Source organism: Nocardia amamiensis (assembly GCF_015477605.1).
GTDB classification, from domain to species: Bacteria; Actinomycetota; Actinomycetes; order Mycobacteriales; family Mycobacteriaceae; genus Nocardia; species Nocardia amamiensis_A.
The window spans coordinates 1-115343 of sequence record NZ_JADLQX010000017.1 but is presented as its reverse complement, the minus strand read 5'-3'; the positions used below and the strand labels follow the sequence as shown (position 1 = coordinate 115343).

Genomic DNA, 115343 nt, shown 5'->3' with positions numbered 1-115343 from the left:
TCGCAAGATCGCGTACGGCCCGCTGCTCGACGTCTTCGTGCTGGACATGCGAACGAACAAGGACGCCAACGACGCCAACAACCGGCCCGACGGCCGCATTCTCGGCCCGGCACAGACAACCTGGCTGATCGACGGCCTGCGTGAGTCCAGGGCAACGTGGAAGATCATCGCCAATGACATGCCGCTGGGTGTGATCGTCCCGGACGGCGAGCAGAAGAACACCAGCGCCTACGAAGGCCCGGCCAACGCCGATCCCGGCGCGCCATCGGGCCGGGAAAGCGAGATCGCGCGGGTGCTGTCGTCCCTCAAGGCGAACAAGGTGACCAACGTCGTGTGGCTCACCGCCGACGTGCACTACACCGCGGCGCACCGCTACTCCCCCGAGCGCGCGGCCTTCACCGACTTCGACGAGTTCTGGGAGTTCGTCTCGGGTCCGCTCAACGCGGGCGCGTTCGGCCCGAACCAGCTGGATGGCACGTTCGGTCCGGAGGCGGTTTTCGTGCACGCACCGCCGGTGCAGAACAGTTCGCCACTGGACGCCTACCAGCACTTCGGCGAGGTCCGCATCGACGGGAAGTCAAGAGAACTGACCGTCGATCTGTGCGATGCGAGTGGATCCGTGCTGTTCAGCCAGCGCCTTTCACCCGCGTCCCGATAGCACCCGGCATCGGGCGAGCGTGACGGGCCGCGCTGTGGTTAGCTTTCGTGCCATGAGCACGCCGCACACTGTCTCCAACGCGGAAGAATTCCTCCCCCGCGATACCGCTGATGTCGTTCGCACGGTGCGGGATTCACGGGGGCGAACGCAACGGTTGATGGTGCGCGGCGGCGAGCTGCTCGATGAGGGGCTCACGCTGCCCGAGCAGCCGACCGTGGTGTCGTTGCGCCGGATGAACCAGGTGCTGGACATCAACCTGGGCAGGCGCACCGTCCGGGTACAGGCGGGCGCCAAGCTCTCCGACATCGACCGCAGGCTCGGCGCGCACGGGCTCGGTCTGCCCATCGTCGGCGACCACCGCGACATCACCGCGGGCGGCTTCGCCTCGGTCGGCGGCGTCAGCGCGGCTTCGCACAAGTACGGCCTGTTCATCGATCAGGTCGTCGATCTCGAGTACGTCGACATCGACGGGCGCATCGGCACGTGCGGGCGCACCCACCACACCGATCGGTTCCAGCGCATCCTGGGCGGCGGCGGGCGCGCGGGCATCATCACCGCGCTCACCCTGGACGCGATCGAGGTCGACAAGGACCACACCTGGCTGACCACCTCCGCCGACCGGTTCCTGGACTTCGAGTCGTTCGTCGAGCACGCGTACACCGAGATCGCCCGGCCGGGCAACGCCGAACTCCAGGTCGGCCGCTGGGTCGACACGGCGCCGTTGAAGGTGGCGCGTCCGGTCGGCACCGGCCACGTACAGCTGGGCACCGTCCGCTTCGGACAGTGGTCGAGCCTGTACCCCACCGCGCCCACCAGAGGACGGCGAGCCCGCCGCGAAGTCGGGTCCCGGGCGCGGAAATCGCTGGGCGCCATCGCCTCGGCCGCACCCGGCAAAGCGGGCATGCCGGTGCGCCACGCGGCCGCCGGCGCGGTGCTGTTCGCGCCGAAGGTGCAAACCCTGCGCGACGCCGAGTATCTGGCCGACACGGCCCTCAGCTCCTCCGAGCGCGGCCCGGCCTACCGGGTAGGAATTTTCGCGCCGCTGTCGAGTTACACGTCGGTGTTCTACCGCCTGCACGACCTGTTCTCCGGACACCGGGAACGCACCGGCTGCTTCACCGTCATCTCCGCGATGACCTACGGCGTGCGCTCCCGCAATCTGCGCGCCGAATCGGCCGCCCGCGGCCTCTCCCCCGAAGACCACGGCCTGATCACCTTCACCTGCCGCCTTCGCACAGCCGCACTGGCGTCGGAACTCCTGCGTGACATCATGTCCGGGATCGAGGAGGTCTGCCGCTCGGAGAACGCGCTGCGCTACGAGGCCGAATAGCGGAAGCCTCGCGCCGACCGGCACAGGGGGGACCCAGTCGGCATGCGGGGAGGTCCTTCGGCGTGGCCGCCCCAGCGAGCCCTCCGCCGGACGGCTTCGAAGTCGACTGCTGGTCCTTTAGGCGCAGAACGATCACCCTGACCGTGCGGGCGGGGGTTCGACGAGGGCGGGCGGCCACTCGTTGGGTTTGACGCTCGCCGGTTTGCCGCCGGGCTGTCCGTCCCAGTCGAACGTGACACCGACCCATGCCTTCGGGCGGTCGAACCGTACCTCCCTGGCCTCGAATCGAGTCCCGGCGAAGGTGATGGCGCCGAAGAAGTCGCCGCCCTGGAAGCTCACCTCGCGCCCGCCGAGCCGCGCGTGGGCGAACGAGACATCGCCGTGGAATTCGGCGCCGTCGAAGCGGACGCTGCGGGAAGCTCCGCCGAAACGACGCAACCGCCCACCCGGATGCCCGAAGGATGCCTGCGCGAAGGAGGTGGAAGCGGCATGGAACAGGGCCGCGCTGATATCGGTGTACGCTCCGCCGAATATCGCACTGTCGAAGACGACCTGCGCTCCCTCGAAGGTCGCTGCGCCGAACTCGACACGATCGGCGAAGAACCTGGCTTCGGCGAACGACGTGCGCGCACCGCGGAATGTCACGCCGCGAAACCGGACCGCCGAACCGTGGAATACCGATCGGTGAAACGAGACCGGCGAATCGAAGACCGCACCGGCGAATTGGACGCCGGCTCCGCGTAGCTCGGTACGTGCCGAGTCCCTGAGTGCGAATGTCACATCGTCGAACAGTGTGCGCACGCCGCGGAATACCGCATCGCGGAAGGAAACATATCGCCCGGTGAACTTGGCGTATTCGAATGTGGTGGCGCGGGACCCGGTGAACACCGCACGCGCGAAATACGTGCGTTCTCCGGAGAACACCGCATACCGGAAATCGGCATCCTCCAGGACGGCGTCGGCGAAGTCGAAATCACGGTCCGACCAGGATATTTCCGCAGATGGGCGAACGTGGGCGACGATCACGTCGACGATGGCGCGGCGCACCTCGCGATCGTTCTGCCGGAATTGGTAGCGCCGCTCCACCTCCACGCCGTTGTGCTCGGCGGTCTCGGAGCGGGCTACCAGGTGATTGGCCCCGGCGTCCGGTTCGTACGGCAGGCGCAGGTATCCGCACAGCACATCGATGCACTGCTGCCGCCTGCCGGGTGCACCGAATTCATCGGCGACACCGGCCATGGCGTACACCCCGGCGATGCGCACCGCCACATCGGGATCACCGAGCTGTTTCGCCGCCGCACCGAACAGCTCCGCGAAGCGTGCGCGCTCCTGATCGCGCTGCCTGCGATAAGAGACCACGAGCGCGACGGCACCACCGACACCCGCGGTCACCGTCAACGCGATCTTGGTGAGATCCACCTGATTCGGCGTCTCCGCCTTCGCCCCGAGGAACAACCACAGCAGCCACCAGGCGATCCCCGCGATCAGCAATCCACCGACTACCGCCAGCAGCACCGCCAGCAACAACGCCGAACGATGCGCCCTCCGGCTCACCCGCTCCCCGAACCTCCCCAACCGCCGCACAGCGGGATAGTAACGACCGACGTGCGACGAGTCGATTCGCCCAGCCTCCCATCATCTTCGGACAGCCGTCATTGCCGTCATGAACACCACTTGGACCCGCATCGGGTGTCACAGCGGACCTGCGCCGCCGGAGCGGAGAAGTAACCGCGGCGGGGGTCGAAGCTGGACCTGTTCAAGCGGGCCGGCCCTCACAACAGGTAGTCGCGCCAAAACGGCATGCTCACCCGCGATTTCCATTCTTCGGTGTGCCAGTCGTCATCGTCGACATCGGTGAATTCCAGACGGGTCCAGGTCTTCAGATCACCGCCGTAACAGATGATGTCACCCAGCTGCCACACCGACAGAACAGGATGACCAAAGCTTCCGCGTCCGGGCGGCAGAAACCGGTGTCCATATACCGGAACCAGCTTCGGAAGACCCTGCAGCCACGCCCGCGCCCGGGACACCGCATCGGCGGGGTCGGCCGGTCGCTCACCCCAGCACTGCAGCCAGAGCTTTTCCTGCTCGACGGGCCGGACAGCGTGATCGACCGGCCATTCGAGATGCCTCTGCAAGTCCTCATGGGCACCGTCACGCCAGTCCGGCCACGGCTTTTCCCATGCACTCCATTCCGCATCGACCTCATCGAGATCGCGCACCGGCAGCCCGGCCGCGAGAAACGCGCGATGATCATCAGCGAACTCGAACCCGTAACGCTTCTCGATCCGTTCGAACTCGGAGTCGGTCAAACCCGGCCTGATCTCACAGCACCCCAGCTCTGCCAACCGGGCTGCAGCTTCTCGTCCCAACCGGATACCACTGGCTTCGACCACAGCCCGACACTAACCCTGCCGACCGCCACTCTCATCCACGAGCCGTAAGTAGGCACAAGCCCGAATTGGCCGGGCCCGTGTCGTAGTACCGCTCGAGAGTGCGACCGGCAGCGTTTCTGCCCCGAGCAGCACACCGCGGCGCACACTCGCCTATCGGACAGAATGCGGCTGCGGTCGATCGACCGCGACGGCGTTGTACGGTGTGGTCGGCTCAGGCGGCGTGGTGAAGCGGGCGTTCGGCAGGTACAGCTGCTCTCCGAACGCCGCGACAGTCGTCGGTACGTCGAAACGCGGGTCGGTGACGCGCCGTTCGACCGTGCCCGTGGTGCCTGCGTGGTCGAGCGCAACCACGGCGATCGCGTTGAGCCGGTTCTGCACGACATACAGTGTGCTGCCGTGCAATAGCAGTCCGTCACCGCCCGGCACCGCTTCGGCGCCGAGATCGACTTGCCGTGTCGCGCCCGTCGCCGCGTCGACCCGCAAGAGCCTGCCGGTCACCGAATGGACGATGATCAGCCCCGTGCCGTCGGGGGTGCGTTCGATCCCGTTGGCGTTGATCGCTCCGGGCTGGTACACGATGTCACCGGTCAGCGGGCGTCGGACCACCGCGTCGGGCGGCGGCAACGCACCGTCGCTGCCGAGAGGCAGGTGGTACAGCACGGGCGTGCGGGAGTCGGTGAACCACGCGCCCGTGGGCGTGAGCACCACGTCGTTGACGAACGTCTCCGGCGGTGTCGCGAGCCGGTAGCTCGCCAGCACCGCTCCCGTAGCGGTGTCCACGACGCGGGCGTCACCACCGGTCCCTCCCGCGACGAACAGCCTGCCGCGATGGTCGACAGCGAGCCCGAGCGACGGCGTGCCCGGCCCGGGGCTCAGGATGGCACCCTGCCCGGTTACCAGACTGGCGCGATAGATGGAGCCGTCGGCCCGCGAGCCGAAGTAGGCCACTGGAAGCGACCCGATCGCAATACCTTCTGGCTGGAATCCGGATGGCAGGTCGATCGTAGCGGGGAATACCGGACGGCGCTCCACCGCCGGGTCCGCCGCTACCAGCACCATAACGCCGAGGCAGGCGAGCACGGCCGAGATACCGAGGACTCGGGTCATCTCCTCATTCCCTCCCTCGTTTGGGCCGCGTCTGATTTCGATTGCGACGACTGGCACATCGCTGAGGCAAAACGCGAGAAGGTCCCTCCATGGTGTGCCACTCGTCAGACGTCACGAGGTGGCGGGCGCGTTCAGAGATCGACATCGGGCCTAGTAACCGACGGTGAATTGTTTGCTTCCGCAGGGGTTCCCGAGCTCGTCGAGGACGGCCACGGCGAGGTCTTCGGCCGAGATCCGGGACGCGCCGTCGGCGTCGGTGATGAGTGTGGTTGTGCCGCGTCGGTATTCGCCGGTGCGGCGTCCGGGTTCGAGGAGGGCGGGCGGGCTGAGATAGACCCATTCGGCTGGGTGTGCTCGGCATGCCTCCAGTTGCGCGGCGCTGGCAGCGGCGATGGTCCGGATCGCCGGTGGCACGTACTCCGGGGTGTCGAGAACGAGCTGGCCGGGGCGTCCGGGGACTTGCAACGGGGCAGCGCCGCCGACTACGAGGATGCGCGTCCGGGTTGTTGTGGCCGCGTCCAGCAGGGACGTTGTGGTCGCGGTGACGGTGTGCTCCTGCCCGGGCGCGGGACGGGTCGCGGCCACGATCGCGTCGGCTTCGTCGAACAGCCTGCTCATGTGGTCGATGTCGTTCGCGTCGCCCTCGACCGCGAGCACACCGGAGGGCAGAGCGGTCGGCCGCTGTTTCCGGAATACCGCGATGAGGTCATGGCCCCGGCGTGCGGCTTCGTTGACGACGCGTGAGCCGACCATGCCATTGGCGCCGACGACGGCAATCTTCACTTGGGCGTCCCTTCAGATGTCGAAACAGAATCGGGTGAGCGAGTAGACGCGGGAAGCTGTCCCGCGACGATCGCGGCGAGCGCGAGCCCGAACCCCACCAGTTGGATCGGACCGAGCGTCTGTCCGAGCAACAGCGCGCCGAGGACGGCGGCGACCAGCGGCGAGAGCAAAACGAGAACCGCGACCGAGGTGACCGGCAAGGTGCCGATGCCGCGGAACCAGAGGACATAGGCGATCAGACCGCCGACCAAGCCCAACCAGAGGTAGCCGAGGGCGGCGGTCAGGTCGATCGCCGGAGGCGGCCCCTCCACGAGAAACATGACCGGCACCAGGAACAGACCTCCCGCGGCGAGCTGCCACCCGGCGAAAGCGGTAGGAGTGGCCCCGGCAGGACGACCCCAGCGCTTGGTGAGCGTCAACCCGAGCGCCATCGAGGCCGCGCTGGCCAGGCCCGCCACGATCCCGGTCGGGTCGAGCGCCGCGGTCGGACCGAGCACCACCAGACCCACACCGGCCACGCCGGTCACTCCCCAGGCGAGGCGCCAGGCGGAAGGTTGCTCGTGCAGGACGATCACCGCCAGCATGGCGACGATGAGCGGCTGGGCCGCGGCCAGAGTCGCGGCAACACCGCCCGGCAGGCGTTCGGCGGCGATGAACAGCAGCGCGTTGAGCAGGCCGATGTTCAGCACGCCGAGCACCGCGGCTTTCCACCACCATCCCCCGCGCGGCAGGATCCGGGTGATCGCCAGCGCGATCAGCCCGGCGGGCAACGCTCGCATGACCGCCGCGAACAGCGGATGTCCCGGCGGCAGAAGCTCGGTGACGACGACATAGGTCGTGCCCCACGACACGGGAGCGATCGCCGTCAGGACGACGCGCGACAGATTTCCGTAGGGAGCACCTCTGCTGAGCCCGTCGGAAACCCGCTGTGCTGCTGGACTATTCACACTCACAATCTCACCCGGCGGCGATCAATGAGTCCAACACATGTTTGTCACTTGATCAATCGTGATTCACGATTGATCTATGGAGCTTCAGCAGTTGCGCTACGTCGTCGCCGTCGCCGAGACGAACAGCTTCACCCGGGCGGCCGAACGATGCCTGGTGGTCCAGTCCGTCCTCAGTCACCAGATCGCGCGGCTGGAACGGGAACTGGGCGCGAAGCTGTTCGAGCGCACCAGCCGCCGGGTGCGGCTGACGCCGGCCGGTGCGGCGTTCCTCCCGGCCGCCCGCCAGTGCCTGGACGCCGCCGAGCGCGCGGCCGCCGAGGTCGCCGCGGCTGTCGGGGAAGTACGCGGACGGCTCGCCGTGGGCCTGATCCCTACCGTCGCCGCGGTCGACATCCCGGGCGCGCTGCGTGACTTCCGCCAGCGGTACCCGCACGTGCGCATCAGCTTGCGGGTGGGTGCGAGCGAAGACCTCACCGCGCAGGTCGAGCAGGGAGCCATCGACGTGGCCTTCCTCGGGCTGCCGACCACAGCGCGACCGCGCGGCGTCGCCGCCCACGAACTCGCCCGGGACCGACTCGTCGCCGTGGTCGCGCCGGATCATCAACTCGCCGACCGACCAACGGTCGACCTTCGCACGCTTTCTTCCGAGGTATTCGTGGACCTTCCGGCCGGGACAGCCGGACGTATCCAATCCGACCAAGCTTTCTCAGCCGCCGGTCTCGACCGTGACGTCGCCTTCGAAGTGACCACCGCGGACTACATCGCCCGACTCGTCCGTCCGGGCCTCGCCGTGGCCATGCTCCCCTCCGCCTACGCACCCCAGCTCGACGGCGTAGTCACCATCGAGGTCGCCGACGCCCCGGCCCGCGTCGAGTACGTCATCTGGAGCCGCGTCGGTCGCACGCCCGCGGCGACCGCCTTCCTCGCCGTTCTCGGCATCACGGCACCGGATCGACACGAGTCGTGAAGCAGGTGCGAAGTGGTCCCGGGGCCACTTCGCACTCACCTGGAGGCGAGGCTCGATCGCAGACCCCCACCGCGTCGGACCGCTTGTCCGCGTCGCGCGGCAAGGTGCCCCTTGCGTGTCGAGACCCGTGGATGGGGGTGTTTTGCCGTGGTCGTTAAGTGTCCAAATGGGGTTGCGGGGGTGACTTTGGTCTCTGCCGACGCCGTGCCATGCCTGGAACGCTGTCGGCATGAAGGGCGAATTCGTACTGGCGTCAGCCGCGACGGCCGGCGGGGCGGCACTCGTATACGCCCGGCTGGTGCGGCCCCGGCTCTGGCGTTGGGGCGCCAGCGACGAGGAAGTCGCCGGGCCGTTTCCCGGCGCGGAATGGGTTCCCGGCGGCGCACGCGGGGTGACGATGGCCGTCACGATAGGGGCGCCGCCAGATCGAGTCTGGCCCTGGCTAGTCCAGCTGGGCGGCGATCGCGCTGGCTGGTACTCATGGGATCACCTCGACAACGCCGGCGTGTCGAGTGCCCACGAGGTGCACCCTGAGTGGCAAGACCGCGCCGTCGGTGATCGCCTGAAGTTCCGAGCGCCGGGCATCGGGATCGTGGACTCCTACGAGATCGCGATCCTCGAACCGAATCGGTTTCTGGGACTGTACTGGTTGAGCGATCTTCAAGGCCACGTCCTGGACCCGAAACAACCCAGACCCGGGGCCTACATGGAAGGGCTGTGGTGCTTCCAGCTGAAAGAGCTCGAGGGCGGTAGAACGCGTCTGGTGATCGGCGGGTATCAGGCCACCCGACCCCGATGGTTGGAGCGGTTCTACAACTTCTGGGTCTACGTTCCGGTCGTCTGGATCATGCAGGCCCGCATGATGGCCGTGCTGAAGAGAAACGTCGAACGCGCGGCCCGGAATTCCTGTAGCCAGCGTTGACGCCGAATTGCGGTGACTGTCGTGAGAAATTGTCAAGGCCCGAACGGGTGCTTCAAGCGACCTCCGTTTCGGTTGATTGGCGCGGTTGCGCAGGCTTGACGTCGATGGGGCGTTCGATCGGCACATCGATCAGGCGTAGGGGTCGGTGATCTCCCTCAGCCGCGTCAGAGCCTCACGCAGATTCCGCATGCGTCGTGCACCGAGATGCGCGGCCCACTCGGCCTGGATGCCGTCGGCGATCTCGTTGGCGTAGTCGGCCATCCTGCGTCCCCGTTCCGACAGACGCACCAGACGGGCTCGACCGTCGCGCGGGTCCGGCATTCGTTCGACATAGCCCGCACGTTCGAGCTGATCGACCAGGAAACCGGCGGTCTGCTTGGTGACCTGCGCCTGCTCGGCCAACTCGGTGATCCGGCTACCCTCCGGCGCGATCCTGGCCGCCAAACGGCCTTGCGCCACACTGATATCGCCGTATCCCGCCTCGGCGAGCGCGGCGAAGATTCGCTCCTCCATGGATCGAAAGGCGATGAACATCAGCAGACCTGCGTTCATCTCGTCCTCGGACATCTCACCCCTTGACTTGGTAAGAGAAGCTGACCACACTAGTCAGTGTATCTTACTAAACTCAGATACGGTGGCCACCAGCCCGCGCTGGCACCGACATCGGCCGCCACTCCGATAGGGGTTGCCGTGGATCGCGAAACCTGTTGGCAGGTCATCGAGCAGCAGCGCCGTGCGATAGCCGATCTGCTCGCCGATCTGACACCACAGCAATGGGAGACGCCGTCGCTGTGCGCGGGCTGGCGCATCCGTGATGTGGCCGCCCATATCGCGATTACACCGGACCCGCCATCGCCGGCCGTGATGCTGGGTGCCGGACTGCGAGCCCGCGGCAACTACAACCGGTTCATCCACGATCTGACCATCCGGCACGCGAATCGCCCAGCGTCCGAGTTGGTTACGCAAATCCGCACGAACGCGGCCTCGCGGCGGTTACCGAAACTGACCAACTACCGCAACATCCTGTTCGACACCGTGGTCCACGGCCAGGACATCGCGATCCCGCTCGGCCGCAGCATCGCCGTCCCGCCCACCGCGGCCGCGGCGGCGGCCGACCGGGCCGTCCAGGTCGGGTGGCCAGTATGGGACCGTCACCGCCTGGACGGAATCCACCTGAGCGCAAACGACATCGACTGGGAATACGGAAACGGCAGCGAAATCCGCGGACCTATCACAGCCCTCCTGCTGCTGATCACCGGCCGCGCCGCCACGCTCGACCAGGTAACCGGAGACGGCATCGACAGGCTGATTCGCCAGTTGTCCCGATGACTGTCCGATCCCGATGCGGCCGCTGAAGCGAATCAGCAACTCCCGAGCGGATTTCCGGAATCACTACCAATGAGTAGCCACTCTGCGACATAGTGGTAGACGCTCGCGTACCCCACTCGAACGCGGGCGTACCTTACTCCATGTTCGTGAATTGGATCAGAGACTTCATGAGGACGAACTCATCTCACACGGCGGCCCGCGCCGTCGCCATCACAGCCTTGATCGTTGGGACCGCAGGCGGATTCCCCGCAGCGGCCTACGCCGACGCGCCCGGTTCTCCAACGGTGATCACCGTCAACACCACGGCAGACGGCGTCGCGGCCGATCCACAAAGCGGCCTGTGCCGTACGGCCGCCGGCACCTGCACACTGCGCGCCGCAGTTCAGACGGCCAATGCCCGGCCGGGCAGCACAGTCGTGGTGCCCGAGGGCCGCTACATCTTGACGATCCCTCCCGATCCACAGAAAGTGCAGGGCCGCAACCCGGATCCCACCACGGGAGACCTGAACCTCACCGCGCCGACAACGCTGCGTGGCGCGGGCCGCGACCAGACAGTGCTGGATGCCAATGGGATCGACCGGGTGCTCAGTATCTCCGTGCCCGTGACGTTGACCGGATTGACCGTGACGGGCGGAATCACCGCGCAACACGAGATCCCGTACTACGACACCGGCGGCGGCGGAATCTCCAATTCGTCGAACCTCGTACTCGAGGATGTCGTGGTCCGGGGCAACAGCGCCGGGTACGGCGGCGGGATCTTCAACGTGCCGGGGTCGGACCTGCGGACGAGAAACACGACCATCACCGGCAACACCTCCGGCGAGGCGGGCGGCGTGCGATGCGATAACACCTGCACCTTCACCGACTCCACGATCTCCGACAACCGCGTGGTCAATCCCGGAGTGTGGTACCGCCCAGGCGGATTCGCCGGACGCGGCGGCGGCGTGGACGTCCGTGGCCGGGGTGTGGTCACTTTCGATCGTGCGACCATCACCGGAAACAGTGCCTCGGACGCGGGCGGCGGCATCAACGTGGCGCCCGCCTACCTCGACACCCTCCCCCGCCAGGTGACCGACGTGGTCAATGTCCCGGTGGGCACCGTGGTATTGCGGAACTCCACCATCACAGGAAACACCTCCGGTAACGCTCGGGCCAACTGCGCGAAGGTGTTCGCGAGGATTGTCTCCGAAGGCGGCAACACCAGCGACGACGCTTCCTGCGACCTCACCGGGCCAGGCGACAAAGTCGTGCCCTAGTCGGCACGCGTTGCCAGCCCGAGCAGCGCGCGGTGGATGTACAGCACGGTGTCCTCGAGCCCGAGCAAGTCACCTCCGGCGCGCAGGGTTCGGCGGACGGCCCCGTTGGTCGCATCGGTCACCGCCACATACGCGTCATCCGGCACCGATGGATCGACGGGGCCTGCCGCTTCACGCCATGATCGAATGAATCCGGCAAACCAGCGTTGGCATCGCTCGAACGACTCGATCGCGCGCGCCCCGGCCACGGCCGTCTCCAGATAGAACGAGCGGGCGAACGACGGTTCGTCACGCAACAGGGTGAGATACTCGCGAATTCCGAGCCGCAAAGCCTCGAGCGGTTCCACCGGTTCGGCGAACACCTGCCTCATCACCTGCTCCAGATGCTCGATCATCAGATCCCGCCCCGTCTCGGCGGCGGCGAGGAAGCACGCTTCCTTATCCGCGAAGTGCTGGTAGAACGTCCGACGCGAAACCTTCGCCTCCGCAGCGATATCCGCAATCGTCACAGCGAGATAGCCGCGATCCGCGATGACAACCGTCACCCCATACAAAAGCCGCTGCCGCTGCGACCCGGTCACCAGCTCACGCGCAAGACCGTGCGGCCCGTGCGGCAACTCCGTCAGAGTCGGCTCCAGCAACTTCTTACGTCCCACTCGGACCTTCATATCAGGCGCGCCCCTGGCGGGATGAGCCGGTTTGATCGGGCAAACAGAATGAGACCCCGGCCCGCACGCACGGACCGGGGTTTCGATCGTCTCAGTGTTCCTGGTAGACGTCAGGCGGGATGGCAGAAACCGCCATCGATGACTCCCGCCGTGAACGCATCCCACTCGCCGGGCGTGAAGACCAGCGCTGGGCCCGCTGGGGTCTTCGAGTCACGAACGCCGACGCCACCCCCACCAAGCCACGCCACCTCGACGCAGTCGGTCTGGCCGCCGCTGTAGCTGCTCTTGCACCAAACAGCCTCGTACGCATCAACACTCATGCTCGCACCTGGGCCTTCAATCGGAGCGAGTTACGCGGTCAACCCACGCGGGGTCAGGGCCGCTTGAACTCGCCGTCGTTCATGCCTGCGGTGAAAGCGTCCCACTCCCCCGGGGTGAAGACCAGCGCGGGACCGGTCGGGTTCTTCGAGTCACGAATGCCGACTCCGCCGCCTGGCAGCCACGCAACCTCTACGCACTGCCCTCCTGACTCGCTGTAGCTGCTCTTGAACCACTCTGCCCCGGATAGGACAACGCTCACTGCTCATACTCCTTCGTCACCCGACGTATCAGTTCTCGGGTTCTCACTTCATCCAAGCAAGTACCGCGGATGTCTGAGGCAAGCCCACTGTAGAGCTGGACCTCCTCCGGCTTCTCAAGGTACACATCGGCAGATGGACCTCCTTCGAGATAAACGATCGGGGGCTCGACAGGCTTGCCTCTGGCGTTCGTGTCGAACTCCATGATGCTGAATGGGCCGTGCAGGATGCCCCAGGTCATTCCAGCTTCGTACGGCTGAATCCGCACCGTGACGTTGGGCAGCTTGCTGACCTCGGCCAAGTGTCGGAGCTGTGCGGACATTACCTTGGGGCCGCCTATGTTTCGGCGCAGCGCGGACTCGTGCAGCAGCAGCTCCAACCTCAGCGGGCTCCTATTGCGCGTGATTATGGCTTGCCTTTTCATACGCAATTCGACGCGCCGGTTGATCTCCTCCGGGTCGACACCTCGATAGAACGCCGAAATCAGCGCGCGCGCGTAGTCGGGCGTCTGAAGGAGACCCGGAACCTGTTCGTGATATTGCGTCAATCGCCGCGCCGACGGCTCCAATCCGAGATACATGTTGAACGCGGTGGAGAACAGGCCCCCGTAAGCGTGATACCAACTCTGTGTCTTGGCGAGATCCGCGAGGTCTATCGCGCGCTGAGTGTCTTCTGGACTGACGCCATAGAGCTCGCACAGAGCGCGCACGTCTTGCTTGCGGACCTTCTGAGTTTGGCCGGTCTCGATGCGCTGGAGGGCGGGTGGGGATAGGTCGACCAGCTTCGCCGCAGCGGCGAGGGTGAACCCGCTTGCCTCGCGGGACTCGCGCAGAAAACGCCCGAGTTGGCGCCTCGGCAATGTCGAGCTTGGTCCGGCGTCGATGGTGTCATCGTCAATACCGCTGGTCATGGCCTCCCCTTCATCGCGGAATCGGATCGGATCACACACGAAATCGGGTCAGTTCTACTGCACTGTCGGATGGCTACGTGCAGTTTCGGATGAATTGCTGTCGGACATCCGATTTCCCTGAATCCGATCGGTCACTGGTGGTGTGCTTGGTCATGGCGTTCGAGTGACACCGCAAGTTCGTAGCCGAACTCCAGGCTTGCGGGAGCCACAACAGCTGGAGCTATCCCCCAGGTTGGCTCCCATGGAACAAGACCAGCGGATGTAGCGAATTCATGCCGGTTGCCCGGGCGCCCAAGTATCAACCCACCGACCGAGTTCCGGGGGAACCATGACCTACACCCACATCATCAAACCACCGCCCACTGACAGCATCGCGCCCTCAACGACCCACCGACCGAAAGCCATTGGGTTCGTGCGCGGCGACGTATCCGGGTTGCACGCCCCGCACCATGCCAACGAGGTGCAGCGGCACGCCCGCACGTTGGGCTACCAGTACGTGTACACGGTCCGTCCACCAGCCGACGAGCGCGATCCGATCCGGTACGCGCTCGGCATGGCCGCTGGGCTCGGCGTCGAGATCATCGTCGTGTTCGACCTGGAGCACGTGAACAACCAGCCCGCGCTGATCTGCGACGAAGGCTATGACCTGGAAACCATTTGCCCGCATAGCACTTGGACGCGATCGGCTTCCGATGTCGAGGTCGGAGCCGCGTGATGAACGAAGTCACTCTCGTCACCCCGCCGAGCATCTGCGGCCTCGCCGACATCGAGTTGGCGCACCGGCAAATGCAGCGGCATCGCACTTGCCGGATTGATCGCTGCGCATGGAAGTGGATCGCGTACTGCACCCTCGTCCACTACGGCCGCGTCAAGCCACCGGAATTGAGCCCACGCGAACGGGCATACCTGCGCGGAATCGCTTTCCCCGCCGACAACGGCGACCACGGACCACGTCCGGACGGCATGCCGAAAGCCCGGACGTTTCAACAGGTCCTCGACGGGCTCAGCGCCCTGGCACGCGACATGCGCCACCCATCCGACGAAGGGAGCGATCGGTGAAGGAGACCAAACCACTCCTGCCTTCGAAAAACCTTGTGCTCGAGGCGTGCACAGGCAACATCCGGCACCCCAATCCAGTCCTCGAGACGGCGTATGAACTGGCCGCGCTACACGAAGCACGCTTGGACACCCCGTATCCGGCACGGCAGGAAATCGACTTCCATCGCACGAGGCTGACTCGATCCATAGACCGCTGGGTCGCGTCCGCGCTGCCGCAGGCATCGGGCGCGGCATACATGCACACCGAGACGGTCGGCGCGGTGGTCGACCGCCTCGCGAGGTACTCGGTACTTGCCCACACCGCGTTGAACCGCGACCCACAGCAGCCGCAAATCCACTACGTATGGCAGCAACTCGCCGAACTCGCACTCGGCTACGGCGATCTGTCCTTCGAACTGACCGCGGGCACCCGCCGCCTACCGAATCTCGTTGTACCGCAATCGGGTAACCGAGCATGACGCCTCGAGAGCGATCGGGACTTCGGCACTCCAGCGTCACCTGTCCGTCGGTGGTGGCTTTTCGGGGGCTCAGCGGGTCACAGGAGTCTCCCGCTGCATGTACGACAGCTTCTCGGGGTTGCGCACGGCGTAGAACCCGGTGATGAGGCCGGCGTCGACCCGTACCGCCACGACGGTGTCGATCTGCCCGTTGTACCGGACGATCAGCGCAGGGTAGCCGTTGACGTGCGCGGACTCGAGTGATGCTGCGGCGATCTTGCTCAGCACGCCGACCACGCGGTCGGCGCCCACGACCGGCGCCAAGGCGGCCTGCGCGAGCCCGCCACCGTCGGTGAGGAGAACGACGTCAGGTGCGAGCCTGTCGAGTAGTCCTTGCAGGTCACCGGTTTCGATCGCTCGTTGGAACGCGGCGAGCACGTCTCGGGACTCGGCGGGGGAGACGAGTGCGCGCGGTCGGCGCGCGGCGACGTGCGCGCGTGCCCGGTGGGCGATCTGGCGGACTGCGGCCGGGCTCTTGTCGACGGCTTGGGCGATCTCGTCGTAGGACAGGTCGAAGACGTCGCGGAGCACGAATACTGCCCGCGCGGTCGGTGCGAGCGTTTCCAGCACGAGCAGCATCGCCATGGACACGCTCTCGGCGAGCTCGACGTCGTCGGCGACGTCGGGCGCGGTGAGCAAGGGTTCGGGCAGCCAGGGGCCGATGTAGGACTCCTTGCGGCGGCCGCGGGTGCGCAGCTGCATCAGCGCTCGGCGGGTGACGATCCGGACCAGGTACGCGCGCTGGTCCTGCACGGTGTCGAGGTCGACGTCGGCCCAGCACAACCACGTCTCCTGCAGGGCGTCCTCGGCGTCGGCGGCCGAGCCGAGCAACTCGTAGGCGACGGTGAACAGCAGATTGCGGTGGGCGACGAACGCCTGCGTGGCGCGGTCCATGGGCTTGCTCATGAGCGGATCCTGTCTGTTCGTTCCACTTCGGCACATGCACTGGATGCCGGCTCGGCCCGTTCTGTGACAGCCACAGCCGATGGCGTACGTCACATCGTCGCTCTGTCACGCGAACGCGGTCATCGGCATCTGGTGTTCGTTCGAAACACACAGCTCCCACAAGTGAGGACGAAGCCATGACAACTGGCGAACAGCACACCTCGGACCGGAAGATCGCGCTGGTGACCGGGGCGAACAAGGGCATAGGGCGTGCGGCTGCCGAGCAACTGGCCGCGCTGGGCATGACTGTCCTGATCGGTGCCAGGGACCCGCGGCGAGGCGAGGAGGTTGCTGCGGCGCTACGCGGTGCGGGCAGCGACGCGCATGCGGTCACGCTGGACGTCACCGACCTGACCACCATCCAGCACGTCGCCGAGCAGATCGAGGACCGCTTCGGCCACCTCGACATCCTGATCAACAATGCCGGTATCACCGGCTCCGGGCAGGTCGATCCGCGGGAGGCCTACGATCAGGTCCCCAGCACCGTCGACCTGACCATGGTCCGCACGGTGTTCGAGACCAACGTTTTCGGGGTGATCGCGGTGACCAACGCCATGCTGCCGCTGCTGCGGCGGTCGCTGGCGCCGCGCATCGTCAACGTCAGCTCGCACGCCACGTCGCTGACCCTCGCCAGCGACCCGGACGGGCCCTTCGCCGCGCTCCTGCCGTCGGCCGCGTACAGCCCGTCCAAATCCGCGCTGACAGCGCTGACCGTGCAGTACGCCAACGAGCTGCGCAAGGACGGATTCCTCGTCAACGCCGCCTGCCCCGGCTACGTCGACACCGACAGCAACAACCACACCGGGTTCCTCACACCCGCGCAAGGCGCCGCCGTGTTGGTGCGCCTGGCCACACTCGGCCCGGACGGTCCGACCGCCGGACTCTTCGCCGAGGAGGGTCCGGTGCCGTGGTGATGGCCGTAGACAACTGAGCCGCCTGTTCACCCGCACACACGAAACGGCCCCACCAAGATTTCTGGTGGGGCCGTTCCAGTGGTACCGGGATCAGTGCTTCTCGGGCCCGAGGTAGTACTCGAACACCAGCCCGGCGGCGGCGGCCAGGACGCAGACCACGCCGATGCCGATCAGCCAGAACTGGAAGAACGCCAGGCCGATGGCGGTCACCGAACCGGCGGCGGCCAGGGTGATCGGCCAGAAGCTGCCGGGCGAGAAGAAGCCCAGGTCGCCGGCGCCGTCCACGATCTCGGCGTCCTCGTAGTCCTCCGGGCGCAGGTCCAGGCGGCGGGCGACGAACCGGAAGTAAGTGCCGATGATCAGTGAGAGGCCCGCGGTCAGCACCATGGCCGTGGTGCCCGCCCACTCGACGCCGCTGCGCGACTGGGAGGTGAAGAAGCCGTAGACCGCCGCCACGATGATGAAGAACACCGTGAGCAGTTCGAAAATCCGCGCTTCGATCTTCATGTCAGATCAATTCCTCACTTGCTCTCGGCCGGGGCCGCGCTCTTGACGTCACGCTTGGTGTTGAACGGCTCGGTGGAGGTGGCGACGGGGGACTCACCGATGGACTCGAGCGCCTCGGCATTCGTCTTGCCCGCCTGGCGCGCGTCCAGGTACTTGGTGAACTTCTCCGGCGACACCGCACGGACCTCGAAGTTCATCATCGAGTGGAAGGTGCCGCACATCTCGGCGCAGCGGCCGACGAACGCGCCTTCCTTCTCGATCTTGGTGATCTGGAAGACGTTGTCGGAGTTGTTCTCCTTCGGGTTCGGCATCACGTCGCGCTTGAACAGGAACTCCGGCACCCAGAAGGCGTGGATCACGTCCGCGGCGGCGAGCTGGAACTCGATGACCTTGCCGGTGGGCAGCACCAGGACCGGGATCTCGTTGCTGGAGCCGATCGTCTCGACCTTGTCGTAGTGCAGGTAGGACAGGATGTCGTTCTCCGGCTTGCCGTGCACCGGGCCCGGCCGCGGGTGACCGCCCTCGGTCCGCTCCTCGTACGCCTCGAGCTGCTCCTGGCTCAGCGCCTCACGCGTGGTGTCGATGCCGTTGTACTTGTAGCCGTCCTTGAAGTCGACGTTGCGGTAGCCGAACTTCCAGTTCCACTGGAAGGCGGTCACGTCGACCGTGACGTCGGGGTTGCTCACCTTCTCGTGCACGTAGTTCTGCACGACCACGGTGAAGTAGAACAGCACGGCGATGATGACGAACGGGATCGCCGTGTAGGTCAGCTCCAGCGGCACGTTGTAACCGGTCTGGCGCGGGAACTCCGGCGAGTCCGCCTTCTTGCGGTGGAAGGCGACGGTCCAGAAGGTCAGGCCCCAGACCAGCACACCCATCGCCAGCGCGGCGATGACCGACCAGGTCCACAGTTCCCGCATCCGGGTGGCCTGCGGCGTGACACCCGAGGGCCAGCCGAACCGCAGCCAAACATTGTCGATCGAGCAGCCCGAGACGAGCAGCGCGGTGATCCCCAAGGACACCGCCAGCCCGGCCCGCCGAAGGATGCGGCCCTGCCGACCCTTCACGGGTCGTGCCCCGATCTCTTCGCTCGCCTTGTGCGCCACGCTCACGCCTTCCTGGTCGCCACACATTCCGACAGTGCATCGCCGGGGCTGCGATCGGCCCCGACGATACGTCCTAAGCTCGTTCAGGACACCCTCCGGGCCTGCGCGTTCACACGCGGGTCGCCTGAGAGAGACCTGAGTACTACGCAGCGTAGACCAAACGGACGCCCCGTTTGTCGTCGGGTCGGCTTCGACACCTCCCCGCCCACGGCCGGATCACCTTTACCAGCGCTTCCGGCCGGGACGTGGTGCGCACGACGCGCGAAGGCGCCATCTGGGGCATACTCGGACACTGGATTTCGTCCCCTTGCGCTCCGTCCGGTGAGCGCGTATCCCGACTGCGAGAAACGAGGTTGCCGACGCCGTGTGTGGACTGCTCGGATTCCTGGCATCTGACGAGGCAGCACCTGGCACGGTGGAGCAGGTCTACGAAGCCTTGCACTGCGTGCGCCACCGCGGCCCGGATGAGCGCGGCACCTGGCACGACGAGCGCCTGATCTTCGGCTTCAACCGCCTGTCGATCATCGATATCGAGCACTCCCATCAGCCGCTGCGCTGGGGCCCGCCCGAGCAGCCCGAGCGCTACGCGCTCACCTTCAACGGCGAGATCTACAACTACCTGGAGCTGCGGGCGGAGATCGCCGAGGCGCACGCCGCCGAGTTCCCGGACGGCAAGATCTTCCGGACCGAGGGCGACAGCGAGGCGATCGTCGCGGCCTTCCACTACTGGGGACCGGAGGCGGTGCGGCGGCTGCGCGGCATGTTCGCCTTCGCGATCTGGGACACCGAGACCGAGGAGCTGTTCCTCGCCCGCGACCCGTTCGGCATCAAGCCGCTGTTCCTGGCCACCGGGCCGGGCGGAACGGCGTTCGGCAGCGAGAAGAAGAGCCTGCTGGAACTGCTGCCCGCGCTGGAGCTGAGCGACGCGCTGGACCCGCGGGCGCTGGAGCACTACACGGTGCTGCAGTACGTGCCGGAGCCGGAGACGCTGCACAAGGACGTGCGCAGGCTCGAATCGGGCAGCTACGCCACCGTTCGGCCGGGCGCGGCGCCGGCGATCACCCGGTACTTCACGCCGAAGTTCCCGGTGCGTCCGTTCGCCCCCGGTTCCGCCGCAGCGCGCTACCGGGAGATCGCCGAGGCGCTGGAGGACTCCGTCGCCAAGCACATGCGCGCCGATGTGACCGTCGGCTCGTTCCTGTCCGGCGGCATCGACTCCACGGCGGTGGCCGCGCTGGCCATGCGGCACAACCCGAAGCTGATCACCTTCACCACCGGGTTCGAACGCGAGGGCTACTCCGAGGTCGACGTGGCCGCCGAGAGCGCCGAGGCGATCGGCGCGCGGCACGTCGTCAAGGTGGTCTCCCCCGCCGAGTTCGCCCAGGCGATTCCCGAGATCGTCTGGTACCTGGACGACCCGGTCGCCGACCCGGCGCTGGTCCCGCTGTACTTCGTCGCCAAGGAGGCCCGCAAGCACGTCAAGGTGGTGCTCTCCGGCGAGGGCGCCGACGAGCTGTTCGGCGGCTACACCATCTACCGGGAACCATTGTCGCTGAAGCCCTTCGAGAGACTGCCCCGCGGGCTGCGCAGGCTGGCGGGCAAGCTCTCGGAACGGATCCCGGAAGGCACCAGGGGCAAGAGCCTACTGCACCGCGGCTCGCTTACCCTGGAGGAGCGCTACTACGGCAACGCCCGCAGCTTCAACGACGCCCAGCTGCGCGCCGTGCTGCGCGAGTTCCGGCCCGAATGGACCCACCAGGACGTCACCGCGCCGCTGTACGCGCAGTCGCGCGGCTGGGACCCGGTCGCCCGCATGCAGCACCTGGACCTGTTCACCTGGCTGCGCGGCGACATCCTGGTCAAGGCCGACAAGATGACCATGGCCAACTCGCTGGAGCTGCGCGTGCCGTTCCTGGACGCCGAGGTGCTGAAGGTGGCCGAGGGGCTGCCGTTCGACCAGAAGATCACCAAGGAGACCACCAAGTACGCGCTGCGCCAGGCGCTGGAGGGCATCGTCCCGCCGCACGTGCTGCACCGCGCCAAGCTGGGCTTCCCGGTTCCGCTGCGGCACTGGCTGCGCGGCACGGAACTCTACGACTGGGCTCAGCAGCAGATCGCCGAGTCGCAGACCGACCATCTGCTGAACAAGTCCGCGATCAGCGAGATGCTGGTCGCCCACCGCGCCGGCAACGCCGATCACAGCCGCAGGCTGTGGACCCTGCTGGTGTTCATGGTGTGGCACGGCATCTTCGTAGAAGAACGGATCAAGCCGGAGATCCAGGAGCCGGTGTACCCGGTCTCGCTGTAGTTGCCCGCCTTCCGGATCTGGGGGCCGTCCCAGTCGGACGGCCCTGCGCCGGGTATGCCGCCAAGCCCATAACGCAACAGCCACCCGGGGGACCCGCCGTCATCGACGGCGAGTCACCCGAGACTGGTACGGCCTGGACACCCGGAGCGGCGGAACAGCCTAGAGCAGGGGCTTGATCTCGGCCGCGGCCTCGACGCCGTACGCCTTGGTGAGGCGCTCCAGGGCGTCGTCCTTGTTCAGGGTCCACTCCTGGGTGCCCATGGTCTCCAGTACCAGCACGGCGATCAGCGAGCCGAGCTGCGCGGCGCGTTCCAGGCTGAGCCCGGCGGTGTGGCCGGTGAGGAAGCCCGCGCGGAAGGCATCGCCGACGCCGGTCGGCTCCACTTTCTCGAGCTCGGGCACCACGCCGACGGTCACCTCGGTGCCGTCGGCATCGATGATCCGCACCCCGTCCGGGCCCAGCGTGGTGACGCGGATACCGACCTTCTGCCCGACCTCTTCCTCGCTCAGGCCGGTCTTCTGCAGCAGCAGCGCCCACTCGTACTTATTGGTGAAAAGGTATGCGGCGCCGTCGATCAGCTGCACGGACTGGTCGCCGTCCAGCCGGGCCAGCTGCTGGGACGGATCGGCGGCGAACGGGATGCCGAGCTCCCTGCACTCCGCGGTGTGGCGCAGCATCGCCTCGGGGTCGTTCGCGCCGACCAGGACCAGGTCGAGTTCCCGCGTCTCGGCGAGCGCGGCGATGGAGATATCGCGGGCCTCGCTCATCGCGCCCGGGTAGAACGACGCGATCTGGGCCATGTCGTCGTCGGTGGTGCACACGAAGCGGGCGGTGTGCGCGCGATCGGAGATCAGCACGGCGGAGCAGTCCACCCCGCGCGATTCCAGCCACGCCCGGTACTCGGCGAAATCCGCGCCCACGGCGCCGACCAGCAGGGGTTCGCGGTTGAGCAGGCCCATGGCGTAGGCGATGTTGCCGCCCACACCGCCGCGACGGATCTGCAGATCGTCGACGAGGAAGCTCAGCGACACATGGTCGAGCTGATCGGCCAGCAGTACGTCGGCGAACCGTCCGGGAAAACGCATGAGGTGGTCGGTCGCAATGGACGCGGAAACGGCGATGGACACGTGGCTGAGCCCTTCAACGGTAGGCGGCAGGCGGTCAAGACCGGACGCGCGTCCCGTTTCAGGGACGCGAGCCCAGTTTTACCGTAGCTGATCTTCCCCGCCTCTCCGGGCACTCAGGCCGTACCAGTCGAGCGGCGTGGGTTTGCGTTCAGGTCCCGCCTTCGGTGCCGCCTCGGTTTCGGGCGTTCCCGGCGAGTTTGCCCCCGGCGCGCGGCCGCGCCGGGACTTCGCTCAGTTGAAGGAGTCGCCGCAGGCGCAGGAGCCGGTGGCGTTCGGGTTGTCGATGGTGAAGCCCTGCTTCTCGATGGTGTCGACGAAGTCGATCGAGGCGCCCTGCACGTACGGAGCGCTCATCCGGTCGACGGCCAACGTGACCCCACCGAAGTCGACGGTCAGGTCGCCGTCGAGCGAACGGTCGTCGAAGAACAGCTGGTAGCGCAGGCCGGCGCAACCACCCGGCTGCACCGCGATCCGCAGCGCCAGGTCGTCGCGACCCTCCTGGTCCAGCAGTGCCTTCGCCTTCGCCGCGGCGGCGTCGGTCAGAGTCACACCGTGGGTGGCGGTCTCGTTCTGCACAGTCATGAACTCTCCTCGAGGAACCTGTGGTCAACCCGTGAACAGCGCACGGGTCGTGTCGGGTCAACACCACTCGGCCGGCTGCTATTCCCCCATCTTGCCACCACCCGGCTCGACGCGGCACGCAACCTCCGTGACCCCGCACACTCCCGGCGAATCGGACCGCATTTCTCGCCGCGCAGCACATCGAATAGCCTGGTCGCTGTGAAATTGTTCCGTCGCGGCGAGTCCAGCACCACCGACGCGACCGCCGAATCGACGGTGGTCACGGACGGCGGCTCGGCCGCAGGTACCACCAGCAAGGCGCCGACGGCTACCGCCGGCAAAGGCCGTCCCACACCGAAACGCCGTGACGCGCAAGGCAAGCGCCGCGGCCCGGTGGCACCCGCTCCGCTTACCGCGAAGGAGGCCCGCGCCCGGCGCAAGGCCGTGCGTGGCAGCAAGGAAGAGCGCAAGGCCGCCGCTGCCGACCGGCGCGCCGCCGCCCAGGACCGGCGCGCCCGCATGCTCGCGGGCGAGGACAAGTATCTGTTGCCTCGCGACCAAGGGCCGGTACGGGCGTTCGTCCGCGACATCGTCGACGCCCGGCGCAACCTGGTCGGCTTGTTCATGCCGATGGCGCTGGTGCTGATCCTGTCGATGTTCGTCGCGCCCGCGCTGCAGACCATCGTCACGCTGGCCATGCTGGTGATGATGTTGTTCATGGCCATCGAGGGCGTTCTGCTCGGCCGGGTCGTGAACAACCGGGTCAAGGAGCGGTTCCCGGATGCCACCGACACCGGCTACCGGCTGGGCTGGTACGCCTTCGTGCGCGCTTCCCAGATCCGCAAGATGCGTGCGCCGAAGCCGCGGGTCGGCCCGGGCGACGCCGTGTGATTTTTGCAATGCTCGGCCTCGCTGCGCCCGGAAACGGCGATTGGGCCGAGTGGCCGCGCTGATGACCGTAGGACCGACGTGCCCACTGCCGTTCCCTGATCGGTCGCATCGGCGACGTGGTCTGGGTGTCGCTCACGGGAATCTTGCCGCAGGGGAAGATCGGCACGCCGCGCCATGCGGGCACCCGGTGCGCGTCGACCTCGCGATTGCCCGCGCGATGACTACCGCTGGCGACTTCGTGGATGCGCCGGATTCGGCCACTGCTGTATCGCGCGTAGCCCGAGAATACGAGCGCTTTACCGGGATCAGCGGTGGTGGGCGGTACGGCCCAGCATCGCCGCCAGTTCGGAATGGACCCGCTCGGCGTCGCGGTCGATGACATCGGAGGAGCCCGCGCGGCCCGTGCTGTGGGCGATCAGTGCGGCGACGGCCACGATGACCGCCAGGGAAACGAGGAAAGTAACCATGGCAGTAATTTTGCGGTCAGTGATTTACCGCCGAAAGTGGCCGTGCAGACAATGTTCGCAAAAATACGGCCAGTAGACTGACGGGCATGCTGTCGAAGGTCGCGGTGGTGCTGTCCGAGCGGATGGCCATGTTCGAATTCGGGGTCATCTGTGAGGTTTTCGGCCTCGACCGCACCGCGGACGGGCTGCCCGCCTTCGACTTCCGGGTGTGCGGCGCCGAGCCGGGAGTTCCGCTGACCTCCACCAGTCCGGGCATCTCGGTCACGCCGGAGTACGGGCTCGACGAGCTGGCCAAGGCCGATCTGGTCGCCATCTCCGCCGCCGCGGCCGACGGCGGATTCGACCCGCGCGTCGTCGCGGCCGTCCGAGACGCGGCGGCGTCCGGCGCCACCGTGCTCACTGTCTGCTCGGGAGCCTTCCTCGCCGGAGCCGCCGGGCTGCTCGACGGGCGCAAGTGCACCACGCACTGGCGTTACGTGGAGAAACTCGCCGCCGACTACCCCGAGGCCACCGTCGACCCGGACGTGCTGTTCGTCGACGAGGGCGATCTGATCACCAGCGCGGGCACCGCGGCGGGAATCGATGCCTGCCTGCACCTGGTGCGGCGCGAACTCGGCAGCGGCGTCGCCAACGCGATCGCGCGGCGCATGGTGGTGCCGCCGCAGCGCGACGGCGGGCAGCGTCAGTTCATCGAACGCCCGGTCGCCGCGTGCACCTCCGACAGCCTCATCCCGATCCTGGAGTGGATGAACGAACATCTCGACCTGCCGCACACTGTCGAGGAACTGGCTGCCCGCGCCAACATGTCCACCCGCACCTTCGCCCGCCGCTTCGCCGCCGAGACCGGAACCACCCCGGTGAAATGGCTCACCAACCAGCGCGTCCTGCTCGCCAAACAACTGCTGGAGGAAAGCGGCCTCGGCCTGGAACACATCGCCGCCCGCTCCGGCTTCGGCTCCGGCGCCCTCCTGCGCCACCACTTCCAACGCCTGGTCGGCATCGCCCCCACCGAGTACCGCCGCCGCTTCGGCAGGAGCACGGATGCCGAGACGGAGCCATCAGCCTGAGCTCCCGGAGAGCGAACCGACACCGGGCTCCCGCACCTCCGATAAATCGGCACCCCCGCTCCGTAGGATCGCGGCATGCGACTATCCACACGTAACCAACTGCATGGAACAGTCGTCTCGGTCACCCGCGGCGAGGCGATGGCCGTCGTGCGCGTCCGCCTGACCGGCGGTGATGAGATCACCTCGTCGATCACCCGCGACGCCGCCGACGACCTGCAACTCGCCGACGGTTCCCCGGTCACAGTCCTCATCAAATCCACCGAAGTCACCCTCGGGGTCGACTGAGACCTCACCTTGCCATCCGATTGATACGGTGCCAGCCGTGTCGCATAGTTTCTCGCCCGCCGCGGCGCGCCGCATCCTCGTCCTCGGCGGCGCGCGGTCCGGGAAGTCGGCATTCGCCGAGAAACTCGCGGGCGAGGGCGGCGAGACCGTGCGCTATCTCGCCACCGCGGTGCCCGACCCGGAAGACCACGATTTCGCCGACCGAATCGCCCAGCACCGCAGCCGACGGCCCGCGAGCTGGTCGACCGTCGAAAGTGCCGATCCGGCAACGGTTCTCGCCGAATCCACGGTGCCGTCGAACCCATCGTCCGTCACGCTCATCGACGACATCGGCACCTGGCTGACCGCCCGCATCGATGCGCGGGAGGCGTGGGAGGCGCCGCGCGGCACGATCTCCCCCGACACCGACGCCCTCGTCGCGGCGGTCGCCGCATACCAGGGCACGCTCGTGATCGTGACGCCAGAGGTCGGCATGGGCGTCATCCCCGCGACTCGCTCCGGCCGCCTGTTCCGCGACGAGATCGGCATTCTCAATCAACGCCTGGCCCAGGCCTGCGACGAAGCCTACTTCGTTGTCGCCGGTCTCCCGCTCCGCCTGAAATAGCCCATTTCGGCGCAGGCACGCCCTTCGCCGCCGTCGACAACCTGCTTCGCGGCGAGTACCTGACACAGTGTCGGCGGGAGTTGCAGGACGCCGCGTGTATCCCCGCGCTGATCCTTGCAAGGAAACTCGGCTGCTGCGTCCGGGAGATAGGACGGAGTCGGTTCGCCGTGCGCCGTCCGGCCCGGCGACGGGGATGGGCAATGGCAAGATTGGGCGGCGTAGTCGGCGGGAACCGCCATGACCGGAAAGGCTCGATAGTGACGCACGGATTCGGACCGGTAGCGCCTCCGGACGCACAGTTTCGTGCGGCTGCCGAGCAGCGGCAGGCGCAGCTGACCAAACCCGGTGGGGCGCTGGGCCGATTGGAGGAGCTCGGCAACTGGGTGGCGGCCTGCCAGGGCGTGTGTCCGCCGAAGCAGTTCGAGCGCGCCCGTGTCGTGGTGTTCGCCGGGGATCATGGCATCGCGCGGCACGGGGTGTCGGCGTATCCGAGCGAGGTCACCGCGCAGATGGTGGCGAACTTCCTGGGTGGCGGCGCCGCGGTGAACGCGCTCGCGGCGGTGGCGGGTGCGACCGTGCGTGTCGCGGACATCTCCGTCGACGCCGACACCGACCCGGAGGTGTCCAAGCACAAGGTGCGGCGCTCCAGCGGGGCGATCGATCGCGAGGACGCGCTCACCGACGCGGAAGTCCACTCGGCCATCGCCGCGGGCCGGGCCATCGCCGACGAGGAGATCGACGCGGGCGCCGACCTGCTGATCGCGGGCGACATGGGCATCGGCAACACCACCCCGGCCACCGTGCTCATCGCCGCCCTCACCAACACCGAACCGGTTGCCGCGGTAGGCCGCGGCACCGGAGTCGACGACGCGGGATGGATCCGCAAGGTCGCCGCCATTCGCGACGCGATGCGCCGCGCCCGCCCGGTGCTGAAAGACCCGGTCGAACTCCTCCGCGTCGCGGCGGGCGCCGACTTCGCGGCCATGGCCGCTTTCCTGGCTCAGGCAGCCACCCGGCGCACACCGGTCATTCTCGACGGCGTCGTCGTCACGGCAGCGGCCATGGTCGCCGAAGACCTCGCCGCGGGGGCCGGCGCTTGGTGGCTGGCGGGCCACCGCTCCACCGAACCGGCGCACGCCCTCGCGCTGCGCCACCTGCGCCTGGAACCCCTGATCGACCTGGGCATGCGCCTCGGCGAAGGCTCCGGCGCCCTCGCCGCCCTGCCCATCCTCCGCTCGGCCGTGGCGACTCTCGCCGACATGTCCACCTTCGCCGAAGCCGGTGTCAGCACCGCCGACCCCGAACCGGCCGGCCCTGCGCCGAATCTCCGCAAATGAAGCCTCCGCGCGCCATCGACGCCCACTCGTCGAAGCCGGGTGCGGCCTCCACCCGCCGACAGCGAGTACGAGACGACCGAAACTCCACGCGGGCTCGAGACCGCGCGGACGGGAAGGTCCGTGGTACTGCGAGTGGCACACCATGGAGGGGCCTACTCGCGTTTTGCCGCAGCCATGTGCCACTCGGCGGGCGGCAGCGGGGGCTCGAAGGGGGGTCGGCGTGAACGGGATGCGGCTTGCTGTTTCGTGGCTCACGGTACTGCCGGTGCGTGGGCCGGATGATGTCGATCGGGCGGCGGGGCGCGCGATTCTGTTGGCGCCGATGGTGGGTGCACTGCTCGGGGCTGGGGCAGCGGGGCTGCTCTGGGTGCTGACGTGGGCAGGTGCGAGCGCTTCGCTGGCCGGTTTGCTGGTAGTCGGTGCGCTGGCGTTGGTTACGAGGGGCATGCATCTCGACGGTCTCGGCGACACCATGGACGGGCTCGGCAGTTACGGTCCGCCCGAGCGGGCCAGGCAGATCATGAAGGGCGGCGGGGCCGGACCGTTCGGTGTCGCGGGAATTGTGTTCGCCATTGGGGTGCAAGCGTTTTCGTTCGCGGCATTGGCCGATGCGGGCCGCTGGTTCGCGGTGGCCATCGCCGTGGCGACCGGCCGCGTCGCCGTCGTACTCGCCTGCCGGGGTACCACGGCGGCTCCCGGCACCGCGTTCGGCATCTTGGTCGCGAATACCCAATCCGCACTCGCCTCGGCGGGCTGGTCGGTGGCCGCGGTCGCGTCGGCGGTCCTGGCTGTGCCGGACCGCCCGTGGCTCGGTCCCGTCGCCGTCGTCGTCGCGCTGACCGCCTCGGCCATCCTCGTCCGGCACTGTGCCCGGCGCTTCGGCGGCCTCTCCGGTGACGTCCTCGGCGCCGTCATCGAAACCACGGTGGCGATCACCGCGGCAGTGCTGTCCCTTGCCGGCTAAGCGTCTTCGAGAGCTTCGCCGATTTCCTGGGCGACGCGATTGTGCTCGTTCTCCACCAGCCAATGACCGGCCGCGAGGACCACCGCGACGGGCCATTCGATGATCTCCGCCGCGGCCAGCGCGCCGAGCGCACCGTAGTACGCCAAATGCTCGGGCCGAGGGATGCGCACCCGCCCGACCACCGGCAGGTCCACCGCGAAACCATGCGCGGCCACCACCCGATCGACGGCTTCTCGATGGCTGGTCTGCAATTTTTCGGCCATTTGTTGCCTCCCGGTCATGATGTATTCGAGAGTTCGACTCCTGACGTCCGCACCGTGTCTGTCGTGATGACAACTGGTGTAGGGGCCGACTCGGATGCGTTGACGGGCGCGCTGACGCAGGTGTTGACCGTGCCGTTGCGCGAGGTGTACGCGGTGCTGTGGCGCCTCGGCGTCATCGAGATCGTCGACTGATCATCCTGTTGCCGACCGCCCGCGGCGAACAGCCGCGGAGCGATGGCGGCGACGGCGGTCGCGACGGCGGCCGTCGACAACGCCTGACACCAGCCGACGGGACCCAGCGGCGTGCTGCCGAGCAGTTGGCTCACGCCCGGCGTGCTGATCAGCGCACCGAGCACCACCAGTGAACCGGCCGCGGTGCCGACCACCAGCGGGCTGTGCGAATCGATGAGCGTCTGCCCCAACTGCGTCGCGACCAGCGCCACCAGCGCCACCGTCGACGCGCGCCGCCGCCGGCCCGTCAGCCTACCCAACACCCACGCGACCATCGCGGCCGAGGCGGTCGTCGTACCGCGCACCGCTACCGTCCGCCACAACGCGGCCCGGTCGGGCCCCCGGCCGGTATAGCGCAGCCGGGCACTCGGCGGGCTGACCGCGAGGGCCGCAGCAGGCAGCGCATCAGTCAGAACGTTGACCAGCAGCAATTGGCGCGTGTTCAACGGCGCCCGGCCGGTGAGCACGGTGCCGGCGATCGCGAAAGCCACCTCACCCGCGTTGCCGCCGAGCAGCACGGCCACGGCCGCCTGCACCCGCCGCCACAGTTGCCTGCCTTCGTCGAGGGCGTCCAGCAGCGAACGGATCCGCCCGTCGAGCAGCATGACGTCCGCCGCGACGCGGGCCGGGTCGCTGCCGCGCGCGGCCACGCCGATGCCGACGGTCGCGGTGCGGATGGCCGCCGCGTCGTTGGATCCGTCGCCGACCATGGCGCACACGTGACCCAGCCGCTGGATCGTTTCCACGATCTGCACCTTGTGCTCCGGTGACATCCGGGCGAACACCGACCGGCTCTGCACCGCCTGCTCCTGTTCGCGCCGGGACAGCGCCTCCCATTCGGGCCCGCTGATCACCTGATCGTCGTCGACGGGCAGGCCCACCGCGGCGGCGATCGCGGTGGCGGTCACGGGGTGGTCGCCGGTGATCAGCCGCACCCCGATGCCACGGTCGGCCAGCTCGGCCAGCACCTCGGCCGCGGCCGCGCGCGGGGTGTCCGACAGGCCGAGCAATCCGGCGAACCGAAGTCCGTCGCCGCATGATTCGGCGAAGTCGTCAGCGTCGTCACGTACCGATTGCGCCTGCGACGGCGAAAGCTGCCGGGTGGCGACGGCGATCACCCGCAGCCCCTCGGCGGCCATCTTGCGCACCTGCCGCTGTACCTCCTCGTCGGCGTCCGCGCACGCGGCGAGCACCACCTCCGGCGCACCCTTGATGGACAATTGTTCGCCGCACACGGATGCCGAGAACGGGCGACCGGACCGGAACGGCAAATGGGCCGCCGACTCGCCGCGGTCCAGGTGTCGCCCGGCCTCCGCGACCGCGCGATCGGTTGCGTGTTCGTGCGACTCGCCGTTGGCGTGTGGTGTGGCCCGCACGGCGTGGACGAGCACATCGTCGTCGGACAACCCGGTCGCGGCGTGCACCCTGGTCACCCGCAGCCGGTTCTCGCTGAGCGTCCCGGTCTTGTCGAAGCACACCACGTCGACCCGGCCGAGCGCCTCGACCGATCGCGGAGTACGCACCAGCGCGCCCGCGCGGGTCAGCCGCCGCGCCGACGCCTGCTGAGCCAGCGTCGCGACCAACGGCAGCCCTTCCGGAACGGCGGCCACGCTGACGGCCACACCGCTGCTGACGGCCTGCCGCAGACCGGTGCGCCGCAGCAACCCGAGCGCGGTGACCAGTCCCCCGCCGACAAGGCTGAACGGCCACGACTTGTTCGTCAGATCTTTGAGCTGGGTCTGCAGACCGGCGGCCGAGCCGTCCGGATGCGTGGTCGCGGTGGCACGGTGCGCCTGCGTCTGCTCACCGACGCCGGTGACGATCGCGACGGCGGTGCCCGCGACCACTGTCGTGGTGGCGAAAAGCAGGCAAGCCCGCTCGGCGACGGGCGCGGCCGGCGTGGCGCCGACCTGCTTGGACACCGGCAGCGACTCACCCGTCAACGACGACTCGTCGACTTCCACGTCCAGCACGCGGATGAGCCGCGCGTCGGCGGGCACTACTTCACCGGGCCGCACCTCGATGACGTCACCGGGCCGCAAGTCGGCGGCGTGGACCATCGCGTAGCGATCGGCGCCGACCAGCTTGCGAGCCGGTGGGTCCTGCGCGGCCAGCAGCCGCCGCAGCAGCCGTTCGGACCGGATCCGCTGGGTCGCCGCCAGGGCCGCGTTCCCGGCGAGCACCGACCCGACCAGGATCGCGTCGACCGGCGAGCCAAGGACCGCGCTGGCCGCTGATCCCACCGCCAGCACCGGGATCAGCGGGTCGGACAGTTCGTCGCGCATCGCGCCGGCGAAATCCCACACCGCCCGCCGCACCGGATCGATCACCGAGTGCGCTGGGCGGGCGGCCGAAACCAGCCACGAGCGCTTGCAGGCTCGGGCGGGTTGCGGCGGCGGCAGCACATGACCCACCTGTTCGACGGACATGGCGTGCCACTCGTGCCCACTCGCGGCAGGCGGCGGTGACGCCCCCAGAGCTCCGCGCGCGAGCCGATATCCCGTCCATGCGCCCGCGGCGGCCCCTGCGGTGACCGGAGCCAAGCCGCGGTCGCGCACCCCGGGGATCATCAGCAGCGCACCCAAAAGGGAAGCCCCGGTGGCGATTTCGACACCGCGTTCACTGGCTCGCCGAGCCGCGGGCAGTGCGTGCACGATCCGCCACACGCTGTCCAGGTCGTCGACGAGCAGGTCGGCGTGCCACGGTGGCGGCCCGCCCGCGGCGATACCGATCGCGACGTCGGCGTCGGCGAGTGCCTGTGGCGCGGAACTGGACACCACCGCGACCGTACGGCCGTCCTGTTGCAACCGGTGCACCGTGCGGGCGAGCGCTTCGTCGAGGGACCCGCGCACCGGATCGAGGTCGTCGAAGGACGAGCGCAGGTCGTCCAGTGTGTCGACGTCGACCGACACCACCTGGGCACCGCTGCGGCGCACTTCGCCGAGCACCGCCGACGCCAGTGGATGATGCGCGTACCGCACCAGCACCGCGCTGCCGCTGCCATTGCCGGACACCAGCCGTGGCACCGGCTGCCACCCGGATTGCAGTACACCGCAGTCCATTTGGTCCTGCGCCCACTCCCATACCGCCGCACGCTCGCGCTCGGGCACGTCGCGGATGCGCGCGACTCGCAGTTCGTCGCAGCACAATGCCCGAGGGTCGACGACCACGGCGTCGACCCGGTCGAGGCGCCGGAACACCCGGGGCCGCACCGGCAGCACGCCGTGCCGGTCGGCCAACCCGCGGGCGAGTGTCGCGGCGAACGACTCCCGGCTGGTGCGTGCCGCTTTGGGCGCGGCGACCGTGACGGCGGTGGCGGCGGCGTCGAGGTCGCCGGTGAGAATGCCGATCGCCGGTGCGGCGGCCGCCTGCGCCAGTCCGCTGCGGTCCCCCTGGCGCTCGATCGGTCCCGCTGGCAGCGGCTTCGGTCGGTGCGCGGGCCGGACACGGTCGACACACCTCGCATGTGGCGCAAGCCCGGGCTCGCGGCGTTCCCAGATGGTGGCCGCGGCGCGGGTCTCGGCGGCCTTCGCGAGGTGGATGAACAAGTCGACGCCCAGTGCGGCCGGTAATTGGGTGACGGTGTACGCGGCGGCCGTGGCAAGCCCGATCGCGGTATCGGCGGCGCCTGCGCCCAGCCGCTGTTCGACGGCGCGACGCAGCCGCGGCTGGTAATCGACGAGCGCGACAACGGCATTGAGGCCCGCTGGCAGCCGCCGCAAACCGACCACGCGGCCGGCCAGCGCGACACCCAAGCCGACGGTGTTCATCGCCGCCAAGACCATGCTGCCGGCCAGCACGGTGCCGTCGGCAGGGAGATCCACCGGCGGGTGACCGGAATCGGGGTGCAGATTCTCGGCCGCGGTCACCACGTCGCACAGTTCGTCGACGGTCGTCGTTTCCTCCACCTCGACGATGACGCGCGAAAGCGGGTAGTTGAGGGCCGCCGAGATCACACCACGATGCGCGCGCAGGGCGGCGAGTACCGCGGAGCCCACATCGTCGTCCGGCTCCCGTTCGGCGAGGCCCCGCACTTCGATCCAGCAGCGGTTGCCGCCACGCCAACGGCGCCGGGCCGGCTTACCGCCGAGCACTTCCGACGCGGCCTCGGTGATCGCCTCGATCACGCGGGCGGCAGGCGTCGTGCGCACCGGCAAGGTCGCGAACTCCACGCCCGCGGCCGTGACGACGGCAGCGGACCGCACACCCGCGTCGAGGGCGCGCAAGGGCAGTGACACGGAGGTCCGTACCAGCCCGCTCAGGTTCACGTCGACGGCTGAAGCTTGCTCGGCGAGCGCCGCGACCCGGCCGCGCTCTTACCCGCGGGCGTCCGACCGCCTTCAGCGCCTCGGCCGGGAGTTCGCTCGCCTTCCGGACGCGGCTCGAGCTGTCCGGGACGACCGGCGTCGGGCGCCGCCTGGCTGCCCGACCGCTGACCGAGCTGCCGGATCACCAGTGCGGTGCCGCCGACGCCGAGCAGCACCGGCCAGTCCACCAAACCCGCGGCGCCGATCGCCGCCAATGTCAGCGCGGCCGCCGGTGTCGAATGGCTGCCTCTGCTCAGCCCGTTCTTCACACCGGCCGCGGCACCCTGCACGCCGCCGACCACACCGTTGACGGCGGCGCCGCCCACGGCCCCGGCCGCGGCCGTCGTAGCGTTGGCCGTCCAGCTGATCACGTTTACCGCGCCTTCGGAAATGTTCATCGCCACTCCGTCGCGTTCACCGTTCAGTCACTAACGAGCAAACCGAAGTTTACCCCCGAGACACCGTTATGGTGCGCAGAGCGCCGAAGAAGTGCCCTCGAGCTTGCCCACTTCCCGCTAAGCGTCCTACCTGCGCCGTCTCATCCAGAACGCAGATATGTCACTAGGCGGTAACCACTGCGAACCGCCGTTGGATGGAGTAGCTTTCGATCCACTATCCGACGATGTCGATCCGATTGGCCAATTCCCGGCAATCGTCCAGCACAAGCGCGGCCCGGTCGCGCGGACCTGGTCGACGGCGTCCTCGTCAGAGCACCTGAACATCGATCCAGTTCGGCCGGGCCGGTAGTCCGATGCACTGGAATTTTTCCGGCCGCGGCGCGCGAAGCGTCTGGGTCGGGCAATAAGGTGTGCTGTATGTCTTCTGAGCGCCTGTATTTTCGCCAGCTGTTGTCGGGACGCGACTACGCCGTGGGCGATCCGATCGCGACGCAGATGCGCAACTTCGCGTATCTGATCGGCGATCGGGAGACGGGCGAGTGCGTGGTGGTCGATCCCGCCTACGCCGCGGGCGACCTGGTGGACATCGCCGAAGGAGACGGACTACGGCTGAGCGGAGTGCTGGCCACCCATCACCACCCCGACCACGTGGGCGGCACGATGCTCGGCTTCACCCTGCGCGGCGTGCGGGAACTACTCGAAAAGACAAGCGTCCCAGTGCATGTCAACGCCAAGGAGCTGTCGTGGGTGGCCAACGTAACCGGGATAGCCGAGAGCGAGCTCACCGGTCACGAGCACGGCGACAAGGTCACCGTCGGCGCTTTCGACATCGAATTACTTCACACGCCCGGGCACACGCCGGGCAGCCAATGCTTTTTGTTCGACAACCGGCTGATCGCCGGCGACACCCTGTTCGTCGACGGCTGCGGCCGCACCGATTTTCCCGGCGGCGATTCGGACGAAATGTTCCGCAGCCTCCGCTACCTCGCCGGACTCGCAGGCGACCCGGTTGTCTACCCGGGCCACTGGTATTCGGAGGAACCCAACGCGGCGCTGTCCACTGTCCGGGACAAAAACTACGTCATGCGTCCGCAGACGCTGGAGCAGTGGCACATGCTCATGCCGGGCTGAGTCACATCCGGCGCATCCACCCGTGGATGTCGGCGAAGGTTCCGCGCTGGATGCCGGTGAGGGTGTCGCGCAGGGCCATGGTGACTTCGCCGGGCTCGCCACCGCCGATGGTGAACTCGCCGTCGCCGGAACGGACCCAGCCGACCGGGGTGATCACCGCGGCGGTGCCGCAGGCGAAAACCTCGGTGATCTCACCGGATTCGGCGCCCTTGCGCCACTCCTCCACGGAGATCTTGCGCTCCTCGACCGGGTAGCCGGAGTCGGCGGCCAGGGTCAGCAGCGAGTCGCGGGTGATGCCCGGCAGCAGCGAGCCGGACAGCTCCGGGGTGACCAAACGCGCCTCGGAGCCGGATCCGAAGACGAAGAACAGGTTGTTGGTGCCCATCTCCTCGACATAGCGGCGCTCGCACGCGTCCAGCCACACCACCTGATCGCATCCCTTGGCCGAGGCCTCGGCCTGGGCGAGCAGCGAGGCGGCGTAGTTGCCCGCGACCTTGGCCTCACCCGTGCCGCCCGGAGCGGCGCGCACGTATTCGGTGGACAGCCATACGCGCACCGGCTTGACGCCGCGCGGGAAGTACGCGCCCGCCGGGGAACCCAGCAGCAAGTACTTGTACGAGGCGGCGGGCTTCACACCCAGGCCCGCTTCGGTCGCGAACATGAACGGCCGCAGGTACAGCGATTCCTCGCCGCCCGCGGCGGGCACCCAGTCCCGGTCGACTTCGAGCAGTTGCCGCACCGACTCGATGAACAGCTCGTCGGGCAGCTCGGCCATCGCCATGCGACGAGCCGACCTGCGGAAACGCGCCGCGTTGGCGTCGATGCGGAAGCACGAGACGCTGCCGTCGCTCTGGCGGTAGGCCTTGAGTCCCTCGAAGATGGCCTGCCCGTAGTGGAACACCATCGTCGCCGGATCCAACGACAGCGGACCGTATGGCTCGACCCGCGCGTTCGTCCACGCGCCGTCGACGTAATCGATCGAGACCATGTGGTCGGTGAAGTACCGTCCGAACCCGGGCGCCGCCAGTACCTCTTGTCGCCGCTGCGCCGGAACGGGCGCGGGATGCGGAACACGGGTGAACTGTGCGGCAGCGGTCATGGCGACGATACTATCCGGACCGATCCGGCCATCTACTCACGGTCTACGCCCTACTTGCCAGGTAACTGCCCGGTCGCACGCCGCGCTCGATTACCCGGCCGCCGCCCGCCGGCCGGTTCCCAGCGTGGCAGGGTTCCGGCCGATTCCGCACACCTGTCGCGATTGCCAGCCGGCCCTGCCCTGGCGGCTCCAGCGCCGCAGGGTTCCAGCTGGTCCCTCTGACGATCCGCACGGCCCGCTGTCCGCGGGGCACGACCCTGCTGCGCGGACGCCGACTATTTGGTCTTGGTGTCCACAAAGGGAGGGTGGACCACTTCGCAGCGCAGGCGGCGGCCGCGGACCTCGACTTCGACCTCGGCGCCGGGCTCGATCGCCGCCGCGGTGTCCAGCAGGGCCAAGGCGATGCCTACTTTGAGGGTGGGCGAGAAGGTGCCGGAGGTGGTTTCACCGACCGGCTCGCCCTCGCGCAGCACCGTCTGCCCTTGCCGCAGTACGCCGCGGTCGAGTGCCTTCAGTCCCAGCAGGATTCGGCGCGGGCCGGCCGACTTCTCCTGCTCCAGCGCGGCTTTGCCCCAGAACTCCGGCTTCTTCCAGCCGACCGCCCAGCCGCAGCGCGCCTGCACCGGCGAGATCTCCAGGGAGAGTTCATGCCCGTGCAGCGGGTAGCCCATCTCGGTGCGCAGCGTGTCGCGCGCGCCGAGCCCGGCGACCTGCCCCTCGGCGGCGCGCACCTGGTCGACCAGGGCGCGGAACAACGGTTCGGCGTCGTCCCAGCGCGGCAGCAGCTCGTAGCCGTGTTCGCCGGTGTAGCCGGTGCGGCACACCCGGACGGGGCGGCCGTCCCATTCGGCGTCGGCGTAGGCCATGTACTCGAGGTCGGTAGGCAACCCGAGTTCCGTCAGCACCTCGGCGGAGCGCGGGCCCTGCACGGCGAACACGGCGTAGTCGCGGTGCTCGTCGGTCACGGTGATGCCTTCGGGCGCGGCCTTCCGCAGTTCCGCGACGACCGCCGCGGTGTTGGCCGCGTTGGGCACCAGGAAGATCTCGTCGGCGCTCACGTAGTAGGCGATCAGGTCATCGATAACTCCCCCGTCCGGCGCGCAGCAGAGCGTGTACTGCGCCTTGCCCGGACGGATCCGGCCGAGATCGTTGGTGAGAGCCGAGTTCACAAACGCCGCGGCGCCGGGCCCGCGCACGATCGCCTTGCCCAGATGGCTGACGTCGAACAGCCCGACCGTCGTGCGGACCGCCTGGTGCTCGGTCACCGTCCCCGCATAGGACACCGGCATCTCCCACCCGCCGAACGGCGCGAAGGTGGCATCCAATTCGACGTGCACGGTATGAATAGGTCCTTGCAGCAGGCTCGTCTCGTTCACCCGCCGAGCTTATCCGGGGCCGAGGCGTTGGCGTGGCGATGCTCGCCGGGCTCGTCCCCGCGATCGCCGATAAGCCGCACGCTCTCGGCGACGGGGGCCGATGACCACAGCCGGCACATTGGTGGCACCGCGCTAGGAGCGAAACCACATGGGGTGCGGGGCCGCCGTTCTCCGGGAGCGTGCGGGTTGCCCCACCTGACCCTTTGCCACGATGCCGCGCCAGCGCGTCCGGCACTGGGAGGCCCCGCCGCGATCTGCTTTTCCGCGACCAGGTGGTTCGAGTCGCGATCCCGCACGGGCGCGGCTGTCTCTAGGGGCGAAACCACATCGGGATGAGGGTCGGACCGTTCTCGGGGAGCGTGTGCGTCATTCCGGTGCGAGCGAATCCGGACCGGCTGTACAGGCGAGCGGATCGTTCCGTGCTGGCTTCCAGGAATGCCGGGACCGATGCTTCGGACGCCGCTTTCAACCGATCGGCGAGGATCGCCGCACCTGCCCCCTTCCCACGATGTTCCGGCATCGTGACGATAACTTGCAGGTACCGGTGCGGAAACTCGCGCGGATGTTCCCTCGCGAGCAGGTCGGTCAGGTACGCGACGCGCTCCAGCACCCGCATGCCCGGAGCCTGATCGGCGCTCGCCCGCATCTCGGCGGCCTCGTCGGCGAACCGCTGGACCGACGTGACGTGCTGCCAGATCGAGACCGACCAGATGTCTTCCCCTGCGCCCGCCACCCAGATTTCGTCCTCCCACAACGCGCGGTCGATCAACCCCGGCACGAAAGCGGTCCGGACGCTCGCGTCGGGTTCCCCTTCCAGCACCCAGGCCGTCACCACCTCGTCCGCGCTGGCCGCGCCGAACGCCTCGATGAGCGCGTCGCGGTCGGTGACGGTCGCCCGCCGAACGGTGATCTCCATTGCCGTCCCTTTCAATGTGAACATCGTGTTTGCTCGCAAATTTATGCAGGCCATAGGCAGCTTGCTAGTATTTCGTCACACCTGTTCGTGTGTCGAAATGGGAGCCGCCATGACGTGCGCCATCTGCCGCGACGAACTCGCCCAGCCCGCCCGCGGCCGTCGGCGCAGGTACTGCTCCCGTTCCTGCCAGGCCCGCGCCTACCGCGCCCGCCGCGCGTCCGTCCCCGTCCGCCGCGCGACCCGCCCCACCCGGCTCACCAAAGTCGGCATCACCCGCACCGCTGTCGAACTGGCCGACCGGGACGGCATCGATGGCCTCACCATGCGCCGTCTGGCCAGCGCGCTCGGTGTCGCGACCGCCAGCCTCTACCGTCATTTCCCCGACCGGGAAGCGCTGCTGGCGAGCATGGCCGAGTTGGCGCTGCACGAGATCCCGCCGCCGGGGCCGCACTGCCGTGGCTGGCGTCGCCGGCTGCGGCACGAAGCGCAGGAGGAATGGCGCCTCTACCGCGAGCACCCGTGGATGCTGCCGCTGCTGGCGCGCACTCGTCCGCCGGTGAGCCCCCCGATGCTGGACATCCTGGAACGAAGCTTCGCCGCACTCGACCGTGCCGACCTGGACCGGCAGACCGTCGTCGCGATCTATCTCGCGTTGTCGGGGGTGGTCCAGGGACTCGCGCTGCTGTGGAGTTCGGAGCGCGTCGACCGTCTCGGTGATCCGCGAGAAGCACCCGCGCTGCGCGACGACTGGGCCGAGCTGCTCGACCCCGCGGTGCGTCCGGTCCTGCACCGCTTCTTCGGCGACGAGAACTCCGGCTTCGCCATGGACTTCGACGACCTCCTCGCCGCGGCGGTGGAACTGCTCCTCGACGGCGTCGCGGTGCGCCATCCGGAACCGACCGAATAGCCTGTGCCAATGACCGCTGTTGCAGATCGCTCGCTCGGACCGGAACTGGCACGCACCGAGACCATCGGCGCGGACACCGATGTGCTCGTCATCGGGTTGACCTCCTCGGAGAACGGACCCAGCATCGTGCCCGAGGACCTGTTCGGCGACGTGCTCAACGCCGAGGTCCGCGCGGAACTGCTCGACCAGCTCGGCGCGGTCGGGGCGAAAGGCAAGGCCGAGGAGCTCACTCGCATTCCGGCCCCGGCCGGGTTGGACGGGGTGTCCAGCGTGCTCGCCGTCGGCCTCGGCGCCGCCGACAAACTCGACCCCGAGCAGATCCGCCGCTCGGCCGGCGTCGCGGCCCGTGCGCTGTCGGGCACCGAACTGGTCGTGACCACGCTCTCCGGCCTGGATCTCGCCGCCGCGGCGGAGGGCTTCTACCTGGGCGCCTACTCGTTCACGCCGTTCCGGTCGGACAAGTCCGCGCCCAAGCCGGACGAGCAGCCAGTGGCCCGCGTCGAACTGCTGGTGCCGGAGCCGGGATTCGGCGAGGAGACGCTGTTCCACGCACAGGTCACCGCCGAAGCGGTCGCCACCGCGCGGGATTTCGTGAACACCCCGCCCAGCCACCTGTTCCCCGCCGAGTTCGCCGCCCGCGCCCAGGAACTCGCCGAGGCCGCCGGACTCACCGTCGAGCTGCTCGATGAGAAAGCCCTGGAAGCAGGCGGTTACGGCGGCGTGCTCGGGGTCGGCAAGGGCTCTTCGCGCCCGCCGCGGCTGATCCGGATCACCTACGCGGGCGGGCCGAAGAAGGTCGCGCTGGTCGGCAAGGGCATCACCTTCGACACCGGCGGCATCTCCATCAAGCCCGCGCAGAACATGGAGAACATGACCTCCGACATGGCCGGCGCCGCGGCCGTGATCGCCACGACGCTGCTCGCCGCCCGGCTCAGCCTGCCGATCACCGTCACCGCCACGGTGCCGATGGCCGAGAACATGCCGTCGGCCACCGCGCAGCGCCCCGGCGACGTGCTCACCCAGTACGGCGGCACCACCGTCGAGGTGCTCAACACCGACGCCGAGGGCCGCCTGATCCTGGCCGACGCGATCGTGCGCGCGAGCGAGGACGAGCCCGAGTACCTGATCGACGTGGCCACGCTGACCGGCGCGCAGATGGTCGCGCTCGGCACCCGCACGCCCGGCGTGATGGGCACCGACGACTTCCGCGACCGGGTCGCCCGCATCTCCCGCGAGGTCGGCGAGAACGGTTGGGCCATGCCGCTTCCCAGCGAGCTGCGCGCGGATCTGAACTCCAAGATCGCCGACCTGGCCAATGTGGCGCCGCACCGGTGGGGCGGCATGCTCTCGGCCGCGCTGTTCCTGAAGGAGTTCGTCCCCGAGAACGTGCAGTGGGCCCATCTCGATGTCGCCGGTCCGGCCTACAACACCGGCGGCCCGTTCGGCTACATCGGCAAGGGCGGCACCGGTGTCCCGGTCCGCACGCTGATCGCGGTGCTCGAGTCCATCGCCGCGGAGTGACGTCGCGGTGCGTCGTCCGGGGGCGACTCCGGACGACGCACTCCGCCCCTCAGCGAGCTCTGCGTACGTGACTTCGGTCTAACCGGGCCCTCCCGTTCGTCTCCGGAACCCTCCGGCAGCGGGTTGTGGGAAACCGGGGCACAACGGACAACTCGACCGCTCAGTTGTCGTACAGATCCCGCTCCATCGCGCGCTTCCGCTCCACCCGCTTGCGGGCGTCGTAGTCGCGCATCCGCTGCGGATATCCGGTCTTGCGCACGTCGTAGACGGGGATGTGCAAATCCTTGGCAAGCCGTTGCGCCCCACGCTCGCCGACGATCCGGCGCGTCCATTCGCCATCAGCGGCAATAAGCACGACTGTGACATCGGTCACCGTGGTCTTCGGCTCGACGTAGCCCTCGACGCCCACGTGTGTGCGCACCCAGTCGGCCAGGTAACGGGCGTCCTCCCCGCGCACCGAACCCCCACGTAGACCGCCGCCACCCCGGGCCGCGCCGCTGCGGAAACGATCCAGCAAACTCAACGACGCCGACCTCCTTTCCTGCACCGGAGAATGTTCACCGCCGGTCTTCCCATACTGCCAGCTCCGCGCAGTTCGCCGCCCTGTGCTACATGGCTTGCGAGCGAGTGCAAGGATGGACCGCGGTACAAGAACCACACGGATCTCCGGTGCCACGCACAATGATCGGTGGCTTCCGGCCGCCCGGCGCGACCAGCACCGGGTGTCCGCAGCGAGATCAACTGTTGTAGAACCCGTCGAGCAGTCAGAGGAGTCAACGGACATGGCCTTCTCCGTCCAGATGCCCGCTCTTGGTGAGAGCGTCACCGAGGGAACGGTGACCAGGTGGCTGAAGCAGGAAGGAGACACGGTCGAGGTCGACGAGCCGCTGCTCGAGGTCTCCACCGACAAGGTCGACACCGAAATCCCGTCCCCCGCGGCGGGTGTGCTGTCCAAGATCGTCGCGCAGGAAGACGACGTGATCGAGGTCGGCGGCGAACTCGGTGTCATCAGCGAGCCCGGTGAGGCGGCGTCGGCCGCGCCCGCGCCCGCTCCGGAGGCCGCGGCTCCCGCTGCCCCGCAGGAGGCGCCCGCCCCCGCGCAGGAAGCGCCCGCGCCCGAACCTCAGGCTGCTCCCGCCCCCGCCCCCGCCGCCGCGGCCGCGCCCGCCGATGGCACTCCGGTGAAGATGCCCGAGCTGGGCGAATCGGTCACCGAGGGCACCGTCACCCGCTGGCTGAAGTCGGTCGGTGACGAGATCGCCGTCGACGAGCCGCTGCTCGAGGTCTCCACCGACAAGGTCGACACCGAGATCCCGTCGCCGGTCGCGGGCACCCTGCTGGAGATCACCGCGCAGGAAGACGACGTCGTGCCGGTCGGTGGACAGCTCGGCGTCATCGGCAGCGGCGCTCCGGCGGCTGCCGCCCCGGCTCCCGCGCCCGCCCCGGCACCGGCCCCGAAGCCCGAACCGGCACCGGCCCCGGCTGCTGCGGCGCCCGCTCCGGCTCCGGCTCCGGCTGCTGCGGCTCCCGCTCCGGCTCCGGCGCCCGCTCCCGCTCCGGCACCTGCTGCGGCCCCCGCGCCCGCTCCGGCACCTGCCGCAGCCGCCGCCGCTCCGGCCGCTGAATCCGCCAACGGCGCAACCCCTTACGTCACCCCCCTGGTCCGCAAGCTGGCCGAAGAGCACAAGGTCGATCTCGCGTCCATCACCGGTTCCGGTGTCGGCGGCCGCATTCGCAAGCAGGACGTGCTCGCCGCCGCCGAGGCGAAGAAGGCCCCGGCTACGGCTCCCGCACCGGCTACGGCTCCACCCGCCGCCGCGAAGGCGCCCTCCGCCCCCGCCGTGGCGCGCCCGCAGCTGGCCCACCTGCGCGGCACCGTGCAGAAGGCCAACCGCATCCGCCAGATCACCGCGACCAAGACCCGGGAGTCGCTGCAGACCACCGCGCAGCTGACCCAGGTGCACGAGGCCGACGTCACCAAGATCGCCGCGCTGCGCAAGCAGGCCAAGGCGACGTTCACCGAGCGCGAGGGCGTCAACCTGACGTTCCTGCCGTTCTTCGCGAAGGCGGTCGTCGAGGCGCTCGGCGTGCACCCGAACGTCAACGCCAGCTACGACGAGTCCACCAAAGAGATCACCTACCACGCGTCGGTGCATCTCGGCATCGCCGTCGACACCGACCAGGGCCTGCTGTCCCCGGTCATCCACAACGCCAGCGACCTGTCCCTGGCCGGTCTGGCGCGCGCCATCGCCGACATCGCCGATCGCGCCCGCAACGGCGGCCTCAAGCCCGACGAACTGGCCGGTGGCACCTTCACCATCACCAACATCGGCAGCCAGGGCGCGCTGTTCGACACCCCGATCCTGGTTCCGCCGCAGGCGGCGATGCTGGGCACGGGCGCGATCGTCAAGCGCCCGGTCGTGGTGACCGACGAGACCGGCAACGAGTCCATCGGCGTCCGCTCGATGTGCTACCTGCCGCTCACCTACGACCACCGCCTGATCGACGGCGCCGACGCTGGTCGCTTCCTGACCACGATCCGGCACCGGCTCGAAGAAGCGGCGTTCGAGGCCGATCTCGGCCTGTGAGGAAGGTCCCGCGGCACGTATGAAGGTGGTGATCGCCGGCTCGTCCGGGTTGATCGGGACGGCGCTCGTCGCGGCTCTGCGCCGCGACGGGCACGACGTCGCCCGGCTGGTGCGCAGAACGGCGGCGGGACCGGACGAATTCGCCTGGAACCCCACCCGCGCCGACCTGGACCAGCGCGCGCTTCGCGGCGCCGACGCCGTGGTCAACCTGTGCGGCGCGAGCGTCGGCAGACGCCGCTGGACCGGCAGCTTCAAACAGGAGTTGCGCGACAGCCGGATCACGCCCACCGACGTGCTCGCCGACGCGGTCGTCGCCGCGAACGTGCCGGTGCTGCTCAATGCCAGCGGCGTGCACTATTACGGCGGCGCCACCGGCGACCGGGTGGTCACCGAAACCTCCTCCCCCGGTTCCGGTTTCCTGGCCACCCTGTGCCGGGACTGGGAGAACGCGACCGCGCCGGCCGCCACGGCCGGTGTGCGCACGGTGCTGCTGCGCAGCGCGGTCGTCCTGTCCCGCGCCGGGGGCATGCTCGGCATGCTGCACCCGCTGTACTCGCTCGGGTTGGGCGGTCGGCTGGGCAACGGACGCCAGTACACGCCGTGGATTTCGATGGCCGACGAGATCGGCGCGATCCTGTTCGCACTTACACACGACGCGGTGTCGGGTCCGATCAACGTGGTCGGTCCGGCACCGGTCACCAACGCCGAGTTCAGCCGTGCGCTGGGGCGCGCGCTGCACCGGCCCACTCCACTGGTGGTTCCTTCGTTCGTGTTGCGCGCGCTGGTCGGTGAGCTGGCGCAAGAGGCGATCCTGCACGGCCCGAGGGCGATCCCCACCGCGCTCGAGGAGGCGGGCTACCAGTTCCAGCATCCCACCATCGGCGCGGCGCTGGCCGCCACGGTGGGACGATCCGGAGACGATCGATGACCGACCGACTCGACACCAGGCCCGTCACCGTCATCCGCGACGCGACCCTCGACGACCTGCCCGCGATTCTCACCATCCACAACGCGAACATCGCCACCTCCACCGCGATCTGGGACACCGAGCAGGTCGGCCTCGACAACCGCGTCACCTGGTACCGCGATCGCACCGGCGCCGGTCTGCCCGTCCTGGTCGCCGACATCGACGGCGAGGTGGCGGGGTATGCGAGCTACGGCCCGTGGCGCACCAAGTCGGGTTATCGCTTCACCGTGGAGAATTCGGTCTATGTCGACGAGCGCTTCCACCGCCGCGGCATCGCCAGCGGCCTGCTCACCGAACTCATCGAACGCGCGCGCCGCGCGGGCACGGTGCACGCCATGGTCGCGGCCATCGAATCCAGCAATACCGGGTCGATCCAGCTCCATGAGCGATTCGGGTTCCGCACGGTCGGCGTGTTACCCGAGGTCGGCCACAAGTTCGGGCGGTGGATGGATTTGACCCTGATGCAGCTGACGTTGCCTGTCACGGTCGACTGAGACAGCGGTCGGCACTGCCCGTACCTCGTTGGTTCCCACCAAGCGTCGGGCGCCGCGAGGAGCTACCTCAGGTGCGTTCTACCCCCACTTCCCGGGTACGCCGCCAGCACGCTGCATTGCGATACTCGCGGCGCGGCGCGCTGCCCATCCGCGGCGCTATTCGCACAGCATCCGGGTTCCCTGCCACAGGCACAAACTCCGACCGTCTCCGAGTCAGGACTGCCGTGCAGAGGGTCGGCTACGCGATCGCCGCTGTACCGCCCTCGTCGTATCCGCGCTGGCCCGCAGCCCCATTCGAAGACCGGGCCATTGCGCCGTGACCGTTCGCACGCTCAGCGCCGAGCATCCGTCCAGCTCCGCCTCGGCTAACCTGATCGACCTGTGGTGGTTCCCACAACCGGACAGTGGAATCGGACATCCCGGTGGGCGTACCGTCTTGGCTGTGAACCACACGCGCACGACCCTGTCCGCCCGATTCGATACGACCCCGATCGTGGTCGAGGATCTCGGACTCATCGACTACCACGCCGCCTGGGACCTGCAGCGCACCATCGCCGAGCAGCGCGCCGAGGGCAACGGGTCCGATCATCTGCTGCTGCTCGAGCACCCCTCGGTCTACACCGCGGGCCGCCGCACCGAGACCGAGGATCTGCCGATCGATGGCAGCCCGGTCGTCCAGGTTGACCGCGGCGGCAAGATCACCTGGCATGGTCCCGGTCAACTCGTCGGCTACCCGATCGTGCGCCTGGCCGAGCCGGTCGATGTCGTCAACTACGTGCGCCGTCTCGAGGAGGCGCTGATCAGCGTCTGCACCGGGCTCGGCCTCGTCTGCGGCCGGGTCGAGGGCCGCTCCGGGGTCTGGCTGGCCGCGACCGAGCTGTACGCCGAGCGCAAGATCGCCGCGATCGGCGTGCGCGTGCAGCGTGGCATCGCCCTGCACGGTTTCTCGTTCAACTGCAACTCCGCGATGGACGGGTTCCAGGCCATCGTCCCGTGCGGTATCCGCGACGCGGGGGTGACCACCCTGACCCGCGAACTCGGCCGCGAGGTGACCGTGGCCGAGATCAAGCCGCTGGTGACCGACGCCGTCATCCGCGCGCTCGACGGCGAACTGCCGGTCACGGAGCACATTGTCTCCCGTCCGACCCCGGCCGAGACCGCTCCGCAACCCCCGACCGCGACGGCGTAAGGTCGATCAAGTGACCTCAGTCGACACCCCGACACCACACGGCGCGGCCGCACCCAACGGCCGCAAGCTCCTGCGCATCGAAGCCCGCAACGCGGAAACCCCGATCGAGCGCAAACCCAAGTGGATCCGCACCCGCGCCACCATGGGCCCCGAGTACTCCGAACTCAAAGGCCTGGTGAAACGCGAGGGCCTGCACACCGTCTGCGAAGAAGCGGGCTGCCCGAACATCTTCGAGTGCTGGGAAGACCGCGAGGCCACCTTCCTCATCGGCGGCGAACAGTGCACCCGCCGCTGTGATTTCTGCCAGATCGACACCGGCAAACCCGCGGCTCTCGACCGCGACGAACCCCGCCGCGTCGCCGAGAGCGTCCAAGCCATGGGCCTGCGCTACTCCACCATCACCGGCGTCGCCCGCGACGATCTGGACGACGGCGGCGCCTGGCTCTACGCCGAAACCGTCCGCGCCATCAAGCGTTTGAACCCCCACACCGGCGTCGAACTGCTGATCCCCGACTTCAACGCCGACCCCGGCCAACTCGCCGAGGTCTTCTCCGCCCGCCCGGAAGTGCTGGCGCACAACCTGGAAACGGTCCCGCGCATCTTCAAGCGCATCCGCCCCGCCTTCCGCTACGAGCGCTCCCTCGCGGTGCTGACCGCCGCCCGCGAAGCCGGATTGGTCACCAAGTCCAACCTCATCCTCGGCATGGGCGAAACCCCCGAGGAAGTCACCCAGGCCATGCACGACCTCCACGAGGCGGGCTGCGACATCCTCACCATCACCCAATACCTGCGCCCGTCCCCCCGCCACCACCCCGTCGACCGCTGGGTGAAGCCGGAGGAGTTCGTCGAGCATTCCCGGGTGGCCGAGGAAATCGGCTTCGCAGGGGTGATGGCGGGGCCGCTGGTCCGCTCTTCTTACCGGGCAGGTCGCTTGTACGCCCAGGCGATGGCCCACCACGGCCGCGAAATCGCTCCGGAAATGGCTCACCTCGCCGAGGAAGGCACCGCCTCCCAGGAAGCCAGCTCTGTCCTGGCCCGCTTCGGCTCCTGACCACTTACCGCGCAGTTTCGGCCCTCGCGCGCTCTTCATGCGCGAGGGCCGACGCATGTCGAACCGGGCTGCACCGTTCGAATGCCACATTCCAGCACTCCGCCCACAGCGCCCGTGAGACCTCACACGAGCGTGAACGCCCGCTCATGCCGAGTTCAGTGTGTTGCCGCCAGAATTTCGCTATCCCTTCGGACGAGGCAGCGCGCTAGCAGAAGTCGAGCCACCACCAGCCGCCCGCCAGCTCCATCGTGGGGCAGATCGGTTCGCCGAACCCGTCGTACGGTCCAGGCTCGGGTGTTCCGACGAAATGCCCGTAGCCGAGAGCATCGTCGGGGATCCCGATGTAGTCGGGCACGAACCGCACCGGCTGTCCACCACTGGTGCCGATCACTGCCACTTTGCAGTTCGCCGAAACGAAACACAGGTGCCGAGGCAGCTCGACACCGTAGTAATCGACTTTGTGATGCTCCGGCAGCTTCATCGCCGCGACAGCGGCGAAGGCTGGTCGCTCGACCCAAAACCTGGTCCACGCAGCAGCTTTCGGGTTGAAAAAGAGAAGAACCGATCCGCCGACCCCGATCAGTGCGAGTACCGCGGTTGCCACCAGAGGCCACCGTCGCGTGTCACGGGCAGCCAGAAACAGTACCAGCACGAAGCAGGCCAAGACAGTCACGAACACTCCCAGCAGCAACGGCAGGGCGAAAATCCAGAACTCAGTGAATAGCCAACCGCTATGTAGCGTTACGCCGAGCGCAATCATGGCAATGACCAAGGCGCACAAGGGTGCAGCGGAGGATCGGAGAGCTTTGACGAACACGACAGCGACCTTATATCGGCGATGTGCACGGTTTGCGCCGGAATTGTGAGGATTATGTGAGCGACCGCGTTCGTTCCGTTCCGAACGTCCGCCAACCACGACCGGCCGACCTGTAATGCCGCATGCCGCGCAGACCGAACCGGCCAGCGCCGGGGATGACCGGTTCGGTCAGCGATCTTGAGACCCCGACGCCCTCGCTCCCGAGCATCGGGCCCGCCTCGACGCGATCCTGGCCGCCAGCCCGTAACTTGCCGCGTTGACCGGGCATGTCCGCGATTTCGCCGAGATCATCGCCCAGCGGCGCGGGCGAGATCTCGAACAGTGGATGACCGCCGTCGACAACGATGACCAGCCAGCCCTGCACTCGTTCGTCCGAGGCTTGCGCCGCAACCAGGACGCGGTCACCGCCGGGCTGACCATGTCCTGGAGCAGCGGAACAGTCGAAGGGCACGTCAACCGCATCAAGATGCTCAAACGGCAGATGTTCGGCCGCGCGAAAATCGACCTTCTCAGGAAACGAATTCTATTGAGCGACTGAATATCCCGGCATGCGACATCACCAAATTTGTGCCCGATCCAGCATTGGCGCGATGTTGACACCCCGTGCTACCGAGACGTTGGGAGGGGCTTTTGCCGACTATCCCTGGTTACGTCATGTGGTGGCATCCGAACGAGTGAGCGCGATGCAGCGGCTGTTGGTGGGACACGTCGGGTTGAAACACGGTCGGGTCTGGGTCGCCGACGATGGTCACGCGGTGGCGGTGTGGACGCATCCCGACACGGACGGGGCTGCGGCTATCGGCGCAAGGCAAGGGTTTTGGTAAAGCCATCGCATTGCCCGGCATGCAAGCCGCCGAGCAGGCCGGTGTCCCTGCGTTCCTGGAAACCTCGGATGAGCGCAACCTACGGTTCTACCGGCGGCTCGGCTTCGAAGTGACTGCCGAGGTGGCCGCGACGCACGGGCACCTGACCTTGCACCTGTGCGCGTCTGTGGTCATGAAGCCCCAACCTTCGGGAGGTAGCCGGGTTCAAGAATGAGTCGGCGGAATATGGAAGCGCTCGTGATTGTGGAAGCGGCCGTGGTCATGAATGCAACTGGGGTCACTGACGCGCAACCCGTCACGCACGCGCGTCTTCTCATCGATGCAAAAGCCGTCATCCCGAGTCGGCGGCGCCTCGGCAGTCGCCGTCACCGCGCTCGGCGCCCCGATCGCCGCGGCAATCAGCGCTACAACCAGGGTGCGGCGTACCGGCGCGGCAGTCGCGGGAATTGTTCGCCCCATTGGGTTCCTTCCGTTGCGGGATCTCACACCGTTCTATCAGCGCACGCAGCATGGCAACACCCGCCGATTCCAGGGGCGACTCGACGATCATCGACCGCGGCCCCTTCCCCATCGACCGGTCAGATCCCGGTCCAGTACGGCGAGTTGGGCTCGCACCTGTGCCTACAGCGACGAATCTCGTTCCAGCGAAGCTGGATAGGCCGCCCACGTCGCGGCCGTCTACTGCGGCTATCCACCAGCCGAGGATGGCCGGGTCTCGAGATTTGCGGACGGCGGCGCGCAAGCGAGCACGGAGGCATCCGCGGACTCAGACGACGTCGGGTGCGCGGGAGGTGGGCAGGAGGTGGTCTCGGTAGCGGCTGATGGCCGCGTCCTGCGCCGCGACTTCGACGCTGTCACTGCGGGTTTGACGCTGCCCTGGAGCAGCGGACCGGTCGAGGGACACGTCAACGGATCAAGATGATCAAACGCCAGATGTTCGGCCGAGCAAAGCCGAATCTACTCGCGGAAGCGAATCCTGTTGAGCGACTGAGCAAACCCGACCGCCAGTATCACCAAAATTGTGCCTGATCCCGAACCCTGACCCACCTAGTCCGGGTTAACCGTGACCCACCAGGGTCCCGAACGCACGAAAATGCCGAATTATGTGATGCTTCGTCTGTATCAGACGAAACGCTGGCGCGTGTGGGGCGACTCGGCAGCTACCGCGCGGCTGGGGGTAGGAGCCGGCCGCTGAGGACGGGATGGTTGTTGAGGTCATCCAGCGGCAGCCCGACGCCCAGGTTCTCTGCCAGCCTGTAGAACATTCCGAGGACCCCCAAGGGGCCGTCCCGCAAGGGGCCGTCCCCCAAGGGGTCGTATTCGTCTTCTTCGAGTCGGGCGCCGAGCGCCTGCATCTCGGTGTCGAAGTGGTGTGGGTCACTGCCGGTCCGGTCGGCTGAGGCGAGGCCGGTGGTGGTGTAGAGGCCGGTGATGAGGCGGCCGTCCTCGGCGTACCAGAACACCTCACCCGGTTTCTCGTTGGCGTGCAGCACCAATGCCGCGGTTCCGATCGAGGCGCGCAGCACCAGGCCGCGGTCTTCGACGCATTTCCAGCTACCGTGCTCCCACGCCCAGGCCCAGCTTCCGTAATGCCCTGCGCTGACCACATATCCGCCGTCTGCGCCGAGAAGGTCGCCCAGCTCGTAGCGGAAGTCATCCGGCCCGCGCACCGCCACCGTGTTCTGGTCGACACCCATCCGCTCCAATAGCTCCCGGGCGTTGATCTGACGCGCGAAGGTGAGGCAGAGCAGCGGCAGATCCCTGTCATACAACCACCCAAGGCCACCGGTCATGGTGTTCACGACGCCCCCGACTCGTTGATCGCGATCAAGGTCGGCAAACACAGTCCATGATCATGAAACCAGGCGTCGTCATCAGCTGAAGCAATCACAACGGCTGACACTGCCATGAGACACCGACACCCATGGCCGGGCGGACAAGCCGGTACCACGCACCGGGCTGTTGCGGGACTCGATGGAAGTCCAACGTCCGGATATGCCGCATTTCGCGCTGTCCGAACCGAACGACGCAGGTGTACTGGAAGATCGACGGGCGCAGATCATCTCGGCCCGGCCGAATGCACGAAAATGCCGACTGGATACCGCTCGTAGACGAGTCGGGTGAAACAGCCGTTATCAACGATGAGCTCAAAATCCTTGGGGGTGCTGGGAGAGCCAGCTTGTGTGCCGGTGCATGAGCGTGTCACGTTCGGCGCCACTGGGTAGCAAAACATCCGCGCCGCCGTCGTAGGGATGGTGAATCCGTTCCAAGGATAGGTCAGCGATCATGACCCCTGCGGTGACGTTATCGGCCACGGCGCAGAAGGTCATCGATAGCGCCGCGCTGCCAGGGGATTCGGCTGACGAATAGGTGGGTGTAGGAGATGAACTCGGCGTCGGTCTCGGTCGGATCAGTGCAGACCAGGTCCAGTAGCGTGCATCGAGATGCCACTGCGCGTGGTCATCGGGTCGCGCGGATGGCTCAGGATTGGAGGACCAGTCACAGGTGATGAGGTAGATCTCTTGCTCAGTGAACAACTCGTCCACGACCGTGTTGTACCGGTCGAGCACGATGCCGTACTCCTCAGCAGTTTCTGGGTAGCGCTTGGACATGGGAAGGCTGTCAAACCGTACCCATCGGTCCCGATACGCATGCTTGAGCTCATAAGCCAGCGGGCGACATCCCGGCCACCGTTGTTGCCAGAGCCCGGACAGATCATCGCTACGCATCCGATCACCGTATCCGCAGGGAGTGCGTTGACCACGAACTCTTGCTGGTCAGGAGTAGGTCGTGAGGGTTCGTGGCCGACTCGGTATCGGCGCGTCGCAGATGCCGCGCCTCAGACACACTGTAATCAGCGTAAGACCTTTTGTGTCAAGCGATTCGGCCGGTGCCCTGGGCTGTCGGCGCAGTGCCACTAAAAGAGGAAGATTCCGGCCCCGAAGAAGGTCACTCCTACGGGCAGGATGACCAGAAACAAGATACAGATGCTCACCGCGCAGCAGAAGAGCACCAGAACGGGCCGAGCCGCCTGGTGTACTAACGCGCGAACCCCATCCTTTTTCCCGGTGGCGACCCCCGCTGCGACGAAAACGGTCGGCATTGCGAGCAGCGCGACGACGATGACGATGATGGCTTCCAGAATGGTGTTCACAACCCTCGCGTATGGCGTGCGAGCTTCACGCATGCATGGAGTGCACTGTAATGCCGCGACCCGCACTCGTGCCGCGACCACCAGGCCAACCCGCTGACGATGAGCCGGGCCGAGATCGAACGCTATGTCGGCTGGATGCGCGAAGTGCGCCGGTTCAAACCCGCCACCGTCGCCCGTCGCATTGCGGTGGTGACCGGCTTCTACCGCACCTGCGTCATCGACGGCGTCCTGAAACATTCCCCGGCCGGCTGAATACGTGCGCCGCCCACGGGTCTCGAACGAGTCACCCACACTCGGTCTTTCGCATCTGCGGTTCGAAGCGTTGCTGTCCGCGGCCCGGGGCTCGGTCGGCGAGCCGCGTGGAAATGACGTCCTTCAGCTCGCCCATGGCTTTCGTGAAGGCTGCTTCGATGTCGACCTCGTATCGATGGCCGAGGATCAGGATCGACCAAAGGCAGTCGGCGAGTTCGTGTTCCAATGCTTCGCGCCCGCCGAGCTGGAGCGGGTGCCCTCTGCGGCCATCACCAGTTTCGCCAGGTCGCCGGCGTCGCCTACGAAGCCGAGCATGAATTCCTGCCGGGTCCATGTCCGTCCTCTTTCGGCGAGGTTCAGCTCGTCATACAGGTCGTGTACTTCGACGGCACGTGCTTGAAGGTTCTGGAGGTCCACGTGTCAATGCCTACCAGGAAACTCCGTGCGGCAGCGGATGCGCGCGCCTGGTCACCTACAGAGTTGATGGCCTCCAGCTCAGGCGGCCCGACACACTGACATGCCGATTGCCGTCTGTCGCCAGGGCCGCATCCGTCCGAAAATCGGTGCATGAGTGTCGAAGAATCGATCGGGTTGTGAACACCTCCCCAGGACGGCCGGAATCGCCCGACCAGTCCCGCCGGAGCGCTGTGACGGGCATCCCGCCCAACCGACGTCCGCATATGCCGCTGCGGGCGATCTGAGCAGTGGATACACTGCGGTGCAGAACGTCCGATGATGCCGCGGGACGCACGTACCCCTGGTGACAGACCCGACGTCATGTCGCATGGACGACATAATCGCCTCTCTGGATCGGGGCCGTTGCCGCGTCTTAAGTAGCCGATGACCGCGCACACAGAAGGGCCGCCATCTCGGGATCGGTGTACCGCGGCCTGGCGCCGTGACAGGGCGCGAAAACCACAGAGATCTCTCAACAAGTCATGGGAGCGTCGCCCGACCCGGACCAGTAGCGTCCAGGGCGAACGAAGGAGATCGAACATGATTGGTGGGCGCAACGGATACCTGCTGCTCGGTGGTGCGGCGTCGGTCGGGGCGGGTGCGTTGCACGTGTTTGCCGCGGGACTGCATACCGAGCACGCCACCCTCGCCCGGCTGATGGTCGTGCTCGCGGCAGCACAATGCGCGGCCGGGCTGCTGGCTTCGGTGAGCACGCGAAAGACCATGCCGGTCACGGTGATCGGGGTGAACCTCGTCGCGGTGGTGATCTGGGGGTACACCCGGTTCGCGGGGCTGCCGTGGCCCGACGGCCTCGACATGGCGGAGGCGCCGCAGTTCCTCGACAGCACGTGCGCGGCGCTGGGGCTGCTCGCGATCGCCGGTGCAACCGTCACCCTGGCGCGCCCCGAGACGACACTGCCCACGGCACCGACCGCGACCGCCGCCGGTCTAGCCGGCGCCCTCGCCGTCGCGGCGATGCTGGGCGGCGCCGGACACGTGCACAGCCATGGCGACGGCGGCCACACCCATGCCACCGGCGGCGGCCATACCGACCACGACCACGGGACCGGCACCGCGTGGCCGCGGCCGTGGGATCCGGCGACCCCGGTCGATGTGTCCGGCGTGCCGGGCGTGACCGCTGCGCAGGAGCAGCGCGCGACCGCTCTGATTCGCAGCACCCTCGACCAGCTGCCCGCGTTCGCCGACGTCGGTTCCATCGGCGCACTGGGCTTTCGCTCCATCGGCGACTCGGCCACCGGTTACGAGCACTACATCAACACCGGCTACATCCGCGACGACCGATTCCTCGACGCCACCCACCCGGAGTCCCTGGTTTACCGGGTCGACGGAGCCGATCGGACCCTGGTCTCGGCGATGTACATCGCCAAGGGCAAGAAGATCGACGACCGCGAGCTGGTGGACTACGGCGGGCCCCTGATGCAGTGGCATGTCCACGACAACCTCTGCTGGAAGACGGGCGCCGACGGTCCTCAGGTCGCCGGTGTCACCGACGCCCGGGGCAACTGCCCTCCCAACTCGATCAACCCCGGCGCGGGCAATCCGATGGTCCATGTCTGGATCACCGCCAACCAGTGCGGACCGTTCGCGGCCCTGGAAGGCCACGGCGCAGGGCAGGCGGCCCCCACCGTGGACGGCCGCCGCACCGATACCTGCTCCCACGATCACACCGGCGGACACCGCTGAGCGGCCCCGCGCCCTGGCGTGAACTCGTATGCAGCCCGTTTCTCCCGAAAAGGCCAGCGCTGCTGCGGAACTCACTAGGTCAACGCATGCCAAGTTGTCGGCGTCACCTGCAGCGGGAGCACCACAGAACTCGCCAGGGGTTGGACTGCGACGCAACACCAGGCACCGGCACTCCCCACGCCGACGCCGAACGCACCCTCATGCCGATTTCCATGCATCCAGCGGGATCGGTCTCGAGTGTGGATCTGTCGATCGGGGCAGCTCGTCGCGGATGGCTGGCATCGACCCAGCGGCCACGCACTTCTCGATGATCTCCCTACTCGGGGAAGGTCGGCTGGCCGACGCCGTCTCGCTCGGAGACGACGCCCCGTGTCGGCTCTTCGGGTAATGCCGGCTCGGAACGGTCGGCAATTGCGCGCGACGCCCACAGGTGTCGTGAGAGCTGGCCCGCCAGGCATGCACCGGCCGCGTTCAACAGCACGTCGTCGACGGATGAGTGACGGCCGATAGCGAGGGCGAACTGTGCAGTCTCCACCGCGATCGAAGCTGCTGCTCCCGCCAACAGGATGCGGTACGAACGGGCGAACCAGGGTCGGCGCACGGGCAACAGAAAGCCGAGTGCGGCGAAGACAAGCAGATTCCCGCCGAACTGCTCGATTACCCGGTCGTCGGCCAGTTGCTCGGCCAGATCACGCAGCGGCACGAGATTCAGCGAACGACCCGTTCCGGTCGGCGTGAGGATCATCCACAACCACGGCGCGGTACCCGTCACCATCCCGACATCGCACAGCGCCGCCCGCCACCCGCGCCGCCCAGCCAGCCACCAGGCCAGGAGACCGGCTACCGGTATCGCGGCGATCGCGGCCACCACGACCCCACCCCACGCCTCCCATGTCCCGTTCACACCGCCAGTATCACAACCACCAGCGCCACAGACCTGGCCGAAATCCCCACCCACACAGCCTGCACCCATCGCCGCCCACGCCCAGCGGAGGTCCCTGACGTCCAGTGAGCGCCAAAATGCCCTGTAATGCCGCATACCGGTCTCAGCTCGACACCAGCCCCTTCACCCTGAAACCCATATAGCCGATCGCCCCGCTCATCGCTGATCTCCTTGTCCGCTGCCGGATTCGGCGCTGTGAGGCCGACCACAGGGCGTCACATCACCGGGCACCAGCTCGTCCAGCAATCGAGACCAACTCAGCCAACCACGGAGTGCACCATGAGGATCAGTACCTGGGCCCGCCGGCTCGCTCTCGGACTCACCACCGTCGTCGCGACGCTGCTCGCGATCGCGCTGCCGGGGGCCTATGCCTGGAACCCGCCGGGCTCGCCCGACCGTCCGGCCTACCTCGACCGCATCGATTCCCGTTATGCCGACACCGACCTGGCCCGATTCCATTACACGGTGACCGGTCAGGGATCACCGGTCGTGCTCATCGCGGGTGGTGGGCTGTGGCAATACTCCTGGCGCGACGTGATTCCGGCGCTGGCGCGAAACCACACCGTCTATGCGGTCGACCTGCCCAGCCAGGGCTATACCGAACTGCGCCGCCCCGGCTTCGCGTTCGACCTGCCCGCCATGGCCGAGGCCATCGGCACCTTCTTCGACGCCGTCGGCCTGAATCACGCTGCGCTGGTGGGTCACTCGTGGGGCGGCGCGTGGAGCCTGTACTTCGCCGAGCAGCATCCCGAGCGAGTCGACCGGCTGGCCCTGCTCGATTCGCCGGGCCTCAACGCCGAAAAAGCACCGGTGACACCCCTGTTCCAGACACCGATACTCGGCGAGCTCGCCACAAAACTCACCACCCGCGACTTCTATGCCGACAGCATCCGCGGCACGTTCCACCACAAAGATCTGGTCACCGACGAGATGATCGACGAATTGTGGCCGCCGTTCTCGCGCCCCGACAACCGCGACGGCTTCCTCGCCCTCTGGCGCAACCTCGACTACCGCCTCACCGACGCCGACCTCGCCAAGGTGAGCGCACCGACCCTGGTCCTGTGGGGTGGCGCCGACGAATGGCTGCCCGCCACCCAGGCCGAACGCCTGGCCGCGCGAATCCCGAACGCCACCGCCACGGTACTGCCCGGTTGTGGTCACACAGTGCACGAGGACTGCCCCAGCGAGACCATTCCGCTGATCGAGAACTTCCTCAGCTGAATCGACACCAACGCATCCATCACCCATCGACACGGCAGCCCCGTAAACTAAGATTCAATCTTAGTAAGTATTCTTCTTAGTTCAGGAGGTTGGATGGAGTTCACAGGCAGATCCGCCGACCTCGACCTGCTCACTCGTCAGATGAACTCGGTGATCGACGGTACCGGCACCACCCGTGGCCGTGCGGTCATCGTCACCGGTCGCCGACGGGTCGGGAAATCACGACTCATCCAGGAATTCTGCGATCGGTTGAACCGCGCCTACCTGGTCTTCCAGGCAACGCGCGGCCGCAATCCAGTCGCCGAGCGGGAGGAATTCACCGCCACGGTCGCCCAGTCGGCGTTCGGGGGGGCAGAGCTGGTCAGCGGATTGCAGGCCGGCGACTGGAATCAAGCTCTCCGGTCCCTTGCGATCGCCTTGCCAGATGACGCGCCCTGTATCGCGGTCATCGATGAGGTGCCGTGGCTGGTCGAACAGGATCCGGAGTTCGAAGGCGCGTTGCAGACGGTGTGGGATCGCCACCTGTCGGCCAAGCCGGTCCTGCTCGTCCTGGTCGGCAGTGACATCTCGGTCATGGAGGCCCTCGGATCCCGCGACCGGCCGTTCTTCGGGCGCGCGACGAAAATGACCATCGAGCCACTGCACCTAGCCGATGTGCAGGCCATGACCGGCCTCAACGCCGCCGACAGCGTCGACGCGCTGTTGATCACCGGCGGGTTCCCCGAGATCGTCAGTTCGTGGCGACCAGGAATGAGCCGAGCCGACTTCCTGCGCGACGCGGCTACGAACCCGCTGGCTCCGCTGCTAGTGGCGGGCGAACTCTCGCTGCTCGGCGAGTTCCCGGAGGGAATGCGCTCGCGCGCAGTCCTCGAAGCCATCGGCAGCGGAGAACGGACCTTCAGCACCATCGCCGCGCAAGCCGGTGGAGCGAACGCACTGCCAGCAGGCTCCCTCAATCCGCTACTGAACATGTTGCAGGCCAAGCGAATCGTCGCAAGCGAACTCCCGCTGTCCACGAAATCGGACACCAAGAACAAACGCTACCGAATCGCCGACTCCTATCTCCGGTTCTGGCTGGCCTTCCTGCAACGCGGCATTCCGCTTATCGAACGAGGCCGTGGCGATCTCGCGTTGACCCGCATCGAACGCTCCTGGACGACATGGCGTGGACGCGCTATCGAACCGTTGGTCCGCGAATCCCTCATGCGTCTCCTGCCCGACGAGCAATGGCCCGACACCGAGGCGGTCGGCGGCTGGTGGAACCGGCAGAACAATCCCGAAATCGACCTGATCGGCGCCGACCGCGCACCAGTCGCCAGAGCAGTACATTTCGTCGGCTCCGTCAAGTGGCTCGAAGACCGGCCCTTCGACCGCCATGACTACGACAGCCTTGCCCGCTCGCTGCTCGCAGTGCCTGGAACCGATCACGACACCCGACTCGTAGCTGTGTCCCGATCCGGTATCGCAGAGAATTTGCCGCTGGCAATACATTGGGGGCCGGAAGAACTCGTCCGGGCATGGCAATGACCAGCGACACTCATCTGCCATCCAGCCGGAACAGTTCACGGTCTCCCGGAGCGTCAGGATCAGCCGTCACACTGCTTGATTTCGCAGGTCTGGAATTGGGTAACCGTGGCGCGCACCGCGTCGTCGAGTAAGCATGAGGCGACCTGCCGCGAGGCGTTACGTTTGACAAGCGACTTGTCCACACAAACGGCGCCGCCACCTGACCGTATCGCCAACACCGACGAATCCCGCGACCACCCGACCTCCCGGACGAGAACCCGCAATTGGCGGAGCAGCGAAGGTGTTCGATCCATCAGTGGGCGGGCATTCGGAGGACTTGACCGCTCAGTTCGGTGATCGAATCGAGACAAAGCGTGCCTCGTTACACGAAATTCTGCATTGTGATGCAAATCACGTTTGACCGTAAAGCACCTGGGAGATCAGCATATCCACGAGTCCAGCCAGATGCTCCAAGATCGGCAATATCATTCATTAACTACTTGTTTGCCGTATGTTCATCTACCGTGACCAAGCTGAGATCAGGTCCGGAAGAGACCTGAGAAACCAGCTCCACAGCCCAACGGCTTGTTTCTCTTCGGGTACGGCAGCGGCACCCACGGGAACCATCCCGAGTCGTTCACCGCGTCGCGCCGCCAGGAATTCGAAACCTGGCTTCACAACGAAATCCGAAAACCGCACACGAGCCGAGACGGCGAACTCCACAACCGGTGCCCGCCGTAGATCCGCGCTGTTTATCCGGGCGGATCGCCGCACGATCAAGGAACTGATTTCTCGATGCCTGACGCACGCGTTTCTCCCTTCCGCCGGCTGTCACTTCGCAACGGTGCCGTCCTCGCGGCCGCCATCGGCATGGTCGCCCTCGGTGCCTCCGCCGGGGTGGCGGTGGCCGATGACGCCACTCCGGCGCCCGTCACAGCGGCCGCCGATGCCACGCCGATCGATGGCAAGGCCTTTGCGCTGCCGGTGCTGCCTCCGCTGCCCGCACTTCCTCCTCTGGGCGTCCTACCCCCGCCCGCGCCCCCGGTCTACGAGAACAACCTCGACGGCTGGATTCGCCAATCCCTCGACGTCATGCGCGTCCACAACATTCCGGGTAGCTACGACAGCATCCACCGCAACATCATGCGCGAATCCGGCGGCAATCCCCGGGCCATCAACAATTGGGACTCCAACGCCGCCAAAGGAACCCCTTCCAAGGGCCTGCTCCAGGTGATCGACCCGACGTTCAACGCGTATCACGTCGACGGCACCCCCTTCGACATCTGGGACCCGGTCGCCAACATCACCGCCGCCTGCAACTATGCGGCTCACCGCTACGGTTCGATCGATAACGTCAACGGGCCCTACTGAGCTCGGCCACACGTACGGCAGCGCCTCCTCGTCTCACCGACGGGGAGGCGCTGTCGCTTATGGCGACTGGTCGATGAGGTCGGGTGGCACGAGGTTTTAGACCCGCGCTGCACGCCGGGCCAAGAACTCCCGCACCTCGGGAACGCCAGTGTGGGTACGAACACTGATCGCGATGGCGTCGATTCGCTGGTGCAGGCGCGTGGAGGCGAGACCTGCGATGGTGTCGTAGTTGTCGGCGAGCAGAGCGCATGCTCGGGCGACGTCACCGGCCGTTGCGAAGTTCTCCGCGAGATGGACTTGCCATGCGGCGCGCTCCCTGGGCCAGGCCGACGACTTCTCAATCGCGGCGAGCAGATTTGAGGTTGCCGCAGGGTGCTCACCGAGCCGCATCTGCGCCCAGCCGATACCACCAACGAATTCAGCCTCGGGCAGGTAAACCCAATCCGGGTCGTGCCCACGGGTTGATTCGTATGCGCGGTGCGCCCGGCTGATCGCCGCCGCCATTGCGGACTTGTCACCGCGAACCCCATGAGCTTCGGCTTCCCTGACAGCCATCAACGCCCGCAATTTCGGGCCACCGTCGCGGAGCGAGGCCCGTGCTGCTGCTTGCGCGTATTGCACGGCCAGAGGGTTCCCTGCTGCGTCCTCTCCAGGGCGGCTCGCCATGAGGCAGCTGGCATTCCCGAACGCATGGGCCGCCGCAATCCCGTCACCAGCCGCATTCGCGGCGTTCGCCGCATCCGCGTAGTACCGCCGCGCATCATCGAGACGGCCCGCGTCGTAATGCACCCATCCAGCGGCAGTCATCATCTCAGCAGCGGCACTGGTGAGCGCCCGCCCGACCGCCTCGGTGTAGCTGCCGTGGTCGAGAAGCTGCTCCACGTAACGGACTTGATTCGCTGCCACTCTGCACAGCCGATCGCCACCGACCACCAAATCCAGTTCGTGGATTTGGTTCACGCTCTCAGTGATGGCATCGACATCACTCACACCGACTTTCACGCTGGATGCCGATGCGGCTTTCGACGGAGCGGTTGCCGACATCATGGCGGCCCCCGCACTCCCTAGTACCCCTGCTCTGAAGAAGTTGCGACGGTCCACATCTGCCTCCTGGTCCGACTCCACTACCAGTATGGCAAGCGGAACCTGAAGCGCACGGGCCACAAGCCGCAGAACACGAACATCATGCGAAGCAGGTCCGCCGCGCTCCAACCCCGAAACAGCGGGCTGGGAGAAGTTGATCAGTGCACCCAACTCGGCCTGCGTCATGCCGAGGGACTTCCTGATCCGCCGGATGACTTCGCCGGTCGTCATATGCATAGCCAGCCTCCCCCGATTCATGGTTGATTTCCCCTCAGCATCCACCTCGACAGCGGCGGCATCCGCAGGATATACGCCTCATCCGATAGCCGGAACTGAAACCGGAATCCGCACTCCCACCTGGCTTTTCATGAGGCATACCTTGGCCGCGGCACCCGATGCCGGGCCGACGCCGCACTCGCAGCGGCGCATCAGCCCGACAGAGTGGCGGGCCGGTGGCGAGAGCCCCCGGCATCGGGCGCCGCCTACAACTGGTGCTCGACACAGAGAGGTGTCACGTGTCCGCGAACTCCCTCGCCATCTATCAGCTCATCGCCTTGTGCGACGCAGGCGCGCATCAGGCGCCGGTCCTGCCGCTCACCATCGGTCAAGCCCACGAGGTGATGCAGATTCACGTGTCCTGCCGCGCGAAACGCTGCGCCCGCAAAGCCGCGGCGCGGCAGGTGCTGATCGACGCCGGGAGGATGGTGCCGGACACCGGCAAGCCCCAGTGAAGCCGCATACCCCCGCCGATCCGCCGGACCCGCACCGAACGCGCCACCTGCGCATCGAATTCGGCGCACTGCACGTCGACTACCGAGCCGATGCCGAACAGGCCCGAGAGGTGGCACAGCGACTGGCCCAACACTTTCCGGAGCTGACCGTGACCGTCGACGACGAACTCCGCGACGACTACCCACGATCTGCCGATTCTCGCGCAGGCCGCTATCGCGCATGCCCAGTTCGAGTCGATTCACCCGTTCACCGACGGCAACGGCCGGATCGGCCGCGCTCATCAGCGCGATCCTGCGGCGACGCGGACTCACCCAGCGAGTCACGGTTCCATTGGCATCAGCGATGCTCGCCGACACCGGCCGCTACTTCAGCCAGCTGAACAGATACCGCGATGGACGTGTCGACGAATTCGTCGAGTACGTCGCTGTCGCAACCATCCACTCCTGCGAGGCCGCACAGGAGTCCGCCCGTGCCCTCGCCGACCTCCCCGAACAGTGGCGTGCTCGCGCCAAGCCGCGGGCGAATTCCGCAGACGAGTCGGTACTCGCCGCACTGCTCGACACACCGATCTTCAACGCGGACACGGCGCAGAAGATCACCGGCACCACCGAGGGCAGTGTGTACCGCGCCCTCGGCAGGTTGACCGAAGTCGGCATCCTCGAGGTGCTCTCGGAGAACAAACGCAATCGGATCTGGGCGGCAACCGACGTTCTTGCCGAACTCGACGCTCTCAGCGCCGCCATCGGCAAGCGGACCACCCACAACAGGTAGTTGGCATGCGATCCATCGTGCGCGGGTCTGGCGACAGAGCCGACGAGCGCCCGTCAGGGCTGGTCACATCGATACTCCCGCCAGTGACAACAAGTGTGTGCGCGGGAGCACATACGCTTGCGGCATGTCCCGCTGGAGCACACACGGCAGAAAGAGTGGCTCCACCGGATCAGCTCACAGCGAGAACGAAAGACTCGCGGCGACAACACTTTCCATGGGACACGCGCAGCTGGACATCACCAGCGCGCACAGTCACGGTTCGCTCTCGGATGCCCACGAAGCACCAGGATCAGCCTCGTCGGTTGAACACCATGCCGACGTAGACGCCGAATTTCCCTGCGACGCACCAGAAGACCTGCCATATGCAACGAAATCTCCTGGGCTAGAAGGGGACAACGCGCAGCGTTCGGGCACGGCTGCGCTGATCGGGCTCTGCATCGGCGTGGTGCTTTTGGTGGTCTCCGGTTGCCTGTTCGTCGACCGTTCCACCGAGCAGGCGGCGCCGACCACTTCGCTTCGGACCAGCGCGCCACCGAGCACCACGGCGCCACCCGCCACCACCGCACCCGCACCCGCACCCGCACCCGCACCCGCACCTACACGGGTCCCACCTGCCGCGAGGCTGGGCATCGGCGTGGCCGTCGGAAAGGTCACCGCCAACGACGGTACGACACTCGTTGTCAAGAATCTGACCGGCAGCAGCGTCAAGGTCCGAAGCAACGCGGCCACCAAAATGTACGTCCTGGCTGCCACGCGGGCGGCCGACATACGCGTCGGCACCGTCATCGCCGTCTACGGGCAGAGTCAATCCGATCGGTCGATCCTCGCCAATGTCATCGCGGGCGTCTGGGTCAACGCCTCCCCCAAATGATGTCGCTCAGGCCGCGAGACCGGAGCGACCGCAGACAACTGTCGACACTTGCACATCGCATTTTTAGGTCGGTCGACCTATATTGAGATTGTGAACGACGATCTCCAGTTCGATGCGCAAGGCCCGGTTCTTCTGGTCGGCGGGTACGGGACGGTTGGCGCTGAGGTGGCGCGGATAGCGGCTGCCTCGCTGCCGCTGCTGCTCACCGGCCGGTCCGTGGAGCGGGGCCGGGATCTGGCGGCGGAGACCGGTGCGGCGCTGCGGGCGTGGGATCTCGCGGATCCGGCTCCCTTTCGAGCGGGTGTGCGAGCGGTGGCCGGGCTGGTCAATGATCCCGATGACCGGGTTCTGCGGGCGGCGATCGCGGGCGGGGTGCCGTTCGTGGACATCACGCGCTGGACCAGCCGGTTGCAACGCGCTGCGACTGTTGCCTCCATGCTCGGTCCGACCGCGCCGGTGCTGCTGTCGTCGGCGTGGATGGGTGGTGTCACCAGCCTCGTCGCCGCCCATCTCGCCGACCAGGTTCGCGGGGCGGACACCGTCGAGGTGGCGATCCGCTGGGACCTGCGAGACCGGGCCGGGGCCGACTCGGTGGAGTTCATGGACCGGCTCGGGCTGGATTACGAGGTGGTCGAGGGCGGGCAGCGGCGTACTGTGATGCCGCTCAGTGATGTTCGTCGAACCCGCATCGGGGACCGCGTCACGCGGGTCGCGCGCATCGACACGCCGGAGCAGTTCACACTGCCGCTGACGGTCGGCGCCACCACCGCGGTGACCCGTATCGGATTCAGTTCTGCCGCATCCACTTCCGCGTTGCTTGCGGTCAAGCGAATCGGGTTCTTCCGGTGGGGGCGCGGCGACTGCTTCGCCGCTACGCGGCGGACACTGCTGTATGCGCCGGGTGACGGCGGCATCGCCAAGCTGCGTGTCGATGTCACCCACGGCGGACTCACCCGTACCGCTGTCGTCACCGACCCGGCCGGACAAGCCCACCTCACAGCGGTCGGCGCACTGCTCGGCATTCGCCGAGTTCTGGCGCTGGACGGAGCACCCGCCTCTCCCGGCGTGAGCTTCCCTGAGCAGACACCCGCGCCCTCCGAGGTTCCGGCCATGCTGGCGAACCACGGTGTGCTGATCGACACCGTTGCCGACACCGGCAGGGCCGCATGACCCAGTCGCCTCGCGCCGTCCGGACCACCAAGGGAACCCAACGCCGAAGCGACCTGCTCGACACAGCGGAACGGATCCTCATCGAATCCGGGCACGGCGAACTGACCATGCGCGCCGTCGCATCCGCCGCCGAGATACGGCTGGGCCATTTGCAGTACTACTTTCCGAACCGCGGCGATTTGGTCACCGCTGTACTGAACCGCGCCCTCGAACAGTCCTTGCAACGCCTGACCCCGCTGCTGACAGCCGGCCACCCCGTCGTCGATTTGATCCGAATGCTCCTCGCCGAGCAGGACGACCCACGACTCATGCGCATCTACACCGAAGTATGGGCGCTCGCCGCCCGCGACGAATCGATAGCCGAAGCGGTGCGCGGTTTCTACCAGACCTACCAAACACAAGTCACGCAGGTCATCCGGACACGGAATCCCACGGTTCCCGACGATATCTGCCGCACGCACGCACGCCTCTTCACGATGCTCATCGAAGGCGCGGCACTATTCCGCTCCGGTATCGCCGACCATGCCGACCCCGCAACGGACAGCGCGCTGATCGCAACGGCCGCGGCCATGCTGGCACCACAGAACGCCACAGCGCAGAGCCACTGATACAAGCCGACTCCGACCAATGTGACACAACCGCATCCCGCGCCTCGATGCGGTGCTCGCCGCGCGTGCCGATGTCCGGTCCCCTTGGCCACCGCCATAAAGTTTCGATCGCGGGTATTGCCGAGCGGCAGCACCAGCAGGTGCCAGGATGCCGATCAGGGCGGAGACGAACCCGAATCAGGCGCTGGATCACGGTGAAGAGATGAGGAGGCCACCAATCGAGACATCACACGAGCACGGTGTACCGGCCGAGCGCGGGCAGCACGCCGCTACCGCGCCCGGTTTCGCGGTCTTGATGAGCTCCGTCCTCGGTGTCGCGGCTATGTTGTGCGTCCACTTCGACCGCGCTCCGCTCATCGGAAGCTTGACCTCTGCGGATCAGCTCATTTGGCTGGTGATCGGTGGGATTGTGCTGAGTGTTTCCCTGCTGGTCTGGGCGATCAAGACGCTGTACCTGGTCGGTAGGGAGCACCGGTGGTCGTGGAAGGTCATCGCGGTGCCGACGGTTGTCCTCGCCGGGTTGGTAGCCGGATTGGTATTTCGGCCGGCGGGCTTCGACTCCGAACGCCAGGGAATGGAACAGGTCGCGGTCGAGACGCTGCGCGCGGATGGGCCGAATACCCGCCGAGACCTGAACGTCAGCGGGCTCGACGCAGCCACCGTCCGCGGTGCCGAGGGCTGACCGGCCCCTGCGCCGCAGCCGAATCCCCGGCTCACCACACCCCGCACAGCCAGTCGAGCACCACCGCGGCGGTCCACGACTGGTTCGTGCTGCCCAGCGGCTTGCCGGTGAACGGCTCGTAGTATTCGCCGAACGAGCCGTCCGACACCAAATGCACGCCCTGGGCGCGGAATTCGCTGGCGTGCCGCGGCCAGTCGCGCTGCTCGAACGCCCAGCCGAACAGCCAGGTGAGCACCGGCCACTGCGGACCACGCCAATAACAGCGCGCATCGAACTCCGGAGATGAGGGTGACACCGAGGGCGGCACCGCGGCGAGCAGGTGTGGATTGCCCGACCAGTCCGGACCGTCCAAGGTGGACATGAGCCGCTTCTCGACGTCGGCGGGCAGGCCTCCGCACAGCAGCGGCGCGAACCCGGCGACGGACTCGGTGCCGAGCCACCGGTCGTGCCGGATATCGCGGTCGCGGGCCATGCCGGTCTCGGGATGCACACTGCCTGCGACCGCTTCCCGCGCACGCGCCGCCCAGGCACGCAGTTCGCCGATGTGGCCGGAATCGGCGCCGAGGTCCTCGCCGAGCCCGGCGAGAGTATCGCCGGCCACGGCGAACACCGCGGTGGTGAAGACGTCGCCCACCAGGAAGCTCGACCTGCGCACGACCTCGTCGGGGTGGTAGTTCACCCGCTTCATCTGCTCGATGAGCCACAGGTACCGGTCGTACTCTTCCGCGCTCGGCCGCTCGCTCGCGTCGTTGACCTGCAAAAGGTCGAGCCGCGTGTACGGCGGAAGGTCCGGGCCGGGCACGACGGCCGCGTAGGGCTCGTCCCAGCGGGGAGAGTTGTCCATGCCGGACTCCCACCCGTGCACGATCGATACCAGACCGCTCGCGTCGGGCATACGGTGTCGCACGATCCAGCGATGCCAGCGATACAGCGCGGGCCAGGCGTGCCGCGCGAACCGCTCGGCCAGCTCCGCGTCGGCTTGCGAAGTCTTGCGTGCGATCTCCACGATGCGGCGCAGGGCGATCGCGTGCACCGGCGGCTGGCAGATGCCGGACGTGCGAACGCCGGACGGCACCTGGGGCGCGGAGCCGGTGCCCCAGCGATCCGGGCCCGGAAAGTAGTCGCTGTCGTCGGTGAACACGATGTGCGGGATCATCCCGTCGGCCCATTGGGCGGCCAGCAGCGTATTCAGCTCCGTGACAGCACGGTTCACGTCCAAATAGGCCAGTCCGATCGAGATGAACGCCGCGTCCCAGCTCCACATGTGCGGATAGAGCTTGGGCGCCGCGGTGACCAGGCTGCCGGTGTCGTTGTCCCGCAGGACCAGCGTGGCGCGGGCGACCAGCCGGGCGGGCTCGAAATGGATATCGCGGTCGCCCGCGGCGGTGATCACTCGACCTCCAGCAGCAATCCGGTCTCCGGGTCGTACCAGCGGCAGGCCTCCGGCGGCACGCGCAAGCTCAACGTGCCGCCCTGGTCGGCCCGGAAGCCGGGCGGCGCTTGAACTTTCACTGTCTGCCCGCTGATGTCGGTGGTCAGCAGAGTCGACGAGCCGAGCGGTTCGAGCACCTGGAGCTCGCCGCGCACCGTCACGTCCGCAGGGCCGTTGTCCACCACGATGGCCTCGGGGCGGATACCGAGCCGGAGCGTCCCGCCTTCGAACGACGACAGCGCGTCGGGCACGGCGAGGGACTGCCCACCCAGATCGATGCGCGGCCCGTCGTCGCCCGCCGCGACCGCGCCGGTGAGGAAGTTCATCGGGGGGCTGCCTAGGAAGCCGCCGACGAATTCCGTCGCGGGGTCGTCGTAGACCTCGGTGGGCGGGCCGCACTGGACGATCGCCCCGTCGCGCATCACGGCGACGCGGTTGCCCAGCGACAGCGCCTCGATCTGGTCATGGGTGACGTAGATCGTGGTGGTGCCCAGTTCCGCGACGAGCTTCTTCAGCTCCGCACGGAACGAAAGCCGCAGCAGCGCATCGAGATTGGACAGCGGCTCGTCCATGAGCAGCACGTCGGCGTCCATCACGATCGCCCGCGCCACCGCGACGCGCTGACGCTGCCCGCCGGACAACCGCGCCGGGTACCGGTCCAGGTACGGCGTGAGCTGCAACAGCTCGGCGGCCCAGGCGACCTTGCGGCGGACCTCGTCGGCGGCCACGCCGTGCACCCGCAGCCCGAAGCCGATATTGTCGGCGACCTTCTTGTTCGGGAACACGGCGTAGGACTGGAACACCATCGACAGGTTGCGCCGCCGCGGCTCGAGATAGGTGACGTCCTTGCCGCCGATCACGATCTGCCCCGAGTCGGGCAGCTCCAATCCGGCGATCATGCGCAGCAAGGTGGTCTTGCCGCAGCCGGACGGCCCGAGCAGCACCATGAACTCGCCGTCGGAGATCTCCAGCGAGACCTCGTCGGTGGCGCGCGCCGTGCCGCCGGGATAGGTCTTCACCAGATCCCGGACCACCACTTCAGCCATCAGCGAACCCCTGTCATCTGAGCGTCGTCCCCCACATGTTCACCAGGTAGCGCCGCATCACGAAGATGAACAGCAGCGCCGGGATGATCAACGCGAAACCGCCCGCGAAGCGGTACGCGGTCGACGCCTCGTCCAGCGCCGTGAGCACCTGCGCGGGCAGCGTGCGGTGCCCGAGTGTCACGATCGTCGCGCCGAGGATCTCGTTCCACGACAAGACGAATGTGAAGATCGACGACGCGGCCAGGCCCGGCAGCGCTAGCGGCACCACGATCTTGCGCGCGGCCTGCCAGCGGGTGCAGCCGAAAACCCGCGCGGCCTCCTCCAGATCGGGCGGCACCGCGACGAAGATGCTCGCCGTGATGAGCACGGTGGTCGGCAGCGCTAGCGTGGTGTGCACCAGCGTCACGGCGAACACCGTGTCGTAGACGTCGATCCGCAGGAACATCGTGGCGAGCGGCACCGAGAGCACCACGATCGGCAACGCCCGCACGAAGAGGATGAAGACCTGGTAGGTGTCTTTGCCCCGAAAGGCATGACGCGCCAGCGCATATCCCGCCGGTGCGCCGACCACGAGCGACCAGAACACCGTGTAGAGGCCGACGAGCACAGAGTTGCCCAGCGCCGGAATGGTTCCGGTGGCCCGGAAGAACGCGGTCAGTGTCTCGATGGAGAAGTCCGTGGGGATCAAGGGTTTCGGAAACTCGTTGAGCGCCTCACGTGAGGACACCGCAGAAAGTCCGATAAGGACGATCGGCAACGCCATGAACAGGGTCACGGCGAGGCAGGCCACCTGCACCCACACTCTGCGCCAGCGGCGTCTGCGCAGCGGCGCACGGTCGATAGGGGGCAACACGCGCCGTGCCTCGGTCTGGGTCATCGCGATTCCTGTGTTCTGCCGGAGTGCCCCCACTCCGCCGCCGCGATGAGCGCTGCGCGGTCGTGTCTCATCGCGCCTCCTGTCCTGCGGGGGTCCCCGCACGCCGTCGACCCGGTGAGCGCTGGGCGGTTGTGCCTCATCTCCCCTCCTGTCCTGCGCGAGTTCCCACACCCCGTCGGCTCGGTGAGCGCTGCGCGAGCGTGTCTCATCGCGCCTCCTCCGGCTGCCGGACCGTCCGCAGGTAGAACACCGCGGTGGCGAGCGAGATCGCCAGGACGATAAGCGACACGGCGCTGGCGACCGCGGGGTTCTGCAAGTTCGCGTACCACTCGTAGGTCTCACCGACGAGCAGCGGGAAGTCACGGCCGGTCAATGCCTGCGCGACTGCGAACGCCTGCAGCGCGAGGATCGTCCGCAGGATCAGCGCGACCTGGAGACTCGGTCCGAGCAGCGGCAGCGTCACGTGCCGCAGCCGCTGCCAGAACGTCGCGCCGAACACCTGCGCGGCCTCGTCATAGTCGCGGGGAATCATCTGCACGCCCGCCACCACGATCACGAACACCAGCGACGTCGCGCGCCAGATCTCGGCGATCACCACCGCGAGCAGCATCGTGCCGGTGTTCTGGTAGCTGAGCCATTGCACACCGTCGTCCGAAAGACCGAGCCCGACAAGCAGTGAGTTCAGATAGCCGCGGTTGTCGAAAATAGACAGCCACACCAGGCCCGCGGCCAGTTCGGAGATCGCGAGCGGCAGGCACCACAGATAGAAGTGGCCGCCCGCGAACCGCGGCCGTGCCTGCATGAGCAATGCCATGCCGACGGCGAGCACGAGCTGGATCGGCACGACGATCACGATCAGCAGGAGCGTGTTGCGGAGGGCGCTGAAGATATAGGGGTCGTCGAACAATCGCTCCCAGTTGGCGAGCGTGAAGCCGTCGTCACCGCGAAAGGCCTCCAGCACGCCCTGCGCGAGCGGCCAGCCGAACAGCGCGAGCATGAGCACGATCGAGGGCAACAGCAGGATCCACGGAGAGCGCAGTCGCGACATCATGGCTAGCCCACCCGGCAGAGGTCGGCGGCCGGGTCGGGGGCCCAGCACGGCACTTTCAGGTCGTCGAGGATGCCTTGCAGCACCCGCGCCTGCTGATCCAGGGTGGCTCGAATATCGGCTCGGTCGAGCACGATCGAGCGGAAGCTGTCTTTGAACACCTTGCTCACCTCACCTTCGCGCTGGCCGAGACCCACCGGTGGCAGCGAGAGAATGGCGCCGGGCGCTTCCTGCTGGCGGCGCACCGCGTCGGCCTCGAGTTGGACGGCCGGTGGCAGGTCGTCCGGGGTCGCCGTGTCGACCGAGGGAAAGAAGCCGTTGGAACGCAGCAGCCGGAGTTGGGTTTCCGGGCGGGTGAGCGCACTGATCGTCCGCTGGGCGAGTTCGGGATCCGAACTGCCCTTGGGAACCGCGAGTCCGGCGATCACCGCCATGTAGCCGAGGCCGTGCGCGCCGCGCGGGGCGGGCAGCATCCGCCAGTTCCGGGGGTCGCGCTCCGGCGCGTCGACAAGGCGGACGACGTGATCCCACGCCACGCGCACCTCGCCGCTGTCGAGCGGCTCCTGCATGAAGTCGTAGTTCGTGCTCGACGGTGCGCAATTGGCCCACAGGTCACGGAAGTACTGCCACGCCGTTACGGCCTCGTTCGAGCGAAAGGTGGTGATCTGTCCGCCGGTGAAGGAGGGCAGCAGGAAGCCTTGTGTGAACCGGTGCAGCAGACCCTTCGGGCCAGCGGGCAGTCCGAGCATGGGACGGTTGCCGTTCGCGCGGCGCGCGGCAATGGCCCAGTCGAGGAACTGGTCATAGGTCAGCGATGTGGCGTCGACACCGGACGGCAGGTGCTCGAGCGCATCAGCGTGCGCGGCAAGGACGTAGCTCGCTGTGGCCCAAGGGATGTACCACGTGCGATCGGTGCCCACCTTGGCGAGTTGCAGGTAGTCGGCGGACCAGCCGCGATCGCCGAGGTCGGCGAGCAGGCCGGTGAGGTCTTGCAGATAGCCGTCGGCGAGCGGCGCGATGTCGCCGTGCAGCCCGCCGAGCAGGCCGATCTGCGTCGAGCCCGCGTCGACCTGGCTGCGCACCTGGCTGGAGAACGGGCTCTCCTCGATGGTCACGTAACCCACGCCTGGTGCGGTATCGGCGAGCAGGCCGCGGAACCGCTCGGCCTCGTCGGCGGGACGGAACTGGGTGGACAGGAAGATCATGCCGCCGTTGCCGCTGGTCGGGAAGCCGGTGCAGGCCGCGGCGGACAGGGCCGCCGCGCCGGCGCTCGCCGCGCGCAAGAAGGATCTACGCGTAACACCGGATACCGACATGCATGGCTCCTGTTCGGGCACACCGGGTTTCGAACTTTTGTCAGTTTGGTTAACGTAAGTCCGGTGGGGGATATTGTCAATATGCCCGCGACAATCTCCACGCCGTCGAGCCCCACCTCACCGGGACATGTGCTCGCCCTGCTGCGCGCCGCCGGCCCGCTGACGCGGCTGGAACTGCAGGAACGTGCGGGACTGTCGCGAGTGACGCTGGTCGAGCGGCTGGATGTGCTACGCGCCCTCGGCCTGGTTCGCCAAGCGGGCCACCGGGAATCCAGCGGCGGACGGCGTGCCGAAGTGCTCGCGGTCGACGACACCGGCCGCACCGCGCTGGTCGCCGACCTCGGACAGAGCCACGCGACGCTGGCGGTGGTCGACCTGCGCGGAACGGTGTTCGCGCGCGAGGACCATCGGCTGGCGCTGCGTCACAGCCCACGGGAGATCGTGCCGATGCTGCTCGACGCGGGGCGGAAACTCTTGCGACAGACCGGGCGAGCGGACACTCTCTGCGCGATGGCGCTGTCGGTGCCCGGGCAGATCGATCATGAACGCGGCGTGACCGTCGCGCCGCCGACCATGCCGGACTGGAACGGCGCGCCGCTGCGCGAGCCGTTCGCCGACGCGCTCGGTGTCCCCGTTCTGCTGGAGAACGACGCGAACGCGTTGGCGTTCGGTGACTTCTGTGCGCTGGGCCGTCCAGCTGCGACACTCGTCGGAGTCAAAGTCGGCACCGGAATCGGTGCGGGCGTGGTGATCTCCGGACGAGTCCACCGGGGCGAGAGCGGCTCCGCCGGCGAAATCGGGCACATGCGGATCGAGGGCAGCCAGCAGCGTTGCAGCTGCGGCCGCCGCGGGTGCGTCGCGGCCGGCGCCAGCGGTCAGGCGCTGGCCCGCGAACTGCGACCGCTCGGCGTGCGCACGGTGGACGATGTCGTCCGGCTCGTCGGCGACGGCAGACCGGACGCGATCCGGTCGGCCGAGAAAGCCGGACGACTCGTCGGGACCGTGGTCGCGACAATGGTGTCGATCGTGAACCCGACCTACGTCCGCGTCGGCGGCGCGATCGGCGTCCTCCCACCGTTTCTCGAGGGTTTACGACGCACCGTCGAGTCGAACGCGCACTCCAGCGCACTGCGCAACCTCGACATCGGCCCGTCGCAGCTGGGCGAGAACGGCGCGTTCGTCGGGCTGGCCGGACTGGTCGCGGACGAGATGCTGTCACCGGAAACGGTGGACGCGATGGTCGCCGCGCGATAGGGAAGCCGGTTCTAGTGGGATGCATCCGAGTAGCCCACGCGCTGCAATCCTCGTGGCTGCGGGCGAAACGCGAGTAGCCCTCTACATGCTGTGCCACTCGACCGACACGAATGGTAGTCAACCAGGCACCCGTTTCGAACGCGCTTGCCGTGTAATTGATGTCAAGGTTCATTCCGCGTGTCCTCAGCCTTGGCCTTCCTGCCGATCCGCGCCAAGATGTTGACAACCGAGGGTCGCTTAGGTGACAATTTTTGGAGCGTCATAGCTGCGCCTTCTTCCCGACATCGCGGGAAACTTTCTCTCAACCAAGACCTTCGGCTAGATCCGATCGAAGCCCCGAACCTGCCGGTTCGGGGCTTTCGCGTTCCGGACTACTTGGTACCACAGTCCCGCACAAAACGTTTCACGCCAGCACAAACAAACGGTGGGCTACCACCGATCCGGACACTGCGTGCGCGCTCCGCCCAGGCCTGTACTGCGCTAGCCGACGGGTTTCCACCGCACTCAGTTATGTGAGGTATCAAAATGATCATTCCCGGCCCGACCCCGGCTCGGCTGGCATGCTCCGGTATCCGGCTACACAGACAATCGGTCGCTCCACGCCTTACACCAGGCGCGGGTAGCCCTCTGCCGCAGCATGACGCGACTGCACGACAGGCGGCGTGACGGTGGGCGATTTGTGGTGGGTCGGTAACAACCGCGCATGGCTGGATTCACTGGTCCCCGCGTTCGTCGGCGACCCCGACGCTGATGCTGGGCAGGCCGACCGTGGTGGGCGGGTGCATAACTTCCATGGGATGACCCCGGCATCCGCTGCCCGGATGCTCGAGCGCATCGATGCGCGCCGGGCCGTGACCGCCGAATTTCAGGCAGCCAGAGCAACGAACTCCGCTGTGGCCCAGACGATTCCCGAACCCGTAGCGCCACCCTCCGCGGTACCAGCCGCGCCGGTTGTCCCGCCGGTGGTCAAGCCCGTCCGCTACGACACGGGACTGACCGCACCGGGACCGACGAACAACCAACCCTCCCCGCAGAAACCATCGACCTCCGCACAAGAACCGAAAGACCCCACAACCACCGGAGCCAAAGGCCTGGACAGCACCGATCCCCTGACAAGGCAACTCCTCGGCCTCGCCGAACCTGTCGAGCAGAAACCAGCCGCAGAAGGATCACTGCCGCACCTGCTGTCCATCATCGAGGAGAACCAACCCCAACCAGCTCCTCCCGCCACCTCGCTCGAACCGTACAACCCTAAAACCCCGGGCATCGTCACCTCCGGCGCGCCCGAACGGACACTCACGGGCTACAACCCCTCCGAAGACACCTACGAGCAGATCACGATCCCCGCTCAACCGGACAACCTCAGCCAGGCCAGCAGCCCCTATCCGGCATCCAAGACACGAGTCGACCTCGGCAACGGCACAACCGGTTACGCGGTCCTGAACTCCGCAGGCGAGCTGCTCTACCTCGCCGACGCCAACGGCACCCCCCTCCCGGATCAGTCCAACGCCGGGCAAGCCTTCCTGGAGAAGGACCCGCTGGAGAACACCGCTTCCTTCGGTGCAGGGGTGGGCCGCAGCGTCATCGACGCCGTCGACGGCGCCGCAGCGATGGTCAATATCGGCAGCGACGAATTCGACGAAGCATGGTCCGGCGTCGGCTCCCTGTTCGGCATCGGCCCCGATGACGGCCCCGGCGTCGCCGACTCCTGGAAAGAGCTCGGAAAAGGATTCCTCGCCTGGGACGACTGGGCAAGCGGCGACTGGGCCTACGCACTGGGCAAATCCGGCACCAACGCCCTCACCCTCGGCCTCGGCGGCTCCGGCGTCGGTAAGCTCGGCCGACGAGCAGGCGAAAAAGCGGGCAAAGGTGCCCGCACCGAATTCGGCATCGACTTCAACGACCTCCCCGAATCATCGCCGAACAAGACCCCGACCAAAGAAACTCCCGCCGACAAGTCAGATACACCCGACGGTAGGACACCCGAACCCCGAAGCCCCCACACGAACCCCACCGACATCCAGCAACCCCCACCGGGCACCACCCACAACCCACCCGACGAATTCGCAGCCCCAACGCAGGACGCGCCCGCCGTCGGACCAGGTCCTGTTCTGTCGATACCGCAGCGGCTCGAGATCCTATACAACCGACTAGGTGAACTCCCCGAGCCGTCGAGCGCTGATGAAGCACTCAGCCAACTCAACTCGACTCTCGTACATATCGAGGATGAGTTCAGTGGGGTGCCAGCGAACCCGAATCCTGGATTGAAGCCCGACGGACGCATGTATCCGCCGCGGGAGGACTTCCTCGAACGGAACCCTGATGGTGGGATCATTGCGACAACTAGGGGAAACATCATCGAAATCGACCCAGATGGATCGATGCGGATCTTGAATCGAAAGACCGGCGACGTAGTATACAGCCGAAAAGGACGTGAACGTTGAACATGCGTGAGCAGGACTTGGACTCTCTGATCCGATCCGCGGTCGATGCCGCTATATCGATCGACACCAGACATTTTTCATCCGGCGCGATCGACGTGGACTTGCGGTGGGAAGGCCACCATGCCGTGATCCAAGGTGTCCGTAATGAATGGGGTGTCTCCGTGGATGTACCCGACGACGAGGGCTTCCGCGGTCCCGACCATGTCTTTTCATCACTGGAAGAGGCACTTTCAGCCGCACAGGAACTCCTGCGATCCGCAGATAAGACCGCGGACTGACTGGCGGCAACCCCCAGCTATACCAGAAGATGCAGCCACCCAGACGGCGAGAACGGTGATGCGTACCTGCGTGCCTCATGCGAAGGTCGGCGACGAAGCCGGCGATGCGCCGCGGGTCAGGTCGACCAAGGCCGCCAGGTCTGGGCTCCGGATTCTTCTCATCGACCCGCGCACGCAGCCGGGTGACCAGTCGTGACTTGATGTGTTCCCCCCTCGTGGCGAGCACGCGACGACGAGCGTGAACAAAGCGCAGTGGCACGATGTTTCGCAAGGCCGCGCCCGTCCCGGCACACCGCAACTGCCTCGAACCCAGACCCAGCCAACGGCTGGCACCCCCGAACGTGCGGATGCTCCTTACAGTTGCGGCCTCCGTATGGCCGGTGATGGAATCTGACATTCGATGGAACCGATCGTCGGTCCGCTGCGTCAAATGCAGCAACGGGCCGGATTCTCGAAAGTGGGGGTTTGCAGGTGCAGGACAGTGGGCGTGACGCGACGCAGCCATCCACCGATGCGCTGCGTGATCAGGTCGATTCGCTGCGGGAGGTCTTCGAGCAACAGCGCAGGGACCTTGCCGAGGCTCAGTCCACGCTCGCGAGCACCACGGTCACAGCGTGGTCGTCGAACAACCTGATCCGCGTGGTCAGCAACGCTGCCGGTGTTCCGGTGGAAGTCCACGTCGATCCGGAGGCGTTCAAGCGTTCCACCCCGGAAAAGCTCGGGCAGTCCATCACCGAGGCTGTCCAGGCCGCCGCCCGGCTGGCGGTGGAAGCGACCCAACAGGCCGTCGCACCTCTCGAAGCGTCAGCAGGGGAAATTCCCGATCTCTCGGATCTGGTGCCCGGCGCCCCCAGCATCCGCGATCTGGTCCGCACGATGTTCCCGGAACCTTCCGCCGCACAGGACGAAACCGCACCGCTGGATGAGGAATCCGAGGACGAGTACTACCGCAACCGCTCCTACCTGCGAGACCGCCCGTGACCAACTTCCGTGTCGACCCGGAAGCGCTGCGCGCCACCCGACCAGGCTTCGTCGACGTCGCCGACAAAATCGCCGCCGCGGCGGCCAACCTGCGGCGGGTCATCGAGACCGAGGGCGAGTGCTGGGGTTCGGACAAGATAGGCCAGAATTTCGCCAAGGACTACACCCCTGATGTCCCCAAAGCGTTGAGCAGCGTCGAAAACCTCGGCAAGACGCTGAACAACCTGGGCGAGAGCATGGTCGCCATCGCGAACGCGCTGCAAAACCGTGACCAGGCCAACGCTTCTCAAATCGACCAGATCCCTACCTGATGGGCATCGAAATCCCCGGGTGGCTGCAATGGGCCGCCCAATGGCTTGTCGGTGCGGGTGATTGGCCCGAGGGCGACGAGACCGCGATGCGGCGGGTGGCCGACGCCTGGTCGGGGATGTCGGCTGCGCTGAACGAGCTCGATGACGACGCCGCGCACACGATGCAGCTAGCACTGGCGGCGATCGACGGAAAAACCCACGACGCGATGGCCGCCCACTGGGACAAACTGGCAGGTAAAGAAGGCGCCTGGCAGGCACTGGTCAAATACATCGACAAATTGGCCGACCAAATCGGCGACGGCGCAGCCGATATCGAGCACACCAAACTGGTCATCATCGGCGCGATGGTCATTTTCGCGATCGAGGTGGCGCCGCTGCTGGCGACCGCCTGGACCGGGTTCGGCTCGGCAGGCGTGGTCGTTCTGCGGGTGGCCACCCAGGTCACCATCCGCATGGCGATCAAACAACTAATCGCCCGCATGCTCACCCGCGCCGCAGCCAAAGCCGCCGCCCGCGTGGCCCTGCTCGGCGCCATCAACGAGGCACTGGAGGAAGGCGGCCTGGAAATCGGCGCCAAAATCTTCCAGCTCGCCGACGAGCGCCGCGACGAAGTCTCACTTCGAGACTGGAAAGACGCCGGAATCGCCGCCCTCGCAGGCGCGGCCGGTGGCGCGGTCGGTGGTGGACTCGGGCGCAGCGGCCTGCTGTCTGGGGTCGATGACGTTGCCACCAGCCGCCTAGGCCGAGCGGGCATCGCCGCCACCACCGAAACAGCAACTGGCATCGCGGGGGAAACCGCCGCGGCGGCAACAGTCGCCGCCCTCACCGACCAACCCTTCCAACTCACCCTCGAAAGCATCACATCCTCCGCCGCACAAGGCGTCCCACACGGACTCCATTCCGCCGCCGGAACTCGCCCCACCGACACCGATCCCGAAACAACACCACCCGACATAGACGACCCCGGCCCGACCCCACCCGTTCCCAGCGACAGCCAGCCCGAACGCACCCAACCCACACAAAGCGACACTGACGAACAAACCCAGCCGAGCAGCACCCAGCCGGAACCCGAAGCAATCCAACCCGCGAGCGCGCACGCCGACGGGACCGAGAGCGACTCCCCCACGTCGAATCCCGTCGAGAACACCACGCCTGCCCCGACAGACTCGGCACAGGCCCAAAACACGACGGCTCACACGAGCGAGGTCGGCACCGAGAACTCCAGTCTCACCCTGCCCTCGCCCGACAGCGCCGATCCGGTCTCGGGTAACCCGCAAACGCAGACTCAGGCCGCTACCCCCGTCAGCGCCGAGGCAACCCCGACTCCGTCACATGCCGACAGCCCGTCCGATAGCACCAGCAGCCTCGCAAGTTCGGATCCGGGCCCGCCCACGCTCAGCAGCAACCAGGCGACGTCACTCAACGACACGGCACCCACCGTCTCCGCGGAACAAGACCCGACCGGAACCGCGACGACTTCGCCCACTCCTACGGCTCCATCGCACATTCCGAGCGAAATAGGCGAACAACCCACCGACCCATCGAATCCTGCGCCCGCTGCCTACGATTCCGTCGCAGACCGATCCGGCTCGCAGCCCAGCAACCAGAACCAGCCGAGCGTCGGCAATCCGCCGCCCATCGTCGACCAGGCCGCCCCGGCGCCGGGCCAGCGCGTAGCGGCGGCGACCGCACCGGACACCGCAACACCGAGCACGACCAGCCCCCTTGCCGCAGCACCGCCTTCGACGCATACGCCCCGACCGGATGCGCAGGCGAATTCGCCAACGGACACTGTCACCTCGAGCGCTGTGACAACGGCATCTCCAGCGGCCGTGCCACCCAGCACACTCGCCGGAACTTTCGCACATACCACCGACGCGAGCCAGCGCCCGAGCCTCCCCACTCCCGACCCCGCAACAGCAGTCGGTCCATCGCAGTCCGCACCCGTCGCCACACCTCGGTCCGACCAGACCACGCGCCCGACAGTTCCGCCACAATCGGTCTCCCCGGTCGTCTCGCCGCCGACCGCGACCAGCGGGCCCAGCAGCACTAGCGCCCCACCAGCAGGCCTCGTCCACCGCGCGAGTCCACCCGATCGTGCATCATCGGTCGGCACCGCGTCTCCGGCACCTATCTCCGATCCTGTCGCGACCACCAGACCTTCTCGACGGGAGGAGACGCCGGACACGGCACAGCCGAGTCGACCCATCGACCCGACTACTCGCCGACAATCGGACACGGACCATCCGGGCCCCCCGAGTCCCGAGTCGATGTCGCATTCTGGCGGCGCCGTGCGTCCACGCGACGACTTCGCAGCGTTCGACTGGGCGGAAGACGCGTACGACCATTTCCGCCGCGACGATCGTGACATCGACCATATCGCACGCACACTCGAGGAACATCCACGCGCCGACGGCTCGCATTTCACCCGCGACGACGTGGAACAGATCAAGAACCACCTGTTCCGCGAAGAACAACCCATCATCGACTACGACGGCAACCTGATTCACCGCAGGTTCGACGCCGATCCGGACATCGCCGAGGCATGGATCCGGCTGCGCGCCGGACATCCGCTGCGCGCCGATATCGTTTTGCTCGAACATGAGCTGGCCGAGTCCGACTACTTGCGTGCTCATCCGGAATCGACGTATCAGGACGCACACGCACACGCGAATCTCGACCACCACTGGTCCAAAGACACACCGCCACGAACCGGCGAACGCTACGACACACTGTGGGGACGACACGATGGCACTGCTGATCTACTACAACCAGACCAGGGACAACCCGAGCGAAGTGGAGTACCAGTTCGGGGAGACGAGGGACAACCTCGACCGCACACTGATCATCGACAAGACGAGCAACACCGTCCGCACGGACCAACCGGAGGACGGGATCTTCCGAGCGACCGCAGGACAGATCATGGTCCGGGCCAGACGCGAGAAGCAGTGGCCCCAGAACGGCGTGATCGCCTCGTAACCGACCACAGCGATCCGCGCGAAACACACACGCATCCGGACACTTCCCGTCCGCGGGAGTCCGACCGTGGTCCGGCTCCACATGCTGAGCAACGAACCGAAAACCCGTCCACCACAGCCACACCGCCGCACGTGGGCGACCGGAATCAGCCGACGCGGCACCCGGCACCTGACCGCGCAGTCGGCGAGACCGCCGCTGACAATCGGCCGCAAAGTCCGTCACGGCCGCCAGACCCCGGCGCCTTCTTCCGTCGACGTCGCCGCAGCGGTGCGGACACGCCACGGCGCGGCGACTCGTGGGATCAGGCGATGCGCGAGCTCGCCGCGTCCAGTGCACCACAACCGGAGTCTGCGGCGCGCCGGGGAACGCTTCCGGTTCAGGACCGGCCCTACTACGCCAACCCGGACTTCCGCGACCGTGACGCGGCAGACGAGTACGCACGCAATCATCCGAACTACTTGCACGAGGTCGCGGGAATACGCGCGAGGGCGGTCCACGCCCATCCCGAAGTCGCTCGGTTGACGGACGCAGAGATCGCGGCCATCCGGCACAATCAGTTCCTGTCGTTGAACGAGCACGTCAACCGAGCCACTCGGGACGGCGATACCAGAGCCCTCGAGGAATACGATGCGGCAGTCCGTGCTCTGGTCGGCGCATACAACGCGCTGCCCGACCACCACGGCGTGGTCTATCGCTCGCTGTATATCGCCGATCCCGTTCTGCTGCAGAGGTTTCTCGACGAGTACCAGGTAGGGAACACACCGGCGGACCGAGGCTTCGCCTCCTCGGACAAAGAGTCGTCCATGCCGGGCGGGAATATCGAACTCATCATCGAATCCCGGCACGGTAAGGACATCTCGTGGGCCAGCGGCCAGCAGGACGAAGTCGTCTTCCCACCCGGCCACCGCTTCCGCGTCGACAACCGTACATTCGAAAATGGCAAGCACATCATCTATCTCACCGATCTCGGAAGGAATCCTGATGGCCATCAGTCCAGAGGAAATGGAACGGATAGCACGAGAAGCCCTCGGTCCTACGCTGAAGCAGGAGAGCTCGGATCCCGAGATTCGGGAACGGGTGGCACGCAACATGGCCGCCTGGCGAGAGAAGGAAGCGAAGGGCCGACGCCCAGCCACCGAGGAGCAGATCAAGATCTGGCAAGCCTGGGGCGAATCGGAACTGAGGCGGATCGATCGGGAACGAGGCGAGACGACGGAGTAAGCCGGCAAGCAGAGCAGACCCGGCCTGATACCAGCGCTGAGCACCGAAGCCAGCATCCGACGAACAGGTCCGCTGACCCACGGTTGCCGTCGACGCCACCACATGCGGAGTCGGCTCCGCCGATGTGGGCTCACCAGGATCCCAACTACATCGCCAATTCCCATCGTCTGCCCGATTGGTGGCCGCGCGCTGAGCATTCGGGGCGGCCGCATGCACCGGAAACACGCGCACCGGTGGCCGATCTGTCATCGATGCGTGCCCCTGAATCACTCCCGCCGCCTCCACATCTCGCGCCCCCACCAACGCACGGAGCGGAACCACGCCCGCTCACCGCGCCACCGCAACCGCGTCCCACCCACATCACGCCCGCGCCGCACGACCAGGGACGCCCCGGGCCTCACCAGCGCCAAGAGCCGGAGCACACCACCGGTAACCGCGAGCCGAGACGACGCCCCGACCCGCGCTTCGAACCGAATACGGGTTCGGAACCCCGGCGTCAAAACCCACATAATCCTGCGCCACCGCATGATCCGCACAGCTCAGCACGCCAGACCGAGCTACCCGATCAGCGCCGTCCGGTAGACCCGGAAACACAGCGGGCACTCGAGACACGCAACGCACGGGAGAACTACCGACGCCGAGCACCCGAAGACAATCGAGTCATCGCGGTGCGTCCGGACCGGACAACCGGCATCCCCGCCTACGAGGTGCGCCGGTATGCCGAAGGTCCCGAGCATGTCGCCGTAGTCAGCGTGCGGGTCCACCTCGAAGCCGGCGCGCACATCTCCCCGCAGGAGATGCGGAATCTGATCGAAAATGCCCACCTGGCAACAGACCGCGCCTTCAACTACGGCCGCCGACTGCTCAACCGTGACTGGCTGATGGTCGACGTCGTCTTCACCAACGACCCGTCCACCGCACACCTGTCGGTCAACGTCGACCACGGAACGGGCGGCCCGAGAACTTGGCATCCACACGACACCCCCGATGTGCTCGCCAACCACCTGCGCGAGCATCTGGGCCTACCTGTCGATAGTCAGAATCAGCCGACCGTACGTCCTGAAGACATACGGCAGATCAGCAACGACATCGCTGCGGCAAATACGCCCACCAGGTTTACCCGTCTGCCCGAAACTCGGGTCATCGGCCACAACCGGCTCGACGCCTTGGAGGATCAGGCCTACCAGGCGATGGTCGAGGACTCGCTCCGCGACGGCGATCGCTTCACACGAGGCGCAGACCCACGCACCCACCCTTATGGCCGGCTCGTCAACGACGGTGGTCCCCGCGTTCAGGGCCGCCGCAACAACTGTCTCGACTGCGCGTTGTCGGCCCTGGCCTCGTTCTTCGGTTCTCCTCAGGTATCGCTACCGAGATGGCGCGACCTACTGTCCGATGGGACAGTCGACGAGCGTACCGGTGAACAGCACGGGCTGGAACGGGCCGCTCGATGGCTCGGCAACGATCTGTCGAGCTATGCAGGCCATGGCTTGTCCCTACCCGATCAATTCGCCGCAGTCCACGACTGGATAGCCCATCTCGGCCCTGGCTCGGCAGCACTGATCGTCAACGAATGGCACGCGCGCGACAGTAACGGCAACCTCCTATACGACTCGAACGGAGACCCGATCACAGACGGCACCCACGCCACTGTGGTCGTCTACCCTCCAGGCGCCAGTGGCCCGGTGTGGTGGGATCCGCAGTCCGGCGAGACCTCGGACGGCCCACCGACACGGATGGTCAACGACTCGACGCAGCTATGGTTCACACCCATTCCACCTGACCAAGGAGTCAACAATGCCGGAGTTTCAAACCGAGGACCAAGTGGTTCGGTACCTGGCCGAGATATTCAATTCCGCACGGGAATTCCGGATTCATCCGTTCGAGAGCGGGTGGGTCTGCGTCCCGATCCTGACACCGGAGGAAATCGCCGCGGGACAGGGCCTCGGCTTGACGAAATTGGTGATCGATTCCGAGACAGGGGTGGTGATCGAGTACCCGAGTTGGTCGGTACCGATGGTGATGGACGACTATATGGCGGCGAAGCGGACCGGACGGCCGCCGATGGGCGGCCAGGTGTACCCGCCACAGTGGACGGTGAATATCGAACGGATACAGGAAGACCCGACCGAAGTGGAGTACTTGATACAAGCGTCGTCGACGACGGAGGAACCCAGCATCGAACGCCATCTGATCATCGACAAGCAGACCCTGCGCTCCCGGACGAACACGTCCGCGATCCATCCCACGTGCGCACGAGCGAAAGCGTGGGCATACGCGAACAGGAACCCGGACGGGACTTGGCCGCAACACGGGACGTTCGAGTTCTAGGCCCGCTCAATACCACACCTCATGACGTCCTGGCACCTTTGCCAGCGCAAGCGGCCGACATCGTGCCGTCAGGCCGTGACAATTCCGGCGATCCTGACAGAACAGGCGGCGACGATCGCGGCCGTTCCAACGAGCCGGACCACAGGTGGCAACCGGATGCGCACTCTCCTTCAGAAGCACCGACTTCGCGTAACAACGAGCCGACCCCACCAGGGATGTATCGCGGCGAAGACGGACTGCTGCACAAGCCAGGTGATCGAGCTGACTCCTACCGAGACCCCGACGGTAAGTGGCATCGCATCGGCGATCGTGAAGGCACGTACCGCGACAAGAACTTCCAGCTGAGGGAGGGCAAAAGCTGGGTTACCGATCCTGCCGTCAGGGAAGATATAGCCTTCCTGGCGGATAAGGGTCCCGCCGAACGGTACGAGGTTGTCGATCCCGACATAAGAGCCAAACTCGCCGACTTGGCGGCCGAAGCGAACCGGCAGGACAGCGAGCGCGCCGCCGCCAGTGCGGCCGTAAAAGCACACATGCGGGAGTTCGGGGTCAACAAGATCGATGAGTTGAGCGAGAAAAAACTTCCCGCGCTTATCGACCAACAGGAAAACCGCATCGCCAACGATCCGTCACTCAGCGACCAAGACAAGCTTGCGAAACTCGAACGCCTCTACGAGATGGCGGACAGCGCAAGCAACTACAACCGCCTTGGTACCGAGATGGTCTCCACCACCAAGGAAATGGGAGAGCTCGGTGGGATCGCGCACGCCACCGACCGGCCGGACACAGTGCTGCTGACCCCTTTCGAAGGTGCCATAGACGGACGCGACACCTTTGACGTCATCGCGTTCGCCGACCGACCGCATCCAACCCTCATACTCGAAGAGTGCAAGGGCGGGTCTTCCACACTGGGGGCCGCCGATACCGAGAAGGGCAGAGCTGAGCAGGGCTCGCGCGAGTACGGCGAGCGCACCGCAGCTATCGAAAAGAACCTCGAACGGCTGCTGGTGGAGACACCCGAGCAGATGCGAGCTCGCGGCGTGGATCCGGACAGTCATAAAGGGCAGCAGCTGTTGAAGGCCCGCGATGAACTCTTACGCGCTCACGCTGATGGCACGCTCCGGGTCGAGTACAACTTGGTCCACGTATCGCGCGACGGTGTGGTCACCGTATCCCAGTTCAACCTCGAACGTGACGGACAGTCGTTCTCACTCGAAATCATCGGTGGCATCGACAGAGCTCGTGCTCATGAACTCGTTCGGGCGGTGGAGGCGCGAGAGCTGGAACAAGTCATGGCCAGAGCAATGGAGGAGCATCGGGCCAGGCTACTGCAGTCATTGGACCCGCGTGAACGTGAACTCGTGTTGGAAGCCGTCCAATTCTCCAGAGAAATGGTCGTATCAGAGAGAACGCCGGACGAGTTGCGGGCAAAGGTGCTCGAATATGTCGAAAAGTTCAGGGAAAAGCTCGAGCGGGATGCCGGCCGGGCAAGCATGGAACTCGCCGAAGCGAAACAGCTTCTGGACAGGTTGCAGAGCTTAGAGTTGGATCGCAGTCTCGACATCCTGGAAAATATCAGCATGGATCCGGAGTTGAAGGAAGTTGCCAAAGATCTATTGACAGCCAACGTGGTCGATCGCGATCGAGCAATTGTAGCGGAACTAGAAATTGCAACCCGGGAATTGGTCGCCTCGGTCACAGAGCAGGTGCTGCAGACCAGAGATCCGCAACTGCAGGATCGCGGACGGAGCCTGGACCAGGCACTCGACAAGGTCAGGCAGCTGGAGGTGGGCCGGGAGCAGGGGCTCGGCCCCGATCTGGCGAACCTACTCGAAGCGCATAATTCGATCGAGCACGTCCAGCGGATAGAGCGTGAAAACGATGCCCGCACTGTCCAGGCGATAGGGTTGAGCCCAGAACACGAACAAGAAGTCTTCCGAGCGCTGGAGGTAGAGCGTGAGCAGGCTGTAGCGCATGTCAGGGACGCTGTTGCCCGCGAGGTTGTACAACAGCACAACCTCATCGTAGAGCAGAATCCGGCGTTGAGGATCCCCGAGAGTCGCGGGGCATCATTCGATGCCCGGGCGTATCTTCTACGCCTGGAACACGAGCCGAGTAGTTTCAACCGGGAGAAAATGGCATTCGTATACGAGCTACCCGGACGAGAACCTGTACTGGTGCCGTATGACTCACAGGCCGCTCGCTTGGCCGCCACAGCAAGAGCCATTCAACGTGGACTGTCGATCGAACACGCTGCGGTAGTTCATTTAGCTCGAGAAGGCCAGGCCATCCCTGCACAGGAAGTCGTTCGGACGCCGCCTACGGCTGAGGAGTTGAGAATGCGTGGCCGTAGCGCGGCCCTTGCTCGTGAACGCGAACGAGAACGAGAGCGAGAACGTTGAACGACGCCGTGCAGCTACAATCGATGCCGCAATTCGACACGTTATTATTCGACCTGAGTGGAACGTAGGGTGATGTCATGACCGAATGGCAAGCACTTGGTGATGCCGAGATCGTCGAGTTGGCCAACCAGCTTGTGTCGTTGGATTGGTCATGGCAGATGGGGGATGTACCCCGACTCGCCGACGAGTTCGGCTGGCGTATACAGCGCGCCAATCCGGAGTCGGCGATCCTCGACGTCGGGTTCGGGATTGCCAGTGGCCGAGTCCACGGTCGCGACGGTCGCGCCGAGGTCATCGAACTGGCGGTGACCGCCAGAGCGACCGAAGACGCCGCCGGGCGAGCGTTCGTACTCGACACGTTTGCCCGGCTGGCTTCGACACTTACCGACGCGCTGGGTCAACCCTCCAGTCGGATTCCGGGCGACCTTCCCGAGATTCGTTGGGCTGGTGAGGAAACAACGCTGCGGATGATCTGCCTGTCGGTGACGGTACGACTATTCCTGGTGACCAACGCGTGGCTCGCTGTACACGACAAGACGGTAGAGCTACAGGAACAGGGTCTGATATGACCAGTTGGTCGGAGTTCGCCGACGGACTGGCCGAGCATTTGGCCACATTGCCTGCCGGAGTCGTCGTAACCATCGGTGAAGTCGAGCAACGGGCGGAGCGGCGCCGGATTGCCCAGTTCAGGCAGCTCGACGACATGATTTGGGCTGAGCTGGCAGGCGACTACTGGCTGGATCCGGACGTACAGGCCGGAGAGATCGGAGCACGGCTGATCACCGAAGCCGGCTGGCAGCAACCCGACGCCGATCACTGTAACAACTGGTGGTACGAGCTACTTTGGCCTGCGAACTCCAATGGTTATCGGCGTTTGGCGTCGATGATCGTGACCGGACTGCGGGACGCGTTCCGGATAGCGGACCCGGCAAGTTTGGAATATGACGCATGGAACGAGCGTGCTGACAATCGCAAGATCGAACTGCCGCGCACCGGCTTGATCAGGAGAGCAGACCAATGACGGGTACCGGTCCGAGCAGTCCTGGTCGGGTGGATGGTTGGCGTGCATTGAGCGACGGGAAGATCATTGATCTGGCCATCGAGCTGCGATCACTGGTCTGGTCCTGGCGGATGGACGATCTGATGAGTCTCTTGGTGGTATTCCCCTGGCGGGACCCGATCATCGAGTCGCCCGACTGGGCTCGGTTCGATGCCGGGCTCGGAGCAGGCACCTGCGACGTGATAGGGCGCGAAGGTGACGCGGAACGCATCGAGGTCGCGGTCACGAACCTCGCGCCCGACGACGCCACCGGCCGGGCCGCGGTGCGTGATGCGTTCAACCGCGCGACTGCCGCACTGACCGGCGCACTCGGCGCGCCGACCGTGCAGATCGTGGGCACGGTTCCCGAGATCCGATGGGACGGAGGGGAAACGACTCTGCTGCTCACCGATCTGTCGCTGATGGTCCGGTTGTGCTTGGTGACCAACACGTGGCTCGCCTCCTACGACGAAACGAACGCCACCGCGCTCCAACCCTGAGATAGCGAGCTGTCAGAAATTGATGACAACCGCACCCAACTCGGTCTGAGTCATTCCGAGGGGCTTCCCCCTCGATCCGGGTCATCGTGAGACTGGCCCCTGGAATCACCACTATTCATGCCGAAAACACCCGCAACGAACTCGCGTGCCGTCGGACTCGAGCGAAATTCGAGGAACTCGTCAGGGGGCGTTAATCAGCATCCAGCGACTTGGGTTCAGAGTCATAGGGACGACCGTTGGCGCATGCTGCGCCACACCACCGCACGAAAAACACCAGTCACCTAGCCTCGGCCAATCACGTCTGGTCAGCTGGTTGTGGCCGAGAAATGGCGAAGGGGTGCTCTGAACTGCGATCGTTCGATTTGCTGAAGATTGATATACGCAGTGTGAGGAGCGCACCCTTCTGGTGCGGGAGTCTACGTGGTGGTACCCGTCGCTGAAAATTGACGGGGACGGGTCGGGAGTGGTGTCCCAAGCCGGTGCCGAGCCTGAAGCGCCGGACATTCCGGTATGCGATGCGCGAATCCTCGACGGGACCGAGGCCGCCGGATTCTCGTAATGGGGAGGTCAGGGATTACCCCGAGAACGGCGTGCATCCGTGAGATATACGCCTTGTCCGATAACCGGACGCCGCTACCTCGTCAGCAGCGGGGCAACCATCAAAGCCGTCCCCGCCGACAGCACCGGCATACGGTCCCAACTCGAGCGGGTCGTTCAGGTCACGATCGAGGGGTTTCGCGAGGAGAACGATCCGAGTTACACCTGAACCATGGTCGCTCCGCAGCTGCCGATCGGGCGGCTATGAGCGGACGCCGCGATGCGAGCGGGTGATGCTTCGCCGACGGAGGCGAGCCTGTCGACGTCGCTTCGATTCAGTGGATTGAACCCAGCGTGACCTCATGCGACGACTGCTCCCGCAACACTCGATCCAGGAGCGGGACCGCTGATGCCACGCAAACCGGCAGTTTCTCAGGGTCTTTCACGATCGCATCGACCGGGGAGGCCAACATTCCCCACGGCGGAATCTCGTTCGCTAGATAGCCTTCGATGCGCAGCTGGGAATAGCCTGGGCCCCACCAGGCTTCGCATATCAACTGAAATTCGGCGGGATCGACCAGCAGCCAGACCCCAAAGGTAATGCGGTAACCGCCAGTCAAATCGACCGGAAGCGTCGCGCGTACAAACGTTCCGATCCGCTGCACCTGAAGCAACTCGGAATCGCGTACATCCGAACCGCTCATCCACACATCCTCTGCGGGCACCGGCTGGTGCACGTGCAACATCGGTTCCGGCAGCGTGAACCTTTGGTCCCGGTCGTGTTCGTCGAGCACGTGTCCGCAGTCGGGGCAGTTGTCAGTAGCCACGTCATCAGTATCAGCGATTCGGACCAGTTCTCGGGCAGGCTGGTGGTCGGTCGGTCGGTCGAAGATGGCCAACGCGGGGCGATCGACGGCCACGACTGGCAGCGCACCGACCTCCAGGCCAAGTACCTACTTCTCCCACTACCTCGCCCGCCGCATCATCTTCGCATGCGCAACAGCGCGAACCTGTCGAACCGGGTAGGCATCTATCGCGAACGCGCCGAATGTCGGTCCCCCTTGCTAACTTCCGTTCCGTTCTGATCTGACGAAGAGGCGAGGCGCACATGGCAATCGGGGGTACCACCTATCTCGAACTGTCCGAGGACAGCGGGTCCGCGCACAAGTTCTATGAGGTTGTCGTCGCGGGCACGCAGGTGAGTGTCCGTTTCGGCCGTATCGGGGAGCAGGGGCAGACGAAGGTCAGTTCGTTCGCTACTGAGGAGAAGGCGCAGGCGGCTGCGGCGAAGAAGGTCGGCGAGAAGGTTCGCAAGGGGTATGCGCCCGCGGTGATGGGTGCGCGGGCCAGGCGGCCGGTGACCAGGCGGGCGATCAGCAGCCAGCGTTCGACCGCGAAGTCCGCGCCGGTGCTGTGGAGCTTCGACTCCGGCGCCGCCGCCTTCGGCATCTTCGTCGACGAGCGCCGCTGCTGGGTGGGCAACGAGAACGGTGACGTGTACACCCTGACCCCGGAGGGCGTGGTCACCGGCCGCTATCGCCTGCCCGACTCGGTGAAATGCATTGTGGCCGACGACTTCTGGATCTACGCCGGGTGCGACGACGGCCGCGTCTACGACTTGTCGGGCAAGGTGCCGAGGGCCGCCTACGACATCGCGGCCGACGTCGACATCTACTGGCTGGATATTCACGACGGCATCCTCGGTGTCTCCGACCGCCAGGGCGGCATCACGGTGATCGACTACGAAGAGGAGTCGCTGTGGAGCCGGCGCAGCACCGGCGACTCGGGGTGGATGGTGCGCATCGACCCGAACGGCGTCTATCACGGGCATTCCGCCGGTGTCACCAAATACGACCTGGACAGCGGAAATACCCTGTGGCAGGTCGGCACCGGCGGCGAGGTGCTGTTCGGCTGGCAGGAATCCGACGCCGTCTATGCCGGTACGGACCGTCGTCAGGTCCGCATGGTGGCCAAGAGCGGCCGCGCCGAGCAGACCTACCAGTGCGATGCCGCGGTCTTCTCCTGCGCCACCTCACCCGACGGGCGCTACGTCTTCGCCGGTGACAACTACTCCTCGGTGTACTGCTTCGACGCTGCCGGGAACCGGCTGTGGAAATTGGCCACCGGCTGCGGTTCGGCCTATTCCATGCAGTACCACGACGACAAGCTGTATCTGGTGACCACTACCGGGACGCTGGCCTGTCTCGATGTCAGCGAAGCCGCCATCCGCGACGCCGAGCAGGGTGTGCTGCCCGAAACGGTGTCGGTGAAGGCTCCGGAGATCTCCGCCGTGGTGCCGAGCACCACCGTTGAGGTGACGTCCGACGCCGGAACCGGCGTCATTGTGGAATGCGTCGACCAGGGCGGTGCCCTGCGCGTCCGCGTCGTCTCCCCGGGATACCAACAGGGATGGAATGTCCAGTTCCCCAAAGATATTCGCCGTGCCGGCGCTCGATACGTGGTCGACGGCGTGGCCGAGTCCGCGCGCGGCGGCTTCTATCGGGTACGCGGAGATATCCGGCAACTGGGCTGACCGCCTCAGGTTCGATCGTCAGGCAGCTCGGACACCGACGTCTCGGCAACTGCTGGCATGAGGCATCATGCGCAGAGTTGCCGAGATTGCGGCGGCCTTCAGGGCGTAGCAGGTCAGCCCTGATTGCTCACCTCGACGACAATCGAGACGGTGATGCCGTCGTCGGACGGTCACGGATGGGCGGACGGAACGTGTCGCGGCCGACGGCAGATGGGAGGCAACCGGTCGAATCCGCCGTTATCGACCCCGAGGCGTGCGGCGGTAGGCGTTCGTGGGATCTGTAGCGACGAACTGTGCCCAGGTCTGCCCGTCATGGGCGTGAGTGGGGCACGTGTTCTCCCCAGCCCGAAACGCGCGGCCGACCCTTCCGGGCACCGGGATGCGGACAATCCGTCGCGGACCCTGTCGCGCGTCCCGCCACACCTGCGCCAACTGCGCCAAGGTCAGTACTTCCGGACCGCCGAAGTCAGGAGCACGCCCCACCGGTCCGCCCTTGACCAACTCGGCGACCCGCCGCGCTACGTCGGCGGCAGCGACCGGCTGGAACCGGAAGTCCAAGGGCAGCGGCGCAACCGGCCACCCCTCGACGGTCTGCAACCCGGAAGCGATCAACTCGTGGAACTGCGTCGCCCGCAGAATCGTATGTGGCACGCCGCTGTCGATGATCTTCTGCTCGCAGGCCAGCTTGTTGCGGTAGTACCTGAACGGGATGCGATCGATCCCCACGATAGACACGTAGAGCAATTGCTCGACACCCTGCGCGGCGCGAAGCAGATTCTCGGTTTGTGCGATGTCGGGTTTACCCCACCGACGGAAGTCCGAGGCGGCATGCACGATCACGTCGGTGCCCGCGACAGCCTCGGATACGCCCGCACCCGTTTGCAGGTCGCCGACGTGCGTGCCGGCCCCGGCGCGCCGGGAGAGGACCCGGACGTCGTGGCCCTGTTCGCTCACCCGAGCGACCACCAGCCTGCCCAATGCCCCGGTGCCGCCCGTGACGAGAATGCGACTGCCCATCTATTGCTCCTTCCACATCGTCAACCCTCTTTCTCGGACCGATCGCGCAGATTGCTCGACAACTAGACAGCGCCAGGGCTACACCACCAAGATCCTGGGGAACCATCCGACAAGGACGTCTGCGTGGCCGCCGCGGCCGACCAGTTCACCAGACCCCGCTGTTCGGTCGGCCGCCACCATGAGCCGGCTCGGCGCGGTCCCGCAGATGTGCCAGGACAACGCCCGGACGGGTGCACGAGCGACCAGCCCCAAACCCATCGAACCCCGCGGTCGCCGATCTCTACAGCCGACTCCGGCCGCGCTCGAGCGGCCGTAGCCGTGGAATACGTGTCGCTACGGTTGTCGACGACAGAGAACCCGAAGTCGACGATTCGGATCAGGTGCCCGCTCACCCGGATCACATACCCGCTCACCGTGCGAATCACCAAGCATTCGATTCGGCCCAGCTGGCCCGGGCATGACGTTCACCAGCCCGTAGGAGGCCGCGTGTCGTCCGGACGGTTCTCGGCGCAGCGGAACGCGGAGTGCACCGGCACGCGAGGAGACCTCGTCCGCGCGCGATCGGCGCTCCGCACAGCCCGATCGCCCGATTCGTGGACGGGAGGTGACGCCCGGTGGGAAGGTTGATGTACCGCAGGTGTCGGCAAAGGAGCGAGACGCATGGTGGACAAGACCAACGGAGCGCCCGCAGGCAACGGCGTGGTGACGGCGGAGGGCCCCGAGCAGATCCGCAATGTGGTCCTGGTCGGGCCCAGCGGATCGGGAAAGACCACGCTGGTGGAGGCCATGGCACTCACCGCGCGGGCGGTGAATCGCGCCGGACGGGTCGAGGACGGCACGTCGCTGTCGGACTACGACGAGATCGAGCATCGCCAGCACCGCTCGGTGCAGCTGTCCGTGGTGCCGGTGACGTGGGGCGGAGTGAAGATCAACCTGCTGGACACGCCGGGGTACGCGGACTTCGTCGGCGAGCTGCGGGCGGGACTGCGCGCGGCCGACGCGGCGCTGTTCGTCATCTCCGCGGCCGAGGGGGCGGAAGGACTCGCGGGGACGACCAGGGCGCTGTGGGAGGAGTGCGCCGCGGTCGGGATGCCGCGCGCGATCGTGATCACGCACCTGGATACGGCGCGCGACGAGTACGACGTGATGGCCGACGCATGCCAAATGGCGCTCGGCGGCGGATCGACGGAAAGCATTCTGCCGCTTCACCTTCCGGTGTACGGCCCGAAGAACCCGGACGGTCACCGGCCGGTCACCGGCATGGTGGAGCTGCTACCACACTGCATAGGTGACTATTCCTCCGGAACGGAGATCCAGGGCGACCCCTCCCCCGAGCAGGTACCCGAGCTGGAGGAGGCGCGCAACCGCCTCATCGAGGGCATCATCGCCGAGAGCGAAGACGAAAGCCTGATGGACCGCTACCTGGAGGGCGAGGAGATCAGCCTGGCGACGCTGGTCGCCGATTTGGAGCGGGCGGTCGCGCGCGGAAGCTTCCATCCAGTGCTCTTCGCGGCGCCCGCGCCCGAAGGCGCCAAGCAGGGCCTGGGCACCGTCGAGCTCCTCGAGCTGGTCACCGGCGGGTTTCCGACGCCGGTCGAGCACGCCATCACCGCCAGCAACGGCGCGGGACCGCATCCGCTCCGATGCGACCCGGACGGCGAGCTGGCCGCCGAGGTCATCCGCACCGCGTCCGACCCGTACGTCGGACGGGTCTCCTTGGTCCGCGTCTTCTCCGGCACCTTGCACCCCGACGACACGGTGCACGTCAGCGGCCATGGTCTCGAGGACCGCGGTCACGAGAGTCACGAGGTGGACGAGCGCGTCGGCGCGATCTCCGCTCCCTTCGGCAAGCAGCAGCGCCCGCTCGGGCAGGCGATCGCGGGCGACATCGCCTACGTCACCAAACTCGGCCGCGCCGAGACCGGCGACACCTTGTCGTCCACCGACAACCCGCTGCGGATCGAGCCGTGGCCGATGCCCGACCCTTTGCTACCGATCGCGATCCGCGCGCACAGCAAGGCCGACGAGGACAAACTCTCCCAGAGCCTCGCTCGCTTGGCCGCCGAGGATCCGGCCTTGCGGCTCGAGCACAACGGGCAGACGCATCAGCTGGTGCTGTGGTGTCTCGGCGAAGCGCATCGCGACGTCGCCCTGGAGCGGTTGCGGACCCGGTTCGGGGTGCAGGTCGACGTGATCGACCACGTGGTGGCGTTGCGCGAGACGTTCGCGGGCAAGGCGACCGGGCGCGGCAGGCATGTGAAACAGTCCGGCGGGCACGGGCAATACGCCGTGTGCGAGATCGAGGTCGAACCGCTGCCCGAAGGCGCGGGGATCGAGTTCGTGGACCGAGTTGTCGGCGGAGTTGTTCCGCGCCAGTTCATTCCGTCGGTGGAGAAGGGCGTGCGCGCGCAAGCGTCGCGTGGGCTCACCGCCGGATATCCGCTCGTGGATGTGCGGGTCACCCTGTTCGACGGCAAAGCCCACTCGGTCGACTCGTCCGACGCCGCGTTCCAGACCGCGGGCGCGCTCGCCCTCCGTGAGGCAGCCGCGACCGCCGGAATCCGAGTGCTGGAGCCGCTCGCCGAAGTCTGGGTGCTGGTCTCCGACGAGTACGTCGGACCGGTGCTGAGCGACCTGTCCAGTAGGCGCGGACGTGTGCTCGGCACCGAACCGCACGGCTCCGGAAGAACCAGGATTCATGCCGAAGTGCCGGAGCTCGAGCTCAGCCGCTACGCCATCGACTTGCGGTCGATCTCGCATGGCACCGGCGATTTCACGCGCAGTTACGCGCGCCACGAACCGATGCCGAACCAGCTGGCGGCCGCAATGCGCGGGGAGAAGGCTCGCGCTTAGCGGACGTCCTTGTGGAACCAGATCGATGCTTCGCGGGCAATCGACAGCACACAGTCCAGCCGAATTGCCGCCAGACCAAGCGAATTCGGCGTATGGGATCTACCCGCACCGGCGCTGACGCGGATTCACCATGAGGGCTCGCCTCCTCGCCATTCGATATCTTGCCGATCGGCGAACCGCCCGCCAAAGGCCGTTGTACGCGTCGCCCGCACCACCTCTGCCGCGGTCGCCCACCGTGCGGGACTCACGTTCACGTGCAGCGCTGTCCAGGACGAAGACCCTGTCGACTGGTATTTGCGCAGCCTCTGGAACGGCTCGCAGCACCTCCGAACAGGACCTTCGTTTCCGGCGGTCAGATCTGCGGTGGCGAAACAGGTGGCGGACCTCCAGGCTGCTGCGGTGCGGCCACGGTCGGCGGAGGTGCCGCCGCTAGTGTGGGGTCACCACCGGCGGCGCCATTCAGGCCGGTCGGGTGGATATAGCCCGTGAAAAGCCCGTACTTTTCTTCCAGCGGGGGTTTATGGAAATCGAAGGGAATGAGACGGCCATTGTCCAGGACAAACAGTTGGTCGTTTTCCCGGACGATGAGCGCGCTGTGTCTCTCCCATTGCAGAACATCGCCCGTCTTCAGCGCGTCACGACTGGTGATCACCTCGGGCGGATGCTCCGCCGACAACTCACCCGCAGTCCCCCGATACGCGGATATCGCATCGAGGGCGACGTTCTGCGTCTGCTTCTGCAGAGCCTCCGCCACCGGCTGCGGTGCCTTCACGGTCGTATCCCCGATTTTGACATCCACCATCGAGCCCGGGGTCGTTACCGTCGGCGGAGTGCCCGCATAGGCCGGCGCCGCGACGGTGGGAGGTTGCGCCTGAACACCAGGGTTGGCGTTCGCGGGCGCCTGGCGGTTGCGCTCGCGTTCCTCGCGCTTCTCCCGCTCTCGCTCCGCGTAGGCTCGCTCGAGTCGGTCGTCCTCGGGCTGGCGCCCTTGGTTCATCATTCCGCTGATGGCGCTCATCATCGCCATTTGCTGCATCGCATTTGCCATGCCGTTGTCGCCGCTGTTGGCGGCGGGCGCGACAGTTCCGGTATTCGTACCGGCTCCCGTCCCGGTTCCGGTTTCGCCCTGCAGCGCCGAACGAATGGCAGCCAGCGGATCCGAACTCGACGACGTATCACCGGTCACGGTGTCCGAAATGGGCTGGGTACCGGTCAGAGGATCCGTGGTGTCCGTGGACCCGAGGTCCAGATCATCGAACGTGGAGCTCGCGTCTCCATTCGGGAAAATGCCATTCTGGGCGGAAGTATCCTGAGCAGGAGGAAGGTAGCTGGTGTTTACGGGCGGGTAGGTGTTGTTGTTGCCGTTATTACCGTTGTTGCCGTTATTACCGTTGTTGCCGCCTTCACCATCGATATCCTCGGCCTTTTTCTGGAATTCCTTGGTTGCTTCCGCGTACGTGGCATCCCACTCTTCGGCAGCCAGGTCGATGGACCTGACATAGTATCTCTGTTCCGCTTCCGGAGTCAGATAGAATTTTCCGTAACCCTCGCTGTTCTTTTCCGTGTTCTTCTCGTAGACAGCGACCTGCATCTCGGAAGTGGGCGGGCCACCCGAGCTTTCGGTGATCGTGTTGCCGGTACGTGTGGTGTTCGTAGGCTCGTACTTGAGGTCCTCTGCGAGCTCTTCCTTGATCCTGACGAGAGCCTGGAAGGTGTCGTCTTTGATGACTTTGGTGTCGAAGGTGTCGAATTTGACGTCTTTGTGCGAGTCCTTGTGCTCGTCCTTCCGAGTTTCCATCCGGCCGTTCAGATCCCAATGTTCTTCCCTGACCTTCGACCAGCCTTCCGCGCTCATGACACGGTCGTCGTCGAGCACGTTCGTGAAGTCCGGCGCGGCCTTGGGATTACGAATTCCCAGAGTGTCGAAACCCCACTGCATCGTGAACTCGGTATCCGTGATGAGCGCTATCAGCTGCGCACTGGCACCCTTCGGAATCGGCAGCTTGACCGGCTCCGCATGCTCGCCCTCGTCCTCATCGGGCAGATCGCCCAAGTCCCAATCGTTGCCGAACACCACCTCCTCGTCGGCTGCCGCCTGATCATTCTTGGCCTTGACGACATCTTTTGTATCACCGGTGGCAAGCGCGTTTACGATCAGCCTGTAATTCTCATTATCGTCGTCTAAGCCCTGGTGGCGGCTCGCGGCGACGAGCATCTGTTTGACGCCGGGGTCGAGTTGCTCCACGGCCTTCTCGAAATCGGCGCCATTCAATTCGACCAGAGTATCCAACGAGTTCTTGGCGTCGTTGTCGTCGGCCATACCGGAGTCGCCCCAAGAGCCGTCGTAACCTTCGATCTCTGCGACAGCGTCCTCTGCTTTTCCCATCAGGCTCTCCTCTGCTCACCGGAGCCCTTGGACCCCGCCGGAACTGTCCGGAATTCGGCGATGGACGGTGAAGCCCCGCCTGATCCGATGGAACTGACGCTGATGGAACTGACACCGGGTGCACCGAGTCCGACGCCGCGGCCGACCTGGACACCGGGGACTGCTGAACCTGTACCGGTCGTCTTCGGCATCTGCGCCCCCGCCACAGACGCTGTTGCCGCGACCAGCGGATGCTCGATGATCTGGCCATACGCGTAGAGCGCATCGCGCAGAGTCTGCCGGTCGGGTTCGCCTGCGGCCAGCAACAGCAGCAGTTCGTCGGCACGGCGCTCGAAGACCATGCCGCGCAAGACTTCCATTGCCGAAACATCCAGGCGAACACCGACCGGCACGTGGGACACATCCACCCGCCGTGACCGTAGTGTCGCCGCTGACATGTCATCGGCGGCGCGTATCTCGTCCCACCAGCTCGCCGGGACGGGCCGACCGGCCTGCATCGCATCGAGGATCCGTTGTCGCCGTGCCCGGTGTGCGTCGACGTCGGCGTCGATGCCCGTGACGGCGGTGCGGACTCGCGCATCCGCCGCCTGCGCCAGCTCGAGGCACGTCTCCCGAATCTCCAGTTCGGGCACCGTCGCCGCCTGTCGAAGCAACTCCCCCGAACCGGCGAGCGCGAGCCGGTCGACCAGTCCGACACCGGGCGAGGTGAGGTCGACGGCGGATTCCGAGGCGGACACCAGACCCTCGATGGCGACATCGTCCCCAAGGGCCGCATGCACGTCGTCGAGGATCGCCGCAGACGATGCCAGGGCGCTGAGCCGGACACCCTTGCGGCGGCGCACCATCAAACCGAACTCCGCAAGTACCCGGGCGGGGTCGGCGGTGCCTTCCAGTGCCGCGATCGCCTTCCGAGCCTCGGCTCCCAGGACAGAGTCCCACCTCCACGGCAGGGCGACCTCCGACGGCAAGAACAGTCCGGGAGGCAGCCAGCCACGGCCCTCACTGGAGGTCAGCATGACGACAGGCCCGATGCGGGTCCGCCCGACCGCCACTGCCCACTCCGGGCCGAGCGCCGAATCACCCACGGCGGCAAGGGTTGCCGCGAGCAGGGTACGAGCGAGCACCAAGTCATCGTGAACCTGCTCACCTACCACGAATGACGGCAGTGCCCGCCGGTCCTTGGCAGCGTGCGCCACTGCCGCGAACGGACCTGACGCCAGTGATGAGGGCATCCTGGGGGCCACGGGTGCGCCACTGGCGGCGCCCGCTGCCGGGAACGGGCCTGCCGCCAATGGCGTAGCCATCCCGCCGGTCATCCCCGCGGCACTGTTCCCATCGACGGCCACGCCTGCGGCACTGTTCGCGTCGACGGCCGGAGTGCCGAGTAGGTCGGCGGTTCCGCGCTCCGGCAGGCCGACCGAAAACGGCGTCGTCGGGGTCGGCACGGTGGGTCCGACGGACGCGGTGTCGTAGGTCTGTGGTGCCGACGCGGCGGGTGACAGCGGTACCTGGTCGGAGCGGCCGGTCTCGTGAACCATACCCGGGGTCTCGGGGGTGTTGAGGGAAGGCTGCTCCGGCAGGGCGTCGTTCATCATCGGTGTGTCCGGGCCGGCGTCCACCTTTCGGACGGGATCCGTTGGCGCGTCCGGCCCGTCCGGAGGGGCTTTGTGGTCGAAGCCACCCGCCTGGCCGATCTGCTGTTTGCCGGCCTGATCGCCGTCTTCGAGCGCTCGCGCCGCAGCGAGCAATTCGTCTCGCGTCCGCTCGTGGTTAGCGGCGAGGCGTTCGGCATTGTCGTGGCGCCTCTGGTAGTAGTCCTCCAGAGCACCCCGCACCGGGTCGGCAATGGTGCCATATTTGGATGGGAAGTCGGCGAGCCAGTCATGGGGGATTTCACCGAACTTCCGGATGTTTGCGGCGACCAGACCGTGCTGCTCGGCCATTCTGCGCAGCTGATCCGGCTTAACATCCAGGTAATCAGGCATGCTCGGCTTATTCCTCCCACCGTCTATCTCAGCTTGATTGTTCCGCCTTCCCAAAGTTGGGGACCTGCTTATCCGACCCGCTCCCGGCCCGCCACTCGCGCATGACCGCCGCGAGCGGGCGCGGCAGATCGCCGGGGTCATTCATGGCGATGGCATACTGTCGCCGGGCGTCCGCGGTGCTCTCAGTGATGGCGGTCATGATTTCGGCGGCCAGTTCGTGATTGCCGAACCGGGCGCAGGTTCCCAGGGCGAGATACAGGTCCCGCAGCCGCCCCATCGCGTCGACCTCGGGAATAACCAATCCGCTTGGGGACGGGCGACGCGCAACGATCTCGTCGGCCCGTTCGCGCACCTCGGCGACACGGTGCCGCAACTCCCGCGCCATCGCTAGTGCGGCACGTACATCAGGGTGGATGTCTCGCATGGTTCCTCTCATCCGCTGGCGAACGCCCGCCTGTGCGACAGCTGAGCAATGAGCCATCCTCGTTCACTGCGACGCAACGCCGTTGACGAGGGTCCGGTCCTTCAAGTGCCGTACACCACAGGATGCGGCATTCTCACTTGCGACCACTCGCTTCTCGACCTTACTTGGGCGCGCGCCAGGGACAGTGAACTGTTCCCCCCAGTGGGGAGGGACCATACTTCGGGTACTAGTCGGTTTCCCACAGGTGAGGCCATGAGTTCCCGCGAAGTCCCCCTCGACGAGTTCGCCACGGACTTCGGCGGTCTACGGCGCGCCGTCCCAAAAGTCGTGCACCGGATGCCGTCCGCGTTTCCCTCGGTATTGCTCAGCTCCGGTCGACAGTTGACGCTGCGCGGTGCGGGCCACTCCTGTGACGGCCAGACCGTCACCGACGGCGAACTGCTCGTCACCTACGCACCGAAAACCGCGGCTGCGCAAGTGCGGGATCTCGGCGAGGGCCTGATCGAGGTGCCCGCTGGGATGAGCTGGCACGGTCTGGAGCGATATCTGAACCGCCGCAGCAGGGCCGTGCCCGTGTTACCCAATTACCTGCACATGTCGGTGGGCGGCACCCTGTCGGTCGGCGGGGCCGGGATCGACTCGGTGCGGTACGGCATGCAGGTAGACCATGTGGAACGGATCCAGCTGATCGACGGAACGGGAGCCAGTCGCTGGTGCTCGCGCACCGACCATCCGGAGCTGTTCCGGTTCGCACTCGGCGGCCTCGGCACGGCGGGGCTGATCGAACGTGCGGTGCTGCGCACCGTGCCGTACCACCGCTACACCCACGTGCATCGCGCACACCATGCCACATTAACCGAGCTTGCCGGACACACCGAACGAATCGCACAGCGCGACGATGTCGACATCTACTGGGCACTCCTGCGCCGCGGCAGGCTCGTCTCCACCACCGGCTGGCGCGGTAGCGATGTGGGCCGATGCGACGACGAGAACTGCGCGATTGTGCCCAATCTGCCGTCCGTGGAACACGATGACATCACAGAGACGGCGTTCGCGGTTGGTGACCGGGTGCGCATGTGGACCGATTACGTCGTGCCTGCCGGGCAGCTCGCACCCATGCTCGCGACCGTCGAGGCACTCCTCAGCCGATATCCGTTGAACCGTGTTCTCATGATGTTGTACATCCTGATCGTGCGCCGCCCTCCCGATGCAACTTCGTTCGCCTTCACCCCGGTTCGCACTGACCCTGTTTCGATCGGACTCGGCGTGTACACCACGGTCGACCATGATCCGGCAGCCACCGCCGCTACCCGCGACGTGTTCCATGAACTTCTGGAACGCTGTTGCGAGCTGGGCGGGCGTCCTTATCTTTACGGTGCAAACGATCTCGATGACGCGATGACCGAGCGGCTGTATGGAGCCGATCTGGATCACCTTGCGCAACTGCGCTCTTCGCACCGATTGGAACACGTCAACGCCCACCTCCCGCTCGTGAGTGCTACCCGGCGTACTCCCTCCCACAACGGTCGCTGGTAAACGTTGCGGTGGCGCAAGTCCGTCCCAAGCGCGCTGTCCCCAGGTATGGGGATGCGGAAAGAATCGGGTTCGGTCGGAATGAGAAAGTTTGTCGATATGGGTAGGAATGTCCGAGGGTTTCTGCTTTCGAACGGGTACAGCCATGCTGGCTCGCTCACCCCAAACGACCAGGGAGCGCCGTCCACTGCAGCTGCCACTGTCGATACGCCCGCTACCCCGGGCATGCCGCGCCCAGCCCCCGTTTCCACCGGAAAATCCTAACGATGGTGACGGTCGAAGCTGCTGGAGAATTCCTCGTCGACTTGGCCCAGCGGTTGATGGCGCGTTCTGACCCAGCGTGTATCCGGGCCATGATGGAACGCGCCTGCGGCGGGCAGCTGGATGCGCAAGCGCCGGATGGGCGCCGGGCCAGCACGCTGACGTCCTCCGGTATTCCGTTCGAAGCCAGTGTGTCCGGTGGCCGAGGAAAGTTCACGCCTGCCGTTCGGTATGTCACCGAGACCGCCACCCAGGAGATCGGGTTCGGCTCACGCGTCGCCGCTCACCTCGCTGCGATCCGGGATCTCGTCGCATGGTTGCCGAACGGAGATGAGACGGTCGCCGACATGCTGCAGTCCTTCGTCGCGACGCTGTATCCAGATCCCGCCGAAGTCCCGGCGCGGTATCGCTCCGCCAGCTGGATAGGGGTTGTCCATCATGCCGCCGCGCCCCATCATGCAGCCCGTCTCAAGGTATACGGCGGTCCGGCGATCGTGCCAGGGGCGATGAACCGGTTGTGCAGTGTGTGGCCCGCGTTCGCCGAACTGACGTCCGTACCGGACCATGAGAAGCTCATCAAGCCTGTCGGTGCCGCGATCGAGGTGGACGCGTACGGCAAGGTCAACCACAAGGTGTACTTGAGGGCCCGGTACAACGACGTCGCCGTGCCGATGAAACTGGTCCGCTACTTCGGCGATCCGGCCTGGGAAGCGCTGTCCGAGCTCGTTCGGTGTGGCGTCGACGCCGCCGCGCTCCACAAACACGATTTCTTCGTCTGCTGTTCACGCGGTACCGGCGTCCCTGTCTTCGGCCTCACGCTGGTCGCAAGAAAAGGCAACGACCTGACCGCCCTCGTACGCGAACTCGCGTCTCGTCACCACGGCACCACCCATGCCGTAGACGCACTCGCCCTGGCAGCGGAATCGTGCGGGGCGACGTGGCATTACTCGGGAATCGGACTGGGCTTCTCCCCCGATCACGGCGTCGACAAACTGAACGTCTACGGAACACCCACATGGAGTACCACGTAGTACGTGACCGGCGCGCCGCCTTCAGCTGGCATTCAGGTTGCCTGTGCCAGACTCCGCCGATGCGAACCGAATCAGTGGACGTGACCGAGGTCCAAGTGGGAGACGTCATCCGAGATCCGTTCGACGCGGACAACTGGAGGAGGGTGCGGGAGCTCGGCTACGACCTGCTGCCGAAAAACGACGGCTCGGGTGAATATTGGGAGCTGTTCGCCTTTATCGGTCCACTCGTCGACCCACCCGCCGACGTTGTCGAATCGGGCGATCAGCCGGGGTTCGATCGTTTCATCTTCCGCGAGGACGAACGCGTCATACGAAGAGTCGGATCCCGAATACCCCGTGGTCTGCCCTGCTGAGTGGTGGGATTCTCTCGCGAATGTGAAGACCCACCCGAACGCAGACGAGTCCACCCGCTTCGCGGCCAGATGCACTGATCGCGGAACGGATGGACTCGCCGACTACTGCGGACGAGCTGCGGACGGAATACCTGAGTAGCCACTCCGTCGCAGATCGGAGCCGATTGACGACTTACACGTCGAAGTACAGCTCGAACTCGTACGGGTGCGGGCGCAGGTTCACCGGCGCGATCTCGCTCTCGCGCTTGATGCTGATCCAGGTCTCGATCAGGTCCTCGGTGAAGACGTTGCCCTCGGTGAGGTAGTCGTGGTCCTGCTCGAGGCGGTCGATGACCGAGGCCAGGCTGGTGGGGGCCTGCGGGATGTTCTTGGCCTCCTCCGGCGGGAGCTCGTAGAGGTCCTTGTCGACCGGGGCCAGCGGCTCGATCTTCTTCTTGATGCCGTCCAGGCCGGCCATCATCATGGCGGCGAAGGCCAGGTACGGGTTGCCCGAGGAGTCCGGCGCGCGGAACTCGAGGCGCTTGGCCTTCGGGTTGTTGCCGGTGACCGGGATACGGACCGCGGCGGAGCGGTTGCGCTGCGAGTACACCAGGTTGATCGGCGCCTCGAAGCCGGGGACCAGGCGGTGGTAGGAGTTGACCGTCGGGTTGGTGAAGGCCAGCAGCGACGGCGCGTGGTGCAGGATGCCGCCGATGTAGTGGCGCGCCAGGTCCGACAGGCCGCCGTAGCCGGCCTCGTCGTGGAACAGCGGCTTGCCGTCCTTCCACAGCGACTGGTGCACGTGCATGCCGGAGCCGTTGTCACCGAAGAGGGGCTTCGGCATGAAGGTGACGGTCTTGCCTTCCTGCCACGCGGTGTTCTTGACGATGTACTTGAACAGCTGCAGATCGTCGGCCGCGTGCAGCAGCGTGTTGAACCGGTAGTTGATCTCGGCCTGACCGGCGGTGCCGACCTCGTGGTGGCCGCGCTCCAGCTCGAAGCCCGCGTTCTGCAGGTTGGTGGAGATCTTGTCGCGCAGGTCGACGTAGTGGTCGTACGGCGCGACCGGGAAGTAGCCGCCCTTGTTGCGAACCTTGTAGCCGCGGTTGCGGGTGCCGTCCGGGTTGAACTCCTTGCCGGTGTTCCAGGAACCCGAGACCGACTCGATCTCGTAGAAGGCGCCGTTCATGGCCGAGTCGTAGCGGATCGAGTCGAAGATGTAGAACTCCGCCTCGGGACCGAAGTACGCGGTGTCGGCGATGCCGGTCGAGCGCAGGTACTCCTCCGCCTTGCGCGCGATGTTACGCGGGTCGCGGCTGTAGGCCTCCCGGGTGAACGGGTCGTGCACGAAGAAGTTCATGTTCAGCGTCTTCGCGGCGCGGAACGGGTCGATGCGCGCGGTGCTGTAGTCGGGCAGCAGCAGCATGTCCGACTCGTCGATCGACTGGAAACCACGGACGGAAGAGCCGTCGAACGCTAGCCCTTCCTCGGCGAGGTCGGTGGTGAAGGCCTTCGCCGGGATCGAGAAGTGCTGCTGCACACCGGGAAGATCGCTGAAGCGGATGTCGACGTACTCGATGTCCTCGTCAGCGATGTACTTGATGACCTCGTCGGCCGTGCTGAACGTCACTTGTTCTCCTTACGGATCGGTTCCCAGCCAGTGTCGATTGCATGGGTTCGTCGCGACCAGACGCTATGGATGCCGTGTTTCCCTGTAGTCAAGCCCGTGTTTCGCCAGTGTTACACGTGCGTCTGGGCGGGTGGCGCCTACCACCCGGGCTCGAACAGCATGGTAGTCCTGCTGCCGCGGGCCGCGCGCGCCGACCTGAACTCCGCTTATGCGGAACCGGGCGGCCGATCGGGCGCGCCTATCCTGGGTTCCATGGCACGCATCACCGGCTCCTGGCTCTCCGGACCTCCGGCCGACCCCGGCGATCCGGCAACCCGCGAGTTCCCCGGTGAACACCTCGGCCTCCCGAAGACGGGAGCAGGTTCGCTGGCGGGAATGGGCCGCCGGATCGCCGCCCTCTTCGTGGACTGGATGATCGCGCTCGGCATCGCGGCGCTCATCGCGCGCAGCACGTCGGCGTCGAGCCTGACGCTGCTGATCTGGTTCGTCATCGGGGTCGGCGCGGTGACCCTGTTCGGCTTCACGCCGGGGCAGTACTTCCTGCGGCTGCGGACGGTCCGTATCGACGCGCCGGCGCCGGTCGGGTTCGTCCGGGCGCTGGCGAGGCAGGTGCTGCTGCTGTTCGTGGTGCCGGCGCTGTTCACCGACGCCGACGGCCGCGGGATGCACGACCGGGCAACCGGCACGGCGCTGGTGCATTCACGCTGAGCCGCCCGGCATCGGGAACACCCGCCGCCGGGTCACGCCGATAGGCTGCGCCGGTGTCGTTGAATCCGGTGATGCTCGTGGTCCGTTTCCTGCTCGAGCTCGTCGCCCTGGCGTCCTTCGGCGTCTTCGGCTGGCGCGCGTTCGAAGGGCCGTGGAATTTTCTGCTGGTTGTGGCGCTGCCGCTGGTTGCGGCAGCCCTGTGGGCGGTCTTCTCGGTACCCGGCGACCCGAGCCGGGACGGGCAGCCGAAGGTCGCCGTGTCCGGCACGACGCGCCTGGTGATCGAGCTCTCGGTGCTCGGCGGCGGGGCGCTCGCGCTGCAGTCGGCCGGTCTGCCCGGATGGGGTCTGGCGCTCGCGGTGCTGGTGATCGTCTATCACGTGCTCGCCTACGATCGGGTGGTCTGGCTGCTCACCCGCGATCGAGGCGGCAACCGGACACGCACGCCGTCGACCCGTAGTCCCGGGCGTCGACCATAGTCCCGGGATATAGCGCACGTCAGAAAGCCGGTGAACCGCTCAGCGGCGGCGGATCGTCCGCTGCACGCCGCGCATCTTGGCGCCGCTCGGCATCGGGCCCTTCGGCAGCGCGGGCCCGCTGCGTGCGCTGAGCGCGGCCAGGCGGCCTTCGATGAGCTCCATGCGCTTGGTGTCGATGTTGCGGGGCAGCTTGGTCAGGTAGCGCTGCAGGTCCTTGATCGGAACCTGGCCCTCGTCGTTGCCGATGACGACGTCGTAGATCGGGGTGTCGCCGATCAGCCGGGCGGTGCGCTTCTTCTCCTGGGCCAGCAGCGATTTCACCCGCTGCGGCGCGCCCTCGGCGACCAGCACGACGCCCGGCAGGCCGATCACGCGGTGCACCGCGTCCAGCTGCGTGGTGGCGGCGACGCCGTTGCTCACCCGCCACTTGCCCTGCAAGTTGTCCAGTACCCAGGCCGCGGCGCCCGCTTGGCCCTCGGCCTTGCGGTAGACGCTGCGCTGCACCCGGCGGCCGAAGATGATGAACGCGACCAGCGCGCCCAGCACCACGCCGAGCGGCACGAGGAACCAGGTCAGCCCGAAGATCAGGCCGATCACGACCGCGATGGCGGTGCTGCCGACCAAGGCGCCGATCATCAGCGGCAGCAGCAGCTTGTCTTCCTTGCGCTGCATCTGGAACGCCTGCCACAGTTGCCTGCGGCGTTCGCGCGACTGCTGCTTGCGGGCCGCTTTCGCCGCGGCCTTCGCTTCCTTGGTGGGCTTGCCTGCTGCCATGTCTCTCAGAATAGTGCCCAGGTAGTCGTGGCTTTGCCGTGGGAGCGCGGCCGGATCAATTCCAGCCGCGGCGCGCGATCGACCCGAGCACGGTGAGATCCAGATCACCGGAGGCCTCGGTCCAGCCCATCGCGCGCAGTTCCGCAGGATCGGCCACGCCGAGCGCGTCACGCAGGCCGACCGCGACCGAGCGGGCGAACTCGATCAGGCTGTCCGGCGCGATCGGCCAGAACAGGGTTCTGGTCCAGTTGCCCGCGTCGCGCCGCGGCGGCGGCTCATGCCAGCCGAGCGCCCGCAACTCCTGCGCGGCGGCGTCCGGTATCGGTTGGCTCAGGTAGTGGTCGCCCGCCAGCTCAGCGGACAGTTTGATGTCGTACTGAACGAATTGGACAAAGCGATTGCCGGGTGCGGCGATGATCAGCGTCGCACGCGAGGGCAGCTCCGACAGACACAGCGCCAGCGCTCGCACGAACCCGTCCCAGTCCGCGGTCACCGCCTCGCTCATTCTTCCCCCGGGCTTCAGCATTGGCCTGATCATACGCCGACCGGCTTGCGACAACAGGCTGATCACCTTGCGCCCCTGGCTACTTCACGTATGCCATAGCCAGATGAAATAGCTCGGCGCGCGTCGTCACTCCACGGCCGGGAGCTGCGATGTCCCGTCGATCACCTCTCGGAACGCCAGGCACCGAGCGTTCGGCAACGCCAGTCGTCTCGCGGCGAACTGCGGGCGATACGGTCAGGGTATGTCCGTGCGGAGCATCAGCGGTTCGTTCGGGGACTATTCCCTCGAACGGCTGCTGGGTCGTGGCGGTATGGGTGAGGTGTGGTTGGCGCGCGACCGTACCGGCAGCCCAGTCGCACTAAAGGTGTTGTCTGCGGCGTACTCCGCTGCCCCGGGCTATCGGCGGCGCTTCGAGCGGGAAGCGCGGTTGGGAGCCCAGGTGCGCAACTCGCACATCGTGCCGATCCGTGCTTTCGGCGAGGTCGACGGGCATCTGTTCTTGGAGATGGCATACATCGAGGGCGTCGACCTGGCCACGCGGCTGCAGTCGGGTGCTCTGGCGCCGGGCGAGGCCGTCGAGGTCATCTCCCAGGCGGCCGAGGCGCTGGATGCCGCCCATGCCGAAGGGCTTGTGCACCGGGATGTGAAGCCGGGCAATATCCTCCAGCACACCAGCGGTTTCGTGTACCTGATCGATTTCGGTATCGCCCGGGCCGCCGACGGCACCGCGCTCACGGCCACCGGTCTGGTGGTGGGCACCCTGGGGTACATGGCGCCGGAGCGCTTCACCGGCACCGTCGACGCCCGATCCGACGTCTATTCACTTGCCTGCGTGCTCTACGAGGCTCTCACCGGACATCCGCCCTACGGCAACGGTGACCCGGCACAGCAGATGCGCGCACACCTGATGTCCGCACCCCCGCGCGCCTCCGAGGCTGCCCGCGATGTCCCGCCCGCACTCGACGCCGTCATCGCCCGCGGCATGGCCAAGGAACCGGACGGACGCTACGCCAGCGCGGGAGAATTCGCCGCGGCGGCGCGCGGAGCCTTGGGGCTGCCCACATCGGCGCAACCGGCCCCGCCGGTCCTGGACGCCGCGGCATCGCACCCGCCGACCCGCGTCATGACCATCGCTGACTCGCCGCCGACCTCGGCGCACCGGCCGGCGTCGCGGACACCCGGCCCTCGGGGATTCTCACCTACCTCGATCGCGCATGCCGATTCCCGGCGAAAGGCCGTGCTCCGCCGGTGGGTACCGGTCGCCGCCGGGGCAGCACTCGTAGCCGCGGCAGCACTGTGGCTGCTGGGCGGCATCGGGTCCGACCCCGCTCCGAGCACGACCACACCCGAGGCGTCCGCCACGGCCTGGGCCGGTCCCCCGCTGCCCTCGGGTGACGCGCAGCCCGCAGAGGTTGGCGGTGCGCACGACGGAAACTTCGCTTTCACCGTGACCGATGTGGTTTCCAACGCCCACACCACTGGTTCCGCGGCCACAGGCGGTACCTTCACCATCGTGACGCTGACGGTCACCAACGTGTCCGACGGCAAGCAGGCTTTCACCATCGCCGATCAACGCCTGGTCACCACCGACGGCCGCTCCGTCGCCCCCGACGCGGCGGCCACCGCCGGACTCAACCCGTCCTCCGACGACTTCGACCAGATCGATCCCGGCGGCACCAGCACCATCCGGCTGGCCTTCGACCTCTCCGGCAAAGACGAGAAGAAGGACGACAAGAAGAAGAACGAGAAGAAGAGCGACCGAGCAGACGCCGTCCCGAGCCACCTGGTCCTCCACGGCAGCCCGTCGTCACCCGGCGTGACACTGCCGATCCGCTAGCCGCCGCTCCTGGCGACGGCACCGCCGGCGAGCCTCTCGGCGCCATCCGCGACGACGGTGTTTCGTCGGCCGACGGGCTGCCGTCGCCTCCGGCGGCCGCGAGTCGCTCGACCCGCTGCAGGCCGGCCGGGTAGCCGCCGATGTCCCCGGAGCCTGCAGCCGATCCCCTCCGACCGCACGGGCCACGTGCGGTTACCCGACCGGACCGGCGCATCGGCCCGTGCGCGTGCGAAGCCGATCGACCTCGGCCTCGGGCACATCTGCGGGCGCGAGCAAGGGGACTATCGGATCCTTCAGACGACCGCACCGCGCTGTTCAGCTCGCGGCTACCGGGCGGTGTTACCTTCCGGAACGTGTGTGCGCGGTTGGTGGTGAGCGTCCATGACGTCGCACCGGCGAGTGCGGCGGAGACGACGCGCTGGTGCGCCGACGCCGATCGGTTCGGAATTCCCGTCTCGCTTTTGGTGATTCCCGGTCCGTGGCGGGGCATGCGGCTGTCCGGCGATCCGGACTACGCGGCATTCCTGCGCGAGCGTCGTCAGGGTGGCGACGACATCCTGGTGCACGGGTGGTCGCACCGGGCCGGGCCGGAGGGCGGATGGCCGCGCAGGGCCGTCGGGTACGCGGTAGCGCGCGGCGCGGCCGAATTCGCCGCGCTGAACGTCGCGGAGGCCACGGCCAAGCTGCGCGCCGCCACCGCGGTGATGACCGAATCGGGGCTGCACACGACGGGTTTCACACCGCCGGGGTGGCTGGCCTCGCCCGGCGCGGAGCAGGCGCTGCGCGCGGCGGGCTTCACCTACACCACCTCGCATTTCGGGGCGAAGCAGTTGTGCACCGGGCGCCGGTACCGCGGGTTCGCGCTCTCCCACCGGCCGGGTGGAGGCTGGTCGGAGCGGTTCGGCGCGGCGATGGTGGAATCCGTGGCGCTCCGGACCGCCGAACGCGGCGGGCTGGTACGACTGGCACTGCACCCCGACGACCTGCACCGGCCCGGCCTGCGGGAGACCACGCTGCGGGCCATCGACGCGGTGCTGGGGACCGGCGCACAGGCGACCACCTACGCCGAACTGGTCGGATCGGCGGTCGGCTAGTGCGGATCGTGCAGATCGCCAACTTCTACACACCCGCCTCCGGTGGTCTGCGCACCTGTATCGACGAGATCGGGCGCGGCTATTCGGAAGCGGGACACGACCGTGTGCTCGTCGTGCCCGGCCCGCGCGACGATGACGAGCACACCCCGTCCGGACACCGGATCACGGTACGCAGCCCGAAGTTCGGCGACGCGGGCTATCACGTGCTCACCGCCCGCCGCACCCGCGCGGTGCTCGATCGGCTCACCCCGGACGTGCTCGAATGCAGCGACAAACTCAGCGTCCGCTGGCTCGCACCGTGGGCGCGCGCCGCGGGTGTCCCGCTGGTGTTGTTCTCGCACGAACGCATCGACGCCATCCTGCGCTCCCGCGTTCCGCGCGGGTTCCCGCTCACCGCCGCGGCCGATCTGGCCAACCGCCGCCTCTGGGTGCGTGCCGAGAAAGTCGTGGTCACCTCGAGTTTCGCCACCGCCGAGTTCGATCGTGTCGGCGCGCGCAATGTGCGCCGGGTTCCGCTCGGCGTCGACCTGGAGACCTTTCACCCCCGAAGGCGCCACGTCGCCGCGCACCCGGATGATCCGGTCCGGCTCGTGCTGGTGAGCAGGCTGTCGCGCGAGAAACGCGCCGAACGCGCGATCCAGGCGGTGCGCGTCCTGGTCGACTCCGGTCTGCGGTGTGCGTTGTCCGTCATCGGCGACGGACCGCTGCGTTCCCGCCTGGAGCACCTGGCGGCCGGTCTGCCTGTCGTCTTCCACGGTCATCTCACGGACCGATCCGCCATGGCCGCTCTGATCGCCGACGCCGACGTCGCGGTCTTCCCCTCCCCTGCCGAGACTTTCGGCCTCGCCGTCCTGGAAGCGCTGGCCTGCGGCACACCTGTGGTCGTGCCCGCCGCGGGCGCCGCGCGCGAGCTCGTCGGCGATCCCGGTTCCGGCGTTGTCTGCGACGGCTCCCCGCACGGGCTCGCCGAGGGAGTCCGCGAACTGCTCGCGCTGCCCCCGGCCCAGCGCCGCCGCGCGGCTCGTGCGGCCGCGGAACGCTTTCCCTGGTCAGCGACGGTCGACGGCATGCTCGCGCTCTACGCCGACTACGAGACCCCGGCCCGCTCAGCCTGACGGCCCTCTTCGCGCCGGTTCGCCTGCTGATACCCGAACCGACCGGGTGACGGACTGGCTATCGGCTGTCCGGACCGGTCGGCCGGTCGATCGAGGACACCATCGCCGTCTTCGATGAACCGCTCGACGCTGCCCAACGGCTGGATCGACCACGACCGGACCGCATGCTTTTCGATGCCGCATCCGCGCACCGGTCCCGTTCGTCGTGCAGCGTCGGGGAGTTCGCCAGTAACGCGACACCGGCGATGACCAGGGTGGCCGCGCAAACCAGGAGCGCCGGACGTGGTTGCACCGTCGCCGTGAAGAGGATCGACCCGGCCAGGTAGCTGACCACCGGGTCGGTGATCGTCATCGCCGTCAACGCCGTGGGCAGCGAGCCGCGGGCGTACGCCTCCTGGGTCAGCACACCGCCCAGGAACGCCGACACCGGGATGCCCAGCAATGCCCAGCTCGGGTCGGGCAGCCTGCTCGTCGCCAGCACGACCAGCACCGCCGTCGTGGCGAAACAGCAGCCGGCGGCGACCGCCACCAGCGCGGAGCGCAGCTGCGTGGAGCGGACCACTCGGGACGCGCCGAACAGCAGGACGATCGCTATGATCACACCGCCGCCCGCCTCCGGCAGATGCCCGGTTTTCACCGCGAAGTGCGCCGAAACGCCCTGTGCTACCAGCAGAATCAGCCCCGCGCACACTGCCGTCGTCCCGGCCCAGTCCCGCGCGAGCAACGTGCGGCCACGCCGCAAGGCCGCCAGTGGCAAGGCGAACAGCAGTTGCACGACCAGCAACGCCTGCACCACCGCGATGCCGCCGAAACGCAGCGCGACCGCGTGTACGGCGAACCCCGCCACGTTCGCGCCCTGACCGGCCAGCCAGCGGGGATCGGTGAGCACCCGGCGGGCGATCGCGGCGATCAGCAGGAACCGCCCCTGCCCGGAGTCGGTGGCCGCCTGCCGCGCCGCGCCCTGTTGCAGCGCCGCCGACACCGCGAACAGTAACGCGGCCAGCAATGCCAGGGTGACCGTCGCGACAGCGTCGATCGACCCGGCACCGAGTTCACCCTTTGCTGGCACCGTGCCGATGCTGGTCCACCTCGATGAACACAGGATGGCGTCCGCTCGGCGCGGGGACGACGGCTCGGCCGACCACCCCGGTTCCGGGGGCTGGACGACGCTGCGGGCAAACTCGATAGTCCAATGGTGACCGAACGACCCGTCCTGCTGCGCGCCCTGTGCGGGCTGCTGCTCCTGCTCGGAGCCATCACCCCGGTTACGGCGAACGCCGAGCCGCTCCGGGCGCCCTTCCAGTGGAAGCAGGCGTTCATCGACAGCGAGGACGGCACCCGGCTGCACGCCGACATCCTGCGCCCGGCGGGTGTGTCCGAGGACACCCGCACTCCCGTCATCCTCACCGTCAGCCCGTACCGCGCGCATCTGGCGTACCTGAGCGAGCCGCGCGTGACCGGTGGCCCGTCCACCGACAACCTCAGCGCCGACCTGTTCCTGGCGGCGGGCTACACCTACGTCATCGTGGACCTGCGCGGGTTCGGCGGCTCGGGCGGCTGCCCGGATTTCGGCGGCCCTGGCGAGCGCGCGGATGTCGCGGCGGCGGTGGAGTGGGCGGCCGAGCAGCCGTGGTCGACCGGGAAAGTGGGCATGTTCGGCGTCTCCTACGAGGGGTGGACCGGGCTGATGGGGCTGGCCACCAAGCCGGAGGGCCTCGCGGCGGTCGCTTCGTTCGAGCCGGTCGTCGACCCGTACTCCTACCTGTACATGCAGGGCGTCTCATGGAAGTTCTCCGGGAAGCCGATCACCGAAAAAGGCGTGCGCCCAGCTGATTTCGCCGGCTTGGAGCATCTGCTCATCGCGTCCACTCCGCCGCGACCGGAGGACGGCGGCGAATACCGGTCCAACGCGACGCAATTGCCGTGGCAGTGTTATCAGAACTATTTGACAGAGATCGGCGATCACGCCCCCGACACACCCTTCTGGCGCGAGCGTGATCTCGTCGCGCCTCTGCGCGGCAGCACCATTCCGCTGTTTCTCGGTCAGGGCTTCGTCGACTACAACACCCGCGCCTACCGGGTGTTCGACCTGTGGAACGGCCTCGGCCCCGGTGCGCACCGGGCTTGGTTCGGTCAGTGGGGCCACCGCACCTGCAACGACAAATGCGGCACACCGCATTTCGACACCGAACTGCTCGCCTTCTTCGACAAGCACGTGGCGGGCCGCGACGTCGAGATTCCCGGACCGCGGATCACCGTCGGCCAGTTCGACGGCCGCTGGCGTGCGGAGACCGCGTGGCCGCCCGCCGACGCGCAGCGAGTCTCGGTCGAGCTGCGGCCCGGCCGCTACACCGACCGCGGCCTGGTTCCCGGACCCGACCGCGAGTTCTGGTCGGTGTCCGCGCCACTGGCCCAGGAGCAGCACCTGTCCGGCATCCCGACCGCGACGCTGCGCCTGAGCGGCCCGGCCACCGCGACCGTCGCCGTCGAGCTCTACGACATCGCGCCCGACCTGCACGCCACCGTCATCACCCGCGGCATCGCCCCCGTCGCCGACACCGCCGAAATCCGGTTGCTCGCCCAGGATTGGCCGATTCCGGCCGGACACCGGATCGGCGTGCGCGTCACCGACGTGGTCGACGACGTGTGGTCGCATTCCCCCGCCTTCGCCCCGGTCACGGTCGCGGCGGCGAGTGTGGAACTGCCGCTGCTGACCGGCACGCGGCAGCCCGACCTGCCCGGCGGACTCACCGAGGGCATCGTGAAGTGGCGAAACGAGAAGACCATCGCCGTCGAACCCGACATGTTGAACAATGCAACGGTGTCCCTGAATTTGCCGAACCGCACCAGTACCCCATGACCGAACCTGTCGACGATCCGACCGCCGAACGCTTCGCCGCCGCGCTGCGGTGCGCGACCGTGTCCACCGACGACCCGCGCGACGCCGACGACGCCGCGTTCGAGCGCCTCGACGCCCACCTCCAGCAGTCCTTTCCGCGGGTGCACGCCGAACTCGAACTCCAACGGTTCGGCCACAGCAGGCTGTACCGGTGGCCGGGCAGCGAACCCGGCCGGGTCGCCGCGATCCTGCTCGCGCACCAGGACGTGGTGCCGGCCGACAATCCACAGCGCTGGACCCATCCGCCGTTCGCGGGCGTGGTCGACGACGAATACATCTGGGGCCGCGGCGCGATCGATGACAAGAGCCGCGTCCTGGCCATTCTGGAGGCGGTCGAGTCGGCCCTCGCGGCGGGCGTACGGCCCCGGCACACGGTGTATCTGGCGTTCGGACACGACGAGGAGGTCTTCGGCGGAGACGGTGCCGAGCGGATGGCCGAACATCTGCGGCAGGCGGGCGTGCACGCGGACCTGCTGCTCGACGAGGGCGGCGTGATCACCGCCGGCGTCGTCGACGGCGTTCGGCAGCCGGTGGCCACGATCATGCTGGGCGAGAAGGGCTACGCCACCGTCCGGCTGTCGGTCACCGAGGTCGGCGGGCATTCCTCCATGCCGGGCAAGCAGACCGCGGTCGGCCGGATGGCGCGCGCGGTGGGCCGGATCCAAGACCACCCGATGCCGCTGCGCCTGACGCCGGTGATCGCGGACATGCTGGCCAGGTTGCGGGAGGTCCTGCCGGAGCCGCGCCGGCGCCTGCTCGGTCTGGCCGGCGTCGCGGCGCCGGTGATCACCCGGGTGATGGCGGCCCGGCCGCAGACCGAGGCGCTGGTGCGCACCACCGCAGCGCCCACGGTGATCCGCGGCGGGGTGCGGGCCAACGTGCTGCCGCAGCACGCCGAGGCGTTGGTGAACTTCCGCATCCTGCCGGGCGACTCGGTGGCTTCGGTGCTGGCGCACTGCCGGAAAGTGGTGCGCGACAAGAGTATTCGGTTCGAATTGGTGGGGATGTCGGCGGAGCCGTCGCGCATCACCGGCCCTGGTCCGGCATTCGACGTGATCGCGGGACTCGCCCGCGCCGTCGTTCCAGGGATCGCGGTGACCACCGGCATCGTTCCGGGTGCGACCGACTCCAGGCACTACGACGATCTGGCGGCCACCCGGTGCAACTTCGCCCCGATCGTGCTGGACGAGCGCGACCTGGCCTCGATTCATGGAACCGACGAGCGTCTTTCCCGGGTCAACTACGCTCGACTCATCGAGTTCAACCGGCGGCTGATCGAGCACTTCGCGGCGACCAGCGCGCCATCGACGTCAGGAGCCGACGCATGACGACCGAGCCGACGGCGCGCGACGCCACGCCGACCGAGCCGCCCGCCGCACCCGCGGTCCGCACCGACTCGGGCCAGTTCGACGGCATCGGCAGCGGGGTCGCCTGGCGGGCATGGCTGCCCGAGGGCCCGGCGCGCGGCGTGATCGTCCTGGTGCACGGCGTGGCCGAGCACTCCGGGCGCTACGCTCACGTCGGTCAGCGCCTGGTCGGCGCGGGTTTCGCGGTCTACGCGCTGGACCACATCGGCCACGGCAAGTCGGCCGGCGGCAAGGCCAATATCGGCTCGATGGAGGGCGCCGCCGACAACGTCGCCGCCATGCTGTCCATCGCGAGCCGGGAGCAGCCCGGCGTGCCGCGCTTCCTGGTCGCCCACTCGATGGGCAGCCTGATCGTGCTGTACCTGGCCACCAGGGCTCCGATCGACGTGGCGGGCATCGTGCTGTCCGCGCCGCCGCTGGACATTCCGGTGGGTAACCCGCTGCAGCGCATGCTCGCGCCGGTGCTGAGCAGGTTCACCCCGAATCTCGGTGTGCTGAAACTGGATTCCTCGCAGATCAGCCGTGATCCGGCGGTGGTCGCGGCCTACGACAACGATCCGCTGGTCTACCGGGGGATGCTGCCCGCCCGCACCGGCGCCGAGATGCTGAACGCGACCCATGCGGTCAAGGCGCGGCTGGCGAAGCTCGACGTGCCGCTGCTGGTGCTGCACGGCACCGCCGACGCGATCGCCGCGCCGTCCAGTTCGGATCTCATCGAACGGGGCGCGGGCTCGAAGGACCTCACGGTGATCCGCTACGAAGGGCTCTACCACGAGGTGTTCAACGAGCCCGAGCAGGACAAGGTGCTCGACGACGTGGTCGGCTGGCTGGAAGCGCACGTTACCGGCCCGTAGTATCCCGGCATGGGAACTACCGGATCCGTCGCGTTCATCCGCGCCAGCTGGCACAGCTCGATCGTCGGCAAGGCGTACGAGGGCTTCGTCGCCGAATACACCGACCTCGGCTTCGACCCCGCCACCGTGGACGTGTACGAGGTGCCGGGCGCCTTCGAGATCCCGCTGCACGCCAAGCGCCTCGCACTCTCCGGCCGGTACGCGGCGATCGTGGCGTCCGCGCTGGTCGTGGACGGCGGGATCTACCGGCACGATTTCGTCGCCTCGGCGGTGATCGACGGGCTGATGCGGGTTCAGCTGGACACCGACGTGCCGGTGTTCTCGGTGGTGCTCACGCCGCACCACTTCCACGAGCACAGCGAACACGTCACGTACTTCACCGAGCACTTCGTCACCAAGGGCGCCGAAGCGGCTCGCGCCTTGGCGAGCACGCTCAGCTCGCTGCGGTCCCTTCCGGTGTAAGCGACTAGGCCCTGTGTCGAAGTGATGAGGGCGGGCCTGGTGGCCTGCCTTCACTCGTTTCGGAGCCATTGGTTGATCACGGCGATGTGGATGGTGGCCAGGTAGCGGACGGCGAGCTTGTCGTACCTGGTGGCGACGGCGCGGTGTTGTTTGAGCTGGTTGATTCCCCGT

At 66.9% G+C, this 115343-nt stretch carries 104 protein-coding genes and 5 pseudogenes (1 of these 109 running past the window's edge); 62 read left to right on the top strand and 47 right to left on the bottom strand.

All coding sequences use genetic code 11. The features are described 5' to 3' along the window. Both IU459_RS22700 and IU459_RS22695 read left to right on the top strand, forming a co-directional pair. Positions 1 to 658: the end of an alkaline phosphatase D family protein gene (locus IU459_RS22700; protein ID WP_195131572.1), read on the top strand. The gene continues 905 nt to the left of window position 1, outside the view; the window shows 658 of its 1563 coding nt (coding positions 906-1563); the start codon falls outside the window, past its left edge; the stop codon is at positions 656 to 658. 52 nt (positions 659 to 710) lie between these two features. Then, positions 711 to 1988: an FAD-binding oxidoreductase gene (locus IU459_RS22695; RefSeq protein WP_195131571.1), complete on the top strand. Its 1278-nt coding sequence runs from the start codon at positions 711 to 713 to the stop codon at positions 1986 to 1988. Between the two features lie 132 nt (positions 1989 to 2120). Here the strand turns inward: IU459_RS22695 and IU459_RS22690 are convergent, their stop codons facing one another. The 5 genes from IU459_RS22690 to IU459_RS22670 all read right to left on the bottom strand — a co-directional run bounded on the left by IU459_RS22690 (position 2121) and on the right by IU459_RS22670 (position 7221). Beyond that, positions 2121 to 3572, bottom strand: a complete 1452-nt coding sequence (locus IU459_RS22690; protein WP_324198989.1) for a pentapeptide repeat-containing protein — start codon at positions 3570 to 3572, stop codon at positions 2121 to 2123. Between the two features lie 188 nt (positions 3573 to 3760). After that, the gene (locus IU459_RS22685) at positions 3761 to 4300 is read right to left on the bottom strand and encodes a hypothetical protein (RefSeq protein ID WP_228838335.1); all 540 of its coding nucleotides are present in this window, start codon (positions 4298 to 4300) and stop codon (positions 3761 to 3763) included. A gap of 234 nt (positions 4301 to 4534) precedes the next feature. After that, on the bottom strand, positions 4535 to 5491 hold the full coding sequence (locus tag IU459_RS22680; protein ID WP_195131569.1) for an SMP-30/gluconolactonase/LRE family protein: 957 nt from the start codon (positions 5489 to 5491) through the stop codon (positions 4535 to 4537). A 150-nt stretch (positions 5492 to 5641) separates the two neighbouring features. Continuing rightward, the gene (locus IU459_RS22675) at positions 5642 to 6274 is read right to left on the bottom strand and encodes an NAD(P)-dependent oxidoreductase (protein WP_195131568.1); all 633 of its coding nucleotides are present in this window, start codon (positions 6272 to 6274) and stop codon (positions 5642 to 5644) included. Next, positions 6271 to 7221: an EamA family transporter gene (locus IU459_RS22670; protein WP_195131567.1), complete on the bottom strand. Its 951-nt coding sequence runs from the start codon at positions 7219 to 7221 to the stop codon at positions 6271 to 6273. The genes IU459_RS22675 and IU459_RS22670 overlap by 4 nt, the downstream gene beginning before the upstream one ends. Before the next feature lie 79 nt (positions 7222 to 7300). Here IU459_RS22670 and IU459_RS22665 point away from each other — a divergent pair, with 79 nt between their 5' ends. Both IU459_RS22665 and IU459_RS22660 read left to right on the top strand, forming a co-directional pair. Beyond that, complete coding sequence (locus tag IU459_RS22665) at positions 7301 to 8191, top strand: LysR family transcriptional regulator (RefSeq protein ID WP_195131566.1); 891 nt, start codon at positions 7301 to 7303, stop codon at positions 8189 to 8191. Positions 8192 to 8420: 229 nt separating this feature from the next. Then, positions 8421 to 9113 carry a hypothetical protein gene (locus tag IU459_RS22660; protein ID WP_195131565.1) on the top strand — a complete coding sequence of 231 codons (693 nt, stop codon included), beginning with the start codon at positions 8421 to 8423 and terminating at the stop codon, positions 9111 to 9113. A 129-nt stretch (positions 9114 to 9242) separates the two neighbouring features. Here IU459_RS22660 and IU459_RS22655 read toward each other — a convergent pair whose 3' ends face one another. Beyond that, entirely contained in the window at positions 9243 to 9680 is a 438-nt protein-coding gene (locus IU459_RS22655) for a MarR family winged helix-turn-helix transcriptional regulator (protein ID WP_195131564.1), read from the bottom strand. A gap of 123 nt (positions 9681 to 9803) precedes the next feature. On the opposite strand from IU459_RS22655, the gene IU459_RS22650 reads away from it, so the two are divergent. Then, on the top strand, positions 9804 to 10442 hold the full coding sequence (locus tag IU459_RS22650) for a maleylpyruvate isomerase family mycothiol-dependent enzyme (RefSeq protein WP_195131563.1): 639 nt from the start codon (positions 9804 to 9806) through the stop codon (positions 10440 to 10442). Between the two features lie 167 nt (positions 10443 to 10609). Beyond that, positions 10610 to 11698, top strand: a complete 1089-nt coding sequence (locus IU459_RS22645; protein WP_195131562.1) for a CSLREA domain-containing protein — start codon at positions 10610 to 10612, stop codon at positions 11696 to 11698. Here the strand turns inward: IU459_RS22645 and IU459_RS22640 are convergent. The 4 genes from IU459_RS22640 to IU459_RS22625 form a co-directional block, all read right to left on the bottom strand. Beyond that, complete coding sequence (locus IU459_RS22640; RefSeq protein WP_195131561.1) at positions 11695 to 12354, bottom strand: TetR/AcrR family transcriptional regulator; 660 nt, start codon at positions 12352 to 12354, stop codon at positions 11695 to 11697. The genes IU459_RS22645 and IU459_RS22640 overlap by 4 nt on opposite strands. Before the next feature lie 122 nt (positions 12355 to 12476). Then, positions 12477 to 12686: a DUF397 domain-containing protein gene (locus IU459_RS22635; protein ID WP_195131560.1), complete on the bottom strand. Its 210-nt coding sequence runs from the start codon at positions 12684 to 12686 to the stop codon at positions 12477 to 12479. A 53-nt stretch (positions 12687 to 12739) separates the two neighbouring features. Beyond that, positions 12740 to 12946 (bottom strand): DUF397 domain-containing protein, encoded by a 207-nt coding sequence (locus IU459_RS22630; protein ID WP_195131559.1) that lies wholly within the window; start codon positions 12944 to 12946, stop codon positions 12740 to 12742. Continuing rightward, positions 12943 to 13854 carry a helix-turn-helix domain-containing protein gene (locus tag IU459_RS22625; RefSeq protein ID WP_195131558.1) on the bottom strand — a complete coding sequence of 304 codons (912 nt, stop codon included), beginning with the start codon at positions 13852 to 13854 and terminating at the stop codon, positions 12943 to 12945. Before IU459_RS22625 ends, IU459_RS22630 begins: the two co-directional genes overlap by 4 nt. A 328-nt stretch (positions 13855 to 14182) precedes the next feature. On the opposite strand from IU459_RS22625, the gene IU459_RS22620 reads away from it, so the two are divergent. Genes IU459_RS22620 through IU459_RS38645 form a run of 3 tightly spaced genes read left to right on the top strand, consistent with a single transcriptional unit; the run spans position 14183 to position 15371 of the window. Further along, positions 14183 to 14569, top strand: a complete 387-nt coding sequence (locus IU459_RS22620) for a hypothetical protein (RefSeq protein ID WP_195131557.1) — start codon at positions 14183 to 14185, stop codon at positions 14567 to 14569. Next, complete coding sequence (locus tag IU459_RS38650) at positions 14569 to 14913, top strand: hypothetical protein (protein WP_228838333.1); 345 nt, start codon at positions 14569 to 14571, stop codon at positions 14911 to 14913. The genes IU459_RS22620 and IU459_RS38650 overlap by 1 nt, the downstream gene beginning before the upstream one ends. Then, a complete protein-coding gene (locus tag IU459_RS38645; protein WP_324198988.1) occupies positions 14910 to 15371 on the top strand; it encodes a DUF4254 domain-containing protein in 462 nt (153 codons plus the stop codon). Before IU459_RS38650 ends, IU459_RS38645 begins: the two co-directional genes overlap by 4 nt. Positions 15372 to 15440: 69 nt before the next feature. Here IU459_RS38645 and IU459_RS22610 read toward each other — a convergent pair whose 3' ends face one another. Continuing rightward, positions 15441 to 16316, bottom strand: coding sequence for an RNA polymerase sigma-70 factor (locus IU459_RS22610; protein WP_228838332.1), 876 nt, complete (start codon positions 16314 to 16316; stop codon positions 15441 to 15443). Positions 16317 to 16492: 176 nt separating this feature from the next. Between IU459_RS22610 and IU459_RS22605 the strand changes: the two genes are divergently transcribed. After that, on the top strand, positions 16493 to 17269 hold the full coding sequence (locus IU459_RS22605; RefSeq protein ID WP_195131555.1) for an SDR family oxidoreductase: 777 nt from the start codon (positions 16493 to 16495) through the stop codon (positions 17267 to 17269). Positions 17270 to 17359: 90 nt separating this feature from the next. Here IU459_RS22605 and IU459_RS22600 read toward each other — a convergent pair whose 3' ends face one another. Both IU459_RS22600 and ctaC read right to left on the bottom strand, forming a co-directional pair. Next, positions 17360 to 17776, bottom strand: coding sequence for a cytochrome c oxidase subunit 4 (locus IU459_RS22600; protein ID WP_195131554.1), 417 nt, complete (start codon positions 17774 to 17776; stop codon positions 17360 to 17362). Positions 17777 to 17790: 14 nt separating this feature from the next. Then, positions 17791 to 18843, bottom strand: coding sequence for an aa3-type cytochrome oxidase subunit II (gene ctaC, locus IU459_RS22595; protein ID WP_195131638.1), 1053 nt, complete (start codon positions 18841 to 18843; stop codon positions 17791 to 17793). 403 nt (positions 18844 to 19246) lie between these two features. Here ctaC and asnB point away from each other — a divergent pair, with 403 nt between their 5' ends. Further along, positions 19247 to 21190: an asparagine synthase (glutamine-hydrolyzing) gene (gene asnB / locus IU459_RS22590; protein ID WP_195131553.1), complete on the top strand. Its 1944-nt coding sequence runs from the start codon at positions 19247 to 19249 to the stop codon at positions 21188 to 21190. 159 nt (positions 21191 to 21349) lie between these two features. Here asnB and IU459_RS22585 read toward each other — a convergent pair whose 3' ends face one another. Both IU459_RS22585 and IU459_RS22580 read right to left on the bottom strand, forming a co-directional pair. Continuing rightward, entirely contained in the window at positions 21350 to 22318 is a 969-nt protein-coding gene (locus IU459_RS22585) for a carbohydrate kinase family protein (RefSeq protein WP_195131552.1), read from the bottom strand. A 231-nt stretch (positions 22319 to 22549) separates the two neighbouring features. Beyond that, complete coding sequence (locus IU459_RS22580; protein ID WP_039797033.1) at positions 22550 to 22900, bottom strand: HesB/IscA family protein; 351 nt, start codon at positions 22898 to 22900, stop codon at positions 22550 to 22552. 198 nt (positions 22901 to 23098) lie between these two features. On the opposite strand from IU459_RS22580, the gene IU459_RS22575 reads away from it, so the two are divergent. Then, on the top strand, positions 23099 to 23770 hold the full coding sequence (locus IU459_RS22575) for a DUF3043 domain-containing protein (RefSeq protein WP_195131551.1): 672 nt from the start codon (positions 23099 to 23101) through the stop codon (positions 23768 to 23770). Between the two features lie 121 nt (positions 23771 to 23891). Here IU459_RS22575 and IU459_RS38640 read toward each other — a convergent pair. Continuing rightward, positions 23892 to 24152: pseudogene (locus IU459_RS38640) on the bottom strand (hypothetical protein); the annotation flags it as partial. Next, positions 24076 to 24237 carry a hypothetical protein gene (locus IU459_RS22570; RefSeq protein WP_195131550.1) on the bottom strand — a complete coding sequence of 54 codons (162 nt, stop codon included), beginning with the start codon at positions 24235 to 24237 and terminating at the stop codon, positions 24076 to 24078. The pseudogene IU459_RS38640 and the gene IU459_RS22570, both read right to left, overlap by 77 nt. 86 nt (positions 24238 to 24323) lie before the next feature. Between IU459_RS22570 and IU459_RS22565 the strand changes: the two genes are divergently transcribed. From IU459_RS22565 to IU459_RS22545, 5 genes are all read left to right on the top strand, one after another. Continuing rightward, positions 24324 to 25304, top strand: coding sequence for a helix-turn-helix domain-containing protein (locus IU459_RS22565; RefSeq protein WP_195131549.1), 981 nt, complete (start codon positions 24324 to 24326; stop codon positions 25302 to 25304). A 75-nt stretch (positions 25305 to 25379) separates the two neighbouring features. Further along, positions 25380 to 25589, top strand: a complete 210-nt coding sequence (locus tag IU459_RS22560; protein ID WP_195131548.1) for a TOBE domain-containing protein — start codon at positions 25380 to 25382, stop codon at positions 25587 to 25589. Positions 25590 to 25626: 37 nt separating this feature from the next. Then, complete coding sequence (gene cobU / locus IU459_RS22555) at positions 25627 to 26193, top strand: bifunctional adenosylcobinamide kinase/adenosylcobinamide-phosphate guanylyltransferase (protein WP_195131656.1); 567 nt, start codon at positions 25627 to 25629, stop codon at positions 26191 to 26193. A 257-nt stretch (positions 26194 to 26450) separates the two neighbouring features. Continuing rightward, positions 26451 to 27530 (top strand): nicotinate-nucleotide--dimethylbenzimidazole phosphoribosyltransferase, encoded by a 1080-nt coding sequence (gene cobT, locus IU459_RS22550; protein ID WP_324198987.1) that lies wholly within the window; start codon positions 26451 to 26453, stop codon positions 27528 to 27530. A gap of 220 nt (positions 27531 to 27750) precedes the next feature. Then, positions 27751 to 28494 carry an adenosylcobinamide-GDP ribazoletransferase gene (locus IU459_RS22545; RefSeq protein WP_195131546.1) on the top strand — a complete coding sequence of 248 codons (744 nt, stop codon included), beginning with the start codon at positions 27751 to 27753 and terminating at the stop codon, positions 28492 to 28494. Here IU459_RS22545 and IU459_RS22540 read toward each other — a convergent pair. Beyond that, complete coding sequence (locus IU459_RS22540) at positions 28491 to 28757, bottom strand: hypothetical protein (RefSeq protein WP_195131545.1); 267 nt, start codon at positions 28755 to 28757, stop codon at positions 28491 to 28493. The two genes, IU459_RS22545 and IU459_RS22540, sit on opposite strands and share 4 nt — an antisense overlap. Here IU459_RS22540 and IU459_RS40140 point away from each other — a divergent pair. Further along, a complete protein-coding gene (locus tag IU459_RS40140; protein WP_369123099.1) occupies positions 28641 to 28949 on the top strand; it encodes an Rv1535 domain-containing protein in 309 nt (102 codons plus the stop codon). The genes IU459_RS22540 and IU459_RS40140 overlap by 117 nt on opposite strands. Before the next feature lie 29 nt (positions 28950 to 28978). On the opposite strand, the pseudogene IU459_RS22535 reads toward IU459_RS40140, so the two are convergent. Further along, a pseudogene (locus IU459_RS22535) lies at positions 28979 to 33226 on the bottom strand (HAD-IC family P-type ATPase); the annotation flags it as partial. A gap of 26 nt (positions 33227 to 33252) precedes the next feature. Continuing rightward, positions 33253 to 33693, bottom strand: coding sequence for a hypothetical protein (locus IU459_RS22530; RefSeq protein ID WP_195131544.1), 441 nt, complete (start codon positions 33691 to 33693; stop codon positions 33253 to 33255). Positions 33694 to 34110: 417 nt separating this feature from the next. Here IU459_RS22530 and IU459_RS22525 point away from each other — a divergent pair, with 417 nt between their 5' ends. After that, the gene (locus tag IU459_RS22525; protein WP_195131543.1) at positions 34111 to 34824 is read left to right on the top strand and encodes an MBL fold metallo-hydrolase; all 714 of its coding nucleotides are present in this window, start codon (positions 34111 to 34113) and stop codon (positions 34822 to 34824) included. A 1-nt stretch (position 34825) separates the two neighbouring features. On the opposite strand, the gene IU459_RS22520 is transcribed toward IU459_RS22525, so the two are convergent. From IU459_RS22520 to IU459_RS22510, 3 genes are all read right to left on the bottom strand, one after another. Further along, positions 34826 to 35923: a branched-chain amino acid aminotransferase gene (locus IU459_RS22520; protein WP_195131542.1), complete on the bottom strand. Its 1098-nt coding sequence runs from the start codon at positions 35921 to 35923 to the stop codon at positions 34826 to 34828. A 275-nt stretch (positions 35924 to 36198) separates the two neighbouring features. Beyond that, positions 36199 to 37299, bottom strand: a complete 1101-nt coding sequence (gcvT, locus tag IU459_RS22515) for a glycine cleavage system aminomethyltransferase GcvT (RefSeq protein ID WP_195131541.1) — start codon at positions 37297 to 37299, stop codon at positions 36199 to 36201. A 310-nt stretch (positions 37300 to 37609) separates the two neighbouring features. After that, positions 37610 to 38215: a GNAT family N-acetyltransferase gene (locus tag IU459_RS22510; RefSeq protein WP_195131540.1), complete on the bottom strand. Its 606-nt coding sequence runs from the start codon at positions 38213 to 38215 to the stop codon at positions 37610 to 37612. A gap of 109 nt (positions 38216 to 38324) precedes the next feature. Here IU459_RS22510 and IU459_RS22505 point away from each other — a divergent pair, with 109 nt between their 5' ends. Both IU459_RS22505 and IU459_RS22500 read left to right on the top strand, forming a co-directional pair. Next, the gene (locus tag IU459_RS22505; RefSeq protein ID WP_195131539.1) at positions 38325 to 39122 is read left to right on the top strand and encodes a TetR/AcrR family transcriptional regulator; all 798 of its coding nucleotides are present in this window, start codon (positions 38325 to 38327) and stop codon (positions 39120 to 39122) included. A gap of 9 nt (positions 39123 to 39131) precedes the next feature. Further along, positions 39132 to 40643, top strand: coding sequence for a leucyl aminopeptidase (locus IU459_RS22500; RefSeq protein ID WP_195131538.1), 1512 nt, complete (start codon positions 39132 to 39134; stop codon positions 40641 to 40643). A gap of 160 nt (positions 40644 to 40803) precedes the next feature. On the opposite strand, the gene IU459_RS22495 is transcribed toward IU459_RS22500, so the two are convergent. Beyond that, positions 40804 to 41166 carry an oxidoreductase gene (locus IU459_RS22495; protein ID WP_195131537.1) on the bottom strand — a complete coding sequence of 121 codons (363 nt, stop codon included), beginning with the start codon at positions 41164 to 41166 and terminating at the stop codon, positions 40804 to 40806. A 259-nt stretch (positions 41167 to 41425) separates the two neighbouring features. On the opposite strand from IU459_RS22495, the gene sucB reads away from it, so the two are divergent. The 5 genes from sucB (at position 41426) to lipA (ending at position 46932) form a co-directional block, all read left to right on the top strand. Next, positions 41426 to 43231, top strand: coding sequence for a 2-oxoglutarate dehydrogenase, E2 component, dihydrolipoamide succinyltransferase (gene sucB, locus IU459_RS22490; RefSeq protein WP_195131536.1), 1806 nt, complete (start codon positions 41426 to 41428; stop codon positions 43229 to 43231). Positions 43232 to 43250: 19 nt separating this feature from the next. Continuing rightward, a complete protein-coding gene (locus IU459_RS22485; protein WP_195131535.1) occupies positions 43251 to 44159 on the top strand; it encodes a TIGR01777 family oxidoreductase in 909 nt (302 codons plus the stop codon). Further along, the gene (locus IU459_RS22480) at positions 44156 to 44692 is read left to right on the top strand and encodes a GNAT family N-acetyltransferase (protein WP_195131534.1); all 537 of its coding nucleotides are present in this window, start codon (positions 44156 to 44158) and stop codon (positions 44690 to 44692) included. Before IU459_RS22485 ends, IU459_RS22480 begins: the two co-directional genes overlap by 4 nt. Positions 44693 to 45134: 442 nt before the next feature. Further along, the gene (gene lipB / locus IU459_RS22475; RefSeq protein ID WP_195131533.1) at positions 45135 to 45881 is read left to right on the top strand and encodes a lipoyl(octanoyl) transferase LipB; all 747 of its coding nucleotides are present in this window, start codon (positions 45135 to 45137) and stop codon (positions 45879 to 45881) included. Between the two features lie 10 nt (positions 45882 to 45891). Then, positions 45892 to 46932 carry a lipoyl synthase gene (gene lipA / locus IU459_RS22470; RefSeq protein ID WP_195131532.1) on the top strand — a complete coding sequence of 347 codons (1041 nt, stop codon included), beginning with the start codon at positions 45892 to 45894 and terminating at the stop codon, positions 46930 to 46932. A gap of 205 nt (positions 46933 to 47137) precedes the next feature. On the opposite strand, the gene IU459_RS22465 is transcribed toward lipA, so the two are convergent. Continuing rightward, the gene (locus tag IU459_RS22465; RefSeq protein ID WP_195131531.1) at positions 47138 to 47749 is read right to left on the bottom strand and encodes a hypothetical protein; all 612 of its coding nucleotides are present in this window, start codon (positions 47747 to 47749) and stop codon (positions 47138 to 47140) included. A 256-nt stretch (positions 47750 to 48005) separates the two neighbouring features. On the opposite strand from IU459_RS22465, the gene IU459_RS22460 reads away from it, so the two are divergent. Further along, positions 48006 to 48287 carry a transposase gene (locus IU459_RS22460; protein WP_195131530.1) on the top strand — a complete coding sequence of 94 codons (282 nt, stop codon included), beginning with the start codon at positions 48006 to 48008 and terminating at the stop codon, positions 48285 to 48287. A gap of 490 nt (positions 48288 to 48777) precedes the next feature. On the opposite strand, the gene IU459_RS22455 is transcribed toward IU459_RS22460, so the two are convergent. After that, positions 48778 to 49032: a hypothetical protein gene (locus IU459_RS22455; protein ID WP_195131529.1), complete on the bottom strand. Its 255-nt coding sequence runs from the start codon at positions 49030 to 49032 to the stop codon at positions 48778 to 48780. 373 nt (positions 49033 to 49405) lie between these two features. On the opposite strand from IU459_RS22455, the pseudogene IU459_RS22450 reads away from it, so the two are divergent. Then, positions 49406 to 49602: pseudogene (locus tag IU459_RS22450) on the top strand (hypothetical protein); the annotation flags it as partial. A 131-nt stretch (positions 49603 to 49733) separates the two neighbouring features. Here the strand turns inward: IU459_RS22450 and IU459_RS22445 are convergent. The 3 genes from IU459_RS22445 to IU459_RS22435 all read right to left on the bottom strand — a co-directional run bounded on the left by IU459_RS22445 (position 49734) and on the right by IU459_RS22435 (position 51727). Next, a complete protein-coding gene (locus tag IU459_RS22445) occupies positions 49734 to 50366 on the bottom strand; it encodes a DUF6461 domain-containing protein (RefSeq protein WP_228838348.1) in 633 nt (210 codons plus the stop codon). Positions 50367 to 50720: 354 nt separating this feature from the next. Beyond that, a complete protein-coding gene (locus IU459_RS22440; protein WP_228838330.1) occupies positions 50721 to 51302 on the bottom strand; it encodes a DUF3885 domain-containing protein in 582 nt (193 codons plus the stop codon). A 188-nt stretch (positions 51303 to 51490) separates the two neighbouring features. Continuing rightward, a complete protein-coding gene (locus tag IU459_RS22435; RefSeq protein ID WP_195131655.1) occupies positions 51491 to 51727 on the bottom strand; it encodes a hypothetical protein in 237 nt (78 codons plus the stop codon). A 99-nt stretch (positions 51728 to 51826) separates the two neighbouring features. Between IU459_RS22435 and IU459_RS38630 the strand changes: the two genes are divergently transcribed. Continuing rightward, a complete protein-coding gene (locus IU459_RS38630) occupies positions 51827 to 51979 on the top strand; it encodes a hypothetical protein (protein ID WP_228838329.1) in 153 nt (50 codons plus the stop codon). 31 nt (positions 51980 to 52010) lie between these two features. Here IU459_RS38630 and IU459_RS38625 read toward each other — a convergent pair whose 3' ends face one another. Then, on the bottom strand, positions 52011 to 52205 hold the full coding sequence (locus IU459_RS38625; protein WP_228838328.1) for a hypothetical protein: 195 nt from the start codon (positions 52203 to 52205) through the stop codon (positions 52011 to 52013). 770 nt (positions 52206 to 52975) lie between these two features. Here IU459_RS38625 and IU459_RS22420 point away from each other — a divergent pair. Continuing rightward, a complete protein-coding gene (locus tag IU459_RS22420; RefSeq protein WP_195131527.1) occupies positions 52976 to 54139 on the top strand; it encodes a hypothetical protein in 1164 nt (387 codons plus the stop codon). Positions 54140 to 54455: 316 nt separating this feature from the next. Here IU459_RS22420 and IU459_RS22415 read toward each other — a convergent pair whose 3' ends face one another. Next, positions 54456 to 55043, bottom strand: a complete 588-nt coding sequence (locus IU459_RS22415; RefSeq protein WP_195131526.1) for a VanZ family protein — start codon at positions 55041 to 55043, stop codon at positions 54456 to 54458. 318 nt (positions 55044 to 55361) lie between these two features. Between IU459_RS22415 and IU459_RS22410 the strand changes: the two genes are divergently transcribed. The 3 genes from IU459_RS22410 (at position 55362) to IU459_RS22400 (ending at position 59180) form a co-directional block, all read left to right on the top strand. Then, positions 55362 to 56303, top strand: coding sequence for an alpha/beta fold hydrolase (locus IU459_RS22410; RefSeq protein ID WP_195131525.1), 942 nt, complete (start codon positions 55362 to 55364; stop codon positions 56301 to 56303). A 93-nt stretch (positions 56304 to 56396) separates the two neighbouring features. Next, entirely contained in the window at positions 56397 to 57830 is a 1434-nt protein-coding gene (locus tag IU459_RS22405) for an ATP-binding protein (protein WP_195131524.1), read from the top strand. A gap of 774 nt (positions 57831 to 58604) precedes the next feature. After that, the gene (locus IU459_RS22400; protein ID WP_195131523.1) at positions 58605 to 59180 is read left to right on the top strand and encodes a transglycosylase SLT domain-containing protein; all 576 of its coding nucleotides are present in this window, start codon (positions 58605 to 58607) and stop codon (positions 59178 to 59180) included. A 96-nt stretch (positions 59181 to 59276) separates the two neighbouring features. On the opposite strand, the gene IU459_RS22395 is transcribed toward IU459_RS22400, so the two are convergent. After that, positions 59277 to 60500 carry a helix-turn-helix domain-containing protein gene (locus IU459_RS22395; protein ID WP_195131522.1) on the bottom strand — a complete coding sequence of 408 codons (1224 nt, stop codon included), beginning with the start codon at positions 60498 to 60500 and terminating at the stop codon, positions 59277 to 59279. 278 nt (positions 60501 to 60778) lie between these two features. On the opposite strand from IU459_RS22395, the gene IU459_RS22390 reads away from it, so the two are divergent. The 6 genes and pseudogenes from IU459_RS22390 to IU459_RS22365 all read left to right on the top strand — a co-directional run bounded on the left by IU459_RS22390 (position 60779) and on the right by IU459_RS22365 (position 65097). Next, positions 60779 to 60994, top strand: a complete 216-nt coding sequence (locus tag IU459_RS22390; protein WP_195131521.1) for a hypothetical protein — start codon at positions 60779 to 60781, stop codon at positions 60992 to 60994. A 186-nt stretch (positions 60995 to 61180) separates the two neighbouring features. Beyond that, positions 61181 to 61766 (top strand): annotated as a pseudogene (locus tag IU459_RS22385) (Fic family protein); the annotation flags it as partial. Between the two features lie 214 nt (positions 61767 to 61980). Then, positions 61981 to 62637, top strand: coding sequence for a hypothetical protein (locus IU459_RS22380; protein ID WP_195131520.1), 657 nt, complete (start codon positions 61981 to 61983; stop codon positions 62635 to 62637). Positions 62638 to 62727: 90 nt separating this feature from the next. Further along, positions 62728 to 63807 carry a saccharopine dehydrogenase gene (locus IU459_RS22375; protein WP_195131519.1) on the top strand — a complete coding sequence of 360 codons (1080 nt, stop codon included), beginning with the start codon at positions 62728 to 62730 and terminating at the stop codon, positions 63805 to 63807. Further along, entirely contained in the window at positions 63804 to 64415 is a 612-nt protein-coding gene (locus IU459_RS22370; protein WP_228838327.1) for a TetR/AcrR family transcriptional regulator, read from the top strand. Before IU459_RS22375 ends, IU459_RS22370 begins: the two co-directional genes overlap by 4 nt. A gap of 202 nt (positions 64416 to 64617) precedes the next feature. After that, complete coding sequence (locus IU459_RS22365) at positions 64618 to 65097, top strand: hypothetical protein (protein ID WP_195131518.1); 480 nt, start codon at positions 64618 to 64620, stop codon at positions 65095 to 65097. Between the two features lie 31 nt (positions 65098 to 65128). Here the strand turns inward: IU459_RS22365 and ggh are convergent, their stop codons facing one another. The 5 genes from ggh to IU459_RS22340 all read right to left on the bottom strand — a co-directional run bounded on the left by ggh (position 65129) and on the right by IU459_RS22340 (position 70816). Next, positions 65129 to 66490 (bottom strand): glucosylglycerate hydrolase, encoded by a 1362-nt coding sequence (ggh, locus tag IU459_RS22360; RefSeq protein WP_324198986.1) that lies wholly within the window; start codon positions 66488 to 66490, stop codon positions 65129 to 65131. Next, on the bottom strand, positions 66487 to 67575 hold the full coding sequence (locus tag IU459_RS22355; protein ID WP_195131517.1) for an ABC transporter ATP-binding protein: 1089 nt from the start codon (positions 67573 to 67575) through the stop codon (positions 66487 to 66489). The genes ggh and IU459_RS22355 overlap by 4 nt, the downstream gene beginning before the upstream one ends. Positions 67576 to 67588: 13 nt before the next feature. Next, positions 67589 to 68452, bottom strand: a complete 864-nt coding sequence (locus IU459_RS22350) for a carbohydrate ABC transporter permease (protein WP_195131516.1) — start codon at positions 68450 to 68452, stop codon at positions 67589 to 67591. Positions 68453 to 68657: 205 nt separating this feature from the next. Beyond that, positions 68658 to 69503 (bottom strand): carbohydrate ABC transporter permease, encoded by an 846-nt coding sequence (locus tag IU459_RS22345; RefSeq protein ID WP_228838326.1) that lies wholly within the window; start codon positions 69501 to 69503, stop codon positions 68658 to 68660. Positions 69504 to 69505: 2 nt separating this feature from the next. Beyond that, positions 69506 to 70816, bottom strand: coding sequence for an ABC transporter substrate-binding protein (locus IU459_RS22340; protein ID WP_195131515.1), 1311 nt, complete (start codon positions 70814 to 70816; stop codon positions 69506 to 69508). 81 nt (positions 70817 to 70897) lie between these two features. Here IU459_RS22340 and IU459_RS22335 point away from each other — a divergent pair, with 81 nt between their 5' ends. The 9 genes from IU459_RS22335 to IU459_RS22295 all read left to right on the top strand — a co-directional run bounded on the left by IU459_RS22335 (position 70898) and on the right by IU459_RS22295 (position 86556). After that, positions 70898 to 72070 carry an ROK family transcriptional regulator gene (locus IU459_RS22335; protein WP_195131514.1) on the top strand — a complete coding sequence of 391 codons (1173 nt, stop codon included), beginning with the start codon at positions 70898 to 70900 and terminating at the stop codon, positions 72068 to 72070. A 662-nt stretch (positions 72071 to 72732) separates the two neighbouring features. Next, on the top strand, positions 72733 to 74514 hold the full coding sequence (locus IU459_RS22330; protein WP_195131513.1) for a hypothetical protein: 1782 nt from the start codon (positions 72733 to 72735) through the stop codon (positions 74512 to 74514). Then, positions 74511 to 74792 carry a hypothetical protein gene (locus IU459_RS22325; RefSeq protein ID WP_195131512.1) on the top strand — a complete coding sequence of 94 codons (282 nt, stop codon included), beginning with the start codon at positions 74511 to 74513 and terminating at the stop codon, positions 74790 to 74792. Before IU459_RS22330 ends, IU459_RS22325 begins: the two co-directional genes overlap by 4 nt. A 471-nt stretch (positions 74793 to 75263) precedes the next feature. Then, positions 75264 to 75773 (top strand): YbaB/EbfC family nucleoid-associated protein, encoded by a 510-nt coding sequence (locus tag IU459_RS22320; RefSeq protein ID WP_195131511.1) that lies wholly within the window; start codon positions 75264 to 75266, stop codon positions 75771 to 75773. After that, positions 75770 to 76084 carry a WXG100 family type VII secretion target gene (locus IU459_RS22315; RefSeq protein WP_195131510.1) on the top strand — a complete coding sequence of 105 codons (315 nt, stop codon included), beginning with the start codon at positions 75770 to 75772 and terminating at the stop codon, positions 76082 to 76084. Before IU459_RS22320 ends, IU459_RS22315 begins: the two co-directional genes overlap by 4 nt. Then, positions 76084 to 85017, top strand: a complete 8934-nt coding sequence (locus IU459_RS22310; RefSeq protein ID WP_195131509.1) for a toxin glutamine deamidase domain-containing protein — start codon at positions 76084 to 76086, stop codon at positions 85015 to 85017. Before IU459_RS22315 ends, IU459_RS22310 begins: the two co-directional genes overlap by 1 nt. 77 nt (positions 85018 to 85094) lie before the next feature. Beyond that, a complete protein-coding gene (locus IU459_RS22305) occupies positions 85095 to 85586 on the top strand; it encodes a DUF6301 family protein (RefSeq protein ID WP_195131508.1) in 492 nt (163 codons plus the stop codon). Continuing rightward, positions 85583 to 86038 (top strand): TY-Chap domain-containing protein, encoded by a 456-nt coding sequence (locus IU459_RS22300; protein ID WP_195131507.1) that lies wholly within the window; start codon positions 85583 to 85585, stop codon positions 86036 to 86038. The genes IU459_RS22305 and IU459_RS22300 overlap by 4 nt, the downstream gene beginning before the upstream one ends. A 47-nt stretch (positions 86039 to 86085) precedes the next feature. Beyond that, entirely contained in the window at positions 86086 to 86556 is a 471-nt protein-coding gene (locus IU459_RS22295; protein ID WP_195131506.1) for a DUF6301 family protein, read from the top strand. Positions 86557 to 87428: 872 nt separating this feature from the next. Here IU459_RS22295 and IU459_RS22290 read toward each other — a convergent pair. Beyond that, positions 87429 to 88013 (bottom strand): DUF2199 domain-containing protein, encoded by a 585-nt coding sequence (locus IU459_RS22290; protein ID WP_195131505.1) that lies wholly within the window; start codon positions 88011 to 88013, stop codon positions 87429 to 87431. Positions 88014 to 88201: 188 nt separating this feature from the next. Here IU459_RS22290 and IU459_RS22285 point away from each other — a divergent pair, with 188 nt between their 5' ends. After that, the gene (locus IU459_RS22285; RefSeq protein WP_195131504.1) at positions 88202 to 89626 is read left to right on the top strand and encodes a WGR domain-containing protein; all 1425 of its coding nucleotides are present in this window, start codon (positions 88202 to 88204) and stop codon (positions 89624 to 89626) included. Between the two features lie 237 nt (positions 89627 to 89863). On the opposite strand, the gene IU459_RS22280 is transcribed toward IU459_RS22285, so the two are convergent. Next, on the bottom strand, positions 89864 to 90643 hold the full coding sequence (locus tag IU459_RS22280; protein ID WP_195131503.1) for an SDR family oxidoreductase: 780 nt from the start codon (positions 90641 to 90643) through the stop codon (positions 89864 to 89866). A gap of 660 nt (positions 90644 to 91303) precedes the next feature. On the opposite strand from IU459_RS22280, the gene IU459_RS22275 reads away from it, so the two are divergent. Next, complete coding sequence (locus IU459_RS22275) at positions 91304 to 93496, top strand: elongation factor G-like protein EF-G2 (protein WP_195131502.1); 2193 nt, start codon at positions 91304 to 91306, stop codon at positions 93494 to 93496. A 352-nt stretch (positions 93497 to 93848) separates the two neighbouring features. On the opposite strand, the gene IU459_RS22270 is transcribed toward IU459_RS22275, so the two are convergent. The 3 genes from IU459_RS22270 to IU459_RS22260 are packed head-to-tail and all read right to left on the bottom strand — an operon-like array spanning position 93849 to position 98291. Then, positions 93849 to 95882 carry a hypothetical protein gene (locus IU459_RS22270; protein WP_195131501.1) on the bottom strand — a complete coding sequence of 678 codons (2034 nt, stop codon included), beginning with the start codon at positions 95880 to 95882 and terminating at the stop codon, positions 93849 to 93851. Continuing rightward, a complete protein-coding gene (locus IU459_RS22265; protein ID WP_195131500.1) occupies positions 95882 to 97867 on the bottom strand; it encodes a type VII secretion target in 1986 nt (661 codons plus the stop codon). Before IU459_RS22265 ends, IU459_RS22270 begins: the two co-directional genes overlap by 1 nt. 28 nt (positions 97868 to 97895) lie before the next feature. Further along, positions 97896 to 98291: a hypothetical protein gene (locus IU459_RS22260; protein ID WP_195131499.1), complete on the bottom strand. Its 396-nt coding sequence runs from the start codon at positions 98289 to 98291 to the stop codon at positions 97896 to 97898. 252 nt (positions 98292 to 98543) lie between these two features. On the opposite strand from IU459_RS22260, the gene IU459_RS22255 reads away from it, so the two are divergent. The 3 genes from IU459_RS22255 (at position 98544) to IU459_RS22245 (ending at position 101469) form a co-directional block, all read left to right on the top strand. Beyond that, a complete protein-coding gene (locus IU459_RS22255) occupies positions 98544 to 99827 on the top strand; it encodes an FAD-binding protein (protein WP_195131498.1) in 1284 nt (427 codons plus the stop codon). 263 nt (positions 99828 to 100090) lie between these two features. Beyond that, the gene (locus IU459_RS22250; protein ID WP_195131497.1) at positions 100091 to 101116 is read left to right on the top strand and encodes a hypothetical protein; all 1026 of its coding nucleotides are present in this window, start codon (positions 100091 to 100093) and stop codon (positions 101114 to 101116) included. Between the two features lie 59 nt (positions 101117 to 101175). Continuing rightward, the gene (locus IU459_RS22245; protein ID WP_195131496.1) at positions 101176 to 101469 is read left to right on the top strand and encodes a hypothetical protein; all 294 of its coding nucleotides are present in this window, start codon (positions 101176 to 101178) and stop codon (positions 101467 to 101469) included. Between the two features lie 172 nt (positions 101470 to 101641). On the opposite strand, the gene glnA is transcribed toward IU459_RS22245, so the two are convergent. Beyond that, positions 101642 to 103078 (bottom strand): type I glutamate--ammonia ligase, encoded by a 1437-nt coding sequence (glnA, locus tag IU459_RS22240; protein ID WP_195131495.1) that lies wholly within the window; start codon positions 103076 to 103078, stop codon positions 101642 to 101644. A 252-nt stretch (positions 103079 to 103330) separates the two neighbouring features. Here glnA and IU459_RS22235 point away from each other — a divergent pair, with 252 nt between their 5' ends. Both IU459_RS22235 and IU459_RS22230 read left to right on the top strand, forming a co-directional pair. Further along, entirely contained in the window at positions 103331 to 103786 is a 456-nt protein-coding gene (locus IU459_RS22235; protein WP_195131494.1) for an RDD family protein, read from the top strand. 53 nt (positions 103787 to 103839) lie between these two features. Then, positions 103840 to 104265, top strand: coding sequence for a YrdB family protein (locus IU459_RS22230; RefSeq protein WP_324198985.1), 426 nt, complete (start codon positions 103840 to 103842; stop codon positions 104263 to 104265). A gap of 39 nt (positions 104266 to 104304) precedes the next feature. On the opposite strand, the gene IU459_RS22225 is transcribed toward IU459_RS22230, so the two are convergent. Further along, positions 104305 to 105039 (bottom strand): DUF4191 domain-containing protein, encoded by a 735-nt coding sequence (locus IU459_RS22225; RefSeq protein WP_195131493.1) that lies wholly within the window; start codon positions 105037 to 105039, stop codon positions 104305 to 104307. A gap of 55 nt (positions 105040 to 105094) precedes the next feature. Then, a complete protein-coding gene (locus tag IU459_RS22220; protein WP_195131492.1) occupies positions 105095 to 105565 on the bottom strand; it encodes a TY-Chap domain-containing protein in 471 nt (156 codons plus the stop codon). 220 nt (positions 105566 to 105785) lie between these two features. On the opposite strand from IU459_RS22220, the gene IU459_RS22215 reads away from it, so the two are divergent. The 3 genes from IU459_RS22215 (at position 105786) to IU459_RS22205 (ending at position 109590) form a co-directional block, all read left to right on the top strand. Then, positions 105786 to 107381: a serine/threonine-protein kinase gene (locus IU459_RS22215; protein WP_195131491.1), complete on the top strand. Its 1596-nt coding sequence runs from the start codon at positions 105786 to 105788 to the stop codon at positions 107379 to 107381. A gap of 353 nt (positions 107382 to 107734) precedes the next feature. Continuing rightward, the gene (locus IU459_RS22210) at positions 107735 to 108475 is read left to right on the top strand and encodes a polysaccharide deacetylase family protein (protein WP_324198984.1); all 741 of its coding nucleotides are present in this window, start codon (positions 107735 to 107737) and stop codon (positions 108473 to 108475) included. An 8-nt stretch (positions 108476 to 108483) separates the two neighbouring features. Continuing rightward, positions 108484 to 109590, top strand: coding sequence for a glycosyltransferase (locus IU459_RS22205; protein WP_324198983.1), 1107 nt, complete (start codon positions 108484 to 108486; stop codon positions 109588 to 109590). Between the two features lie 58 nt (positions 109591 to 109648). Here the strand turns inward: IU459_RS22205 and IU459_RS22200 are convergent, their stop codons facing one another. Further along, entirely contained in the window at positions 109649 to 110659 is a 1011-nt protein-coding gene (locus IU459_RS22200; RefSeq protein WP_195131488.1) for a DMT family transporter, read from the bottom strand. Between the two features lie 123 nt (positions 110660 to 110782). Between IU459_RS22200 and IU459_RS22195 the strand changes: the two genes are divergently transcribed. Genes IU459_RS22195 through IU459_RS22180 form a run of 4 tightly spaced genes read left to right on the top strand, consistent with a single transcriptional unit; the run spans position 110783 to position 115172 of the window. Further along, a complete protein-coding gene (locus IU459_RS22195; protein WP_195131487.1) occupies positions 110783 to 112450 on the top strand; it encodes a CocE/NonD family hydrolase in 1668 nt (555 codons plus the stop codon). After that, positions 112447 to 113817, top strand: coding sequence for a M20/M25/M40 family metallo-hydrolase (locus tag IU459_RS22190; RefSeq protein WP_195131486.1), 1371 nt, complete (start codon positions 112447 to 112449; stop codon positions 113815 to 113817). The genes IU459_RS22195 and IU459_RS22190 overlap by 4 nt, the downstream gene beginning before the upstream one ends. After that, the gene (locus IU459_RS22185) at positions 113814 to 114710 is read left to right on the top strand and encodes an alpha/beta hydrolase (protein WP_195131485.1); all 897 of its coding nucleotides are present in this window, start codon (positions 113814 to 113816) and stop codon (positions 114708 to 114710) included. Before IU459_RS22190 ends, IU459_RS22185 begins: the two co-directional genes overlap by 4 nt. 9 nt (positions 114711 to 114719) lie before the next feature. Beyond that, a complete protein-coding gene (locus IU459_RS22180; RefSeq protein WP_195131484.1) occupies positions 114720 to 115172 on the top strand; it encodes a 6,7-dimethyl-8-ribityllumazine synthase in 453 nt (150 codons plus the stop codon). Between the two features lie 50 nt (positions 115173 to 115222). On the opposite strand, the pseudogene IU459_RS22175 reads toward IU459_RS22180, so the two are convergent. Further along, positions 115223 to 115343: pseudogene (locus IU459_RS22175) on the bottom strand (IS5 family transposase); the annotation flags it as partial.

Bases quoted from the DNA above. Each gene is read 5' to 3' on its own strand.
- IU459_RS22695 (WP_195131571.1), top strand. From the start codon at position 711: ATGAGCACGCCGCACACTGTCTCCAACGCGGAAGAATTCCTCCCCCGC.
- IU459_RS22680 (WP_195131569.1), bottom strand. From the start codon at position 5,491: ATGACCCGAGTCCTCGGTATCTCGGCCGTGCTCGCCTGCCTCGGCGTT.
- IU459_RS22665 (WP_195131566.1), top strand. From the start codon at position 7,301: ATGGAGCTTCAGCAGTTGCGCTACGTCGTCGCCGTCGCCGAGACGAAC.
- IU459_RS22660 (WP_195131565.1), top strand. From the start codon at position 8,421: ATGAAGGGCGAATTCGTACTGGCGTCAGCCGCGACGGCCGGCGGGGCG.
- IU459_RS22655 (WP_195131564.1), bottom strand. From the start codon at position 9,680: ATGTCCGAGGACGAGATGAACGCAGGTCTGCTGATGTTCATCGCCTTT.
- IU459_RS22645 (WP_195131562.1), top strand. From the start codon at position 10,610: ATGAGGACGAACTCATCTCACACGGCGGCCCGCGCCGTCGCCATCACA.
- IU459_RS22635 (WP_195131560.1), bottom strand. From the start codon at position 12,686: ATGAGTGTTGATGCGTACGAGGCTGTTTGGTGCAAGAGCAGCTACAGC.
- IU459_RS22625 (WP_195131558.1), bottom strand. From the start codon at position 13,854: ATGACCAGCGGTATTGACGATGACACCATCGACGCCGGACCAAGCTCG.
- IU459_RS22620 (WP_195131557.1), top strand. From the start codon at position 14,183: ATGACCTACACCCACATCATCAAACCACCGCCCACTGACAGCATCGCG.
- IU459_RS38650 (WP_228838333.1), top strand. From the start codon at position 14,569: ATGAACGAAGTCACTCTCGTCACCCCGCCGAGCATCTGCGGCCTCGCC.
- IU459_RS22610 (WP_228838332.1), bottom strand. From the start codon at position 16,316: ATGAGCAAGCCCATGGACCGCGCCACGCAGGCGTTCGTCGCCCACCGC.
- IU459_RS22605 (WP_195131555.1), top strand. From the start codon at position 16,493: ATGACAACTGGCGAACAGCACACCTCGGACCGGAAGATCGCGCTGGTG.
- IU459_RS22600 (WP_195131554.1), bottom strand. From the start codon at position 17,776: ATGAAGATCGAAGCGCGGATTTTCGAACTGCTCACGGTGTTCTTCATC.
- IU459_RS22580 (WP_039797033.1), bottom strand. From the start codon at position 22,900: ATGACTGTGCAGAACGAGACCGCCACCCACGGTGTGACTCTGACCGAC.
- IU459_RS22570 (WP_195131550.1), bottom strand. From the start codon at position 24,237: ATGGTTACTTTCCTCGTTTCCCTGGCGGTCATCGTGGCCGTCGCCGCA.
- IU459_RS22565 (WP_195131549.1), top strand. From the start codon at position 24,324: ATGCTGTCGAAGGTCGCGGTGGTGCTGTCCGAGCGGATGGCCATGTTC.
- IU459_RS22560 (WP_195131548.1), top strand. From the start codon at position 25,380: ATGCGACTATCCACACGTAACCAACTGCATGGAACAGTCGTCTCGGTC.
- IU459_RS40140 (WP_369123099.1), top strand. From the start codon at position 28,641: ATGCTCGGGCCGAGGGATGCGCACCCGCCCGACCACCGGCAGGTCCAC.
- IU459_RS22540 (WP_195131545.1), bottom strand. From the start codon at position 28,757: ATGGCCGAAAAATTGCAGACCAGCCATCGAGAAGCCGTCGATCGGGTG.
- IU459_RS22530 (WP_195131544.1), bottom strand. From the start codon at position 33,693: ATGAACATTTCCGAAGGCGCGGTAAACGTGATCAGCTGGACGGCCAAC.
- IU459_RS22525 (WP_195131543.1), top strand. From the start codon at position 34,111: ATGTCTTCTGAGCGCCTGTATTTTCGCCAGCTGTTGTCGGGACGCGAC.
- IU459_RS22520 (WP_195131542.1), bottom strand. From the start codon at position 35,923: ATGACCGCTGCCGCACAGTTCACCCGTGTTCCGCATCCCGCGCCCGTT.
- IU459_RS22510 (WP_195131540.1), bottom strand. From the start codon at position 38,215: ATGGAGATCACCGTTCGGCGGGCGACCGTCACCGACCGCGACGCGCTC.
- IU459_RS22505 (WP_195131539.1), top strand. From the start codon at position 38,325: ATGACGTGCGCCATCTGCCGCGACGAACTCGCCCAGCCCGCCCGCGGC.
- IU459_RS22500 (WP_195131538.1), top strand. From the start codon at position 39,132: ATGACCGCTGTTGCAGATCGCTCGCTCGGACCGGAACTGGCACGCACC.
- sucB (WP_195131536.1), top strand. From the start codon at position 41,426: ATGGCCTTCTCCGTCCAGATGCCCGCTCTTGGTGAGAGCGTCACCGAG.
- IU459_RS22485 (WP_195131535.1), top strand. From the start codon at position 43,251: ATGAAGGTGGTGATCGCCGGCTCGTCCGGGTTGATCGGGACGGCGCTC.
- IU459_RS22480 (WP_195131534.1), top strand. From the start codon at position 44,156: ATGACCGACCGACTCGACACCAGGCCCGTCACCGTCATCCGCGACGCG.
- IU459_RS22455 (WP_195131529.1), bottom strand. From the start codon at position 49,032: ATGGGGCGAACAATTCCCGCGACTGCCGCGCCGGTACGCCGCACCCTG.
- IU459_RS22445 (WP_228838348.1), bottom strand. From the start codon at position 50,366: ATGACCGGTGGCCTTGGGTGGTTGTATGACAGGGATCTGCCGCTGCTC.
- IU459_RS22440 (WP_228838330.1), bottom strand. From the start codon at position 51,302: ATGCGTAGCGATGATCTGTCCGGGCTCTGGCAACAACGGTGGCCGGGA.
- IU459_RS38630 (WP_228838329.1), top strand. From the start codon at position 51,827: ATGAGCCGGGCCGAGATCGAACGCTATGTCGGCTGGATGCGCGAAGTG.
- IU459_RS22420 (WP_195131527.1), top strand. From the start codon at position 52,976: ATGATTGGTGGGCGCAACGGATACCTGCTGCTCGGTGGTGCGGCGTCG.
- IU459_RS22410 (WP_195131525.1), top strand. From the start codon at position 55,362: ATGAGGATCAGTACCTGGGCCCGCCGGCTCGCTCTCGGACTCACCACC.
- IU459_RS22405 (WP_195131524.1), top strand. From the start codon at position 56,397: ATGGAGTTCACAGGCAGATCCGCCGACCTCGACCTGCTCACTCGTCAG.
- IU459_RS22400 (WP_195131523.1), top strand. From the start codon at position 58,605: ATGCCTGACGCACGCGTTTCTCCCTTCCGCCGGCTGTCACTTCGCAAC.
- IU459_RS22395 (WP_195131522.1), bottom strand. From the start codon at position 60,500: ATGCATATGACGACCGGCGAAGTCATCCGGCGGATCAGGAAGTCCCTC.
- IU459_RS22380 (WP_195131520.1), top strand. From the start codon at position 61,981: ATGGGACACGCGCAGCTGGACATCACCAGCGCGCACAGTCACGGTTCG.
- IU459_RS22370 (WP_228838327.1), top strand. From the start codon at position 63,804: ATGACCCAGTCGCCTCGCGCCGTCCGGACCACCAAGGGAACCCAACGC.
- IU459_RS22365 (WP_195131518.1), top strand. From the start codon at position 64,618: ATGAGGAGGCCACCAATCGAGACATCACACGAGCACGGTGTACCGGCC.
- IU459_RS22355 (WP_195131517.1), bottom strand. From the start codon at position 67,575: ATGGCTGAAGTGGTGGTCCGGGATCTGGTGAAGACCTATCCCGGCGGC.
- IU459_RS22350 (WP_195131516.1), bottom strand. From the start codon at position 68,452: ATGACCCAGACCGAGGCACGGCGCGTGTTGCCCCCTATCGACCGTGCG.
- IU459_RS22345 (WP_228838326.1), bottom strand. From the start codon at position 69,503: ATGATGTCGCGACTGCGCTCTCCGTGGATCCTGCTGTTGCCCTCGATC.
- IU459_RS22340 (WP_195131515.1), bottom strand. From the start codon at position 70,816: ATGTCGGTATCCGGTGTTACGCGTAGATCCTTCTTGCGCGCGGCGAGC.
- IU459_RS22335 (WP_195131514.1), top strand. From the start codon at position 70,898: ATGCCCGCGACAATCTCCACGCCGTCGAGCCCCACCTCACCGGGACAT.
- IU459_RS22310 (WP_195131509.1), top strand. From the start codon at position 76,084: ATGGGCATCGAAATCCCCGGGTGGCTGCAATGGGCCGCCCAATGGCTT.
- IU459_RS22305 (WP_195131508.1), top strand. From the start codon at position 85,095: ATGACCGAATGGCAAGCACTTGGTGATGCCGAGATCGTCGAGTTGGCC.
- IU459_RS22300 (WP_195131507.1), top strand. From the start codon at position 85,583: ATGACCAGTTGGTCGGAGTTCGCCGACGGACTGGCCGAGCATTTGGCC.
- IU459_RS22285 (WP_195131504.1), top strand. From the start codon at position 88,202: ATGGCAATCGGGGGTACCACCTATCTCGAACTGTCCGAGGACAGCGGG.
- IU459_RS22280 (WP_195131503.1), bottom strand. From the start codon at position 90,643: ATGGGCAGTCGCATTCTCGTCACGGGCGGCACCGGGGCATTGGGCAGG.
- IU459_RS22275 (WP_195131502.1), top strand. From the start codon at position 91,304: ATGGTGGACAAGACCAACGGAGCGCCCGCAGGCAACGGCGTGGTGACG.
- IU459_RS22270 (WP_195131501.1), bottom strand. From the start codon at position 95,882: ATGGGAAAAGCAGAGGACGCTGTCGCAGAGATCGAAGGTTACGACGGC.
- IU459_RS22265 (WP_195131500.1), bottom strand. From the start codon at position 97,867: ATGCCTGATTACCTGGATGTTAAGCCGGATCAGCTGCGCAGAATGGCC.
- IU459_RS22260 (WP_195131499.1), bottom strand. From the start codon at position 98,291: ATGCGAGACATCCACCCTGATGTACGTGCCGCACTAGCGATGGCGCGG.
- IU459_RS22255 (WP_195131498.1), top strand. From the start codon at position 98,544: ATGAGTTCCCGCGAAGTCCCCCTCGACGAGTTCGCCACGGACTTCGGC.
- IU459_RS22250 (WP_195131497.1), top strand. From the start codon at position 100,091: ATGGTGACGGTCGAAGCTGCTGGAGAATTCCTCGTCGACTTGGCCCAG.
- IU459_RS22245 (WP_195131496.1), top strand. From the start codon at position 101,176: ATGCGAACCGAATCAGTGGACGTGACCGAGGTCCAAGTGGGAGACGTC.
- IU459_RS22235 (WP_195131494.1), top strand. From the start codon at position 103,331: ATGGCACGCATCACCGGCTCCTGGCTCTCCGGACCTCCGGCCGACCCC.
- IU459_RS22225 (WP_195131493.1), bottom strand. From the start codon at position 105,039: ATGGCAGCAGGCAAGCCCACCAAGGAAGCGAAGGCCGCGGCGAAAGCG.
- IU459_RS22220 (WP_195131492.1), bottom strand. From the start codon at position 105,565: ATGCTGAAGCCCGGGGGAAGAATGAGCGAGGCGGTGACCGCGGACTGG.
- IU459_RS22215 (WP_195131491.1), top strand. From the start codon at position 105,786: ATGTCCGTGCGGAGCATCAGCGGTTCGTTCGGGGACTATTCCCTCGAA.
- IU459_RS22195 (WP_195131487.1), top strand. From the start codon at position 110,783: ATGGTGACCGAACGACCCGTCCTGCTGCGCGCCCTGTGCGGGCTGCTG.
- IU459_RS22190 (WP_195131486.1), top strand. From the start codon at position 112,447: ATGACCGAACCTGTCGACGATCCGACCGCCGAACGCTTCGCCGCCGCG.
- IU459_RS22185 (WP_195131485.1), top strand. From the start codon at position 113,814: ATGACGACCGAGCCGACGGCGCGCGACGCCACGCCGACCGAGCCGCCC.
- IU459_RS22180 (WP_195131484.1), top strand. From the start codon at position 114,720: ATGGGAACTACCGGATCCGTCGCGTTCATCCGCGCCAGCTGGCACAGC.